Below are 113,367 nucleotides of genomic sequence, written 5' to 3'. Positions count from 1 at the left end.
TGTGCTGCAGCGCCATGCCTTCCGGCACCAGCGCCAAATGCTTGTCGTCGGTGTACTCGCGCACTTCGTCGTACAGCCGCTCACGCAATTCCATCAGATGGCCGCTGGTCGGCCCGACTTTCATCAAGCCGCCGCCGGGGCTGAGCAAGCGTTTGGCCTCTTCCCAGTCCAGCGGGCTGAAAACGCTGGCGAGAAATTGGCAACTGCCTGAGGCCAATGGCACCCGCGCCATGCTGGCGATAAACCAGGTCAGCGCAGGGTTGCGTTTGCAGGCGCGTTTGACCGCTTCCCGGGAAATGTCCAGGGCATAGCCGTCGGCGTTGGGCAACGCTTCGGCGATTTGCGCGGTGTAGTAACCCTCGCCACAACCGATGTCCAGCCAGCGCTGGGGCGCGTATTGCGCCGCCAGTTCCGCCAGTCGCTTGGCCACCGGCGCGTAATGGCCGGCGTTCAAAAAGTCGCGACGGGCTTCGACCATCGCCAGGTTATCCCCAGGGTCGCGGCTGTTTTTATGCTGCACCGGCAGCAGGTTCAGGTAACCCTGCCGCGCACGGTCGAAACGATGCCCGGCGGGGCAGACCACGCCGTTGTCCACCGCATTCAGCGGTTCGCTACAGATCGGGCAGGCGAGCATCAGGCGAGCAACTTGATCAGGGTCTGGTAGTAGATTTCGGTCAGCACATCGAGGTCGGCCGCCAGCACACGCTCGTTGACCTGGTGAATCGTTGCGTTGACCGGGCCCAGTTCAACAACCTGAGTGCCCATGGTCGCGATGAAGCGCCCGTCGGATGTACCGCCGCTGGTGGAGGCTGTGGTTTCGCGACCGGTAATGTCCTTGATGCTTGCCGACACTGCGTCGAGCAAGGCGCCCGGTTCGGTGAGGAACGGCAGGCCGGACAGCGCCCAGTCGATGTGCCAGTCCAGGTCATGCTTGTCGAGGATATCGGCGACGCGCTTTTGCAGGCCTTCGACAGTGGATTCGGTGGAGAAACGGAAGTTGAACACCGCCACCAGATCACCGGGGATCACATTAGTCGCGCCGGTGCCGGAATTGACGTTGGAAATCTGGAAACTGGTCGGCGGGAAGAAATCGTTGCCGTGGTCCCAATGCTCGGCGGCCAGTTCGGCCAGCGCTGGGGCAGCGAGGTGGATCGGGTTCTTCGCCAGGTGCGGATACGCCACATGACCCTGCACGCCGCGCACGGTCAATTTGGCGCCGAGGGAGCCACGACGGCCATTCTTGACCACGTCACCCACCAGAGTGGTGCTCGATGGTTCGCCGACGATGCACCAGTCCAGACGTTCCTTACGGGCGACGAGGCGTTCGATCACAGCCTTGGTGCCGTGATGTGCCGGGCCTTCTTCGTCACTAGTGATCAGAAACGCAACCTTGCCCTTGTGATCCGGGTAATCGACGACAAAGCGCTCAGCCGCCACGGTCATCGAGGCGAGGCTGCCTTTCATGTCCGCCGCGCCACGGCCGCAGAGCATGCCATGTTCGTCGATCACCGCATTGAATGGGTCGATCTGCCAGGCGGTTACCGGACCGGTCGGGACCACGTCGGTGTGACCGGCGAAGCACAGCACCGGGCCTTCGTGTTTACCGTGAGTCGCCCAGAAGTTATCCACATCTTCGATGCGCATCGGTTCCAGCTTGAAACCGGCATCCCCCAGGCGCTGCATCATCTGCTTCTGGCAATCGGCGTCGACCGGCGTCACGGACGGACGGCGGATCAGGTCGATGGCGAGTTGAAGGGTCGGCGAAAGGTCGGCGTGGGCCGTCATGGAAAGCTCCGAAAACATGAAATATGGGCGCGGGCTAAATGTGGGGGCGGCGGTGCGACGATTCGACTTGCTCGCGAAGGGGCCATTACTGACGCCAAAAGCTTCGCGAGCAAGCCCGCTCCCACAGGTATGGCGTTTGGCCGTTGGTACGTGCCCGGCCAAGGCCTGCAAAATGGCGGTTATCTTAAAGCAAAACGGCGGCCATTGGCCGCCGTTTAGTGCATCTGTACTGATTTAGACAGCCGGTGCGGTCTCGGCTTCGACCACCGGTTTTGGCAGCGAAGACAAGAACGCCATGATCAGCGCCGCCAGATACGGCAGCGACTGCACCAGCAACATGGTCACCCAGAAGCGCATGTCGTTGCTCGGCAGGCCGTTCACCAGGAAGATTCCCAGTGCCGCGCCCCACAACAGCAACATGATGAACACCTCTTCGCGCGCTTCCGAAATGGCTACCCAGAAGCCGTGGTTATCGGCGTTTTTCGGGGTGCGGAAGAACGGAATGCTGCTGGTGAAGAAACCGTACAGCACGGCTTTGGCGATGGTGTGCGACAACGCCAGCCCGGCCAATGCCGCGCAGAACGCATCCTTGAGGTTGACCCCCACAGCACGTCGGTACAGGAAGATGATCTTGCCGACCTTGAACACGAACAGCGCCAATGGCGGGATCGCGAAAATCAGCAGCGGCGGATCGACTCGTTGCGGCACGATGATCATCGCCGCCGACCACAACAGGGCGCCGACGGTGAAGAAAATGTTCATGCCGTCTGCGACCCACGGCAACCAGCCCGCGAGGAAGTGGTAACGCTGGCCTCGGGTCAGTTCGGTGTCCTTGCCGCGCAGCAGGCTGGCGGTGTGACGCTTGATGATCTGAATCGCTCCGTAAGCCCAGCGGAAACGCTGTTTCTTGAAGTCGATAAAGGTATCGGGCATCAGGCCCTTGCCATAACTGTCGTGGTAGTACGCCGCCGACAGACCTTTCTCGAACACGCGCAGACCCAACTCGGCATCTTCACAGATGCACCAGTCGGCCCAGCCCAGTTCCTCGAGCACCGAGCGCCGGGTCATGGTCATGGTGCCGTGCTGAATGATCGCATCACGGTCGTTGCGGGTGACCATGCCGATGTGGAAGAAGCCTTTGTATTCCGCGTAGCAGAGCTTCTTGAAGGTGCTTTCGTTCTGGTCGCGGTAATCCTGCGGCGACTGCACCACGGCGATTTTCGGGTCGACGAAGTGCGGCACCATGTGCTTGAGCCAGTTCGGGTCGACGCAGTAGTCCGAGTCGATCACCGCAATCACTTCGGCATCCTTGGCGGTGTGCGGAATCAGGTAATTCAGCGCGCCGCCCTTGAAACCGGCCAACGGTGCCACGTGGAAGAACTTGAAGCGCGGGCCGAGGGTTGCGCAATAATCGCGCACCGGTTCCCAGACCGCCGGGTCTTTGGTGTTGTTGTCGATGATCAGGACTTCGAAGTCCGGATAGTCGAGGTTGGCCAGGGCGTTGAGGGTCTGTTTGACCATCTCCGGCGGCTCGTTGTAGCACGGTACGTGGATCGACACTTTCGGTCGGTAGTGCGAATCGCCCACCACTGGCAGGAATTCACGCCGGCGTTTGTGGGTCCAGACCGCTTCGGCCAGTTCGTGGGCCTCTGTCAGCAGCACGATAAACACCCCGAGTGCACCGAGGGCGAGCAAGAAGCCCACTGTCAGGCTGAACCAGGTGCTGTATTGCTGGCTGTAGTCGTAACCGATCCACACCAGCACCGAACCGCAGAGGAACGCGATAAAGGTCAGGAAGGTGCGGCCACGTTGACGCAGGGCCGAGCCATCGATCATCAGCAGCGTCAAGGACAGCAATGCCAGCACTACCGAGCCGATAGCCAGTACCCGCCATTGCGGGATCGCGACGACCGGGCCTTCGAAGTTGAATTTCTGCTGGCGTGCGGCGTTGAACACGCCCCAGTACGCGCCCACCGAGCCTTCGTCACTGGCCTTCCACGGTTGGTCGAACGCCTCGATCACGAAGTAGTTGAAGCCTTGGCGGTTGAGCTTGTTGACCAACGTGCGCAGGTAAATCGCCTGGTCCGCCGGCGACGCATCGGCGCCACCGCGCATGCGGCCGTTGCTCGGCCAGCCTACTTCGGAAAGCAGCAGCGGTTTTTTCGGGAACATCTTTTTCAGGTCACGGGCGCGGTCGAGAACGAATTGTCCCGACTGCTCCATCGGAATGTGTTCCCAGTACGGCAGGACGTGAGCGGCAATCAAATCGACGTGCTTGGCCAGGCTCGGGTTTTCTTCCCAGATGTGCCACTGCTCGGAGGTGGTCACTGGCACTTTCACGGCGGCACGAACACGATCGAGGATCACGCTCAGGTCCTTGGCGGTAATTTCCTTACGGAAGATCGCCTCGTTACCGACAACCACGCGAACAACGCTGCGGGAAGTGTTAGCCAATTCAACGGCGCGCAGAATCTCGCGCTCGTTGCGTTCCTGATCCGGGCTGATCCAGATCCCCAGGGTCACCCGCAGGCCGAATTCTTCCGCCAGTTTGGGAATATTCTCCAGCGTGCCGTCGACCGAGTAGGTGCGGATGTTGTCCGTCAGTTTGCTCATGATCTCCAGGTCGCGACGCATTTCATCGTCGGTCGGGTACTGAGCTTTTTGCGGGTACTGGCCTTGTTGAAACGGCGAGTATGAAAAGCCTGAGATCTGCTCAGGCCAGTTGGGGGCGGTGACCGGGCGATTGACCAGCGCCCAGAAGCCGGTAAACAAGGCTGCGATGGCGAGCACCACGACCAGGTTGAGTCCAAATTTACGCGATGACATAGCTTTTTCGGGTTCCAAAGGCTGTGGAACGAAGGAACGGTTTGCGGCTGGCTGCCAGTTGGCAGGGGCGCGCATCCTACACTGGAGGTTCTCTGACCGTACAGCGAACAGGGAAACGCCCGACATTGGGCAATCCAGGTCGACTTAAGTTCTTCGACCGGGACGATGTAGCCCAATTCCAATAAATTTGTAGTCAATTGAAGCCGTCAAGACTGCCGTCCATAGCCCAAAGGTGCTCTTGACCGCCGACGGCCCTATAATGCGCGCCGGTTTTTGGGGTAATGGTCATGAGTACAGAAGATCCGCGGTTTGCTGGCATCGCCCGCTTGTATGGCATCGAAGGCCTTGAGCGCTTGCGCGCGGCTCATGTGGCGATCGTCGGCGTCGGTGGCGTCGGTTCCTGGGCGGCGGAAGCGGTTGCCCGGTGTGGCGTGGGCGAGATTTCGCTGTTTGACTTGGACGACGTTTGTGTCAGCAACGTCAACCGTCAACTGCATGCGCTCGACAGCACCGTCGGCAAGCCCAAGGTCGAGGTGATGGCCGAGCGCCTGCGCGGGATCAACCCGGATTGCATGGTGCATACGGTGGCGGACTTCGTCACCCGCGAAACCATGGCCGAGTACATCACGCCGAACATCGACTGCGTGATTGACTGCATCGACAGCGTCAACGCCAAGGCTGCGCTGATTGCCTGGTGCAAACGTCGCAAGATTCAGATCATCACCACCGGCGGCGCGGGCGGGCAAATCGACCCGACGCTGATCCAGGTCTGCGACTTGAACCGCACGTTCAACGATCCGCTGGCGTCGAAAGTGCGCTCCACGCTGCGCCGCGACTACGGCTTCTCCCGCACCGTGACCCGCCATTACAGCGTACCCTGCGTGTTTTCCACCGAGCAACTGCGCTACCCGAAACCGGATGGCAGCATTTGCTTGCAGAAGAGTTTTGTCGGCGATGGCGTGAAGCTCGACTGCGCCGGGGGCTTTGGCGCGGTGATGATGGTGACGGCGACGTTCGGCATGGTCGCGGCGACCAAGGCTGTGGATAAGATTGTGGCCGGGGTTCGACGCCCGGCGGATCGCATCAAACCTGCCTGACCGCGGCCTGGCAAACGATCGTTCCCACGCTCTGCGTGGGAATGCAGCCCGGGACGCTCCGCGTCCCTTTCAGAGCCGAACGCGGAGCGTCCGTGGAGGCATTCCCACGCAGAGCGTGGGGACGATCAGTGCGCTAGCTCACGCATCCGCTGCAACACCGCATTCAACCCATTACTGCGCGACGACGACAACTGCCGCGACAGCCCCAGCTGATTAAACCACTCCGGCAAATCCACCTGTTGCAGTTCGGCAGCGGACAACCCATTGACCCGCGCCAGCAGCAATGCCACCAACCCGCGAATCAAACGTGCATCGCTGCTGGCGCTGAACTGCCAATGACCGTCCTGCAGCGCTCCGACCAGCCAGACTTGGCTTTCACAGCCATGCACGCGGTTGGCCTCGACTTTATCCACATCGCTCAACGCCGGCAGGCGGTCGCCCCATTGCATCAGCAACCGCGCCCGCTGCTCCCAACTCGCAGTCTTCTGAAAAGTATCCAGCGCGGTGACGGCATCGGCGGGCAAGGTCATCGCAACAACTCCAATGCTTGATCCAGCGCTTCAAAAAAGCGCTCAAGATCCTTGGAGTCGTTGTACAACGCCAACGACACCCGAATCGCCCCGGCCAGTTCAAAGCTTTTGAGCAACGGCATGGCGCAATGATGACCGGCGCGAACGGCGACCCCTTGTTCGGTCAGCAAATGCGCCAGATCGGAGTTATGCACACCCTCGACGACAAAACTGGCCAGTGCCAGTTGCGGCTTGCCCAGCAGACGAATGCCGTTGCGCGCCTCAAGGCCTTTGAGCAAATAGTCATGCAGCGCCGCTTCATGGGCGGACACGGCGTCCTGATCGAGCCCGGCCAGATAATCCAGGGTCGCCCCCAGGCCAATCACGCTGGAAATCGGCGGCGTACCTGCTTCGAACCCCAGTGGTGCAGGACGAAAGCGGGCGTCGTGGTAGTTGGCATCCAGTACCATTTCGCCACCGAACTGCCACGGACGCAGTTGTGCGAGCGCTTCATGACGACCAAACAGTACACCGAGGCCATCCGGGCCGTAGAGCTTGTGGCTGGAAAACACATAGAAGTCGCAACCCAGCGCCTGCACGTCATGCCGGCCATGGACCACGCCTTGAGCGCCGTCGACGACGGTCAGCGCGTTGTGCGCTTTGGCCATCGCCAGTAACGCGGGTAACGGTTGCCAGGCGCCGAGCACGTTGGACAGCTGACTGACTGCCAGCAAACGGGTGCGCTGACCGATCAACGACGCGGCGATATCAAGATCGATCAAACCGTCGACATTCAGCGGCAGAATCACCAGTTTCAGGTCGCGACGGTGGGCCAGTTGCTGCCATGGCAACAGGTTGGCGTGGTGCTCCAGGGCGCTGATGACAATTTCATCGCCCGGATTGAATAAGTGCTCCAGGCCATAGGCCAGGAGGTTCAGCGCGGACGTCGCGCCGTGGGTGAAGATGATCTGCCCGCAATCGCCGGTATTGAGCCATTGCGCAACTTTGCTGCGGCTGTCCTCGAATGCCTGAGTCGCGTGGGCGCCGGGCAAATGTTGCGCCCGATGCACGTTGGCCGCGCCGTTGGCGTAGTAATGCGTCAGGGCATCCAGCAGGGCTTGAGGTTTTTGCGTGGTGGCGGCGTTGTCCAGATAAGTCTGGTCTTGCCGTTGCAAAGCGGCGATGGCCGGAAAATCGGCGCGCCAGGGAGAGGGAATCATCATGCTATCGGGCCCTGGTGAACATGGGCGGGTGTACGCCAAACCTGTGTGTGTAGGAGCGGGCTTGCCCGCGAAGCTTTTGGCGACCTCTAGGGCCCCTTCGCGGGCAAGCCCGCTCCTACAACACAGGTGATCGTTTGATGCTCTGCTTAGTTGTGAGCGTGCAGCGCTTCATTCAGTTCGATGGCCGATTTGTGGGTTTTGCACTCCACGGCACCGGTCTCCGAATTGCGACGGAACAGCAGGTCAGGCTGACCGGCCAGCTCACGGGCTTTAACGACTTTGACCAGCTTGTTGTGCTCATCCAGCAACGCAACCTTGGTGCCGGCCGTCACGTACAGGCCCGACTCAACGGTGTTGCGGTCGCCCAACGGGATACCGATACCGGCGTTGGCGCCGATCAGGCAGCCTTCGCCAACCTTGATCACGATGTTGCCGCCACCCGACAGGGTGCCCATGGTCGAGCAACCGCCGCCCAGGTCCGAGCCCTTGCCAACGAAAACACCCGCCGACACACGACCTTCGATCATGCCCGGGCCTTCGGTACCAGCATTGAAGTTGACGAAACCTTCGTGCATCACGGTGGTGCCTTCGCCCACGTAAGCGCCCAGACGAATACGCGCCGCATCAGCGATACGCACGCCGGCCGGTACCACGTAGTCGGTCATTTTCGGGAACTTGTCCACCGAGAATACTTCCAGCAGCTCGCCGCGCAGACGCGCTTCCAATTGATGCTCGGCCAGTTCGGCCAGGTCGATCGCGCCTTGGCTGGTCCAGGCCACGTTCGGCAGCAGCGGGAACACGCCGGCCAGGTTCAGGCCATGCGGCTTGACCAGGCGATGGGACAGCAAATGCAGCTTGAGGTAAGCCTCAGGCGTGGAGCTCAGTTGAGCGTCTTCGGCCAGAATAGTCGCGACCAGCGGCTTGTGACTCTCGGCCAGACGGGTCAGCAGTGCCGCTTGTGCAGCGTCGACACCTTTCAACGCTTCGGCCAGTTGCGACGCCTGAGCAGTGCTGAAGGCGATGGCCTGATTGCCGTCGGTGTAGCCCAGAACCGGCGCAATGGCAGCGACCAGTTCGGCCGAGGGGTTGAGCAGTGGCTGCGCGTAAAACACTTCCAGCCATGCGCCTTGACGGTTTTGAGTGCCGACACCAAAGGCCAGGCTGAACAGGGTAGTGGACATGTTGACACCTCTAACAAAATGGAACGGGCTGCCTTACTTGAGCGCTGCCGCGTAGATATCTGGCTTGAAGCCAATCAGGGTTCGGTCACCGAGATCGAGCACCGGGCGCTTGATCATCGAGGGTTGCGCGAGCATCAGTTCGATGGCTTTCGACTGGTCGAGATCGGCTTTGCGTTCGTCGTCGAGCTTGCGAAAGGTCGTGCCTGCGCGGTTCAACACCACTTGCCAGCCGTGCTCGTCGCACCATTGGCGCAGGTGTTCACGGTCGATACCGACCGTTTTGTAATCGTGAAAGTCATAGCTGACAGCATGTTCATCGAGCCAGGTGCGCGCCTTTTTCATGGTATCGCAGGCTTTGATGCCGAAAAGGTGCAACGTTTTGCTTGAAACGGTCAAGGAATTGCCTCCTTTGCAGGTGCTGGGAACGAAAGGTGACGGATTATGCCATGACCGGGCGGTTTCGCGGCGGCTGTGGTCGGGTTTGTCTTTTTGACTTGGATAGCCGCTGTTCCATGCGATACAGGTGCTGCAGTCGGCCTGCATTCTAGACGGCGAATGTGGCACTTCAATGGTCGGCCCAGGCACAAGCACGCAGTGATTTTTCGGGAACAGCGCTTATGCTTGAAAGCGCTGCGGGCGCAGCGCTTTCATGTGGGCGCGAGGCTGTTATTTACGGCGCTGCACGAAATTGCGAATTCGCTCGGCGGCTTCCACGCACTCCGCCAGCGGCGCGACCAGCGCCAGGCGCACACGCCCGGCGCCCGGGTTGACGCCATCGACTTCGCGGGACAAGTAGGAGCCCGGCACGACAGTCACGTGTTCTTGCTCGAACAGATCGCGACAGAACGCAGCATCATCTCCCGCCACATTCGGCCACAGGTAGAAACCGCCATCCGGACGTTGCACATCCATTACCGGGCTGAGAATTTCCAGTACCGCGTCATACTTTTCGCGATACAGCGCACGATTGGCCCGCACATGCACTTCGTCATTCCAGGCGGCAACGCTGGCCAGTTGGGTCTGAACCGGCATCGCGCAGCCGTGGTAGGTGCGATAGAGCAGGAAGCCTTTGAGAACATCCGCGTCGCCAGCCACGAACCCGGAACGCAGGCCCGGCAGGTTGGAGCGTTTGGACAGGCTATGGAACACCACGCAACGCTTGAAGTCCTTGCGGCCCAGTTCCACGCAGGCGCTGAGCAGGCCCGGCGGCGGGGTTTGTTCGTCGAAGTACAGTTCGCTATAGCACTCGTCGGCAGCGATCACGAAGTCGTATTCGTCGGCCAGGGCGATCAGCTTCTTCAGGGTTTCGACTGGAATCAGCGCACCGGTCGGGTTGCCCGGCGAGCACAGGAACAGGATCTGGCAGCGCTTCCAGATATCCGGCGATACGGCGTCGAAGTCCGGGTTGAAGCCGTTTTCATCCAGGCACGGCAGGTAATGCGGCTTGGCCCCGGCGAGGAACGCCGCGCCTTCGTAGATTTGATAAAACGGGTTCGGGCTGACCACCAGTGCATCGTCACCCCGGTTGACTACGGTCTGGGTGAAAGCGAACAGCGCTTCACGGGTACCGTTGACCGGCAAAACGTTACGTGCCGGGTCGAGCCAGCCGTTCGGGACGTTGAAGCGACGTTCGCACCAGGCGGCAATGGCTTCACGCAGGGCCGGAATGCCGAGGGTGGTCGGGTATACGGCCATCTGATCCAGATTGCTCGCCAGCGCTTCGGCGACGAAGCTTGGCGAGCGGTGTTTCGGCTCGCCGATGGACAACGCAATGGCGCGCTTGTCCGGGTCTGGCGTGACGCTGCCGAGCAGGGCGCGGAGCTTTTCGAACGGGTAGGGCTGCAACTGGTTCAGAGCGTTGTTCATCGATGAGTCTCGTTCGGTGCGGGGGCAGACAAGCTCTGATTCCTGTAGGAGCTGGCTTGCCAGCGATGATCGTTAACGATAACGCGTGTTACCGAGTGAGCGCGGCGCATTTGAATTCATCGCTGGCAAGCCAGCTCCTACAAAGGGCAGGTTCGCGCTCCCATGGCGGTTTGTTAATTCAGAAACTGATTCGTGACAGTTTGATATCGGCTTCCTGGCTGACGCTCAGTTGCTTGACGATTGCATCCTGCAAACGGCTGCACAGCAACGGGTCGGACAGCGGCTGATTGTTCGCGTCGGTGATGAAGAAAACGTCTTCCACGCGCTCGCCCAAGGTAGCGATCTTGGCATTTTGCAGCGACAGGTCGAACTCGAGGAAGATCGTGCCGATCCGTGCCAGCAGGCCGGGGCGATCCGGGGCGCTGAGTTCCAGCACGGTCACCGGACGCTGAGCGTCGTTGTGGATCGTCACCTGTGGCGCAAACGCGAAATGCTTGAGCTGGCGCGGCACTCGACGCTGGATGATGGTCGGGTAGTTATCCGGATTGCGCAAGGCTTCGGTCAGGCCTTCACGGATCTGCTTGACCCGTGCCGGGTTATCGCCGATCGAGTCGCCATCGGTGTCGAGCACAATATAGGTGTCGAGGGTGAACTGGCTGCTGGAGGTGATGACCCGGGCGTCGTGAATGTTCAAATTGAGCTGGTCCATCGCCGCCACGGTCACGGCGAAGAAATCGTGCTGGTCCGGTGCATAAATGAAGATCTGCGTACCGCCCTCGAACTCGCGCTGGGTGGTTTCCTTGATCAGCACCAGCGGGCCACCGTCGGCCGGCTGCTGCAGAATCGCGTCAGTGTGCCAGGCCACGTCGCCGGCGGTGTGGCGCAGGAAATAGTCATCGCCCAATTGCGCCCACAACTGCTCGACATCGTCCGGGTCGTTGCCGCCGCGTACCAGAATGTCCAGTGCCGCGCTCTGGGTCTGGCGGATCTGCTCTTCGCGATCCACCGGGTTTTCCAGGCCACGACGCAAGGCGCGTTTGGTCTCGGTGTAGAGCTGGCGCAACAGGCTCGCGCGCCAGGAGTTCCATAGCGTCGGGTTGGTAGCGTTGATGTCCGCAACGGTCAGCACGTACAGATAATCGAGGCGGGTTTCATCGCCGACGGTCTGTGCGAAATCATGGATCACATGCGGGTCGGACAAGTCCTTGCGCTGGGCCGTGGTCGACATCATCAGATGGTTCTGCACCAGCCAGACGATCAGGCGGCTGTCCCAGATCGGCAACTGGTGGCGCTGGCAAAAAGCTTCGGCATCCACGGCACCGATTTCCGAGTGATCGCCATGTCGGCCCTTGCCGATGTCGTGGTACAGACCGGCGAGGTAAATCAGTTCGGGTTTGGGCAGTTTGGCCATGAGCTTGCTGGCCAGCGGGAATTTTTCCGACACCTGGGTGTACTGCAGCTTACGCAGGTGTTTGATGAGATTCAGGGTGTGCGCATCGACCGTATAGATGTGAAACAGGTCATGTTGCATCTGCCCGACAATGAAACCGAACTCCGGCAAATAGCGCCCAAGGATGCCGTAACGGTTCATGCGCCGCAGGTTGCGGTGGATGCCGATCTTGCACTTGAACAGCTCGATGAACAGGCTGGTGTTGCGGATGTCGTTACGAAAATCGTCATCGATCAAATGACGATTTTCCCGCAGCAGACGGATGGTATCGGCGCGTACGCCTTTGATCTCCGGTTGCTGGGCCATCAGCACGAAAATTTCGAGCATGGCGAATGGCGTCCGGCGGAACACGTTGTCGTTGCGCGCCTCGATGTAGCCGTCGTGCAGCTGGAACCGCGAGTTGATCGGTTGTGGCGGTGCTTCGTCTTCGGGGGCCAGGATCACTTCTTCGAAGTGCTGGATAATCAGGTCGCTGAGCTGGGCAATGCTCATGACTACCCGGTAGTACTGCTGCATGAAGTTTTCGATGGCGTGCTTGGCGTCATTGCCTTCGAAACCCAGCAGCCCGGCAATCGTGCGCTGGTGATCGAACAGCAAGCGGTCTTCGGAGCGGCCGGCGAGCATGTGCAGCGCATAGCGCACCCTCCACAGAAACTCCTGGGACGAGGCCAGCAGCGCATTTTCGCTTTCCACCAGGAAACCTTCACCCGCCAGGGCTCGCAGGTTCAGCGTGCCGTATTGACGACGTGCGACCCACAGAATCGTCTGAATATCGCGCAGTCCGCCGGGCGAACCTTTGACGTTGGGTTCCAGGTTGTACTCGGTGTCGTTGTACTTGTGGTGCCGGGCTTTCTGCTCGGCGCGTTTGGCCAGGAAGAACTCCTTGCTGGGCCACATTTGCTCGGTGCTGGTGACGTCCAGCATGCGCTGACGCAGGCGTTCAGGGCCGCAGATGGTGCGGCTTTCCATCAGGTTGGTGACGACCGTCAGGTCTGCGCGGGCTTCTTCGGAGCATTCATCCACCGAACGAACGCTCTGGCCGACTTCCAGGCCGATGTCCCACAGCAACGTCAGAAAGCGCTCGATGGAATCGCGAAAAATTTCGTGATCGGCGTTGTCCAGTAAAATCAGCAGATCGATGTCGGAATAGGGGTGCAACTCGCCACGACCGTAGCCGCCGACCGCCACGAGGGCGATATCGGCATCTTCGCTCCAGTTAAACTGTTCCCAGGCTTGTTGCAGGATGTTGTCGATAAACCAGGCGCGATCCTCGATCAGCCGGCGAATGTCCCGACCACTGCGAAACCGTTCGTCAAGTACCTCGCGGGCTTGACGGATGGCCTTCTTGAAAGCAGCAATAGGGCTTGCCTTCAGGGCCAGTTCAGCCTGGAACTGGCCGCGGTCGAAGAGTTCGGGATCCACCTGCGGCATCGATTGGCTTTCCTTTCTATAAGGCTGGGAACGGAGCGGGCGGGATCAGGCCGAAACGCGCGGGATGGTATCGTCGCTGCGCAAAGTGAAGATCTCGTAACCGGTATCGGTCACCAGCAGGGTGTGTTCCCACTGTGCCGACAGCTTGCGGTCCTTGGTAATGGCGGTCCAGCCGTCGCCCAACACCTTGGTGTCGGCTTTGCCCTGGTTGATCATCGGCTCGATGGTGAAGGTCATGCCGGCTTTCAGTTCCATGCCAGTGCCGGCACGGCCGTAGTGCAGGATCTGCGGCTCTTCGTGGAACACTTTGCCGATGCCATGGCCGCAGAATTCGCGAACCACCGAGAAGCCGTTCTTTTCCGCGTGCTTCTGGATCACCTCACCGATATCGCCCAGGCGGCAGCCGGGTTTGACCAGTTCGATGGCCTTGTACATGCATTCCTGAGTCACCTGGGACAGACGCTCGGCCCAGACTGGCACGGTACCGACGTGGAACATGCGGCTGGTATCGCCGTGGTAACCGTCCTTGATCACGGTGACGTCGATGTTCAGCGTGTCGCCATCCTTCAACGGTTTCTCGTTCGGGATGCCGTGGCAGACCACATGGTTGATCGAGGTGCAGATCGACTTCGGGAAGCCTTTGTAGTTGAGCGGGGCAGGAATGGCTTTCTGCTCATTGACGATGTAGTCGTGACAGATGCGGTCCAGCTCTTCGGTGGTGACACCCGGCTTGACATAATCGGCAATCATTTCCAGCACATCGGCGGCCAATTTGCCGGCGATCCGCATTTTTGCGATGTCCTCTGGGGTTTTGAGGGTGACGGTCATACAGGCTCTCTTTGCGCTCAATGGCGCCTTCTAAAACGAAATGGGCATTGCGCGAACAAATATCACGGCCCTGAAAAACGCGATTCTACCAGACGATCAGTGCAAATCTGAGCCTCTGTGCATCGCTTCTCTCTATAGGATGGCGCATTCTGTGGGGATTCCAAGGTGGGCCTCGAAAGCATTCGCCAGGTTTTCAGAATCCGGGTTCCGTTTTTGCCTGCCCTGTGGTATAAAATGCGCCGCTTTCCGGGGATACCCTGAAAAGCTTAAATCCACACACGTGTCGACACGATGACCTGGGTGCCTTCAGCTGATGCTGCTGGTTGGTCATTGGGATACGTGGAGGCCAAACCCGACTTATTAAGGAACTATCATGTCCCAAGTCAACATGCGCGATATGCTGAAGGCCGGTGTGCACTTCGGTCACCAGACCCGTTACTGGAACCCGAAAATGGGTAAATACATTTTCGGCGCGCGTAACAAGATCCACATTATCAACCTTGAAAAAACCCTGCCAATGTTCAACGAAGCTCTGACTTTCGTAGAGCGTCTGGCCCAGGGCAAAAACAAGATCCTGTTCGTCGGCACCAAGCGTTCCGCTGGCAAGATCGTTGCTGAAGAAGCAGCACGTTGCGGTTCGCCGTACGTCGATCACCGCTGGTTGGGCGGCATGCTGACCAACTTCAAAACCATCCGTGCTTCCATCAAGCGTCTGCGTGACCTTGAAGTGCAAGCCGAAGACGGTACTTTCGCCAAGCTGACCAAGAAAGAAGCGCTGATGCGCTCCCGTGACCTGGAAAAGCTGGATCGTTCCCTGGGTGGTATCAAGGACATGGGCGGTCTGCCAGACGCTCTGTTCGTTATCGACGTTGATCACGAGCGCATCGCGATCACCGAAGCCAACAAACTGGGCATCCCGGTTATCGGCGTAGTCGATACCAACAGCAGCCCGGAAGGCGTTGACTACATCATCCCAGGCAACGATGACGCAATCCGCGCTATCCAGCTGTACATGGGTTCGATGGCTGACGCTGTTATCCGCGGTCGCAACCACGTTGCTGGCGGTACCGAGCAGTTCGTTGAAGAAGTTCCGGCGGCAGCAGCTGAGTAATTGACGCCCTGGCGTTGACTCAGTAAGCAAAAAGGGGGCTTGGCCCCCTTTTTGCCACCTCGAAAACCGTTTGTCGGCCCCGCACTTGCAGAGCTGTAACGTGCAGCGGCTTACAACGGTGGTTCGGGAAGAATTGATCGCCCGTTCGATCGGGTGGAATGGTTGAAAACCTATCCAAGAGGATTTTGAAATGGCAGAGATTACTGCAGCGTTGGTCAAAGAACTGCGCGAGCGTACTGGCGAAGGCATGATGGATTGCAAAAAAGCCTTGACCAAGGCTGGCGGCGACATCGAAAAAGCCATTGATGATATGCGTGCTTCGGGCGCCATCAAGGCTGCCAAGAAAGCAGGCAACGTAGCTGCTGAAGGCGCAATCGCTCTGAAAGAAGACGGTAAATCCGCCGTTCTGCTGGAAGTGAACTCGCAGACCGACTTCCTGGCCCTGCAGGACGACTTCAAGGAATTTGTTGCTGCAAGCGTTGAAAAAGCGTTCGCCGACAAGCTGACTGACGTTGCTCCGCTGATCGAAGCTCAAGAAGCTGCTCGCCTGGTACTGGTCGGCAAGGTTGGCGAAAACGTCAACATCCGTCGTCTGACACGCGTTGAAGGTGACGTTGTCGGTGGCTACCTGCACGGCAACAAGATCGGTGTTGCAGTTGTCCTGAAAGGCGGCGACGTTGAGCTGGCCAAGGACATCGCTATGCACGTAGCGGCCACCAACCCTGAATTCCTGCTGCCATCGGAAGTTTCCGCTGAAGCGATCGAACGCGAGAAAGGCGTGTTCCTGACGCTGAACGCTGACAAGATCGCCGGCAAGCCGGAAAACATCGTTGAAAACATGGTCAAAGGCCGTATCAGCAAGTTCCTGGCCGAAGCTAGCCTGGTTGAGCAGGCGTTCGTCAAGAACCCTGAAATCAAGGTCGGTGAACTGGCCAAGAAAGCCGGCGCTGAAATCGTTTCCTTCACCTACTTCAAAGTAGGCGAAGGCATCGAGAAGCCGGTCGACAACTTCGCTGAAGAAGTTGCTGCCCAGCTGGCTGCTGCCAAGTCGTAAGACAGTTTTTTAACTGTCGCCCTGAAGAGGCTGCCCGCTCACGCGCGCAGCCTCTTTTCAGATGGGTTACCAACTTTTATTTGGTTTCCATTTGGAACTGGCTTACAAAGTCATGTTCCGATGGCGCTGAAGCAGCGCCAAGCTAGAGTGAACGCCAGCTGTAAACAGCTCGCAAAGAATTTTTAAAATACGCCGCAGGAGAGATTCGCAATGGCTCAGCAGGGCAGTGGTTATCAGGCTCGCTATAAACGCATTCTACTCAAGCTTAGCGGCGAGGCCTTGATGGGCTCGGAAGAGTTCGGGATCGACCCCAAAGTTCTGGATCGCATGGCGCTGGAAGTTGGCCAACTGGTCGGCATCGGTGTTCAGGTCGGTCTGGTGATCGGTGGCGGCAACCTGTTCCGCGGCGCGGCGCTCAGCGCGGCGGGCATGGATCGGGTCACTGGCGACCACATGGGCATGCTGGCCACTGTGATGAACGCCCTGGCGATGCGCGATGCGCTGGAACGTGCCAATATCTCGGCCATCGTGATGTCGGCCATTTCCATGGTTGGCGTGACCGATCACTACGATCGCCGCAAAGCCATGCGCCACCTGAACGCCAAGGAAGTCGTGATTTTTGCGGCCGGCACCGGTAATCCGTTCTTTACCACGGATTCGGCAGCCTGTTTGCGTGCAATCGAAATCGACGCTGACGTTGTGCTCAAGGCAACCAAGGTCGATGGCGTGTACACGGCTGATCCATTCAAAGACCCGCATGCCGAGAAGTTCGATCATCTGACTTATGATGAAGTACTGGATCGCAAGCTGGGTGTAATGGATTTGACGGCTATTTGCTTGTGCCGCGACCACAAGATGCCGTTGCGCGTATTTAACATGAACAAGCCCGGCGCCCTGCTGAACATCGTACATGGCGGCGCTGAAGGGACCCTGATCGAGGAAGGCCAACAATGATCAACGAAATTAAAAAAGACGCTCAAGAGCGCATGAAAAAATCCGTCGAATCGCTGGCGCACAACTTTGGCCGTATTCGTACCGGTCAGGCGCACCCGAGCATTCTTGAAGGCGTGATGGTGCCGTATTACGGTTCGGACACTCCGATCAAGCAAGTGGCGAACATCACCGTTAAAGACGCCCGTACCCTGCAAGTGGTTGCCTTTGAGCGCAACATGCTCGGTGCCGTCGACAAGGCTATCGGTAGTGCTGGTCTGAACCTCAACCCGACCAACCTGGGTGAGTTGCTGCTGATCTCCATGCCGGCCCTGACCGAAGAAACCCGCAAGGGTTTCACCAAGCAGGCTCGCGATGTCGCCGAAGATGCCCGCGTTGCTGTACGAAACATCCGTCGTGATGCGAACAGCCAGCTCAAGGATCTGGTCAAGGAAAAAGAGATCAGTGAAGACGAAGAGCGTCGCGCCACTGGCGAAATTGATGATCTGACCAAAAAGTACGTGGCTGAAATCGACGCGAATTTGGCCCAGAAAGAAAAAGACCTGATGGCCGTATAAGGGTCGCGTTTTAATGGATAAGACAAAGCAGACTGCACCGTCCCCGGTGCCGCGCCATGTCGCGATCATCATGGATGGTAATAATCGTTGGGCGAAAAAACGCTTTATGCCGGGTGTCGCCGGGCATAAAGCGGGTGTGGATGCAGTACGTGCAGTGATCGAGGTGTGTGCCGAGGCCAAGGTTGAAGTACTGACCCTGTTCGCCTTCTCCAGCGAAAACTGGCAGCGCCCGGTCGATGAGGTCAGTGCCTTGATGGATTTATTCTTCAGGGCGTTGCGTCGCGAGGCCAAGCGCCTCAACGACAACAACATCAGTTTGCGCATCATTGGCGATCGTTCGCGTTTTCACCCGGAGCTTCAGGCCGCCATGCGCGAAGCCGAGGCGATGACCGTTGGCGCCAATCGCTTTATCCTGCAGATCGCCGCCAACTACGGCGGTCAGTGGGATATCGCGCAAGCCGCGCAGCGTCTGGCCCGCGAAGTTCAGGCCGGGCATCTGCGTCCGGAGGACATTACTCCTGAGCTGTTGCAAACCTGTCTGGCGACCGGTGATCTGCCGTTGCCGGACTTGTGCATCCGTACCGGTGGCGAGCATCGCATCAGCAACTTCCTGCTGTGGCAACTGGCCTACGCCGAACTGTACTTCTCCGACCTGTTCTGGCCGGACTTCAAACACGACGCCATGCGCAATGCGCTGGCGGATTTCGCTTCTCGCCAGCGTCGCTTCGGTAAAACGAGCGAGCAGGTCGAGGCTGGAGCCCGGGTTTAATGCTTAAACAACGAATCATCACGGCGCTGATCCTGCTGCCGATTGCCCTGTGTGGGTTTTTCCTGCTCGAAGGGTCCGGTTTTGCGCTGTTCATTGGGCTGGTGGTGACGCTCGGCGCGTGGGAGTGGGCGCGCCTGGCGGGTTTTGCTGCTCAGTCGATTCGCGTTGCCTATGCAGCTGTAGTCGCGTTGGTGCTGTTTTTCATGCACGTCCTGCCGGGGCTCGCGCCTTGGGTGTTGGGCGCTGCAGTGCTCTGGTGGGGTGTGGCCACATACCTGGTCTTGACCTATCCACAGTCCAGCGAACACTGGGCCAGTGCCGCCTGCAAACTGGTGATCGGTTTGTTGATTCTGTTACCGGCCTGGCAAGGTCTGATCCTGATCAAGCAGGAACCCTTGGGCAATTGGCTGATCATGGCGGTGATGGTGCTGGTCTGGGGGGCCGATATCGGTGCGTACTTTTCCGGTCGGGCCTTCGGCAAACGCAAACTCGCGCCACAGGTCAGTCCTGGCAAGAGCTGGGAGGGCGTTTACGGCGGCTTGCTGCTGAGTCTGGTGATTACCGCAATCGTCGGTTTTGTGCGGGACTGGAGTTTCGCTCAGATGCTGATGGGGCTGTTCGGTGCCGCAATCATCGTGTTCATTTCAGTGGTGGGTGACCTCACTGAAAGCATGTTCAAGCGCCAGTCGGGGATCAAGGACAGCAGTAATCTGCTGCCCGGCCACGGCGGCGTACTGGACCGCATCGATAGTCTGACGGCGGCGATTCCGGTATTCGCCGTGCTGCTGTGGATGGCCGCGCCGTGAGCCGCCCGCAACAGATTACCGTGCTGGGTGCGACCGGCTCGATTGGTCTGAGTACCCTCGACGTCATTGCCCGTCACCCCGAGCGTTATCAGGTTTTCGCCTTGAGCGGTTTCACTCGCTTGAGCGAGTTGCTGGCGCTGTGTGTGCGTCATGCGCCGCGCTTCGCTGTCGTGCCGGAATCTGGCGCTGCCCGGGGCTTGCAGGACGATTTGCGCGCGGCCGGTCTGTCGACCCGCGTTCTGGTGGGGGAGGAGGGCTTGTGTCAGGTCGCCTCCGATCCGGAAGTCGATGCGGTAATGGCGGCCATTGTCGGTGCGGCGGGCCTGCGTCCAACGCTGGCGGCAGTCGAAGCCGGCAAGAAGATTCTTCTGGCCAATAAAGAAGCGCTCGTGATGTCTGGTGCGCTATTTATGCAGGCCGTGCGTAAAAGTGGTTCGGTGCTGCTACCGATCGACAGCGAACACAACGCGATCTTTCAGTGCATGCCACAGGATTTCGCTCGTGGACTTGGCGCGGTGGGTGTGCGTCGGATTTTACTGACAGCCTCTGGCGGCCCGTTCCGGCAGACACCGATGGCCGAATTGGTGCATGTTTCCCCCGAGCAAGCGTGTGCGCACCCGAATTGGTCCATGGGGCGCAAGATTTCGGTGGATTCGGCCAGCATGATGAACAAAGGGCTCGAGCTGATCGAGGCCTGCTGGCTGTTCGACGCCACGCCCTCCCAGGTCGAAGTGGTGATTCATCCGCAGAGCGTGATTCATTCGCTGGTCGACTACGTCGATGGTTCGGTATTGGCACAGTTGGGCAATCCGGACATGCGCACACCCATCGCCAATGCCCTGGCCTGGCCAGAAAGAATCGACTCGGGTGTTGCGCCGCTGGACCTGTTCGCCATCGCTCGCCTGGATTTTCAGTCGCCCGATGAAGAGCGATTCCCTTGCTTGCGCCTTGCACGTCAAGCCGCCGAGGCTGGCAACAGCGCACCGGCCATGCTCAATGCCGCGAATGAGGTAGCTGTGGCGGCCTTTCTCGACGGACGGGTTCGCTACCTGGAAATCGCGAGTATTATCGAGGAAGTGTTGAGCCTCGAGCCTGTGGTTGCGTTAGACGATCTCGAGGCAGTGTTTACGGCCGATGCGAAAGCACGGGTACTGGCCGGGCAATGGTTGAGCCGTCACGGGCGATAAGTGCTGCGATAGTGGCCCCATGCAGCACGGATAGGATTGCGGAGAAAGTACATGAGCGCGCTCTATATGATTGTCGGCACCCTGGTAGCGCTGGGTGTGCTGGTCACCTTCCACGAATTCGGCCATTTCTGGGTCGCGCGTCGATGTGGGGTCAAAGTGCTGCGTTTCTCCGTGGGCTTTGGCATGCCGCTGCTGCGCTGGTACGACAGCAAAGGCACTGAATTCGTGGTCGCCGCCATCCCGCTGGGTGGCTACGTGAAGATGCTCGACGAGCGCGAAGGCGAGGTTCCGGCCGATCAGGTCAATCAATCCTTCAATCGCAAATCTGTCCGTCAGCGCATCGCCATCGTCGCGGCCGGCCCGATCGCCAACTTTCTATTGGCGATGGTGTTTTTCTGGGCGTTGGCAATGCTCGGCAGCGAGCAGGTGCGGCCGGTTATCGGTGCGGTCGAATCTGGCAGTATTGCCTCCAAGGCAGGTTTGAGCCCGGGTCAGGAAATTATCGCCATCGATGGTGAGCCAACCTCCGGCTGGGCCGCAGTGAATCTGCAACTGATCCGTCGTCTGGGTGAGAGCGGTTCCCTTCAATTGCTGGTCCGTGAACAGGGTTCCACGGTGGATTCGCCCCGTGAACTGGTGCTGGACAAGTGGCTCAAGGGCGCTGAAGAGCCAGATCCGATTCGCTCGCTGGGTATTCGTCCCTGGCGTCCGGCGTTGCCTCCAGTACTGGCCGAATTTGATCCGAAAGGGCCGGCGAAAGCTGCGGGCCTGAAGACCGGGGACCGCTTGTTGGCCCTTGATGGCAAGGCACTGGACGACTGGCAACAAGTAGTCGACATCGTCCGTAAGCATCCAGATACCAAGATCATGCTGCGCGTCGAGCGCGATGGTGCTCAAATCGACGTCCCTGTGACCTTGGCCGCTCGCGGCGAGAGCAAGTCGCCCAATGGTTATCTGGGCGCCGGGGTGAAAGCGGTCGATTGGCCACCAGAGATGATTCGCGAAGTCAGTTATGGTCCGGTGGCTGCGATTGGCGAGGGTGCCCGACGCACCTGGACCATGAGCGTACTGACCCTCGATTCGCTCAAGAAAATGTTGTTCGGCGAGCTCTCGGTAAAAAACTTGAGTGGACCGATAACCATTGCTAAAGTGGCGGGCGCTTCTGCCCAGTCGGGCGTCGCTGATTTCCTGAATTTCCTTGCTTATCTGAGTATTAGCCTGGGGGTTTTGAATTTGCTGCCCATTCCTGTACTGGACGGGGGGCATTTGTTGTTTTATCTGATCGAGTGGGCGCGTGGTCGCCCCTTGTCGGATCGGGTGCAAGGTTGGGGGATACAGATCGGCATCAGTTTGGTGGTCGGGGTGATGTTGCTTGCTCTGGTCAATGATCTAGGTCGACTGTAACGCTTCGCTGAATTGCGAATCTGCCGCATTTTGCGGCAGTTTTTATTGCCAGTTGGAATAAGAAAGGACTTCATGAAACGTCTGCTGCTAACTGCGGTTCTCACCGTATTGATGATCGCCGAAGTTCACGCCGAGTCCTTCACTATCTCTGATATTCGCGTCAATGGCCTCCAGCGGGTCTCCGCGGGGAGTGTCTTTGGTGCCTTGCCGTTGAACGTCGGCGAACAGGCGGACGATCGTCGTCTGGTGGAATCCACTCGTGCATTGTTCAAAACCGGGTTCTTTCAAGATATCCAGCTGGGTCGCGATGGCAACGTCCTGGTCATTACTGTAGTCGAGCGTCCATCGGTCGCCAGTATCGAGATCGAAGGCAACAAGGCGATCTCCACTGAAGACCTGATGAAGGGCCTGAAACAATCCGGCCTGGCCGAAGGCGAGATTTTCCAGCGCGCCACCCTCGAAGGTGTACGTAACGAGCTGCAGCGCCAATACGTCGCTCAGGGTCGCTATTCGGCTACAGTCGACACCGAAGTGGTGCCGCAGCCACGTAACCGTGTCGGGTTGAAGGTCAATATCAACGAAGGCACCGTTGCGGCTATCCAGCACATCAACGTGGTGGGTAACACTGTCTTCCCTGATGAAGACCTGATCGACCTGTTCGAACTCAAGACCAGCAACTGGCTGTCGTTCTTCAAGAACGATGACAAGTACGCCCGCGAAAAACTCTCCGGTGACCTGGAGCGCCTGCGCTCCTACTATCTGGATCGCGGCTATATCAATATGGATATCGCTTCGACCCAGGTGTCTATCACCCCGGACAAGAAACACGTCTACATTACCGTCAACATCAACGAAGGCGAGAAGTACACCGTTCGTGACGTCAAACTCAGCGGTGACCTGAAAGTACCTGAAGACCAGGTCAAGTCCCTGCTGCTGGTTCAGAAGGGCCAGGTATTCTCGCGCAAGCTGATGACCACTACCTCCGAACTGATCACCCGTCGCCTGGGTAACGAGGGTTATACCTTCGCCAACGTCAACGGCGTGCCTCAGCCTCATGATGACGACCACACGGTCGACATCACCTTCGCTGTCGATCCGGGCAAGCGTGCTTACGTGAACCGCATCAACTTCCGGGGCAACACCAAGTCCGAAGACGAAGTGCTGCGCCGTGAAATGCGTCAGATGGAAGGCGGTTGGGCGTCGACTTACCTGATCGATCAATCCAAGACCCGTCTGGAACGCCTGGGCTTCTTCAAGGAAGTCAACGTTGAAACACCGGCTGTGCCGGGTGTCGACGACCAGGTAGACGTGAACTATAGCGTTGAAGAGCAGGCGTCCGGTTCGATTACCGCCAGCGTCGGTTTCGCCCAGAGTGCCGGCCTGATCCTCGGCGGCTCGATCACCCAGAACAACTTCCTCGGTACCGGTAACCGAGTCAGCGTCGGCTTGACCCGCAGCGAATACCAGAGCCGCTATAACTTCGGTTATGTCGATCCCTACTGGACTGCTGACGGTGTAAGCCTGGGTTACAACGCTTTCTACCGCACCACCGACTATGATGAGCTTGATGCCGAGCTCACCAGCTATGCGGTAGATAGCTTGGGTGCAGGCGTGAACGTTGGCTATCCGATCAGTGAGACTTCGCGTCTGACCTTCGGTCTGTCGGCACAGCAGGACGATATCAAGACCGGCCAGTACACCGTTGACGAGATTTTCGATTTCGTTAACCGCGAAGGCGACAGCTACCTGAACTTCAAGGCTTCGGCCGGTTGGTCCGAGTCCACCCTGAACAAGGGCGTACTGGCGACCCGTGGTCATTCCCAGAGCCTGACTCTTGAAGCAACGACGCCTGGTAGTGACCTGTCGTTCTTCAAGCTCGACTACCGTGGTCAGTTGTTCCAACCGTTGACCGAAAACTACACCATGCGCCTGCACACCGAGCTGGGCTATGGCGATGGTTACGGTTCGACCGATGGCTTGCCGTTCTATGAAAACTACTATGCTGGTGGTTTCAACTCGGTGCGTGGCTTCAAGGACAGTACTCTTGGTCCTCGCAGTACCCCTAGTCGCGGCGCAGATGTGACGGGGAACGCTGGTACGGTCCGCGACCCGGACCAGGATCCGCTGCCATTCGGTGGTAACGTGCTGATCCAGGGTGGTGTCGAGGTGCTGTTCCCGTTGCCATTCGTCAAGGATCAACGTTCTCTGCGCACGTCCGTCTTCTGGGACGTGGGTAACGTATTCGATTCCAAGTGCGAAAAAACAACAAACGCCAATGTCGGTTCAACCTCTCAAACAGAGTGCAACGACATCAGCCTGAGCAACATGGCAAGCTCCGTCGGTGTCGGCGTGACCTGGGTCACCGCACTGGGTCCTTTGAGCTTCGCACTGGCCATGCCGATCAAGAAACCGGATGAAGCTGAAACTCAAGTGTTCCAATTCTCCCTCGGCCAGACGTTCTAAGCGTCTGACCCAAGATAACGACAATGGATTTTGTAGGAGTGCATCGTGCGTAAGTTGACTCAATTGGTTCTCCTGGCGACCGTACTGGTCGCAGGTCCGGCTTTTGCCGACATGAAAATCGCCGTTCTGAACTATCAGATGGCACTGCTGGAATCCGACGCGGCGAAAAAATACGCCGTGGATGCCGAGAAGAAGTTCGGCCCGCAACTGACCAAGCTCAAAAGCCTGGAAAGCAGCGCCAAGGGTATCCAGGATCGTCTGATGGCCGGCGGTGACAAAATGCAGCAAGGCGAGCGTGAGCGTCTGGAGCTTGAGTTCAAGCAAAAGGCCCGTGATTTCCAGTTCCAGTCCAAGGAACTGAACGAAGCCAAGGCCGTTGCCGACCGTGAAATGCTGAAACAGCTCAAGCCGAAACTGGACAGCGCTGTGGAAGAAGTCATCAAGAAAGGTGCTTTTGACCTGGTCTTCGAGCGTGGCGCAGTGATTGATGTCAAACCGCAGTACGACATCACTCGCCAGGTTATCGAGCGCATGAATCAGCTGAAGTAACCCATGACAGCGACTATAAAGCTCGGCCAGTTGGCCGAGTTCCTCGGCGCCACGTTACGTGGCGACCCGAAGAAAGAAATTACTGGGCTAGCCACTTTGCAAGAGGCTGGCCCAGCTCAGTTGAGCTTTCTGGCAAATCCTCAATACCGTAAATACCTGGCTGGCAGTCAGGCCGCAGCTGTATTGCTGAAGCCCGCTGACGTTGAAGGTTTTACCGGTGATGCACTGGTAGTCCCGGATCCGTATCTGGCCTACGCGCGCGTTTCCCACCTGTTCGATCCAAAGCCCAAGGCGTCTGCCGGTATTCATCCGACGGCGGTGGTGGCGGCGGATGCAGTGGTCGATCCGGCGGCGAGCATCGGTGCTTTTGCGGTGATCGAAAGTGCAGCGCGTATTGGCGCAGATGTGACCGTTGGGGCTCATTGCTTTATCGGTGCGCGCAGCGAAATCGGCGAGGGCGGCTGGTTGGCCCCGCGCGTCACGCTGTATCACGACGTGCGAATCGGTAAACGGGTGGTGATTCAGTCCGGTGCCGTGCTCGGCGGTGAAGGCTTCGGTTTTGCCAACGAGAAAGGTGTCTGGCAGAAAATCGCCCAGATTGGCGGGGTCTCGATCGGCGATGACGTGGAAATAGGCGTAAATACCGCTATCGATCGCGGCGCACTGGCCGATACCGTTATCGGCAATGGTGTGAAGCTCGACAACCAGATTCAGATTGCCCACAACGTTCAGGTCGGTGACCACACCGCCATGGCCGCGTGTGTGGGGATCTCCGGCAGCACCAAAATCGGCAAGCATTGCATGCTCGCCGGTGGCGTAGGGCTGGTGGGGCATATCGAGATTTGCGACAACGTTTTCCTGACCGGGATGACCATGGTGACTCACTCGATTACCGAGCCGGGCTCCTACTCTTCCGGTACGGCGATGCAACCGGCGGCCGAATGGCGCAAAAGCGCGGCACGTATCCGTCAGCTCGATGACATCGCGCGACGTCTGCGACAGCTGGAAAAGCGTGTAGGGGACGTGACCCCTGACGGTAATGCTTCATCAGATGGCTGATACCATTTCCATATCAAGTGTGCACAGCCGCTAGACTGCCTCCTTGATTTGCTAGAGGAGTGCGCGTCAGTCGCGCGCTCCCAATCTTTACATAGGCTTCCCCCCGAAATGATGGACATCAACGAGATTCGCGAATACCTGCCTCACCGTTACCCGTTCCTGCTGGTGGATCGGGTCGTGGATCTGGATGTGGAAGGCAAGCGCATTCGCGCCTACAAGAATGTCAGCATCAACGAACCGTTCTTCAATGGTCACTTCCCTGCGCATCCAATCATGCCGGGCGTATTGATCATCGAAGCGATGGCTCAGGCTGCCGGGATCCTTGGTTTCAAAATGCTCGACGTGAAGCCTGCCGACGGCACGCTTTATTACTTCGTTGGCTCCGACAAGCTGCGCTTCCGCCAGCCCGTGCTACCAGGCGATCAGCTGATCCTGGAAGCCAAGTTCCTGAGCTGCAAGCGTCAGATCTGGAAGTTCGAGTGCCAGGCTTCGGTCGACGGCAAACCAGTCTGCTCCGCTGAAATCATCTGCGCGGAACGCAAACTATGAGTTTGATTGACCCTCGCGCAATCATCGATCCGACGGCCGTTCTGGCCGACGACGTCGAAGTCGGCCCTTGGTCGATCATCGGCGCAGGTGTGGAAATCGGCGAGGGGACAGTGATCGGGCCGCATGTGATTCTCAAAGGCCCGACCCGAATCGGTAAGCACAATCGCATCTACCAGTTTTCTTCGGTAGGCGAGGACACGCCCGATCTGAAATACAAGGGCGAAGAAACCCGTCTGGTCATCGGTGACCACAACGTCATCCGCGAAGGCGTGACGATTCACCGCGGGACCATTCAGGACCGTTCGGAAACGACCCTGGGCGATCACAACCTGATCATGGCCTATGCCCACATCGGTCACGACAGCGTCATCGGCAATCACTGCATTCTGGTCAACAACACCGCGTTGGCGGGCCATGTGCACGTCGAAGACTGGGCGATCCTGTCCGGTTTTACCCTGGTCCACCAGTATTGCCACATTGGCGCCCACAGCTTTTCCGGCATGGGCACGGCCATTGGCAAGGACGTTCCAGCCTATGTCACGGTATTCGGCAATCCGGCCGAAGCCCGCAGCATGAATTTCGAAGGCATGCGCCGTCGCGGTTTCAGCGAAGATGCGATCCACGCGCTACGTCGTGCCTACAAGGTGGTTTACCGCCAGGGCCTTACGGTCGAACAGGCGCTCGCCGAGCTGGCCGAACCCTCGCTTCAGTTCCCGGAAGTCGCGGTGTTCCGTGACTCCATCCAGTCTTCGACCCGCGGCATCACCCGTTAACCATGGCCAATTTGCGTATTGCGCTGGTGGCGGGAGAGGCTTCCGGTGACATTCTGGGTGCGGGCCTCATGCGCGCGCTCAAGGCTCGGCATCCGGCGGTCGAGTTCATCGGTGTCGGCGGTCCGCTGATGCAGGCCGAAGGCCTGACCTCGTATTTCCCGATGGAACGACTATCTGTGATGGGCCTGGTGGAAGTGCTGGGCCGGTTGCGTGAGTTGCTCAAGCGTCGCAAGAAACTGATCGCGGACCTGATCGCCGAGAAGCCCGACGTGTTCATCGGTATCGATGCCCCGGACTTCAACCTCAATATCGAACTCAAGTTGCGTCAGGCCGGGATCAAGACCGTGCACTACGTCAGCCCATCGGTCTGGGCCTGGCGGCAGAAACGGGTGCTGAAGATTCGCGAAGGTTGCGACCTGATGCTGACGCTGTTCCCGTTCGAAGCTAAATTTTATGAAGAGAAGGGCGTGCCAGTGCGGTTTGTCGGGCATTCCCTGGCCGATGCGATTCCGCTTGAGGCTGATCGCGCCGCGGCGCGGGCCGAACTTGGCTTGCCGGACGGGCCGCTGGTCGCCTTGATGCCGGGCAGCCGGGGTGGTGAGGTCGGGCGCCTGGGTGCGCTGTTCCTCGACACCGCCCAGCGTTTGCGGGCCATGCGCCCGGGCGTACGGTTCGTCATGCCATGCGCGAGCCCGCAGCGTCGGGCCCAGCTTGAAGAGCTGCTGGCCGGTCGCGATCTGCCGCTGACCTTGCTCGACGGCAAATCCCATCTGGCCCTGGCGGCTTGTGACGCCGTATTGATCGCTTCGGGCACCGCTACGCTGGAAGCATTGTTGTACAAGCGGCCGATGGTGGTCGCTTATCGCTTGGCACCGCTGACGTTCTGGATTCTCAAACGGATGGTGAAGAGTCCCTACGTCTCCTTGCCGAATCTACTGGCCCAGCGCCTGCTGGTGCCGGAGTTATTGCAGGACGATGCGACAGTCGAGGCCTTGGCCCAGACCCTGTCGCCACTGATCGAAGGTGGCCAGGAACAGACCCGAGGCTTTGACGAAATCCACCGAACCCTGCGCCTGGATGCCTCCAATCAGGCAGCGGATGCGGTACTGAACCTGATTGGCAGAGCATAATGAGCAAAGCAAGCAAGCAGCTGGGCCTGGATTTTATGCTAGTCGATGAAGTTGTAGATCTGGTGGCAGGTGTCGATGAAGTCGGTCGCGGCCCACTGTGTGGTGCGGTGGTGACGGCGGCGGTGATCCTCGATCCGAGCCGCCCCATCCTGGGCCTCAACGACTCGAAGAAGCTCACCGAAGCTCGCCGTGAAGCGCTTTATGACGAAATCTGCGAAAAAGCCCTGAGCTGGTATGTCGCTCGCGCTGAAGTAGAAGAAATCGACGACCTGAATATTCTTCACGCCACCATGCTGGCCATGCAGCGCGCTGTCGAAGGGCTGCACATTCAGCCGAAACTGGCGATGATCGACGGTAACCGTTGCCCGAAGCTCTCGATGCGTGCGGAAGCGGTGATTCAGGGTGATGGCAAGGTGCCTGCCATTGCTGCGGCATCGATTCTGGCCAAGGTCAGCCGTGATCGAGAAATGGCCGCGTTCGAATTGATTTATCCGGGTTACGGGATCGGCAGCCACAAAGGCTACGCGACGCCCGTTCATCTGGAAGCGCTGGTACGCCTTGGTCCTACGCCGATCCACCGCCGTTCGTTTGCTCCAGTACGGGAGGCTTACGAAGCGCTGGAAAACCTGATCGGTAGTTAGTCGCAGGCTGATGTTTTACTCAAGGCCCGGTACAATCCGGGCCTTGTTGTCTTTACGTTTCTAGTTTCTAGACAGGATCACTATGCCGGCTTCATTCGTTCACCTACGCCTGCACACTGAATATTCCCTGGTCGACGGTCTGGTGCGGATCAAACCGCTGGTCAAGACCCTGGTCGGCATGAACATGCCTGCCGTGGCGGTCACCGACCAGAACAACATGTGTTCCCTGGTCAAATTCTATAAAGCTGCCATGGGTGCGGGGATCAAGCCGATCTGCGGCGCCGACCTGTGGCTGTCGAACAAGGATCCGGACAACGCCTTGAGCCGGATCAGCCTGCTGGCGATGAACGCCGTGGGTTATCGCAACCTCACCGAACTGATCTCCCGTGGTTTCATCGACGGCCAGCGCAATGGCTCGATCATCATCGAGCGTGAGTGGGTGGCCGAAGCCAGCGAAGGCTTGATCATGCTGTCGGCGGCGAAAGAGGGCGAGATCGGTCTGGCGATGCTCAGCGGCAACCCGGACGAAGCCGAAACCCTGGCCCGCGAGTGGATGACGGTATTCCCGGATCGCTTCTATCTGGAAGTCCAGCGCACCAGCCGCCCCAATGACGAAGAGCAACTGCACGGCGCCGTGGCCCTGGCGGCGAAGATCGGCGCGCCGCTGGTGGCGACCAATGACGTGCGCTTCATCAAGCAGGAAGACTTCGAAGCCCACGAAACCCGGGTTTGCATCGGTGAAGGCCGCGCCCTCGACGATCCACGGCGTTCGAAGAATTACAGTGATCAGCAATACCTCAAAAGCGCCGAGGAAATGGCCGAGCTGTTCAGTGACCTGCCCGAGGCGCTGGAAAACACCGTCGAGATCGCCAAGCGCTGCAACATTGAAGTGAAGCTGGGCAAGCACTTCCTGCCCAACTTTCCGATTCCCGATGGCATGACCATCGATGAGTATTTCCGCAAGGTGTCCTTCGACGGTCTGGAAGAGCGCCTCACCGTTCTGCTGCCCAAGGACACCACCGAAGACTACGAAGCCAAGCGCCAGGTCTACGTCGACCGGTTGAATTTCGAGCTGGATATCATCATCCAGATGGGCTTCCCCGGTTACTTCCTGATCGTGATGGACTTTATCCAGTGGGCCAAAAGCAACGGCGTGCCGGTCGGTCCGGGTCGTGGGTCGGGTGCCGGGTCGCTGGTGGCCTATGTGCAGAAGATCACCGACCTCGACCCGCTGGAATATGACCTGCTGTTCGAACGATTCCTCAACCCGGAACGGGTTTCCATGCCCGACTTCGACGTCGACTTCTGCATGGACGGTCGTGACCGGGTGATCGAATACGTGGCCGAGAAATACGGTCGCAACGCGGTCAGCCAGATCATTACCTTCGGTTCCATGGCGGCGAAAGCGGTGGTCCGTGACGTGGCGCGGGTGCAGGGCAAGTCCTACGGCCTGGCGGATCGTCTGTCGAAGATGATTCCGTTCGAAGTCGGCATGACCTTGGAAAAAGCCTACGAGCAGGAAGAAATCCTGCGCGACTTCATCAAGGTCGATGAAGAGGCTGCGGAAATCTGGGAGATGGCGCGCAAGCTCGAAGGTGTTGTGCGTAACGTCGGCAAGCACGCCGGTGGTGTGGTGATCGCGCCGACCAAACTGACCGACTTCTCGCCGATCTATTGCGACGAAGCGGGCGACGGCCTGGTAACCCAGTTCGACAAGGACGATGTCGAGGCTGCCGGTCTGGTGAAGTTCGACTTCCTCGGTCTGCGGACCCTGACGATCATCGACTGGGCGCTGAAAACCATCAACCGCGACCGCGCCAAGGTCAACGAGCCGCCGCTGGATATCGCCTTTATCCCGCTGGACGACAAGCCGACTTACACGCTGCTGCAAAAAGCCGAAACCACCGCGGTGTTCCAGCTCGAGTCGCGCGGCATGAAAGAGCTGATCAAAAAGCTCAAGCCCGACTGCCTGGAAGACTTGATCGCACTGGTGGCCCTGTTCCGTCCGGGCCCGCTGCAATCGGGCATGGTGGACGACTTCATCAACCGTAAGCACGGTCGCGCCGAACTCGCCTACCCGCACTCGGATTACCAGTACGAAGGTCTCAAGCCCGTCCTGGCGCCGACTTACGGCATCATCCTGTATCAGGAACAGGTGATGCAGATTGCCCAGGTCATGGCCGGTTACACCCTTGGTGGTGCCGACATGCTGCGTCGCGCCATGGGTAAGAAAAAACCCGAAGAAATGGCCAAGCAGCGTGGCGGTTTCATTGAAGGTTGCGCCACTAACAATATCGACGCCGACCTGGCCGGTAACATCTTCGACCTGGTAGAAAAGTTCGCCGGTTACGGCTTCAACAAATCCCACTCCGCCGCCTACGGCCTGGTGTCGTACCAGACCGCGTGGCTGAAAGCCCACTACCCGGCGCCGTTCATGGCCGCGGTACTCTCGGCGGACATGCACAACACCGACAAGGTCGTGACCTTGATCGAAGAAGTGCGGACCATGAAGCTGCGCCTCGACGCACCGGACGTGAACACCTCGGAGTTCAAGTTCACGGTGAATGACGAAGGCCGGATCATTTACGGACTGGGCGCGATCAAGGGTGTTGGCGAGGGGCCGGTCGAAGCGATCACCGAGGCGCGCCAGGAAGGCCCGTTCAAGGATCTCTTTGATTTCTGCGCCCGGGTCGATCTCAAACGCATCAACAAACGCACCCTCGACGGGTTGATTCGCAGCGGCGCGCTGGATCGTCTGGGTCCGTACTTCCACGATGAGCCGAAAGCCTATCAAGCCAATATCGACCGTAACCGGGCGGTCTTGCTCAACGCCATGGAAGGCGCGATCAAGGCTGCCGAACAGACCGCCCGCACCCACGACAGTGGGCATGCCGATCTGTTTGGCGGTCTGTTCGTTGAAGAAGACGCCGATGTCTACGTCAATCATCGCAAGGCCAAGGAACTGACCCTCAAGGAACGGCTAAAAGGGGAGAAAGATACCCTGGGCCTGTATCTGACCGGTCACCCGATCGACGAATACGAGGGTGAGATCCGTCGCTTCGCCCGTCAGCGCATCATCGACCTGAAGCCGGCTCGCGATACCCAGACGGTCGCGGGCATGATCATCGCCCTGCGAGTGATGAAGAACAAAAAGGGCGACAAGATGGGTTTCATCACCCTCGACGACCGCTCCGGGCGGATCGAAGCCTCGCTGTTCGCCGACGCCTTCCATTCCGCGCAGTCGCTGTTGCAGACCGACGCGATGGTGGTGGTCGAAGGCGAAGTCAGCAATGACGACTTCTCTGGCGGCCTGCGGCTGCGGGTCAAGCGGGTGATGAGCATGGAAGATGCGCGCACCAACCTGGCCGAAAGCCTGCGCCTGAAGTTGCACACCAAGGATTTGAAAGGCGATCAGCTACGCTGGCTGGGTGAGTTGTTCAAGCGCCACCGCGGCGCCTGCCCGATCACCATGGAGTACACCAGTCCCGATGCGAAGGCCTTGTTGCAGTTCGGCGAGACCTGGCGGATCGACCCGGCGGATGCCTTGATTCAAGCCCTGCGTGACCAGTTCGGGCGAGACAACGTCTTCCTCCAATACCGTTAATGGTCAGGGTGCATTCTTTGCCATTAAGAGCGGTGCCCTGAGCTAGACCAGAATTTTTAATCTCGACCTGAACGCGCCTGTCCCTTAAGGTAGGGCGCGAATAGACAACCGGCCGGCCCAAGCTTTCTTGGACGTCGACCCAAGCGGACGCCTATGAACCCGAACTTTCTTGATTTCGAACAGCCGATCGCCGACCTGCAAGCCAAGATCGAAGAACTGCGCTTGGTCGGTAATGACAATTCGCTGAATATTGGCGATGAGATCTCCCGCCTGCAGGACAAGAGCAGTACGCTGACCGAAGACATCTTCGGCAAGCTGACCAGCTGGCAGATCGCTCGTCTGGCGCGTCACCCGAAACGTCCGTATACCCTGGACTATATCGAACACATCTTCACCGAGTTCGACGAACTGCACGGCGACCGTCACTTCTCCGACGACGCTGCTATCGTGGGTGGTGTTGCCCGTCTGGACGACAAGCCGGTGATGATCATCGGTCACCAGAAAGGCCGCGAAGTGCGCGAGAAGGTTCGCCGCAACTTCGGCATGCCGCGTCCGGAAGGCTACCGCAAGGCGTGCCGCCTGATGGAAATGGCCGAGCGTTTCAAAATGCCGATCCTGACCTTCATCGACACTCCGGGTGCTTACCCGGGCATCGACGCCGAAGAGCGCAACCAGAGCGAAGCGATTGCCTGGAACCTGCGCGTTATGGCGCGCCTGAAAACCCCAATCATCGCCACCGTGATCGGTGAGGGTGGTTCCGGTGGTGCATTGGCGATCGGTGTCTGCGATCAGTTGAACATGCTGCAATACTCGACCTACGCGGTGATTTCGCCGGAAGGTTGCGCCTCGATTCTGTGGAAAACCGCCGAGAAAGCTCCGGATGCTGCAGAAGCCATGGGCATCACTGCCGAGCGTCTGAAGGGCCTGGGCATTGTCGATAAAGTGATCGGCGAGCCGTTGGGCGGCGCTCATCGTGATCCGGCCGCTGCCGCTGCCTCGATCCGCGCCGAGCTGAGCTCGCAACTGGCGATGCTGAAGAAGTTCGACAACGACGCGCTGCTGGCCCGCCGTTACGAGCGTCTGATGAGCTACGGTCTCTGATCTGACCGCGCTTCGGCAAGCGCTGGATACCCAATGTGGGAGCGGGCTTGCTCGCGAAAGCTGTATAACAGTCAACCTATGTGTTGAATGTTGAGCCGCCTTCGCGAGCAAGCCCGCTCCCACATTTTATTTGTGCGAAGTGATCGATATGAGCCAGCCCACGATTGATCTGTCTGCCAGACTTCTCCTGATTCTTGCGCCGTGGCGCAATGCTACAACCTGGCGCATCGCCTTCTCCGGTGGTCTCGATTCCACCGTCCTGCTGCACCTTCTCGCGCACCTTGCGAAAACCCAATCCCTGCCGACGTTGACCGCCATCCATATCCACCACGGCCTTCAGGCTGCGGCTGATGCGTGGCCGGAGCATTGTCAGTCGGTCTGTGATGCGTTGGGCGTGCCGCTAGAGGTTGTGCGCGTTCAGGTTGAATCTGGCGCCAGCCTTGAACGCGCGGCGCGGGATGCGCGTTATGGCGCCTTCATCGCGGCGACTCACGCCGGTGAAGTGCTGCTCACTGGCCAACACCGTGACGATCAGGCAGAAACCCTGTTGTTTCGGCTGATGCGAGGGGCAGGGGTGAGAGGGTTGTCGGGGATGCCAAGCGAGCGTCCTTTGGGCCGAGGGCATCTGTTGCGGCCATTGCTAGATGTCACTCGCGCCGAGCTTGAGGCCTATGCGACTGAATATCAGTTGAGCTGGATCGAGGATCCGTCGAACCAGGATCGCCAGTTCTCGCGCAATTATCTGCGTCATCAGGTGTTGCCTGTGTTGACCGCGCGCTGGCCGCAAGCGGTGGCGACCATGGCACGCAGCGCTGCGCATCTGAGCGAAGCACAGGGACTGCTCGACGAATTGGCGCAAATCGATCTGGCCCACGCGACCACGGTCAGCGATTTCGATTGGCTGGGTTTGCCGTCGCTGGAGCTGGCATCGCTGCAAAGACTGTCTGATGCACGCCAGCGCAACGCGCTAAGTCATTGGCTCAAACCGCTGACGTCTTTGCCGGACAGTGACCATTGGTCGGGTTGGGAAAATTTGCGCGATGCGACCGGCGATGCGCGTCCGGTCTGGCGGCTGGCGGCGGGTGAATTGCATCGCGCGGGTGGGCGTCTCTGGTGGTTGTCTGGTAGTTGGCTGCGCACGCCGTCGTCCCCGGTGTACTGGGTTGATCCCGCAATATCACTGGCGTTGCCGGATAATGGCGTACTCACGCTCACCGGTCGGATCCCCGTTGGCCCGCTGCAGATCCGCTATCGTGAGGGAGGCGAGGTCATGAACCTGCCCGATCGCGGCCACCGTGACTTGAAGCGTTTGCTCAACGAACGCGGTGTGCCGGGCTTCGCCCGTGGCAGATTGCCGCTGGTCTACAGAGGCGAGCAATTGCTGGCGGTGGCGAACCTGCGGGGGCTAAATGGCGGTGAGCAAGGTGGCTGGTCTTTGCATTGGCAGCCGCAGGTCGAAGATCAAGGTTTGAGGTGAAAGGGGCTTTCCGGTAGACTACGCTCCCTTCTTGATACAACTTCTGTGGATTCTCCTGAATCGCAGGAGTTGCCGATTACCAAGCAGTCTTTGCTGGGCGATTCCAAAAAATGTGTAGCGAGCAACCTATCGGTGTTTCATCTACCGGTCTGTCCCAACGCGGCGGTTTTTTTGAAAGATGCACTGTGATTAATGCAGGTGATCGGGGGCTTCGGCCTTCCTTCGCTTTCCCCGGCGGCTCGGACCGCTTTAACGCAGACTTCTAGGGTTTTTCATGACGCGCTACATATTCGTCACGGGCGGTGTTGTTTCTTCATTGGGGAAAGGCATTGCATCGGCTTCATTGGCGGCCATCCTGGAGGCGCGGGGACTTAAGGTCACCATGCTGAAGCTGGACCCGTACATCAACGTTGACCCGGGCACCATGAGCCCGTTCCAGCACGGTGAAGTGTTCGTCACCCACGACGGCGCCGAGACCGACCTGGACCTGGGCCACTACGAGCGGTTCATCCGCACGACCATGACCCAGAACAACAACTTCACCACCGGCCGTGTCTACGAACACGTCCTGCGCAAAGAGCGCCGTGGTGATTACCTGGGCGCAACCATTCAGGTGATCCCGCACATCACCGACGAAATCAAGCGCCGGATCATCAAGGGCGCCGGCGATGCCGACGTGGCCATGGTCGAGATCGGTGGCACCGTGGGTGACATCGAATCGCAACCGTTCCTCGAAGCGATCCGTCAATTGCGTTTCGAAGTCGGCGCCAAGCGCGCGATGCTGATGCACCTGACGCTGGTGCCGTACATCGCCACTGCCGGCGAAACCAAAACCAAGCCGACTCAGCACTCGGTCAAGGAACTGCGTTCCATTGGCCTGCAACCAGACGTGCTGGTATGCCGTTCCGATCACCCGATCGACATCTCTTCGCGTCGCAAGATCGCGCAGTTCACCAACGTTGAAGAACGTGCAGTGATCGCGCTGGAAGACGCCGATACCATCTACAAGATCCCGGGCATTCTGCACTCCCAGGGCCTGGATGATTTCGTCGTCGAGCGTTTCGGTCTGCAATGCGACAGCGCCGATCTGTCCGAGTGGGAAGCGGTGGTTGATGCCAAGCTCAACCCGGAGCACGAAGTCACCATCGCCATGGTCGGCAAGTACATGGAACTGCTGGATGCCTACAAGTCGCTGATCGAAGCGATGAGTCACGCCGGCATCAGCAACCGCACCAAGGTCAACTTGCGCTATATCGATTCCGAAGACATCGAGAACCAGGGCACTGCGCTGCTGGAAGGCGTCGACGCGATTCTGGTACCGGGCGGCTTTGGTCTGCGTGGCGTTGAAGGCAAGATCACTGCCGTTCAATACGCTCGCGAAAACAAGGTTCCCTACCTGGGCATCTGCCTGGGCATGCAAGTGGCGGTGATCGAATTCGCTCGTAACGTCATGGGCTGGAAAGACGCCAACTCCACCGAGTTCGATCGCACCAGCGGTCACCCGGTCGTGGGTCTGATCACCGAGTGGGAAGATGCCACCGGCGCAGTCGAAACCCGTACCGAAACTTCCGATCTGGGCGGCACCATGCGCCTTGGTGCTCAGGATTGCCTGCTTGAGCCAGGTTCCCTGGTGCATGATTGCTACGCCAAGGACGTGATCGTCGAGCGTCACCGTCATCGCTACGAAGTGAACAACAATCTGCTGCCGCAAATCATCGAGGCCGGTCTGAAAATCTCCGGTCGTTCCGGTGATGGCGCGCTGGTGGAAGTGGTCGAAGCGCCGGATCATCCATGGTTCGTCGCTTGCCAGTTCCACCCTGAGTTCACCTCGACGCCACGCGACGGTCACCCGTTGTTCAGCGGTTTCGTCAAAGCCGCTTTGGCTCAACATCAGAAGAAGGCTTGAACCTCATGGCGCAGAAAATCATCCGCGTAGGCAACATCGAGATCGCTAACGACAAGCCGATGGTGCTGTTCGGTGGCATGAACGTGCTGGAAAGCCGTGACATGGCGATGCAGGTCTGCGAAGAGTACGTAAAGGTCACCGAAAAACTCGGTATCCCTTACGTGTTCAAGGCCAGTTTCGACAAAGCCAACCGGTCTTCTGTGACCTCTTACCGTGGCCCCGGCCTGGAAGAGGGCATGCGGATTTTCCAGGACATCAAGCAAGCTTTCGGCGTGCCGGTCATCACCGACGTCCACGAGCCTGATCAGGCCGCGGTCGTCGCTGAAGTCTGCGACATCATCCAGTTGCCGGCCTTCCTGTCGCGTCAGACCGACCTCGTGGTTGCGATGGCCAAGACCGGCGCGGTGATCAACATCAAGAAAGCCCAGTTCCTCGCACCTCAGGAAATGAAACACATCCTGAACAAGTGTGTAGAAGCCGGTAACGATCAATTGATCCTCTGCGAGCGTGGTTCGAGCTTCGGCTACAACAACCTGGTGGTCGACATGCTCGGCTTCGGCATCATGAAGCAGTTCGAATACCCGGTATTCTTCGACGTGACCCACGCGCTGCAAATGCCCGGCGGTCGTTCCGATTCCGCCGGTGGTCGTCGTGCCCAGGTGACTGATCTGGCCAAGGCCGGCATGAGTCAGTCGCTGGCCGGTCTGTTCCTCGAAGCGCATCCGGATCCGGACAATGCCAAATGCGATGGCCCTTGCGCCTTGCGTCTGGACAAACTGGAACCTTTCCTGGCCCAGCTCAAAGCACTGGACGAACTGGTGAAGAGTTTTCCGACGGTAGAAACCGCGTAAACCTCATTTCTCCTGTGTAGGAGCTGGCTTGCCAGCGAAGGGGCCCGCGAGTCTTGAAGAGATTCCGAGGCCGCCTTCGCTGGCAAGCCAGCTCCTACAGAAAAGCAATATGACCCACAAGTTATAAATCGAGCGGTAAGAAGCGTTTTCGTCAACTTTGGAGTGTTTACAACAATGGCAAAGATCGTCGACATCAAAGGTCGTGAAGTTCTCGACTCCCGTGGCAATCCCACTGTGGAAGCAGACGTGCTTCTCGATAACGGCATCATCGGCAGCGCTTGCGCGCCATCCGGTGCTTCCACTGGCTCGCGTGAAGCACTCGAGCTACGTGATGGCGACAAGAGCCGTTACCTGGGCAAAGGCGTTCTGAAAGCCGTCGGCAACATCAACGGTCCGATCCGCGATCTGTTGCTGGGTACAGACCCAAGCGACCAGAAAGCGCTGGATCACGCGATGATCAAGCTCGACGGTACTGAAAACAAAGGCTCCCTGGGCGCCAACGCGATCCTCGCCGTTTCCCTGGCTGCGGCCAAGGCAGCAGCACAGGACCAGGACCTGCCGTTGTACGCACACATCGCCAACCTGAACGGCACCCCGGGTGTTTACTCGATGCCGGTTCCGATGATGAACATCATCAACGGTGGCGAGCACGCCGATAACAACGTCGACATCCAGGAATTCATGGTTCAGCCAGTCGGCGCCAAGTCTTTCTCGGAAGGTCTGCGCATGGGCACCGAGATTTTCCATCACCTCAAAGCCGTTCTGAAGGCTCGTGGCCTGAGCACTGCCGTCGGTGACGAAGGTGGTTTCGCGCCGAACCTGGCCTCCAACGAAGACGCTTTGAAAGTGATCTCCGAAGCTGTGGCCAACGCCGGTTACAAGCTGGGCACCGACGTGACCCTGGCCCTGGACTGCGCGGCCAGCGAATTCTACGAAGACGGCAAGTACAACCTGTCCGGCGAAGGCCAGGTGTTCACCGCTGAAGGTTTCGCCGATTACCTGAAAGGTCTGACCGAGCGTTACCCGATCATCTCCATCGAAGACGGTCTGGACGAGTCCGACTGGGCTGGCTGGAAAATCCTCACCGACAAGATCGGCGAGAAGACTCAGCTGGTGGGCGACGACCTGTTCGTAACCAACACCAAGATCCTGAAAGAAGGCATCGATAAAAAGATCGCCAACTCGATCCTGATCAAGTTCAACCAGATCGGTACCCTGACCGAAACCCTGGAAGCCATCCAGATGGCCAAGGCCGCGGGTTACACCGCCGTGATCTCGCACCGCTCCGGCGAAACCGAAGATTCGACCATTGCCGACCTGGCCGTGGGCACCTCGGCTGGCCAGATCAAGACGGGTTCGCTGTGCCGTTCCGACCGCGTTTCCAAGTACAACCAACTGCTGCGTATCGAAGAGCAGTTGAATGGCAAAGCCAAGTACAACGGTCGCAGCGAATTCCGCGGCTGATCAGTGGATGATAAAAAGACACCGGATTGTGTCGGAAAAATCGCAGCAGCGATGGATTTGCCACTAATCTGATGCCTTAAGAGCACAAGCCTGGTTCTTCCAGGCTTCGTGCTATCAGAAGCTTCAAAGTTTTGGCATGGCTGTCTTTTTTCACTGGATACCTGATATTCGATGCGCAGTCCCAATTGGTTGTTCCTCGTTTTGCTCTTGCTGCTGGCCGGTCTGCAGTACCGCCTGTGGGTGGGTAATGGCAGTCTGGCGCAAGTGGCCGAGCTGAAGCAGCAGATTGCGGATCAACACGCCGAGAACGAGGCGTTGCTGGAGCGTAATCGGGTGATGGACGCCGAAGTCAGCGAATTGAAAAAAGGCATGGAGACCGTTGAAGAACGGGCTCGTCATGAGTTGGGCATGGTCAAGGACGGTGAAACCCTTTACCAGTTGGCCCAATGATTAATTCGTTACCGGCCTTCTGGGCCGTGATTCCTGCCGCGGGCGTCGGTGCCCGTATGGCCGCGGACCGTCCCAAGCAATATTTGCAGCTGGGCGGGCGCACTATTCTTGAACACAGCCTTGGCTGTTTCCTCGATCATCCTGCTCTGAAAGGGTTGGTGGTCAGTCTTGCAATCGACGATCCTTACTGGCCGAACCTGGCGTGTGCTGCCGATCCGCGTATTCAGCGGGTTGAAGGTGGCGCCGAGCGCTCCGGGTCGGTGCTCAATGCCTTGCTGCATCTGCATGCTCAAGGCGCTGACGATGAGGATTGGGTGTTGGTTCACGATGCCGCACGACCGAATCTGGCGCGTGATGATCTCGATAAATTGCTCAGTGAGTTGGCCGACGATCCGGTAGGCGGTCTGTTGGCGGTACCTGCACGCGATACGCTCAAACGGGTCGACCCGCAGGGGCGCGTGCTGGAAACGGTGGATCGCAGTGTGATCTGGCAGGCCTATACGCCGCAAATGTTTCGCCTTGGCGCGTTGCATCGGGCGTTGGCGGACAGTCTGGTAGCGGACGTTGTCGTCACCGATGAAGCCTCGGCCATGGAGTGGTCGGGCCAAGCGCCGCGTCTGATTGAAGGGCGATCCGATAACATCAAAGTCACTCGCCCTGAAGACCTTGAGTGGTTGCGGCAGCGTTGGGCGAACCGCCGCTAAGCCTTTTCGTGTTCAGACGGGGCACCGCGTCGCGCCCTTCGCGAGCAAGCCCGCTCCCACATTTGTTCTGCGTCAGCCCCCAAACATGCACTCGACCGAGATCAAGTGTGGGAGCGGGCTTGCTCGCGAAAGCGGTAGCTATGGCAGTGAATCTGTCATTGAAGTTCACTGATAGATCTAATTACGGTACTCCGGCCGTTCGGCCAATCCTTCCTTCAAGTAATCCACCAACTTGCGCACCTTCGGCGACAGATGCCGTTGCTGTGGGTAAAGCGCCCAAACCGCTGTGTTTGGCGGTTGATGGGCTTCCAGCAGCGAAATCAATTCGCCGTTTTTCAGGTATTCCAGCACGTAGTAATCCGGCAGCTGACACAACCCAACCCCTTGTAGCGCGGCATCCAGCACCGCCTGCCCACTGTTGCAGCGCCAGTTTCCCTGTACGCGCTGGGAAAATTCCCGCCCGTTCTGCTCCAGTTGCCAGATGTCCGAACTGCCGATAAGGCAGTTATGGCGACTCAGTTCCGACAAGCTGTGTGGGCGACCATACCGTTCCAGGTAGGACGGTGAGGCGCACAGGTACATGCGTCGTGGCGCCAGACGTGTGGCGACCAATCTTGAATCCTGCAGACGGCCGAGGCGGATGGCCAGGTCCAACCCTTCATGCACCAGATCGAGCGGGCGATTGCTCAGTTCGATGTCGACGCGCAGTTGCGGATACAGCCCCATGAAGCGGGTCACCAATGGCACGATGAATCGTTCGCCATAGGCCACGGCACAGGTCATGCGCAGCATACCTTTGGGTTCGCTGGTCAGGTCGCCGACAGCGCGCAACGCTTCTTCGCGACCGTCCTGCAAACGCTGGCAATGCTGCAAAAAGGTTTGCCCGGCCTCGGTCAGCGTGACGCGGCGGGTGCTGCGATAAAGCAAACGGGTTTGCAGGCGCTCTTCCAGCCGTACGATTTGGCGACTGATGTGAGAGGAAGACACCCCAAGGCGTTCCGCCGCGGCAGTGAATTGGCTGCATTCGGCGACGGCGACGAACTCATCGATGCCTTCCCAGCGGTTTTCGGACATCAGGATTATCCCTGTATGGCAATAATGTTTTGCTTTTGTCCTGATTATTCATCGTAAGGCGCTGTATTACACTCCTTGTCTCGTTTTTATTCACTGGAGAGTCAGCATGATCAAGTCGCGCGCCGCCGTTGCCTTCGAGGCCAAGAAACCCCTCGAGATCGTTGAAGTCGATGTCGCCATGCCCAAGGCTGGGGAAGTTCTGTTGCGCGTCGTCGCCTCCGGTGTTTGCCATACCGATGCCTACACCCTCTCGGGCGCTGACCCGGAAGGTATCTTCCCGTCGATCCTGGGTCACGAAGGTGGTGCGGTGGTCGAAGCGATCGGCGAGGGCGTGACCTCGGTCGCGGTCGGCGACCATGTGATCCCGCTGTACACCCCGGAATGCGGCAAGTGCAAATTCTGTCTGTCGGGCAAAACCAACCTCTGTCAGGCGATTCGTGCGACGCAGGGTAAAGGCCTGATGCCGGATGGCACATCGCGTTTTTCCTACAAGGGCGAAACGATTTTCCACTATATGGGCACTTCGACGTTTTCCGAGTACACCGTGCTGCCGGAAATCTCCGTTGCCAAAATTCCTAAAGAAGCACCATTGGAAAAAGTCTGCCTGCTGGGTTGTGGCGTCACCACTGGCATCGGCGCGGTAATCAACACCGCCAAGGTCAAACCAGGTGACACCGTCGCCATCTTCGGCTTGGGCGGCATCGGTCTGTCGGCGGTGATTGGCGCGGTCAAAGCCAAGGCAGGGCGGATCATCGCCATCGATATCAACCCGGCCAAGTTCGAGATCGCCAGGCAATTGGGCGCTACCGATTGTGTAAACCCGAAAGACTTCGATCGTCCGATTCAGGAAGTGATCGTCGACATGACCGATAGCGGCGTCGACTTTTCCTTCGAATGCATCGGCAACGTCCAATTGATGCGTGCTGCACTCGAGTGCTGCCACAAGGGTTGGGGTGAGTCGGTGATCATCGGCGTGGCCGGTGCCGGTCAGGAAATCTCCACCCGTCCGTTCCAGTTGGTGACTGGTCGCGTCTGGCGCGGTTCGGCGTTCGGTGGTGTGCGCGGGCGTACCGAGTTGCCGAGCTACGTCGAAATGGCCCAGACCGGCGAGATTCCGCTGGATACCTTCATTACCCACACGATGGGCCTGGAAGATATCAACAAGGCGTTTGACCTGATGCATGAAGGCAAAAGCATCCGTACCGTCATCCATTTCTGAGGTCGGTCATGAGCCTGGAAAATATCTCCTGTCAGAAAAGCTTCGGCGGCTGGCACAAGCGCTATCGCCATCGCTCGGAAGTGCTCGGTTGCGACATGGTGTTTGCCGTGTACCTGCCGCCGCAAGCAGAGCAGGGCGGCAAATTGCCGGTGCTGTACTGGTTGTCCGGCCTGACCTGCACCGACGAGAACTTCATGCAAAAGGCCGGTGCCATGCGCATGGCCGCCGAGCTTGGGCTGATCATCGTCGCGCCGGACACCAGCCCGCGCGGTTCTGATGTGCCGGGTGATCCGGACGGCGCCTGGGACTTCGGTCTCGGTGCCGGGTTTTATCTGAATGCCACGCAGGAACCATGGTCCCGACACTATCGGATGCATGACTATGTCGTGCAGGAATTGCCGGCATTGGTCGAAGCGCATTTCCCGACATCGGACAAGCGTGGCATCAGCGGTCACTCCATGGGTGGCCACGGCGCGCTGGTCTGCGCATTGCGCAATCCGGGACGTTATCTGTCAGTGTCGGCGTTCTCGCCAATCAACAACCCGATGGATTGCCCTTGGGGACAGAAAGCCTTTTCCCGTTACTTGGGAGAAGACCGTTCGAAGTGGCGCGAATGGGATGCCTGTGCATTGATTGCCGAGGCTGACGAGAAGCTGCCGCTGCTGGTCGACCAGGGTGATCGCGATGATTTCCTGGCCACCCAGCTCAAGCCTGAAGCCTTGCAGCAGGCCGCCAAACTGGCAGGTCATCCGCTGACCTTGCGTCTGCAACCGGGCTACGACCACAGCTATTTCTTCATCGCCAGCTTCATTGACGACCACCTGCAACATCATGCGCGCGCTCTAGGCGCCTAATGTCCGACAAAGCAGGTAGAATCACGCCCTGACAAAAATCGGGGCGTTTTTTTATGCGTATTGGCCACGGCTACGATGTGCACCGTTTCGCTGAAGGCGATTTCATCACACTGGGCGGCGTGCGGATTGCACACAGCTTCGGGCTGCTCGCCCATTCCGACGGTGATGTCCTGCTGCACGCCTTGAGCGACGCCTTGCTCGGCGCTGCCGCGCTGGGTGATATCGGCAAGCACTTCCCGGACACCGACCCGCAATACAAGGGTGCCGACAGCCGTGTGCTGTTGCGTCACGTCGTCGCACTGATCCACGCCAAAGGCTGGAAAGTCGGCAACGTCGATAACACCATCGTCGCCCAGGCCCCGAAAATGGCCCCGCATATCGAATCGATGCGCGCGCTGATTGCCGCGGATCTTCAAGTTGAGTTGGATCAAGTGAACGTGAAAGCTACCACCACCGAAAAGCTCGGCTTTGTCGGTCGCGAAGAAGGCATTGCCGTGCACTCCGTTGCCCTGTTGCTGCGCGCATGAACGAACTGCAATTGCTCGGCCCGCGAGCCTATGGTGAGTCTCTCGGTACCGCTGTACTGAAAGCCACGGCGGAAGACTTTCAGGTCGATGAAGTCCTCGATATCCCCCTCAGTGGTGATGGCGAACACCTGTGGATCTGGGTGGAAAAGCGCGGTCTGAATACCGAAGAAGCGGCACGACGCATCGCGAAGGCGGCGGGTGTGCCGTTGCGTACTGTCAGCTACGCGGGCCTCAAGGACCGTCAGGCGCTGACGCGTCAGTGGTTCAGCGTGCAACTGCCGGGTAAGGCAGATCCTGATCTGTCAGCGGCGGAAAACGATACGCTGAAAATCCTCAAAACCAGTCGGCATAAGCGCAAACTGCAACGCGGTGCCCACTCGGCCAACGGCTTCACCTTGCGCTTGACCCAGTTCGCCGGTGACAAGGCGGCGATCGAAGAGCGTCTGCAACTGATCGCCAAACAAGGTATTCCCAATTATTTCGGCGCCCAGCGTTTCGGCTTTGACGGCGGCAACGTGGTCGACGCCCGTGCCTGGGCGGCGCGCAAAGCCCTGCCGGAGCAACGCAATGTGCGTTCGCGGCTGCTCTCCACTGCGCGCAGTTTTCTGTTCAATCAAGTATTGGCGGCGCGTGTTGCCAATGGCACCTGGCAGCGCGCTCAGGTGGGGGATTTGCTGGCGTTCACCGACAGCCGCAGTTTTTTTCCGGCAGGTGTTGCCGAATGTAGCGACCCGCGCTTGGCAATTCTCGACCTGCACCCGACCGGCCCGCAGTGGGGCGAAGGTGACTCGCCGACGTCAGGTGCTGTCCATGAATTGGAGCAGGCAATCGCCGCGCGCGAAGCGGATTTGCGCGATTGGTTGATTAACGCCGGAATGAGCCACGAACGTCGCATCCTGCGGCTGCCCATTGGTGGGTTGACGTGGCATTATCCCGAGCCTGACATTCTGCAACTGGAATTCGTCCTGCCGGCCGGATGCTTCGCCACCGTATTGGTGCGTGAACTTGTCGATCTGGTGCCGGTGGGGCAGACGGACAGCCCATGCGTATTCTGATTTCTAACGACGATGGGGTAGCCGCACCCGGTCTCGCCGCGCTTTATGCTGCGCTGGCGGATTACACCGAATGCGTGGTTATCGCCCCGGACCAGGACAAAAGCGGCGCCAGCAGCTCGCTGACGCTCGACCGTCCGTTGCACCCGCAAACCCTGGCCAACGGCTTTATCAGCCTCAACGGCACACCTACCGACTGCGTGCACCTGGGCCTTAACGGCTTGCTGGAGTTCGAGCCGGACATGGTGGTTTCCGGCATCAATCTGGGGGCCAACCTGGGAGATGACGTGCTGTATTCCGGCACTGTGGCGGCGGCCCTTGAGGGACGTTTCCTTGGGCGTCCTTCGTTTGCCTTTTCGTTCGTCTCACGGCAAGTGGACAACCTTCCCACAGCCGCCTATTTTGCGCGCAAACTGGTAGAGGCTCACGCGGACCTTGATCTGCCACCGCGCACGGTACTGAACGTGAACATTCCCAACTTGCCGCTGGAGCACATCCGCGGTATCCAGCTGACCCGCCTCGGTCATCGCGCACGCGCCGCGGCACCGATGAAAGTGGTCGACCCCCGCGGTAAATCCGGTTACTGGATCGCGGCGGCGGGGGACGCTGAAGATGGCGGCCCGGGCACCGATTTCCATGCGGTGATGCAAGGCTATGTTTCAATCACGCCACTGCAACTGGATCGCACCTTTAATGATGCCTTCAGAAGTCTCGATGGCTGGCTGGAGGGGCTGCGTTAATGGCTCGTGAACAAGACGATATTCTGCATCGCGGTATCGGGATGACCTCTCAGCGGACCCGTGAACGTCTGATTCAGCGCCTCTATGAAGAAGGGGTATCCAACCCCAAGGTGCTGGAAGTCATCCGCCGCACACCGCGTCATCTGTTCGTCGATGAGGCGCTGGCCCACCGGGCTTATGAAGATACGGCGCTGCCGATCGGGCATAACCAGACCATCTCCCAGCCTTATATGGTGGCTCGCATGAGCGAGCTGCTGCTGGAAGCCGGTCCGTTGGACAAGGTGCTGGAAATCGGTACCGGTTCGGGTTACCAGACGGCCGTGCTGTCGCAATTGGTCGAGCGGGTTTTTTCCGTGGAGCGCATCAAGGTTCTGCAAGACCGGGCAAAAGAGCGCCTGGTAGAGTTAAACCTGCGCAACGTGGTATTTCGCTGGGGCGACGGTTGGGAAGGCTGGCCGGCATTGGCGCCATACAACGGCATCATCGTCACCGCCGTGGCTACCGACGTGCCTCAGGCATTGCTCGATCAATTGGCGCCAGGTGGACGACTGGTGATTCCGGTCGGGTCCGGTGAAGTTCAACAATTGATGTTGATCATTCGGGAAGAACAGGGTTTTTCCAGGCGTGTTCTGGGGGCGGTGCGCTTTGTGCCATTGCTCAACGGGCCGTTGGCCTGAGCATTTGTTTTAGCGCGCTGAATTCTCTTCGATTGCCCGGGTCTTACAGCGGCATCGATTGGTTAAACGGAATTCATCGTCAGGCAGCAAACGTGTGCGTGAAGCGAATCCGCTTCATTAAAGGTAAAGCCTGTTCGGCCCGTTATACTTGCGACATTTCGTGCCGGAGCACGGCAATTCATATTTTCAGCCACCACAAAGGGAGCGGCGGGTGAGTCTCACAGTCGTTGCGCAGCGAATGGGTATAACGAGCTTTCAGCGTCTGGTGACTGGCCTTGTCTTGAGTACCTTGCTGGTCGGATGTTCCAGCACCAAATCAGGGAGTGCGAGCGTCGTCGATCGCAACAACGCGGTCGCTCAGCGTCCGGCCGTGACCACCGGACAGTACGTTGTCCGCCCCAAGGACACCTTGTTCTCCATCGCCTTTCGCTATGGTTGGGACTACAAAGCCCTCGCGGCACGGAACAACATTCCTACGCCTTATACGATCCATCCGGGTCAGACAATTCGCTTCGACGGTCGCAGCGGTTCAACACCGACGACGGTAGTGAGTTCATCCAGTTCCTCGTCTTCATCGTCGAGTAAAACCACGGTCATTCGGCGCCAGGCAAATGGCGCGACGACCACTACAATAGTGCCTGCACCGTCCGTCGCCAACAAACCGGCACCCGCTCCACTGCCTCCTGCCGGTCCGGCCCCGACGGGCTGGGGGTGGCCTTCTGGTGGCATTCTGATTGGTAAATTCTCTTCAAACGGTAGTTTGAATAAAGGAATTGATATCGCCGGAGATTTGGGACAGCCTGTTTTAGCTGCGTCTGATGGGACGGTGGTATACGCCGGGAGTGGCTTAAGGGGCTACGGCGAATTAGTCATCATCAAACACAGCGATACCTACGTCAGTGCCTACGGACATAACCGCAGGCTGTTGGTTCGGGAGGGGCAGCAGGTCAAAGTCGGACAGACAATTGCCGAAATGGGGTCAACGGGTACAGACCGGGTGAAACTGCATTTTGAGATTCGCCGACAAGGTAAACCAGTAGATCCGCTGCAATTTCTGCCACGTCGTTGATTTGTTAGCCAGCCTGTTCCGTCACGTAGAGGGAACAGGCTCCAGCGTTGCCAAGGATAGAGGCGTCGCTTGAGCTTGAGGTCGAACTCACCAAAGGACTATAACAATGGCTCTCAGTAAAGAAGTGCCGGAGTTTGACATCGACGATGAGGTTCTCCTGATGGAGACCGGCATCGCCACGGATTCGATGTCGAATGATGAAGGGGATGCACCGCCCTCCGTTCGTGCCAAATCCAAACACTCCGCTTCGCTTAAGCAACACAAGTACATCGACTACACACGGGCACTCGATGCCACGCAGCTGTACCTCAACGAAATCGGCTTTTCCCCATTGCTCTCCCCGGAAGAAGAAGTTCATTTTGCACGCCTTTCGCAAAGTGGCGATCCGGCCGGGCGCAAGCGCATGATTGAAAGCAACCTGCGGCTGGTGGTGAAAATCGCCCGGCGTTACGTCAATCGTGGGCTGTCGCTATTGGACCTGATCGAAGAGGGCAACCTCGGCCTGATCCGGGCAGTGGAAAAGTTCGATCCCGAGCGCGGTTTCCGCTTTTCGACCTACGCCACCTGGTGGATTCGTCAGACCATCGAGCGCGCGATCATGAATCAGACCCGGACCATCCGGCTGCCGATCCATGTGGTCAAAGAGCTCAACGTGTACTTGCGGGCTGCACGGGAGCTGACTCAAAAGCTCGATCACGAACCCTCACCCGAAGAAATCGCCAACCTGCTGGAAAAGCCGGTAGGCGAGGTCAAGCGCATGCTCGGCCTGAACGAGCGGGTTTCTTCGGTCGACGTCTCGCTGGGTCCGGATTCGGATAAAACCCTGCTGGACACCCTGACCGACGACCGTCCGACCGATCCATGCGAACTGTTGCAGGACGACGACCTGTCACAGAGCATCGATCAGTGGCTCTCGGAGCTGACCGACAAGCAACGCGAGGTGGTCGTACGCCGCTTCGGCTTGCGAGGTCACGAGAGCAGCACGCTTGAAGACGTAGGCCTGGAAATCGGCCTGACCCGGGAGCGGGTCAGGCAAATTCAGGTTGAAGGCCTCAAGCGTCTTCGAGAGATTCTCGAGAAAAACGGCCTGTCGAGTGAGTCGCTGTTCCAATAAGCACCTCGTTCACCGGTTACAAAAAGCCCCGACTGACTCGGGGCTTTTTGTTGCCGGGAATATGAGATGTGCTTGTTTTCAGCACCACCTCAAGTTTGTAGTCTCGCGTTGTAAGTCTTTGCTTACTCTTTCGTAAGTGTTCGTTATTTTTACACCCTGGCAGTTGTCTATTTAGCTTGTGGTGTTCTGTTATCTTATTGATTTATATGATTATTTTTTTAGATTAACGACATGTGACAAGCGATTTAAGCGACAAAGGCCGATTGCTCTTAGTGGGGAATTCTCTAGTATCTGAACTGTGTCGACGGATAGACACGCCCTTCAAGGAAGAGGGGAATGGATATCGCAAGGAGCGATTCATCAGGACGATGAAAAGGATCACAAGGAATAGGGAAAAAATGTGGGCGGGTCATACCGCCCCTTTTTTTGCCTGCAGAAAAGCAAAAAGGCCCACAAGGGGCCTTTTCTAGAGCGCGGGGTAATCAGCGTTCGAGGTCTTTAATCTTGCCTTTGACGCCGTCCCACTCTTCGGCATCGGGCAACGATTCTTTCTTCTCGGTGATGTTGGGCCAGATTTCCGCCAGCTCAACGTTCAGCTGAATGAATTCCTGCATATCTTCCGGAACTTCATCTTCAGAGAAGATGGCCACGGCAGGGCATTCTGGTTCGCACAGTGCGCAGTCGATGCACTCATCCGGGTGAATCACCAGGAAGTTCGGGCCTTCGTAAAAGCAGTCCACCGGACAGACTTCTACGCAGTCGGTGTACTTGCACTTGATGCAGTTGTCGGTGACGACGAAGGTCATTTCTAATTCTCTCCTCAGGCGGCGGCAGCGGAGCCCCTTCAGGACGGGGTCGCCAGGTTCGGGAGCGATAGTCTGCAGGCCAGGCTATTAGCCTGCAGCATCCCAAACCGCGCGAGATTCTAACAGCTTGCAGGCAAGTGCGTTAGATCCGTGTCTTTAATGTATAGAGCATTTCGAGTGCACGACGCGGTGTCAGGTCATCCAGGTCGAGCTTGGCTAGCTCATCCAGTACCGGATGCGGCAGGCTGGCGAACAGGTCGCTCTGCTGCGGCATGACCGTTTTGCCTTTGACCGGCTTCGGAACTTCATGAGGCAACGCTGTGGATTCCAGTCGGCTCAAGTGTTCGCGAGCACGCACGATAACTTCGCTCGGCACACCGGCCAGCTGCGCAACCGCCAGGCCATAGCTCTGGCTGGCAGGCCCAGGCAACACGTGGTGCAGGAACACGATGCGTTCATTGTGTTCGGTGGCATTCAGGTGCACGTTGGCTACTAGTGGCTGGGCTTCCGGCAGCACTGTCAGCTCGAAATAGTGGGTAGCGAACAGAGTGTAGGCCCGCAGGTGCGCCAAGCGCTCAGCCGCGGCCCAGGCCAGGGACAGGCCGTCGAAGGTGCTGGTGCCGCGACCGACTTCGTCCATCAGCACCAGGCTGCGCTCGGTGGCGTTGTGCAAGATGTTCGCGGTTTCGCTCATTTCAACCATGAAGGTCGAACGCCCGCCGGCCAAGTCATCGCTGGAACCGATCCGGGTGAAGATCCGGTCCACCAAAGACAATTCGCAACTGGCCGCCGGCACGAAACTGCCGATATGCGCCAGCAACACGATCAACGCGGTCTGACGCATGTAGGTGGATTTACCGCCCATGTTCGGACCGGTGATCACCAGCATGCGGGTGTTGTCGTCAAGGCTCAGGTCGTTGGCCACGAACGGCGTGGTGAGCACTTGCTCGACCACCGGGTGACGACCCTGGTTGATGCGCATGCACGGCTCGGTGACGAAACGCGGGCAGTTCAGGTCCAGATTCAATGCGCGCTCGGCGAGGTTGCTCAGCACGTCCAGCTCGGCCAGTGCGGCGGCGGTGTCCTGCAGCGGCGGCAATTGGCTGATCAAATCTTCGAGCAGCGCTTCGTAGAGCATTTTCTCCCGGGCCAGGGCACGGCTCTTGGCCGACAGCGCCTTGTCTTCGAAGGCTTTCAGTTCCGGGGTGATAAATCGCTCGGCACCTTTGAGCGTCTGCCGGCGAATATAGTCCGCGGGCGCCGATTCAGCCTGCTTGCTCGGCAGCTCGATGAAGTAACCGTGAATCCGGTTGTAGCCGACCTTGAGGTTGGCCAGGCCGGTGCGGGCCTTTTCGCGGGCTTCGAGATCAATCAGGAATTGCCCGGCGTTTTCGCTCAGCGATTGCAACTCATCGAGCTCGCTGTCGTAACCGGTTTTCAACACGCCGCCGTCACGGATGACTGCGGGCGGGTTGTCGATAATGGCTTTTTCCAGCAGTGCCGCCAGTTCCGGATAGGTGCTGGTGGTCGTCGCCAGTTGAATGATGTGTGGAGCGTCAAGTTCGGCCATCGCTACCTGCAACTCTGGCAGTGCACCGAGGGCATCGCGCAGGCGCGCCAAGTCACGAGGACGGGCATTGCGCAAGCCGATCCGCGCGAGAATCCGCTCGATGTCACCGATTTCCTTGAGCTGCGGTTGCAGTTTTTCGAATCGGTAACCGTCGAGCAGGCAAGTGATAGAGCTCTGGCGCGCCAGCAATACGGTCAAATCCCGCAGCGGACGGTTCAACCAGCGAGTCAGCAGACGGCTGCCCATCGCGGTTTGGCAACGATCGACCACCGATTGCAAGGTGTTGTCGCGACCACCGGCCAGGTTGGTATCCAGTTCCAGGTTGCGACGGCTCGCGCCATCTAGCACCACGGTGTCGTCCAGGCGTTCATGACGCAGACTGCGCAAATGCGGCAGGGCGGTGCGCTGGGTTTCCTTGGCATAGCTGAGCAGGCAACCGGCGGCGCCGATGGCCAAGGTCAAGTTCTCGCAGCCGAAACCTTTCAGGTCCTGGGTGGAAAACTGCTGGCAAAGACTTTTCAACGCCGAGTCGCGCTCGAAATCCCACGGCGCGCGGCGACGAACCCCACGACGTTTTTCCGCCGGCAAATCTTTCGGCCAGTCGTCCGGGATCATCAGCTCTACCGGATTGACCCGCTCCAGTTCCGCCAGCAGGTTTTCCCAGCCTTTGATCTCCAGCACCGTGAAGTTGCCGCTGGTGATGTCCAGCACCGCCAGGCCGAACAGACGCTCATCACCCAGCACCGCCGCAATCAGATTATCCCGGCGCTCATCCAGCAACGCTTCATCGCTGACCGTGCCTGGGGTGATGATCCGCACCACCTGACGATCCACCGGGCCTTTACTGGTGGCCGGATCGCCAACCTGCTCACAGATCACCACCGACTCGCCGAGCTTCACCAGTTTCGCCAGGTAACCTTCGGCGGCGTGGTAAGGAATCCCACACATCGGAATCGCCTGACCTGCCGATTGCCCACGGGCGGTGAGAGTGATGTCCAGCAACTTGGCAGCCTTCTTCGCGTCTTCATAGAAGATCTCGTAGAAGTCGCCCATGCGGTAGAACATCAGCTGGTCAGGGTGCTGGTTTTTCAGGCGCCAATACTGCTGCATCATTGGCGTGTGGGAGGACAGATCGGAGAGCGCTTTATTCATCGGATATAGGCAAATTCGTTGAAAGGTGTAGGGCAAAGGAGGGGCATCGGCCCGGCTTTTCCGCGATGGGCGCAAGGTTACCATGGGCGGTCCGGCCTACGCAGGCATGAAAGCCTTGCAGAAGGTTTTCGTGATGCATGCACGATTTATGCGCTATTTATGCAATTTGGCATTTGTTTTCCGAAACAAGATCAAGCACTATCCGCGTTATGCAAAAACGCAATGTTTCTACCGTATTAAGAGCGCTGCTCGATCAGCACGGGATCTCCCCTACGGAGCTTCACCGTCGCACTGGCGTGCCTCAATCCACTCTCTCGCGCATCCTCAGCGGGAAAATTGTCGATCCTTCGGATAAGCATATCTCGAAGATTGCCGAGTACTTCGGCGTGAGTACCGATCAATTGCGGGGGCGCGCAGTCGCGCCGGCCGCCGGCGTCGGGCGCGGTGAACTGCATTCGGAACTCAAGGACATAAGCCTGTGGGACGACGATACACCAGTCGATGACGACGAGGTGTCGGTCCCGTTTCTTCGCGAGGTTGAATTGGCTGCTGGATCAGGAAGATTCGTCATCGAAGAGAGCGAGCGTTCTAGCCTGCGCTTTGGCAAGCGGAGTTTGCGCCACAACGGCGTGCAATTCGACCAGGCAAAATGTGTGACCGTGCGCGGTAATAGCATGTTGCCAGTGCTGCGCGATGGCGCCACTGTTGGCGTGAATGCCGGTAAATGCGGGATTGGCGACATTGTCGACGGCGACCTGTACGCCATCAACCACAATGGCCAGTTGCGGGTGAAGCAGCTTTATCGCTTACCATCCGGTATCCGCCTGCGCAGCTTCAATCGTGACGAGCATCCGGACGAGGACTATACCTTTCAGGAAATCCAGGAAGAGCAGATTGTCATCCTCGGTCATGTTTTCTGGTGGGGAATGTACGCCCGTTAACCACAGCCGCGGTCAAATAAACCCGCTGTCCGGCGGGTTTTTTTTCGCCTGGCGAAACCCGTGTCTACCGGGGTATTCAGTGCGTTTGTGCATCTAATTTGTCTAAAATAAATGCATAAACGCATTGACTGTATATGCATCCATGCATAATCTTTGTCCCAAGCCGTTCAACAAAAGGCTATCGGTCAGGAAAGGCGCAGGACCACATTACTGAAAAGCCTGACCGTTTGAACCCAACACTCTTCACTCACCTTCGGGGGGCGCGACATGGCAAACGAGCAGCAAGCGTTGCTGGACATGCCGATCTGGCTGGGCATCGGCCTCGCCCTGGTGGGCGGGGTATCCGGCGAAATGTGGCGCGCCGACAAGGAGGGCGCTCGGGGCTGGTCGCTGTTGCGGCGCCTGGCACTGCGTTCCGGGGCCTGCATGATCTGCGGGATCTCGGCAATCATGCTGCTATACGCCGCCGGCGTGTCGATCTGGGCCGCAGGTGCCTTCGGCTGCCTGACGGCAATGGCCGGGGCGGACGTGGCCATCGGGCTTTATGAGCGCTGGGCCGCCAAGCGAATTGGCGTTTGCGAAGTGCCACCGCGCGATTCCTCGTCCCGATCAACGGTGAAGCGGCGTCGCTGATCTTCGCGTTGCTATTAGGGAGGCCATTAAATGCCTGCCATCATGGAAAAAAGCCCGATGCTCAGCGAATTATCGCCATCACCGCCGCAGGCGATAGCGGACTGATTGCTCTATAGGCCTGTCAGGCCTATGTCAGAGCCCTCACTCGCTAACATTTTGATCGATCCTGAACCTTGCAAGCGCGATCCGCTCGTGTACGGTAGGCCTCATTCCGCTCGATCAGGAGAGAGCCGTGAAAGATATCACTCAGCTGGCCGCTGAACTTGGCAGACGCTTGCAGGTTCTCAATGCCCACGTCACCACCGCCGAATCCTGCACTGGTGGTGGGATAGCCGAGGCGATCACCCGCATTCCGGGTAGTTCGGCGTGGTTTGAGGCCGGTTATGTCACCTATTCCAACCGCCAGAAAACCCGGCAACTGGATGTTCCGGTCGAATTGTTTGAGACCGTGGGGGCGGTTAGTCGCGAAGTGGTCGAGGCCATGGTCCGTGGCGCGCAGGAAAAAAGCCGGGCGCGTTTTGCCGTGGCGGTCAGCGGTGTGGCTGGGCCGGACGGCGGTTCGCCGGCCAAGCCGGTGGGCACGGTTTGGCTGGCCTGGGGCGTCGGCGAGCAGGTGTTCAGCGAGGTGCAATACTTTGCCGGTAACCGTGACGAGGTCCGCCGACAAACGGTGAAGGCCGCGCTAGAGGGGCTGTTGCGGTATGCCGCTGGAGAAATCTCAAATCAGGGGTAGGCGATCCTGAAACGCTGTGGAATAATACTGGCTACTTATACAGGTGTTGGCCGTCAGGCCTTATTGATTACGTGAGGACTTTAATGGACGACAACAAGAAGAAAGCCTTGGCTGCGGCCCTGGGTCAGATCGAACGTCAATTCGGCAAGGGTGCCGTAATGCGTATGGGCGATCAGGACCGTCAGGCGATCCCGGCCATTTCCACTGGCTCTCTGGGTCTGGACATCGCGCTCGGCATTGGCGGTCTGCCAAAAGGCCGTATCGTGGAGATCTATGGTCCTGAATCCTCCGGTAAAACTACCCTGACACTGTCGGTGATCGCCCAGGCTCAAAAAGCCGGCGCGACCTGCGCATTCGTCGACGCCGAACACGCCCTCGACCCTGAGTACGCCGGCAAATTGGGCGTCAACGTCGACGACCTGCTGGTTTCCCAGCCGGACACCGGCGAGCAAGCCCTGGAAATCACCGACATGCTGGTGCGTTCCAACGCGGTTGACGTGATCATCGTCGACTCCGTGGCAGCTCTGGTGCCGAAGGCAGAAATCGAAGGCGAAATGGGTGACATGCACGTGGGCCTGCAAGCCCGTCTGATGTCCCAGGCGCTGCGTAAAATTACCGGTAACATCAAGAATGCCAACTGCCTGGTGATCTTCATCAACCAGATCCGCATGAAAATCGGCGTGATGTTCGGCAGCCCGGAAACCACCACCGGTGGTAACGCGCTGAAGTTCTACGCATCGGTTCGTCTGGACATCCGCCGTACTGGTGCGGTGAAAGAAGGTGATGAAGTCGTCGGTAGCGAAACCCGCGTCAAAGTCGTGAAGAACAAAGTGGCTTCGCCGTTCCGTCAGGCCGAGTTCCAGATTCTTTACGGTAAGGGCATCTATCTCAACGGTGAGATGATCGACCTGGGTGTTCTGCACGGTTTCGTCGAGAAGTCTGGCGCCTGGTACGCCTACAACGGCACCAAGATCGGTCAGGGCAAGGCCAACTCGGCCAAGTTCCTGGCGGACAATCCGGAAATCGCTGCGACCCTCGAGAAGCAGTTGCGCGACAAGTTGCTGTCTCCAGCGCCAGACGTCAAAGCATCACTGGTCAAAGAGACGGCTGATGACCTGGCTGACGCTGATATCTGATTGCTCCGATGACAACCGCCGTACTCGATACACTCGTCGCGGTGCGGCGAACCGCAATGGACCTGCTCGCGCGACGCGAGCACGGTCGAGTCGAGCTGACGCGTAAACTGCGTCAGCGCGGCGCCCTCCCTGAAATGATCGACGCAGCACTCGACCGCCTGACGGAAGAGGGGCTGTTGTCCGAATCCCGTTACCTCGAAAGCTTCGTTTCCTACCGCGCCCGTTCCGGTTATGGTCCTATGCGTATTCGCGAAGAGTTAAGCCAGCGCGGCCTGCAACGTGCCGACATCGAACTCGCCTTGCGCGAGAGCGGTATCAACTGGCAGGGGCAGCTGGAAGATACCTGGCGGCGCAAATTTGCTGGGCACCTACCGATAGACGCCCGGGAACGTGCAAAACAGGGCAGGTTCCTGAGTTATCGGGGATATTCCATGGAAATGATCAGCCACTTGTTCAGCGGCCGAGGGATGGACGATTAAATAAAACGGCCCGCTATTTCGATAGCGGGCCGTTTTTTTTGCCTTACGTCACCTTGAATGGCTCACGGGCGCGTTGTTTCGCCTGGGGTTTGGACTGAGCCCAGTTTTCCGGCAGGTTGATGTAATCCACCAACTCCCGCAGACGGCCATGATCACGGGCATTGAAAGTGAAGGCCAGTCGCGCCAGATGGCTGAACTGCGGTTCGTCGTGTTCCTCACCGCTGTAGGCGTGCTGATGGAAATGATCGCTCAGGCACAGGTCGGCGAATGTCTCCTGCATGTGTTCGAGCGCCCGGTCGCTGAGTTTGTGGTTCATGCGAATCACGAACTGATGCTTGAGCCAGCGGCTGGAGTGGAAGTTGCTGTAAAACTGATTGATCTGCTCCACTGCCTCTTCGGCACTGTAGACCAGGCTCAACAGCTTCATGTCGGTTGGCAGGATATAGAGATTTTCCTCCAGTTGATGGTGAATGAAGTCCAGCGCGCCTTGCCAGAACCTGCCGCCTGGCGCATCCAGTAGCACCACGGGCACCAATGGGCTTTTGCCGGTCTGAATCAGGGTCAGCACTTCCAGCGCCTCATCCAGCGTACCGAAACCGCCTGGGCACAGAACCAACGCATCGGCTTCCTTGACGAAGAACAGCTTGCGGGTAAAGAAAAAGTGGAATGGCAGCAGGTTGGCGGTGCCATTGACGGTGGGATTGGCATGCTGCTCGAAGGGCAGGGTGATATTGAATCCCAGGCTGTGTTCCAGGCCGGCACCTTCGTGGGCCGCCGCCATGATGCCGCCGCCGGCACCAGTGATGACCATCATGTCCGAGCGCGCCAGGGCAGCGCCAAGCTCTCGGGCCAAACCATACAAAGGGTGTTCTATCGGCGTGCGGGCCGAGCCGAAAACGGTGACTTTGCGTCGCCCCTTGAACTGCTCAAGCACACGGAAGGCATGCTCGAGTTCGCGCAGGGCTTGCAGGGTAATCTTGGCATTCCAGCGGTTGTGATCTTCCTGAGCCATGCGCAGCACAGTCAGGATCATGTCGCGGTAAATCGGGATATTAGGGCTGTTGGGTGAAACCAGGTTGAGTTGTTCTTCGACCTTGCTGGTGAGGTCGTGGCCGCTTTCTTGAAAATGACGGCTCAGGAGGTCATTCGGTTGATAAGGCATTCAACTTCTCCTTCTGCACAGAACCCTTGGCTCGACAAAATAATCGTCGATGCCGCGACACCCCTTGTGTCGCTGTCTGCCCAAGCCCATGCCTGGGCGCTCCACCTGACTCGGTTGCAATCGAGCCATCCATACGGGCTCTATTTATCCCTTGAATGAAAGAAACATTCGCACAATAAGACGCGCAATGGGCAGCCCCTTTTCTGCCCTGAAAAAAACAACGTGAACACTATGAATTTAGACCCTCGCAACGATTTGCGCTGCCTGATCATTGCGCCGCAAAGTCTTTCCTGGCAACCGCTTAATGACGATTTGCAAGGTGCTTTCACCGCTCGTCTGAACGCAAGCCGTATGTCCTGCGCTCTGATTTACTAAGTTACAGGCGTGAGACGACAACTTTGCGAAGCAATTTCAAGGATTTATTGGGATCAAAGGCGATCAATGCGTGCAGGGAGGCGGTAAACCATGCCCAGAGTCACTCTGGAGATCGATGCGCAACTGTATCGATTGCTGAAGTTATCAGCCGAGGCCAATCATTTGAGTCTCGAAGAGGAGTGCTGCCGACGTCTGGAGGGTGGGGAGCGACGTTCGCGTTACTTGCAGGCGCTGTTGGCAGAACTGCGCGCCGAGGATGAACAGCGGCGCGCCAATTCCCGCTGATTACTTTTTCTTTGCAGGCGTGGCTTTCGGGCAATCCGACTCCTGGAAGCTTGCGGAGCCGACCGGGCGATTAGTCTTCACTTCGGTGAAGTCGTAACGCATGATCGCGCCCTTGGCCATCAGCTTGCGGAACCCCTCGTTTCTGCAGACGGAGGCGCCAAGCTGGAAGTACACGGCTTTCGGATCGGCGCGCATCTTGTCGGCGTGGCTGCTTTGAACGCTCAGATGGTTGATCAGCTGATTGCCTTCGACGGTATAACCTTGATCCAGAAGGTCTTCATTGATCGCCCGTGGAGTGCCGACACTGCTTTGTACGGCGACGTTTCGCAGCTCTTTGTTCAGATTCTGCTCACTCAGGGACGCAGCCTGAGCATTGAAGGACGACGCCAGCACAATGGCTGCGGTGGGAACGATAAGGCGCAGCATGAAACTCTCCTGGTTCAGTGACGGGTGGTTCGACCAGTCACATGACTGTGCGTTCAGTGGCGGCGAATTATAGGGGAGGAGGCCTGGACGGTACAGGCTTGCGCCGACCGCTCTGATAAACTGCCGCTACTTTTTGCCCTGCCGAGTGTTTTTTGTGTCGATTTTCCTTAGCCGTCGGCGTTGCCTGCGATGAGTCAAACCCCTGCGTACTTTGCGAAGAACGCCGTAGCCCGCTTGCGTGATGAGCGCGAAGAGGCGGGCATCAAGCCAATTCAGGCCCGTGGCTGGCGCGCAACCCGTTGCCGTGCCTGCCGTGTGATCGAGAGCCACTGCCTATGTGCCTGGCGCCCGCAGGTCGACACCCGTAGCGGTGTGTGCCTGATCATGACCAACAAGGAAGTGTTCAAACCGAGTAATACCGGTTGGCTGATAGCCGATGTGGTGCGCGACAACCATGCATTCATCTGGTCGCGCACGGAAGTCGATGAACACCTGCTGGCGCTGCTGGGCGACCCGCAATGGCAACCGTACCTGGTGTTTCCAGGCGAATACGTCGAGCCCGAGCGAGTCACCCACAGCGTCGAGGTCGATAACACCAAGCGGCCGCTGTTCATTCTGCTGGATGCTACCTGGACCGAAGCCCGGAAGATTTTCCGTAAAAGCCCCTATTTTGATGCGCTCCCGATTCTGAGTCTGCTTCCCGAGAAGCTTTCACGGTACCGGTTACGCAGATCCACTCGCAGCGAGCACCTGTGCACGGCCGAAGTGGCGGCGCTGTGCCTCGATCTTGCTGGCGATACAGACGCAGCCTTGGCGCTGGACGCTTATTTCGATGTGTTCAGCCAGCACTATATGGATGCAAAGCATCAGCTGGATATGAATGTTGCAACACCGGCTCACGCTGAGCTGATGCCCTTTGTGCAGAACGTGGCGTCCGTCGTTTGCTGAGCGTCGTCCATACTGCAAAGAACAGGGCTGGCTGGCAGGGCCATGCAACTTGACCACCCTGGCTTCGCTGGGCATGCTTGGCGCCGATTTGGCGAGGCCTGAATGCATCGGGCATCCCATGAAAAAAACAGGATCATTTGAAGAATGGCCACATACGAAATCCTGATTGCCGATGACCACCCTCTTTTTCGTAGTGCCCTGCATCAAGCATTGACCCTGGGCCTGGGCCCGGATGTCCGTCTGGTGGAAGTGGCGAGCATTGCCGAGCTGGAATCCCGTCTGGACGAAAAAGCCGACTGGGATCTGGTATTGCTGGACCTGAACATGCCAGGGGCTTACGGTTTTTCCGGGTTGGTGCTGTTGCGTGGGCAGTACCCGCAGATTCCAGTGGTGATGGTGTCGGCTCAGGAAGAAGCGTCGATCATGGTGAAGTCCCGCGAATTCGGCGCCAGCGGTTTCATTCCCAAGTCCAGTGATTTGAGCGTTATTCAGAAAGCCGTACGCGCGGTGCTCGACGGCGATGTTTTCTGGCCGCCCCAGGCCTTCGAAGCGGTCAGCGTTTCCGCCGAAGCCAAGGCTGCCAGTGAAGGCCTTGCCAGCTTGACACCCCAGCAGTTCCGGGTGTTGACCATGGTTTGTGAAGGTTTGCTGAACAAGCAGATTGCTTACGAGTTGGGTGTTTCCGAAGCGACGATCAAGGCCCACGTCACGGCCATTTTCCGTAAGCTGAATGTGCGGACCCGGACTCAGGCAGCACTGCTCTTGCAACAACTTGAGTCAATTTCGAGCAACTAAAGAGCTATGTGTTCACGCTTTTTTGACTTTGCTTGATCTAGTTTCCCCACTCCTTTTTGGTCAGTTGCCTACTTTATGTCACCTTTCAAAGGCCAGACCGGCCTCAAACGTATCCTCAACGCCTCCGGCTACTCCCTGGATGGCTTGCGCGCGGCTTTCACTGGTGAAGCGGCCTTCCGGCAACTGGTGTTGCTCAACGTTATCCTGATTCCGCTGTCGTTCTTCCTGAACGTCAGCCGTGTCGAGCAGGCGCTGCTGATTGCGGTCTGCCTGTTGGCCTTGATCGTCGAGTTGCTCAATTCGGCGGTGGAGGCGGCCATCGACCGCATTTCCCTTGAGTTGCATCCGCTGTCCAAGAACGCCAAGGACATGGGCAGCGCCGCTCAATTGGTGGCATTGAGCATGATCGCGCTGGTGTGGGCGGTGATTCTGCTTTAAGCGATGGTGGGCAGGACGATCTCGTCGCTGCGCTGAACCCCGGCGGTGAACGCGCGGCACAGTTCGAGGAATTCGCGCATCGCCGAGGTCTGATATTTCTGCTTGTGCCAGATGAAATAGAACTGCCGCGCCAGGTCCAGATCCGGTGTTTCCACCGGCACCAGGCTGCCGCGGCGAAATGCATCGCGCAGCGCCAGGCGCGAAATGCAACCAATCCCCAAACCTGATTCCACCGCGCGCTTGATCGCTTCGGTGTGTTCCAGCTCCAGGCGAATGTTCAGCGCGCTGCGATGATGTCGCATGGCCTGGTCGAACGTCAGCCGTGTGCCCGAGCCTTGCTCGCGGAGAATCCACGCCTCATGACTCAGCTCCTCCATGGTCGCGATGCCACGTTTGGCCAGCGGATGCTGAGGCGCACAGAACACCACCAGCTCATCTTCGACCCAACTCTGCACTTCGATGTCTGGATGGCTGCAGTCGCCTTCGATTAGACCCAGATCAATTTCATAATGCGCGACCTGTTGCACGATGTTGGCAGTGTTCTGCACGTGCAGCTTCACTTGGCTTTCCGGATGGCGCTGCATGAAGCTGCCGATCAGCAGGGTGGCGAGGTAATTGCCGATGGTCAGGGTCGCGCCGACCGCCAGGGAGCCGAAACCGGACTTGCCGTTGAGCAAGTCTTCGATCTCCTTGGCCTGGTCGAGCAGGGCCACCGCCTGCGGCAACAGCTGCTTGCCGAGGGCGTTGAGGCTCAGCCGTTTGCCAGCGCGATCGAACAGCTGGCAGCTGCACTGACGCTCTAGCTCGGTGATCGAGGTGCTCGCCGCCGATTGTGAGAGGTTGAGCGTCAATGCAGCACGGGATACGCTTTCCTGCTGGGCGACGGCGACGAATACTTGAAGTTGACGGAGAGTAAATCGCATATCGATATAACCGATAACCCTTATCTTAATAATCCAGTTAACAGATATTGTCGCTGCCATTAGAATGCGCTGCAATTGCGCACATCATCGGCGCAGGCAAATCTCCAGGAGTCCCACGTACATGAGCAACATGAACCACGAGCGTGTCCTCAGTGTTCACCACTGGAACGACACTCTGTTCAGCTTCAAGTGCACCCGCGATCCGGGCCTGCGCTTCGAGAACGGTCAGTTCGTGATGATCGGCCTGCAACAGCCCAACGGCCGCCCGCTTATGCGCGCTTACTCGATTGCCAGCCCGAACTGGGAAGAGCATCTCGAGTTCTTCAGCATCAAGGTGCCTGATGGCCCGCTGACTTCCCAGTTGCAGCATCTGAAGGAAGGCGACGAGATCATCATCAGCAAAAAGCCTACCGGCACGTTGGTGCTGGATGACTTGAAGCCTGGCAAACATTTGTACCTGCTCAGCACCGGTACCGGTCTGGCGCCGTTCATGAGCGTCATCCAGGACCCGGAAACCTACGAGCGTTTCGAAAAAGTGATCCTGTGCCACGGCGTGCGTTACGTCAATGAAGTCGCTTACCGCGAGTTCATCACCGAGCACTTGCCGCAGAACGAGTTCTTTGGCGAGGCGCTGCGTGACAAGTTGATCTACTACCCGACCGTGACCCGCGAGCCGTTCGAGAACGAAGGCCGCCTGACCGACCTGATGCGCAGCGGCAAGCTGTTCAGCGACATCGGCCTGCCACCGATCAACCCGCAGGACGACCGCGCCATGCTGTGCGGCAGCCCGAGCATGCTCGACGAGACCAGCGAAGTATTGAACAGCTTCGGCCTGAAAGTTTCGCCGCGGATGCGCGAGCCGGGTGATTACCTGATCGAGCGTGCGTTCGTCGAAAAGTGACCGAAGGTCACTTGTAGGAGCTGGCTTGCCAGCGATGAACTCGAACGCACCGCGTTTATACGGTAAACACGCGTTATCGTTAACGACCATCGCTGGCAAGCCAGCTCCTACGGTACGTACGTAGCACAAAGAAAAAGCCCGCGTTGCCTGAGAAGGCAGCGCGGGCTTTTTCGTTTCTACGGATTACGCCTTTGCGGGAATGACTTCGAGGACGCGGATCAAGTCAGGCGTGGGGTAATGCCAGCGCACATCCACATCCCAGAACTGCGCGCCATATTCCCTTTCCTGTGCAGGAATCTGGTACGCCGGGCGTGGGTCTTGTGCCAGGCATTGCTCGATCAGCTCGACCAAGGGCTCATCAAGCCGCTGAGCATGGTCGTGAGCCTGTTTCAGCGCCGAATCCGTCCACTGCACGGGAATCAGCGTTGGTGGGGCGCTGGCGATGCTGTTGGATGCCGTGTCGATGATGTCGGCGTAAGGCACGTAGGGTTTGATGTCGAGCACCGGCGTGCCGTCCAGCAAGTCGATGCCGGAGAGCCACAGCCGATTGGCTTCGACTTTGTCCAGTTTGACCACCGATTGACCGATGCCATTGGGTCGATGCGTCGCCCGAGTGGCAAACACGCCCATTGATTTGTTGCCGCCCAGGCGTGGAGGGCGGACTTTCAGGCGTGGCTTTTCTTCCAGGGCCTGGTGGAACAGGAACAACAGCCACACATGGCTGACCTGCTCGAGTCCCTGCACCGCATCACCCTGATCGAACGGCGCCACCAGCTCCAGCACGCCTCGAGCGGCGGGGGCCAATTGCGGCTGGCGCGGAATGGCGAACTTCTCCTTGAAACAGGAGCGCACGAAGCCGATGGGGGAAACGTTATAGGTCATGGTTTGGGGTCGAGGCGGGGTGTGGGCGGGCATGATAACCCACTCAAAGATCGTTCCCACGCTCTGCGTGGGAATGCAGCCCGGGACGCTCTGCGTCCCAAAGCGGACGCAAAGCGTCCATTGAGGCATTCCCACGCAGAGCGTGGGAACGATCATTGGGAGGAGATCAGAGGCTGAAACCACCATCCAGCGCAATAATATTCCCAGTCATATACGCTCCAGCCGTACTCGCCAAACTGATCGCCAACGCAGCCATCTCTTCCTCCCGCCCCCAGCGCTTCATCGGAATCAGCGCCGTATCTTCCGCCAACGCCTGCTCATCATTCCCGATATGCTGAGTCATCTTGCTCGGAAAACGCCCCGGTGCAATCACGTTGACGTTGATGTGCTGGCTCACCAGCTCCCGCGCCAGAATCCGCGACAGTTGATGTAGGGCAGCCTTGCTCGGGCCGTAGGCATAGGCCTGTTCGCCAAAGGACGAAATCCCGGCCACCGAACCAATGTTGATGATCCGTGCCGGATTCGCCGCCGAACCGGCCTTGCGCAGCAGCGGCAGAAATTGCTGGATGCAGTTGAACACCGAGGTCACGTTAAGCTGCATGACCTTCTCCCAACCCTTGACCGGGTAACTCTCCAGCGGCGCGCCCCACGTAGTACCGGCGTTGTTCACCAGAATATCCAAGTGGCTGATCTGTTCGCCCAACCGCGTGGCCAATTGCAGCACGCCTTCTTCAGTGGCCAGATTGGCTGCCACTGCGTGGCAACGGCCGACTGCGCTCAGTTCATCAGCCGTTTTCTGGCAGGCTTCGGCATCTCGGGCGCAGACGTAAACAGTGGCGCCAGCCTCGACATAAGCCTTGGCGATCATTTTGCCGATACCGCGGGTGCCGCCGGTCACTAGAGCGGTGCGGCCTGCGAGAGAAAAATAGGGGTGCATGGAGCGAGTCCTGAGAGCTGAGGGTCAATACACCCTAGTCGTCAGCCGCCAGAAGCGGAGCCACTATTTTTGCGCGGAATGAGGGTCTATACAGCCTTGAACTGCCACCGTCCCTGTAGGAGCACAGCTTGCTGGCGAAGGCGTTTTCAAGATCGCCTTCGCCAGCAAGCTGTGCTCCTACAGGGGGGCAACTGCGATTTACTGTGGGCGAACGCGCAGGGTCAGGCCCTTGAGGAAGTTGCGCAGCAACTGGTCGCCGCAGGTGCGGTAGTTGGTGTGGCCGAACTTGCGGAACAGCGCGCTCAGCTCAGGCTTGGACACCGGGAACTCGGCCGCCTTGAGGATCGCGTGCATGTCATCTTCCTTCAGTTCGAAGGCCACACGCAGTTTCTTCAGGATGATGTTGTTGGTCACCGGCACTTCGATCGGCTGCGGCGGACGGCTTTCGTCCTTGCCGCGTTTGAAGATCACCAGGCCATCGAGGAAATGCGCCATGACCTCGTCCGGGCAGCGTACGAAGCCTTCCTCGTCTTCCTCTTTCTTGTCGAGGTAGGTCAGCAGGTCCGCCATGGACACGTCCATGCCGCCAAGCTTGATGATCTCGATGACTTTCTTGTCGCTGATGTCGAGCATGTAGCGCACGCTGCGCAGTACGTCGTTATGAATCATGGTGTGCAGTCCTGATATTCAGCAGTGGGCGCCGCATAAACAGCGGCGCCGAAATGTATGGCGGCGTGAAAAGTCTTAGAACTTCTCTTTGCCGGACAGGTAGCGCCATTGCCCCAACGGCACTTTGCCGATGGACACGCCGCCGATGCGGATGCGGCGGATGGCGACGACCTTCAGGCCCACGGCCTGGCAGAACAGGGCAATCACGCCCGGTTGTGGGTTCTTCATCGCAAAGCGCAGACGGTTTTCGTTCTGCCAGCTGGCTTTGACCGGTGGCAGTTCCTTGCCCTTGTACGTCAGGCCGTGGTTCAGGCGGTTGAGGCCGTGAGCGACCATGTCGCCTTCAACCTCGACCACATATTCCTGCTCGATTTTGCTGGCGTCGGCGGTGAGCTTGCGCAGGACCTTCCAGTCCTGGGTGAACACCAGCAGACCGCTGGCGTTGGCCTGCAGGTCGGCGCTGGCGGTCAGACGCAGGAAGTGACCCTTGAGCGGGCGTTTGCCGTAGCGGTGTTCTTCGCTCAGGGTCTCGGCGCTGAGGGTTGCCATGGCCGTTTCCGCATCCATGCCCGCAGGGACGTTCATCAGGATGGTCACCGGTTCCGGTGCAGTGGCCTTGGCTTCGGGATCGAGCTCGACTTTTTGGGTGTCGACCTTGAACTGCGGCTCGTCGATGACTTCGCCGTCCACGGTGACCCAGCCGCCCTCGATGAACAGCTCAGCCTCCCGACGGGAACAGCCGACGAGTTCGATGAGGCGTTTGGAGAGACGAATCGGGTCAGTCATGACAGGGCCGTAACAAAAAAGGGGTGGGCATTGTACCTGCCTGGCGCCGGTTAATCGCGAATCCATTTGCGTGTGGCATTAAATGTAGGAGCTGGCTTGCCAGCGAAGGCGGCCGATTGATTGCTGCAAGGCTCTCGGGCCCCTTCGCTGGCAAGCCAGCTCCTACATTTGTTCCGCGTGGTGTCAGCCATGGTGCGAATGTTGCTGGTTTTGGCGCAAACGCATGTGCAGCAACGGATAGGGTTGACCCATACCGTCGTGCTCGGAGCGGCCGATCACCTCAAAGCCCTGTTTGAAGTAAAACCCCAAGGCCTGCGGGTTCTGTTCGTTGACGTCCAGTTCATCGGCGTTCAGGTGTTCCAGGGCGTAGCGCAGCAATTGCTTGCCCAGGCCTTTGCCGCGATGCGCCGGGTCGATGAAGAGCATTTCGATCTTGCCCGCCGCGACGCCGGCGAACCCGGTGATGCGTTGGTGCGAGTCTTTGGTGCAGATCAGCATCACCGCATCGAGGTAGCGGGTCAGCACCAGGTTTTTCAGCAGTTCGATGTAGCTGTCGGGCAGAAAGTCATGGGTGGCGCGCACCGAGGCTTCCCACACTTGGGTGAGTTCTTCGTAGTCGCTCTGTTTCGGTGTGTGAATGACCGAGTGTTGGCGCATGCCCGCTTGCCCCTTTTCCGTGGATGACGCGAGTTCTTTCTCTCACAAAACGATAGACGTAAAAAAGCCCCGCATCTCGTCAAGAGAGCGGGGCTTGTTGTATTTTTTGCGCTAGATCTGCTCAGCCCACAGATCGTATTCGTCGGCGTCGGTCACTTTGCACCAGACCTTGTCACCTGGCTTCAAGTTGCTGCCGTTGTCGATGAACACGTTGCCGTCGATTTCCGGGGCATCGAAGAAGCAACGGCCGACCGCGCCTTGCTCGTCGACTTCATCGACCAGCACTTCGATTTCACGGCCGATGCGCATTTGCAGGCGCGCCGAGCTGATCGCTTGCTGATGCGCCATGAAGCGCTCCCAACGGTCTTGCTTGACGTCGTCCGGAACGATGGCCGCGTCCAGCAGGTTGGCCGGTGCGCCTTCGACCGGCGAGTACTGGAAGCAGCCAACGCGGTCGAGTTGCGCTTCGGTCAGCCAGTTCAGCAGGTACTGGAAATCTTCTTCGGTTTCGCCGGGGAAGCCGACGATGAAGGTCGAACGGATGATCAGGTCCGGGCAGATTTCGCGCCAGTTCTTGATCCGCGCCAGGGTCTTGTCTTCGAAGGCCGGGCGTTTCATGGCTTTCAGGACTTTCGGGCTGGCGTGCTGGAACGGGATGTCCAGGTACGGCAGGATTTTTCCGGCGGCCATCAGCGGGATCAGCTCGTCGACGTGCGGGTACGGGTAAACGTAATGCAGACGCACCCAGACGCCGAGGGTGCTCAGGGCTTCGCAGAGTTCGGTCATGCGGGTTTTCACCGGCGCGCCGTTCCAGAAACCGGTGCGGTATTTCACGTCGACGCCGTAGGCGCTGGTGTCCTGGGAAATCACCAACAGCTCTTTGACGCCGGACTTGACCAGGCGCTGGGCCTCGTCGAGCACGTCACCGACCGGGCGGCTGACCAGCTTGCCGCGCATCGACGGGATGATGCAGAAGCTGCAGCTATGGTTGCAGCCTTCGGAAATCTTCAGGTAGGCGTAGTGACGCGGGGTCAGTTTGATCCCTTGTGGCGGCACCAGGTCGATCAGCGGGTTGTGATCCTGACGCGGCGGCACCACGTCGTGCACGGCATTGACCACTTGCTCGTACTGCTGCGGACCAGTCACCGCCAGCACGCTTGGGTGCACGTTGCGGATGTTGCCTTCTTCGACGCCCATGCAGCCGGTCACGATGACCTTGCCGTTTTCCTTGATGGCTTCGCCGATCACTTCCAGGGACTCAGCCTTGGCCGAGTCGATGAAGCCGCAGGTGTTGACCACCACGACGTCGGCGTCCTGATAAGTGGACACAACGTCATAGCCTTCCATGCGCAGCTGGGTAAGGATGCGCTCGGAGTCGACCAGTGCTTTCGGGCAACCCAGGGAAACGAAGCCAACCTTTGGATTGGCCGGCGCAGGAGGGGTGGACATGTCTAACCTCGGTATTTGTGACGCCTCCAGCCGAGAACGGCAAGGCGACAGACGGGCGCTTATGTTTTGGGCGCCTCTGATCAAAAAGTGCGCAATTCTAGCGATGGCAGAGGCACTTGACCAGCTTTATGCGGGGAAATACGACGAGTGCTGCGCTATGCTTCGCGCCGTTACGCTTTATCGATTCTCTCAGTCAATAAAGCATCTGTAACAATAAGTAAAACAGCGCATGCTGCGCGGCAAAACGTAGTGCTTCTTTCGAAGAAGCCCAAGTCTGGTAACAGGAGTGGTGAATGGGGCAGGCAAGTAGTCAGGCCGCGGATGCCGAGCATTCGGCGGCGAAGCCGATTGGCATGCTGGTCGCGGCGGTCGGGGTGGTTTATGGCGATATCGGCACAAGCCCGTTGTACACCCTCAAAGAAGTGTTTTCCGGTGGCTATGGCGTGCCGGTCAACCATGACGGCGTGCTGGGCATTCTGGCGCTGATCTTCTGGTCGCTGATCTGGGTCGTCTCAATCAAATACATGATGTTCGTGCTGCGGGCCGACAACCAGGGCGAGGGCGGGATCATGGCCTTGACCGCGCTGGCTCGACGGGCAGCGGCGGGGCATGCCAGGTTGCGCATGTTGCTGGTGGTCTGCGGGTTGATCGGCGCGGCGCTGTTTTATGGCGACAGCATGATCACCCCGGCGATTTCCGTTCTCTCGGCGATTGAAGGCCTGGGGCTGGCATTCGAGGGCATCGACCATTGGGTGGTGCCGCTGTCGTTGATCGTGCTGGTGGCGTTGTTCCTGATTCAACGCCACGGTACGGCGCGGATCGGCATTCTGTTCGGGCCGATCATGGTCACCTGGTTTCTGGTGCTGGGCGCGCTGGGCGTGTATGGCATCAGTCAGCATCCGGAAGTGTTGCAGGCGATGAATCCGGTGTGGGGCGTACGTTTCTTCATGGTTCACCCAGGCATGGGGGTCACGATTCTTGGCGCCGTGGTGCTGGCATTGACCGGTGCCGAGGCGTTGTATGCCGACATGGGCCACTTCGGTCGCAAGCCGATCGCTCGAGCCTGGTTCATCCTTGTGCTGCCTGCGCTTGTACTGAACTACTTCGGCCAGGGCGCATTGCTGCTCGGTGATCCGGAAGCCGCCCGTAACCCGTTCTATCTGCTGGCACCGAGTTGGGCGTTGATTCCATTGGTGGGATTGTCGACCATGGCCACGGTGATTGCCTCGCAAGCGGTCATCTCCGGTGCGTTCTCCCTGACCCGTCAGGCGATCCAGCTCGGCTACATTCCGCGCATGCACATTCAGCACACGTCCAGTGCCGAGCAAGGCCAGATCTATATCGGTGCGGTGAACTGGTCGTTGATGGTTGGCGTGATCCTGTTGGTGCTGGGCTTCGAGTCCTCCGGCGCGTTGGCTTCGGCCTACGGCGTGGCGGTGACTGGCACGATGCTGATGACCACCATTTTGGTGTCGGCGGTGATGTTGCTGTTGTGGAAATGGCCACCGATTCTCGCGGTTCCGGTGTTGCTGGGATTTCTGTTGGTGGACGGTCTTTACTTCGCCGCCAACGTGCCGAAAATCATTCAGGGCGGTGCGTTCCCGGTGATTGCCGGTATCGCACTGTTCGTGTTGATGACTACCTGGAAACGCGGCAAACAACTGCTGGTGGAACGAATGGACGAAGGCGGGTTGCCGCTGCCGATCTTCATCAGCAGCATCCGCGTGCAACCGCCGCATCGGGTCCAGGGCACGGCTGTGTTCCTTACCGCTCGCCCAGATGCCGTGCCTCACGCGCTGCTGCACAACTTGCTGCATAACCAGGTGCTGCACGAGCAAGTCGTGTTGCTGACAGTGGTGTACGAAGACATCCCGCGCGTCCCGCCACAACGGCGTTTCGAGGTCGATTCCTACGGTGAAGGGTTCTTCCGGGTGATCCTGCACTTCGGCTTCACCGACGAGCCGGACGTGCCTGAGGCCTTGAAACTGTGCCATCTGGATGACCTGAATTTCAGCCCGATGCGCACCACCTACTTCCTCAGCCGCGAGACGGTCATCGCCTCCAAACTCGAAGGCATGGCCCGCTGGCGCGAGGCGTTGTTCGCCTTCATGTTGAAGAATGCCAATGGTAATTTGCGGTTCTTCAATTTGCCGCTGAACCGGGTGATTGAGCTGGGTACGCAAGTCGAGATGTAAGCCATTTGAAAAAGCCCCCGTTGCCATGAAGGTAGCGGGGGCTTTTTTGTGCCGGAGCACATTTTTTGGAGTCAAGGAGATCCCCTGTGGGAGCGGGCTTGCTCGCGAAAGCGGACTGTCAGGCGACATCAATGTTGAATGTGAGTCCGTCTTCGCGAGCAAGCCCGCTCCCACAGGGGATTTGCGGTGTTAGCACCTTTACTGGCTTTCAGGCCGCTCTTCTTCAGATTCAGTCTTTGTCCGAGCAGGTCGCGGTGTCAGCACCTTCACCACATCATCAATCACTGCCTTGGACATAGCCGTCAAATAATGCGCGGCCCAGGCGTGGCGGTCGGTGTCTTTTATGTAGGCTGCATCCTCGGTAAATGATTTGGCGAGGAACAGTAGGTCGGAGGCTTGTGACAATGCATCAACGATGGGGACGCCGGCGCGGACGTTGAACAACGCCTGATCCGAGCAGTAGATGAGCGGGGTGAGGCCGATGGTTTTTAGTTCTGAAATCGCGGACGTATCTGTTTTCGTCATTGTGTTACTCCAAGGTTCGAGGAGCCGACACTTTCGTTTCCAAGCGAATAGGTGACGGCTGTACGCAGGTTGGAAAACCGGGAACCAAGGAACCGGCACGCCCAAAGGCGTCCCACGCACAGCCGCCATAACTCAGGGTTGCAGTCGTAAAAACGTCCGCAGTCATGATAGGGCGCTGGTGCGCTTTGGTTCGACGGGTTTCCAAGCCCGATCGCTGAATGGTCAGCGACGTCCGGAGAGTATCCCGTCGAGGAAAAACGCAACAAGGCGGCAAAGTGCCCAAACGCACCCAATTGGCAAGATTAGGAGTTTGCCTACAAGGTCTGCGGGCGTCATCCGATATTGCGAGATCTTTTAGTAAACGAAACTAAACATGCCTAGTGAGCTTGAAAAACGCAGGTTGGTAAATTCGCGTTTTTGCAGCTTGCTGTATATCGAATTCGACGCAATGCCCTGCGTAGAGCTGTGTGTTCAAATTTGCATGAAGAGAGGTAGGTATGACGGGATCATTAGAGCGTGCTGACCAAGCGATATCGATGCCTGCAATGGTCAGGGGCTTCAGTGCCAGACTCAAGGATATCTCCAGCCGTGCCACCGAGCGTCTGGTCATTTTCAAAGATAATCGGCCAGCAGCGGTCATCATCAATGTCGATGCGTATCAGGAAATGCTCGACGAGCTTAAGGATCTTCGTGTTGAAGCAGCAGCTGGGGGGCGATTGATCTGTTTTGATCAGGCCAGGGCAGTTAGTCACGACGATATGCGGGCACGGTACGCCAGGAAAGCCTAAGAGCTCGCGGGCGGTAGACGCATCCGCACAGGCGATACGCAGATCCTGTGGGAGCGGGCTTGCTCGCGAAGACGGACTCACATTCAACATGGATATCGACTGACAGTCCGCTTTCGCGAGCAAGCCCGCTCCCACAGGGGGGGCTGCGGTGTTTGGTTAAATTGACACTCTAATGTAAAAAGCCCCTGTTGCCTTGCGGCAGCGGGGGCTTCTTTGTAGCCATTTATCTGAGTTCAGCGCGGGGCTTGACCCAATGCCAGTCTGTTAAGAGCAAATCGGACATGTAGGGGCCAGGGCTTGCCTCACCGCTGGCTGACGATCTGGGGTTTCCCAGTGAAACCTGATAAATATCGAAAGGACTTGACGGCTCGATATTTCCAATGCGACAAGTGTCCACGTTTTATGGAATGTGGACACTTGGAGTTTTTAGCTTCATGAAGAGTCAAGACATTTTGCTTTTGTTCAAGATGGCCAGCCTGCACGCCCAGGAAGAAAATCTCTTTGGGAAGATGGAATCTGAGTCGAATTCGAACAGGGTTGAGGAATTGTTGAAGCCCCAGCATTTAAATCGAATGACGGCAGGGGGGCGAGTGGGGCAGCCGCTAGTCACGTACCCGGCTGATGGTGAAGAAACTGTATTCCACCGCCAGGCGTTCGACTCACCCTTGGGCGATGAGGATGGGTGGGAAGGGTGGTCGGAGCCTGTACCTTCTCCGCCGCTGGCGAGCTGGAGTGAGGGTTACTCGTTGCGTGCGTTGTCTGCTTCTCTTGGGATAAGCAAAAGTGAGGTTTCAAACTCTATCGCCAGGTGTCGTGAGTCCGGAATTCTCACCAATGACTACGACACCGGGCTTCCAAAAGTTAATCGGCGAGAGTTGCTGAAAATCACCGAGCACGCTCTGAAATACTTTTTTCCCGTGAAGCCGGGCGCGATGGTTCGCGGCATTCCAACAGGCTTCGCAGCGCCAGCCCTGTCCAAAAGCATCAAGAGCGCTGGCGGGTTGATTCCGGTTTGGCCTGATGCACTCGGAACTGAGCGTGGTCAGGCGATAGAGCCGCTCTACAAGACAGTGCCGGAAGCGGTGAAGAGGGACAGAACCCTTTATCACTATCTTGCGCTTGCTGATGCGATCCGTCTTGGTGGCCCGCGAGAGTGTGGTGTGGCGGTTAACATTCTTAAAGCAGGGATGGGGCTGAAATAACATGTCATCAAACGCTGATCACAACTATGAGCTCATAGAATTTGTTGCAGACGGCTTGGGGGAGGCGTTTCTCGCTGAGGTTGCCTTTGTCGGCGGTTGCACCACGGCCATGCTGGTCACTGATACTGCTGTGCTGGACGACATTCGTTTCACCGATGATGTTGACTTGGTGATCGAGCTGGCAGGCATTAGCGCCTGGCAACACCTCACAGAACGGCTGGCGACCAAGAATTTCAAGATCACCGGTGAGGATGAAGTCAACTGTCGTTTCCGCTTCAACGACGTCGTCGTTGACGTGATGCCTTCTGATCCCGAAGTTCTCGGATATGCCAACCGTTGGTTCGTGGAGGGGCTGGCGAGGGCCGATAAATTTACGTTGCCCAGCGGTACCGTGATCCAGATATTTAAACCGACCTACTTTCTTGCGACGAAACTAGAGGCTTTTAGCGGTCGCGGTGAGGGCGACCCCTTCCACAAAGACGTCGAAGACATAATCATCTTGATTGATGGTCGTACAGAGCTTTTGGAAGAAGTTCGCCAAGCTGAGTCGGAGCTCAAAGAATTCATCACGGCTGGAATTCGAGAACTCATGGTGCTCAGTGGTATCGACTACGTGATTGAAAGCTCGGGCTCGGTGCAGGCTAATCCGGGTAGGGGGCGAATCATTCACAAGCGCATGAAGGACCTGGGCAACGCATGAGATACGGCACCAGATCAGTAATAGGGCGGACCAGGAAAACCAATCATGACTGTGCTGGAGTTCTCTGCGATGGCGACAGAGGGCTATTCGTCATCACGGACGGTACGTCGAAGCCCGGCAGTGGTCAGCTGGCTGAATACTTCGTAAAAGGTGTTTTAGCGGCCTACCCGAAACATATAGATCGGGAGGGCGATATCACTGAGCACGGAGCAGTTGAGCGGGTACTTGGTTCAGTGCTGGCCGAGCTTCATCCCGCTTTGTTTGCGGACCAGACAGGGGCCACGTGTTACCTGATCGGTTTCGCTGCTCATGGGAAGCTCACGCTTGCGTATGAGGGTGACTGTTCGTGCGGTGTAGTAACACGGGAAGGCACGATCGAGTGGATTACGCCGCCCCACTGCAAGGCCAATTGGAGGCGCGACCGTTCCCACCGTGAGCTGGCGCAAGATCCGGCTCGAAACTGGGTAACCCGATGCCTGAAGGTTAATCGTGCCCCGAACCCTGACTTTGTTTTTCACCAACTGGCCGTCGGTGAGCGACTGGTGTTCGTAACCGATGGCTTTTGGGCGGAATTAACGGAGTCGCAGCAAAGCAGCTTGCTTGCAGCACCGGATAGCGACTTTGTCGCGGTTGAAGATGACGTAACGTGGATAGATGTTCAGCTTTAGTCTTGGAAGCGCAGAACATCCACATGAAGTCCGGCTAGCTGGTAGCGCTTCATGTTTGTACATGTAAAAAAGCCCTCGCAGCCTTATGGCAGCGGGGGCTTTCTGTAGACGGTTCAGCTCACTCCTGAGCCGCCGTCTCCTTCGCTTGACGCTTCTCGATGGCATCCACCAACCGCTTGGCCAACGCCGGATAGTTCTCGTCGAAGTGATGGCCGCCAGGCAGTTTCATCGCTTCGCCCACGGCGGTCTTGTCGGTGCAGCCGCTCTCGTCGACTTCTTCTTCACCGTAGATGCACACCACTTTTGCCGGCGGCAGCTTGGCCATTTCCGGGCCGGTGGCGGCTTCTTTGCCGGCGTTGCCGAGCCAGCCTTCGACTTCGATTTCGAAGCTGCCGGTGCGGGCGAAGGCCAGCAGGATGATTGCATCGACTCGCTGCTGCTCCGCTTCCGGCAGGCGGTTGTAGATGGCGGGCAGTACGTCGGCGCCGAACGAGTAACCGGTCAGGATGAAGCGCTTGGTGCCCCATTTCTGCCGGTAGTGCTGCATCAGTTCGGTCAGGTCCAGCGCACTTTGTTCCGGGCTCTTGTGCTGCCAGTAGTAGCGCAGGGTGTCGATGCCGACTACCGGGTAGCCGATCTTCGCCATCTCGCCGGCCACGTCGCGGTCCAGGTCGCGCCAGCCGCCGTCGCCGGAGAGGAACAGGGTGACGGTGTCCTTGGCCTGACCGGCCGGCACTTCGACCACCGGAATCTGCAGGCCGCCGGCGGCTTTATCGCCACCGACGAGAATCTTGCGCAGTTCGTTGTTCAGCACTTGCGGCAGGTTGATGTCGTAGTCGCTGATGCTGGTTTCGGCATTGGGCTGGTCGCGTACGAAGCCGGCGCTGGTGTCGTCCGGGTTGTCGTTCCAGGCCACCAGCCAGTGGCCGTGGGCGGCGCTTTTTGGCAGGAGGTGAGTGCAGCCATCGGGTTTCTCCAGGGCCAGGTCCACCGAAATGGCCTGGGCCTTGTCGTTCTTCTGCTCTGACAACCAGCGCCAGGCCAGTACGGCGCCAGGGCCGATGCCGCTGACCAGGGTTGCCGGGCCTTTCAGTTCGCGCAGACCCGCTTGCAGGGCGCGGCTTTGCAGCAGGCAGTCCTTGGGCAGGATCATCTGGACGATTTGCGCCGAGGCGCTGCGGCTCAGGGTGGTCAATTGCTTGTCATTGAGCTTCTGGTCTTCATTGACCGCCACCAGCACCTGAGCCTTCGGCGTAGTGCCGGGGATGACGCGGGTCATCGCGGCGCCATCGGCCGGCGTCAGCCGTTCGAGGGTCGGTTCCGGTGCCGGGCGTTTCAGGTACCAGTAACCGCCACCGACCATCAGGGCCAGCACTACCAGTGTGGCCAGTACGTACCGCAGGGAGCGTTGAATCATCAGCGTTTCACCAATCCAGTCAAGCCACCCGCAATCAGGGCGGCAGTGTCGGCCAAGGCCACCAGCGGATCGAGTCCGGCGGGCACGGCCATATAACGGGGTTCCCAGTCGGGCTGGAACTTGTCTTTGAAGCGGCGCAAACCTTGGAAGTTGTACAGCTGCTCACCACGGCGGAATACCATCGAGCCCAGGCGCTGGGTCAGTGGTGCGCCGCGCCGGGGTTGCAACCCCGACAACGGCACCATGCCCAGGCTGAAGCGCGCGTATCCATGATTTTTATAATGTTGAATCAGGCCGACCATCATGAACTCCATGGTCAGCTTGGGGGCGTCGGGGTGCGCGCGCATCAGGTCGAGGCTGGCCAGGTCATGACCGTAAGTCTCGAGCAGGTTGGCGAACGCCACCGGGCGCCCTTCGAAGCGAATCACTGCAATACGGAAGTGCTTGAGGTAGTCATCACTGAAACGCCCGAGCGAGAAACCTTTCTCGCGCACGTTCTTGCCGGTCAGCCAGGCATCGGAAATAACCTTGAGCTCATCCATAGGCGCTTGCCCCGGCTCATGGATCTCCAGCGACAGACCGTCACGGGTGCCACGGTTCCAGGTGTAGCGCAGGTCCTTCATCTCTTTGCCCTTGGCTTCGAGATCAAAGCGGTGCAGGTCGACCCGGGCTTCTTCGCCGAGCTTGATCGCGGTCAGGCCGATGTCCATGTAGTACGGCAGGTTCTCGGCGCGCACTTGATAGAACACGGGGCGGGCGTGATGGATATCGCACAGGTCGCGGAACTGCCAGATCATTTCCGCCCGTTGCTGGCTCGGGCCGATCGGGTCATACAAGGCCACCAGGCTGCGCCCACGGCGGGCGTACATCAGGAACGCCTCATCGTTGGGGTGAAACAGCAGCGCCTTGTCACCGGTCAGGGCCAGGCCGCCATCCGGTTGGGACGAGGCCATGAGAATCTTTACCGCGCGGTCCAATTCATCGGGCGTTGGCAAATGGATTACCGGACGCGCGGTACGCAGCAGCCAGGTCAGGGACACCACTACCAGCAGCACCGCGGCGCCGAGCAGCGAGCGCAGGCCGCGTGGGGCATCGGCATCGAGGGTGAACTGCCACCAGAGTTGGTGGCTGTACGGAACGTCCTGATAGGCGAACAGCAGCAACCAGATCGACGCGCCGAGTACGCAAAGGCTGGCCACCAGATACAGCGGCGAAAACGGCAGTTCAGTCAGGCGACTGGGGCGATAGAACGAGCGCCGAAAAACCCCCAGCAAACTCGCCGTCAGGGTCATCAGGCAAGCCTCTTCCCAGTCGAAGCCTTTAAGCAGAGAGAGCAGGGCGCCGACCAACAACAAAATGGTGGTCAGCATCCACGCGGCCGACAGCCGGCGACGCAGTCCCTGAGCCAGCAGCAGGCAGAGCACGCCCACCAGGCTGGCGCCGAAGTGTGAGACGTCGACCAATCGATGCGGAATCAGAAAGCCGATGTGTTCGAGGCGGGTATCGATCTCCGGCGTCACACCGGAAAACAGCAGCACCACGCCGGACAGGAACACCAGCACCGCCAGAACAGGCGCGGCCAAGCCAGATGCTGCACGCAGCGACTGGCGTGTCTGAAACAGACGCTGGCCTTCATTGACCAGCAGCAGTACGCAAGCCACCAGCAGCGGCAACACCACGTAGATCAGACGGTAGAGCAGCAGGGCGGCAGCCAGTGGCGCGGCACCGAGCTTGTCGGCGAAGGCCGCCAGCAAAATCGCTTCGAATACTCCGACACCGCCCGGCACATGGCTGAGCACGCCAGCGGCCAGAGCCAATAGATAGACCAGCAGAAACGCACCAAAGGGCGGCGCTTCCGGCAGCAACAGATAGAGCACGGTCGCGGCGGCAGCCACGTCCAGGGCGGTGATGACCAGTTGCAGGAACGTCAGGCGGCGACCCGGCAGGCGCAAGGTGCGGCGACCGGCCTTGACCAGCAGGTTGTCGGGGTAAGGCTGTTCCGGCAAGCGGCGGCGATAGATGCCGATGGCCAGTACCGTGGAGAGCAGCAGCACAGCCACTGCAATCGCACCCAGCAACGTCTCGGAGAAACCCAGGGCCATTGAGGCGGCGGGCAGATTGCTGAGAGTGGCGAGGGCGGCCAGGGGCGGCAGGGCGCAGCCGAGCGAGAGGCTGGCAAACAAGGTCATGTGCGCGACTTCCGACGCCCCCACACCATGACGTGCATATAAACGGTAGCGAACCGAGCCACCCGATAAGAGCGAAAGGCCGATGGCATTGCCAATGGCGAACGCGGTGAAGCCGCCCAATGCCAATACTCGCGGCGCCAGCGTCACGCCGGCATAGCGGCTGGCCGACCATTCGTAACCCAGCAAAATGATGAAGCCGATCACGGTCGCGCCGAACGCGCCCAGCAAGGCCGGTTTCGGCACGTCCAGAATCGAGTCGTGCAACGCGTACAGATCGAGTTCGCTGAGCAGGTGACGACAGGCAATCAGCGCGATGGCGAACAACAGTAAAGTGACTGCCAGGCCGATGGGTTGACGATATTTGCTGATTCGATCCAGCAAGCGCAGACGCTCGGCTTTGATCGGTTGGGTCGCTGTGACGGTGTCTTGTGAATCAGACGAGTTGGCGCGCATCAATCACCTCTTGGATTGTGCGCGACAGGATGGAGGTATCCAGTCAAGTTACCAATCCCTGCTGAAAAAAATAATTACAAATATTAACGCGTCTCACCGGATGTGGGCGATGGCGCGTCATCAGTCGTAGAAGGTTTCATTTGCGGTTCAGTCTGCTCTGAACTCAAAGTCTGACGATCCCGAACGGCACAGTGACAGGTCATTGTTGCGAAAGGACTTTTTCAACAGATACAAAAAAGGCCACTCTTTCGAGTAGCCTTTTTTGATGTTTGGTTGCGGGAGCCGGATTTGAACCGACGACCTTCGGGTTATGAGCCCGACGAGCTACCAGACTGCTCCATCCCGCGTCTGTGTGGCGGCATTCTACAGGCGAACGCCGGAGTGTCAACCGTTAATCTCAGTATGGCTCAAATAAGTGTAAAACGACGGCGAATGGTCGCAGGGGAGACCTAAGTTTCGGAATCAGAACGATTTCTTGTTTCTGTGCCATAAGGCATAGATCGCTGATTTTCTATAAAACAGGCGCACACAAAAAAGGCCACTCTTTCGAGTAGCCTTTTTTGATGTTTGGTTGCGGGAGCCGGATTTGAACCGACGACCTTCGGGTTATGAGCCCGACGAGCTACCAGACTGCTCCATCCCGCGTCTGTGTGTCGGCATTCTACAGAGGATCGCAGGGCTGTCAACCTTCAATCTCGGTAAAATCTGTTCTTGTTCAAGTGCTTAGGTGAAAAAAGCAATGGCTGAGTGGTCTGAAACGCAGGCAGGGCAAGGCTTGTGGCTCTATCGTGAGGGTCCTTTCGATTGAGAAAATAAATTCATCCGGAGCTTTTCCTACAAAGGAAAAAGAACATTCAGACTACTGGTGCTATATACAGGTGTCAGTGAGATACTGCCGCTACGACTCAGCCACACATCATTTCTTCGCCATGAACACCGCTTTTATATGACGCAGCGAAAAATCATCCACGTCGATTGTGACTGCTTTTACGCCGCCATCGAGATGCGTGACGATCCGCGCCTGGCCGGTAAACCATTGGCGGTGGGCGGCTCGGCGGATCGGCGTGGGGTGATTGCCACCTGTAACTATGAAGCGCGGGCTTATGGCGTACGCTCGGCGATGTCTTCCGGGCATGCCTTGAAACTCTGTCCGGACCTGACCATCGTCAAGCCGCGCATGGATGCCTATCGAGAAGCGTCGAAGGAAATTCATACGATTTTTCGCGATTACACCGACCTGATCGAGCCGCTTTCCCTGGATGAGGCCTACCTCGACGTGTCGGACAGCGCGCATTTTGGCGGCAGCGCCACGCGAATCGCCCAGGACATTCGCCGCCGCGTCTCCAATCAGTTGCACATCACCGTGTCGGCCGGCGTGGCGCCGAACAAGTTTCTCGCCAAGATCGCCAGTGACTGGAAGAAGCCTAACGGCTTATTCGTGATCACGCCGGATCAGGTGGAAGACTTCGTCAGTGGTTTGCCGGTGAGCAAGCTGCACGGGGTTGGCAAAGTGACCGCTGACAAACTCGGCAGGCTCGGCATCGTCGATTGCTCGCATTTACGTGAGTGGGACAAGTTGGCGCTGGTGCGCGAATTCGGCAGCTTCGGCGAGCGACTCTGGAGCCTGGCCCGTGGGATCGATGAGCGATTGGTGCATAACGACAGTCGCCGGCAGTCGATCAGCGTCGAAAACACCTACGATGTGGATCTGCCGGATCTGGTGAGTTGTCTGGATAAATTGCCCGAATTGCTGGAGTCCCTGAATGGCCGCATGGCGCGAATCGACAGCAGTTATCGACCGGGCAAGCCGTTCGTCAAAGTGAAATTTCATGATTTTACCCAGACCACTTTAGAGCAGGCCGGGGCAGGGCGGGATCTGGGGAGTTATCAGTTGCTGCTGACCCAGGCCTTTAACCGTGGTGGGAAACCGGTGCGGTTATTGGGGATTGGGGTGAGGCTGGAGGATTTGCGGGGCGGGTTTGAGCAGATGGAGTTGTTTGAGCGGTAGGGGCAGGGTTTTGATGTGGTGGTGAATGTAATGACGCCTTCGCGAGCAAGCCCGCTCCCACATTGGATTTATGATGTTCACAAAACCAATGTGGGAGCGGGCTTGCTCGCGAAGCTTTTAGGCTTTTAATTCGGTCCCGGGTCCGCCACCAATCGCCCGGCATCCTTGGTCAATGACTTGAGGAATTCGGTCTGCAACTCGGGATCGTTGCGGGTCAGTTCGATCAGGCTCTGTTCCAGTTCGCTGGCTTCTTCTTCCAGGCCGAGTTCCGACAGGCGTTTGACCCGGTGTACCCACTGGCTCACTTCGTCGTCTTCGAGGTCGTCGTAAATCAGCCCATGCGCTTCGAGCAGCTTGCCGCGCAAGTTGCTGCTGATCGCCAGGGATGAGTCGGTATGCACATCGTCCTTGTTGTCCTCGACACTGATCTGCAGCTTGCCCAGATGATTGAGGTCATGTTCGGCGAACGGGCTGTCCAGCAGGTTCAGGCGCAACACGCCGTTACGGTCGGTGCTCAGTTCAAAGGTGTTCTTGCCAGCCTTGACCTGGACCGGGCGCTCGCTCCACGGCAGGCTCGAGTATTCCGTGCGCTTGTCGCGCTGGACTTCGTCGATGCCCGCCAGGTTCTGTTGCGCCCGGCCATGGGACGGCACGTTCATCAATGGGTTGAGCCCGGAGAAACCATAGCTGAGCCAGTCCTTCGTCACGCTGTCCGGCAGATTGCCGAGGGCGAACACGTTGACCACGTTCGCAGCGACACCGGCCACCACCGCCACCGCGCCCAGCGGGATTTCGTAGACCTCCCTCCAGGGTTGGTAAGGCGTGTAGCGATCGTAGCGACGCGTGACTTCGAACTCGGTGACTTCGAAGGTCTTCTGCTCGTGGATTTTCACCCGACGTTGCGGCAGCTCAAGCACCTTGGGCTCGCCGACATCGATCTGCAGGCTGTGATCGAGCAATTTGCGCTCGACCCGTTCCTCGTGCTCACTGCGTTGTGACATCTGATTGGCACAGCCGCTGACCAGCAGGGCGCCGCACAGGGCGGCACCACCGAGGCCTAAGGTGTTTCGCTTGAACATGATGTCTCTATCTGGTGTCAGCGGCGGATACGGGCCTGGAGGAAAGACAGCACGTCAGCGACCGGCAGCGCTTGCGCCTCGGCCTCGGTGCGGCTCTTGTATTCCAGATTGCCGTCGGCGAGGCCGCGGTCACTGACCACGATCCGGTGTGGAATGCCGATCAGCTCCATGTCCGCGAACTTGATGCCCGGGCTGGTTTTCTTGTCGCGGTCGTCCAGCAGCACTTCGAAGCCGGCGGCAGTCAGTTCTGCGTAGAGCTTGTCGGTGGCTTCGCGAACCTGTTCGGTTTCGTAGCGCAGCGGTACCAGAGCAATCTGGAACGGGGCCAGAGCATCGCTCCAGATAATCCCGTTCTCATCGTTGCCCTGCTCGATGGCGGCAGCCACCACGCGGGACACGCCAATGCCATAGCAGCCCATTTCCAGGGTGACTGGCTTGCCGTTCTCGCCCAGCACTTCGCACTTCATCGCTTTGCTGTACTTGTTGCCCAGCTGGAAGATGTGCCCGACTTCGATGCCGCGCTTGATCTCCAGGGTGCCTTTGCCGTCAGGGCTCGGATCACCGGCCACGACATTGCGCAGGTCGGCAACCGTCGGAACCGGCAGATCACGCTCCCAGTTCACGCCGAAGTAGTGCTTGTCGTCGATGTTGGCACCGATGCCGAAGTCGCTCATCAGCTCGACGGAACGGTCGATGATGATCGGCAGTGGCAGGTTCAACGGGCCAAGAGAACCGGCGCCGGCGCCAATGGCGTCGCGCAGTTCGGCTTCGGAAGCCATGACCAGCGGGCTGGCAACGCCAGGCTGGTTGGCGGCCTTGATTTCGTTCAGCTCGTGGTCGCCACGGATGATCAGGGCAATCAGTTTGCCTTGCTCTTCAGCGTGCACCACCAGGGTCTTGATGGTCTTTTCGATCGGCAGGTTGAAGCCTTCGACCAGTTGCGCAATGGTCTTGGCGTTCGGCGTGTCGACCAGGCGCAGCTCTTCAGTCGGCGCGGCACGAGAGGTTTCGCGCGGTACAGCTTCGGCTTTCTCGATGTTCGCCGCGTAGTCGGAACCGTTGCTGAAGACGATATCGTCTTCGCCGGATTCGGCCAGCACGTGGAACTCGTGGGAACCGGCGCCACCGATCGAACCGTTGTCGGCTTCAACCGGACGGAATTTCAGGCCCAGACGGGTGAACACGTTGCAGTACGCCTGGTGCATGCGATCGTAGGTGATCTGCAGCGAAGGCTGATCAGCGTGGAACGAATAGGCGTCCTTCATGATGAATTCGCGACCGCGCATCAAGCCGAAGCGTGGACGGGTTTCGTCACGGAATTTGGTCTGGATCTGATACAGGTTGATCGGCAGCTGTTTGTAGCTGCTCAACTCGTTACGCATCAGGTCGGTGATGACTTCTTCGTGAGTCGGGCCGGCACAGAAGTCGCGACCGTGGCGATCCTTGAAGCGCAGCAATTCAGGGCCGTATTCTTCCCAGCGACCGGATTCCTGCCACAGCTCAGCCGGTTGGGTGCTCGGCATCAACACTTCGAGAGAGCCGGCGGCGTTCATTTCTTCACGCACGATGGCTTCAACCTTGCGCATCACTCGCAAGCCCATGGGCAGCCAGGTGTACAGGCCCGAGGCGAGTTTGCGGATCATGCCGGCGCGCAGCATCAGCTGATGGCTGATGACGACCGCGTCGGAAGGCGTTTCTTTCTGTGTGGCGAGCAAAAATTGACTGGTGCGCATGGTTGGCCGTTGTCGGTTGCTGATGACGAGAAATGACGGAACATTGTACGGGCGAGATCTGCTGGCGTACAGGAGTGCGGCCGGCTGTGTCGCAGAGGCGAGAATCTGCTCGCCTTCTGCGATGTTTCCTGAAAAGAGTCTACGACTCTTCCGCGACCGGGGTCTGAGTCGATTCCGGCGTCGGTGTCGGACCTGCGCGGCGGTTTTCCTGGAACCAGTGCAGGGCGATCAACACCAGGGTTGGAACACCCAGTAGGGCGGTGATCAGGAAGAAGTTGTGATAACCGAATTTCTCCACCATCACCCCTGAATAGCCGCCGATCAGACGGGGTAGCAAGAGCATGATCGAGCTCAGCAGGGCGTATTGGGTGGCGGAAAACTTGAGGTTGGTCAGGCTCGACAGGTAAGCGACGAATGCCGACGTCGCCAGCCCCGAGCTGAAATTATCCAGTGAGATGGTCGCAATCAGCATCTGCAGATTGGCGCCCATGTCCGTGAGCATCAGGAATAATAGATTGGTCGCGGCCGATGAAACACCGCCGATAAACAGAATGGGCAGGATGCCGAAACGCACGATCAGCAAGCCACCCATGCCGGCGCCGACCAGCGTCATGATCAGGCCGAAAATCTTGCTGACGCTGGCAATCTGATCCTTGGTGAATCCCTGGTCGATGTAGAACACGTTGGCCATCACGCCCATGACCGTATCGGACATTCGATAGGTGGCGATCAGTCCGAGCAGCAGCAGGGCTTGCCAGCGGTAACGCAGGATAAAGTCGTTGACCGGCGTCAGCACCGGGGCCAAGCCACGGCGACCCATGGCCGACAAGCACAGGCCAGTGAGCGTGATATAGAGGATCGCCCGCAGGAACGCACGGTCTTCGAGCAACAGGTCGAGCACGCTGACGCCTTCGAACAGTACGCTGGCGAAATCCGTGTTGTAGAGCTGGGTGAACAAGGCCGGTACGGACACCAGCAGCACGATCAGCACGAACACCGACGCCAGTTGGTGCGCAAAGCTGTAGCGTCCGGCCTGCAATTGAGTGCGTAGCGGCACTGGCGGTTCGCGCATGAAAAGGCTGGTCAGCAGCGCCGGGATCATCAAGACGCCGAATAACACGTAGGTGCCGGCCCACGCCGCATGCTTGTAGTTGAAACCGGTGGAGCCGAAGCCTTCGGCGAAGAACAATGCGCCGGCCGTCGCCAACAGGGCCGCGACCCGATAACCGGCCATGTAGCTGGCCGCCAGCGCGGCCTGTCGGGTGTCGTCGGCAATTTCCAGGCGATAGGCGTCGACAGCGATGTCTTGCGTCGCTGAGGCGAAGGCGACGACCACGGCAATGGCGATCAGCCAGGACAAGTGCTTCTGCGGATCGCAGAAGCCCATGCCGATCAGGCCGAGAATCACCAGCGCCTGGGACAGCACCAGCCAGGACCGGCGTCGACCAAGCTTGCCGAGCAGTGGCAGGCGCCATTGGTCGAGCAGCGGGGACCAGACCCATTTAAAGGCATAGGCCAGGCCGATCAGGCTTGCATAGCCGATGGTTTCGCGGGCCACACCGGCTTCACGCAGCCAGACTGAAAGCGTCGAAAACACCAGCATGTAGGGCAGGCCGGCGGCGAAACCAAGCAGCAACAACACGAGCGTCGAGGGGCTGGCATAAGCGGCGAGCGCGGCGCGCCAGGTTTTACGGGGCATGGGCTGGAGTCTGCCTCAAGAATTACGGAAACAAAGCGCGCACTCTAACCGCTGTGCTCTACCGGGCGCCAGCCATGACGCTGAATATCAACACGATTATTCAGGATACTCACGCCTTCCATGCGCAATCGGGCCCGTTGTTCATCCCCTGAAGGGCTGCCCACAGGCAGGCTGATCCGACCGCCGGCACCCAGCACCCGGTGCCAGGGTAATTTGGTATCCCCGGGCAGTTGGCTGAGCGTTCGCCCGACCCAGCGAGCGGCGCGACCCAGTCCCGCCAGCTCGGCAAGCTGGCCGTAACTCACGACTTTGCCTTCGGGCACTTGTGCCAGGGTCAGGTAGAGCGCCGTGCGTCGGATTTGCGCCGCGCTTTCGGTTTCGGCGGTTGAGTCAGTCACGTCCCGGGCTTCCTGAAAAAATGCGCATTGACCGTTCGTAGAGTAAATCCTGGATTGCCCGTTGAGAAATGAACTCAATAGAAATAGTCGGGTCAGTCCTTGTCCGGGCCTTATTCCTATGGATAATGCCGACTTTTTTTCGCAATGTTGAGCCTTCGATTCGCTTATGTTGTCCAGAACCTTGCTGTGCCTCGCTGTCGTCAGTGCTTCCACTCCCTTGCTCGCCGATACCGTCTGGTTGAAGAACGGCGACAAATTGAGCGGCAAGATCATTCTGTTCGATGGTGGCAAGCTGCTGGTGGAAACCGAGTACGCCGGTGCAGTGCCGATCGATTGGAACAAGGTAAAAACCCTGGAGAGTGATCAGCATATGCTGGTCAAGCAGGATGCCTACAGCGGCGAGGTGGCCAAGTCGCTGCACGCGGCGGAAGACGGCAAAGTCACTCTGGCCAACGGTGACTCCCCCAGGACGGTGGAGCTGGCGAGTATCCAGCAGATGCTCAAGCCCAAGCCGGTAGTCGAGGATTTGGTGTTGAAGGGGCATGTCGATCTGGCGCTGGATTACCAGCGTGCAGAAAAAGACACTGACGACTATGACGTCGACTTCAAGACCAGTGCGCGCCATGGTAGATGGCGCCACACGGCAGAAGGCGAGTACAACCGCGAATTCCAGGACGACGTGGTCACTACGGATAATTGGCGGGCTGAGTACGCCCTCGACCGTTTTCTGACCGAGAAATGGTTCTGGCAAGGTCGTTTGAACTATAAGCGCGACAAGGTCGAAGAGCTCTCCCGTCAGCGCACCGTGGGTACGGGTCCCGGTTATCAATTCTGGGATAACGAGCTGGGCGCCTTTTCCCTGGGCTCGCTGCTTAACCGCACGGACTATGAATTCTCCGATGGCGGAAAGAAAAACTTCTATTCGCTGGCGATGAAGTGGGACTACAACCGCTATCTGGTTGGCAAGAAGGTCGAGTTCTTCACCAATGGTGAGGTTGGCAAGCCGCTGTCGGGCGTGGCGGAATACGCCCTCGATGCCGAGGTTGGGCTGCGCTACAAAGTCACCGATTGGGCGTCGCTGAACCTTAAGGCCGAGAAAGATATCATCAGCGGTAGCGATGAGGCTGACCTGCGCAAGACCCGATACACCGCAGGGTTTGGCGTGACCTGGTAAGTCGCCAAAAAATCGTCCGAACGCGGCCCGAGCCTGCGGCAACTCCAAATACCGTGAACGCCGCGATCCCTCCGTAGGAGCCGGCTTGCCGGCGAAGGTGTTTTCATCGGCGCTGTACGACGTGAGGTCCTCTTCGCTGGCAAGCCAGCTCCTACAGATGCCGTGAACGACACCGATCCCGTAGGAGCCCGGCTTGCCGGCGAAGGCGTTTTCATCGGCGCTGTACGACGTGAGGTCCTCTTCGCTGGCAAGCCAGCTCCTACAGATGCCGTGAACGACACCGATCCCGTAGGAGTCCGGCTTGCCGGCGAAGGTGTTTTCATCGGCGCTGTACGACGTGAGGTCCTCTTCGCTGGCAAGCCAGCTCCTACAGATGCCGTGAATGACGCGCCGAGGGCTGCGATCTTTTGTTGTCCATGTAAAACACACAGACACAAAAAAGCCCCGCTTTTAAGGGCGGGGCTTTTTACTAAAGCAGTTACAAGTTAGATAACTTGAACTTCTTCAGCTTGCATGCCTTTCTGACCGCGGGTAGCGATGAAAGAAACCTGTTGGCCTTCTTTCAGGCTTTTGAAGCCGTCGGATTGGATAGCTTTGAAGTGAACGAACAGGTCGTCACCGGATTGTGGAGTGATGAAGCCGAAGCCTTTTTCATCGTTGAACCACTTAACGGTACCGGTTTGGCGATTAGACATGGTGTAACTCCTTGAACAAAGATAACTGCGACACAGGAAGAACCCTGGCCGAGACTGAGTGCAAAGAGCAGGAAAAATTCTTGTAGATGGTTGGATCGAAATTCAACATATCGTGTAGAGATTCTCAGTGACACAAGCAGCACAGTGGCGCCACCTTAACCCTTTTTCCGGAACGTGCCAATGGTTCTTGCGAAGGTTTCTCTGTTTTCATGACTGACGGTGCATCGAATAGCGGTGAAGGCCCGGAATTCACGGGGGATCGTCGAGAATTGTCTCCCGGACTTTGAACCCGGCGCGACTGCCCGGTAAGATGCCGGACAGAATTTTTCCGCCTCGCTATTCAGGACACCCGCCATGAGCATCAAATCGGACAAGTGGATTCGCCGCATGGCGCAGGAACACGGCATGATCGAGCCTTTCGTCGAGCGTCAGGTGCGCGGCAGCGACGATAGCCGTGTGATCTCCTACGGCGTGTCCAGCTACGGCTACGATGTGCGTTGCACCAATCACTTCAAGGTGTTTACCAACATCAATTCGGCGATCGTCGACCCGAAAAACTTCGATGCTGGCAGCTTCGTCGACATCCACAGCGACGTGTGCATCATTCCGCCGAACTCCTTCGCTCTGGCCAGCACCGTCGAATACTTCCGCATCCCCCGTAACGTATTGACCATTTGCCTGGGTAAAAGCACCTATGCGCGTTGCGGCATCATCGTCAACGTCACGCCGCTCGAGCCTGAGTGGGAAGGTCACGTGACCCTGGAGTTCTCCAACACCACCAATCTGCCGGCGAAAATCTACGCGAACGAAGGCGTGGCGCAGATGTTGTTCCTTGAGTCGGACGAAGAGTGCGAAGTCTCCTACAAGGACCGTGGCGGCAAATATCAGGGGCAGCGAGGCGTGACCCTGCCGCGTACCTGAGTCAGCCGTCTGACAAATCGTTGGAATTCCTGAGCGGGCGTACACTCTATGGGGTGTACTGCTCCGATTCGCGCAAGGCGGAACGGGCCATCGCTCAGGAGTGCTTCATGAAGATCGATCCACGAATAACGGCCGAACTGGCAAGGCTTGAGCCCAATCAGGTTGGCATGCTGGCCTGGTCCTTGTTGGCACATCCGCCAGTCAGCATGGCAGGGGGCATCCCCGGTCAGCCTGATCCTGATACCCCCAACGAACAGCCGACAGAACCCGGAGAGCCCACTCTTCCGGATGAACCGCCTCCTGCGCCTGTGGCCTGATTCCGCTGCCGAAACGAATGGCCAGTCAGCTGATATCTGTAAAAGATTTCAGCTGACTGGTCATGTTTCTTTATCGCCTATGACAAAGATCGCCCGCGAAAGCGGTCTTTCAGTCACATCGATACTGAATGTGCCAACGTCTTCGCGGGCAAGCCTCGCTCCTACAGGAGGATGGGTTACTTGAGGTTACCGCTGAGGAACTGCTTCAGCCGTTCACTCTTCGGATTGCCCAGCACATCTTCCGGCGCACCTTCTTCTTCCACCAGACCCTGGTGCAGGAACAGCACCTGGCTCGATACCTTGCGGGCAAAGCTCATTTCGTGGGTGACCATGATCATGGTCCGGCCTTCTTCGGCCAGGCCCTGGATGACCTTGAGTACCTCGCCCACCAGTTCCGGGTCGAGTGCCGAGGTCGGTTCGTCGAACAGCATGACTTCCGGTTCCATGGCCAGCGCGCGGGCAATGGCTACCCGTTGTTGCTGACCGCCCGAAAGGAACGCCGGGTACTGATCCGCCACGCGTGCCGCGAGGCCCACCTTGTCGAGGTAGCGTCGGGCACGGTCTTCGGCCTCTTTCTTGCTGCAACCGAGCACCCGGCGAGGGGCCATGGTGATGTTCTCCAGCACCGTCATGTGGCTCCACAGGTTGAAATGCTGGAACACCATGGCCAGACGAGTGCGGATTCGTTGCAGTTCATTGTCATCGGCGACGCGCATTCCATGACGGTCGTGGATCATGCGGATCGGCTGGCCGTCCATGGTCATGGCGCCGTCGTTGGGTTGCTCGAGAAAATTGATGCAGCGTAAAAAGGTGCTTTTGCCTGAGCCGCTGGCGCCGATCAGGCTGATGACGTCGCCGGTTTTGGCCTTGAGCGAAACGCCTTTGAGCACCTGATGTTCGCCATAGCTTTTATGCAGGCCTTCAATGGTCAGTTTGTACATGGGGCATGCATCCTCAAGGCGAAAGTAGGTAGCCGCTGCGATAGGCTTCGGTGCCCGCGACGTGGGCGATCACCATGCCGGCAGTGGCCATGCGCCGTAGTGAACGGGCGTACATCAGCCCGGCGGCGGTGCAATGAACCGGGGTGATGCGATCATTGATCGGGTCGATGACTTCGGCGATCAGTTGCCCTGCCTCCAGGTATTCCCCCGGTAAGGCAGTGAACACCAGCAGTCCGCCCACGGGTGTCGCCACCGGTTCAACGCCGGCCAGCGGTGTGGCCGGGTAGGGCAGTGCCGGTAATGGCGCCGGCTCGCCGGCAATCGCGCCGAAATGAATCAGATAATCGATCAGTGCCTGACAGTCGAGACTGGCCAGCGGGTGATTGACGTCACCCTGGCCGCGCAATTCGACGGTGACTGAAAAACTGCCCGGCGGAATCTCGAACTGCTCGCCGAAGCGCTCTTTCAGTTGCCACCAGAGCAGGGTGAGGCATTCATCGAACGATTGGCCACCCGAATCGGTAGCCAACAGGCTGGCTTCGGAACCAATGTAGCGCGCCAGCGGCTCGACCTGCGGCCAGGCCTCGGGCGTGGTGTAAAGATGCGCCACGGCTTCGAAATCACAATGCAGGTCCAGCACCATGTCTGCATCGCAGGCCAGCCGTTGCAGGGTCAGGCGTTGGGATTGCAGTTGGGTGCTGGCAGTTTGCTTCGCCAACGCCTTGCGCAGGCTGGCGCGGATCAGTTCGAGGTTACGTTGCGGGTCGTCGCCGAGCAGCCCTTCGATCTCGTTGCCGACTTCTTCACTCAAGTCGACGAACCAGCGATTGAAGTTCTGCCCGCTTTCCAGCTCGTAACGGCCCAGTGGCACGTCCATCAATACCTGTTCCAGGCCGGCCGGGTTGGCCACGGGCACCAGCACGATTTCGCTGCGCAGCCGGCCGGCGGCCTCCAGTTCCGCCAGACGTTGCTTGAGGTGCCAGGCCACCAGCATGCCGGGCAGTTCATCGGCATGCAGGGAGGACTGAATGTAAATCTTGCCTTTGGCCGACGGCGGGCCGAAGTGGAAGCTGTGAATCTGTCGCACGGTCCCCGGCAGCGGGGCCAGCAGGTCATGAATCTGGTGGCGCATGAACGAGTTGTCCTAGTGAGTCGGCCCGAGGAAGGCCAGCCATCGGCGTTCGGCGAGACGGAACAGGCCGACCAGTGCAAAAGTAACGGTCAGGTAGATCAGCGCGGCGATGCCGAATGACTGGAATGTCAGGAAAGTCGCAGAGTTCGCATCGCGAGCGACTTTCAAGACATCCGGGATAGTTGCGGTGAATGCCACGGTGGTCGAGTGCAGCATCAGAATCACTTCGTTGCTGTAATAAGGCAACGAGCGCCGCAGGGCCGACGGCATGATGATGTAGGCATAGAGCTTCCAGCCTGACAGACCGTAGGCCTTGGCCGCTTCGATTTCTCCGTGAGGCAGGCTGCGAATCGCCCCGGCGAAGATCTCCGTGGTGTAGGCGCAGGTGTTCAGGGCGAAGGCCAGAATCGTGCAGTTCATCGCATCGCGAAAAAACGCATCAAGGACTGGCTGGGCGCGCACGGCCGCGAGGCTGTAGATGCCGGTGTAGCAGATCAGCAGCTGGATATACAGCGGCGTACCCCGGAACAGGTAGACGTAAAACTGCACTGGCCAGCGGATGTAGACCTTGGGCGAAACCCTGGCGATGGACAGCGGGATCGACACCAGAAAACCGATGCAGATCGAAGCGCTGAGCAGCCACATGGTCATGGCCAGGCCGGTGATGTTGTAACCGTCGGTATAAAGGAAGGGTTTCCAGTATTCCTGCAAGAGTTCGATCATCGTACGGCCTCCCGGGAACCGGCGGCGTAGCGGCGTTCGAGCCAGCGCAGGACGACGTTGGAGGCGCTGGTGATCACCAGGTAAATCAGGGCTGCCAGCACCAGGAAGTAGAACAGTTGATAGGTGCTTTTACCGGCATCCTGCGCAGCCTTGACCAGGTCGGCGAGGCCGATGATCGAGACCAGCGCGGTGGCCTTGAGCATCACCATCCAGTTATTACCGATGCCCGGCAGGGCGAAGCGCATCATTTGTGGGAACACCACGAAACGAAAACGCTGGCCGCGTTTGAGGCCATAGGCAGTGGCGGCTTCGACCTGGCCCCGTGGCACGGCGAGGATCGCTCCGCGAAACGTTTCGGTGAAGTACGCGCCATAAATGAAGCCCAGGGTGATGACCCCGGCGCTGAACGGGTTGATCTCGATGTATTCCCATTCCATGAAATCGGTAAACGAGGTCAGCCAGGTTTGCAGGCTGTAGAAGATCAGGAGCATCAGTACCAGATCGGGCACCCCGCGAATCAGCGTGGTGTAGAGCTGGGCCAGTATCCGCAGCAGTTTGACTTTTGACAGCTTGGCACTGGCGCCCAGCAGGCCTAGCAACACGGCCAGCAAAAGTGACAACACCGATAATTTGATGGTCATCCAGGTGCCTTCCATCAGCAACGGACCGAAGCCCTGGAGGCTGAAGGCTGAGAGCCCCAGGTTTTGTAATAGGTTTTCGAACATAAATCAGCAACCTGACCGAATGAGAAAAGCGCCCATCGCGAGATGGGCGCCGGGCATTATTTGCCGCTGTACAGATTCAGGTCGCCAAAGTGTTTCTTCTGAATTTCGGCGTAGGTGCCATCGTCGTGTAACGCTTTGATACCTTTATTCAAAAGTTCTTTGAGGTCTTTGTTACCTTTAGAGATACCGATAGCGGTTTTCGACGGCAGCAGTTCGCTTTCGACCGGCTTGCTGACTTCGTAGCCTTCGCCTTTTGGTGACTTCAGGAAGCCCAGTTCGGCTTGCAGCATGTCCTGGATCGCTGCGTCGAGACGGCCGGAAGTCAGGTCGGAATACACCTGATCCTGATTCTGATAGGCCTGGGTTTTCACGCCAGCCTTGTCCAGCACGGCCTTGGCATAGGCCTCCTGGATGGTGCCTTGTTCATAGCCTACGGTCTTGCCCTTCAGCGAAGCGACATCTTCGCTCAGGCCGGAACCTTTCTTGAATACATAGGCGGTTGGGCCGGAGAACAGCTCGTCGGAGAAGTCGATGACTTTTTCGCGAGCCGGGGTGACGGTCATCGAAGAGATCACACCGTCGAATTTATTGGCTTTCAAGCCTGGAATCATGCCGTCGAAATCGCTTTCGACCCATTTGCACTTGACCTTCAACTCGGCGCAGATCGCATTGCCCAGGTCGATGTCGAAGCCTACCAGGCTGCCGTCGGCTGCTTTGGACTCGAATGGCGCATAAGAAGGGTCGACGCCAAAACGCAATTCTTTGTATTCCTTGGCCAGCGCGGAGCCAGCAGCCATGCACAACGCCAGTGCAGAAAGGGTCAGCAATGCTTTTTTCATTATTCAATCCCTAAGAACCAATATGAGCGCTTGTGGCGCAGAAGTACTGTTACTGAAAAGCGTAAGACCTATTCAAAGTAGCAATTTCCGAACCAGAGTCCCGAACAAGCGTTTAAAAGGTAATACAAGAAATGGCAAAGCGCGATCTGTGCACGAAAATGGGCATCGCCAGATTCCTGCGCCAGGGTGGTGCGTGGAGGGACTTGCCTAATGCCCAATCTGCTTTGTAGGAGCATTGCCTAATGCCCAATCTGCTTTGTAGGAGCGAGGCTTGCCCGCGAAGCTTTTGGCGTACTTGAGGACGCCTTCGCGGGCAAGCCTCGCTCCTACAGAGCAGGCTTCGCCAACTGCGATCTACAGAAATCAGTTCAGGTAAGCAAATCCTGCAACGTCGCCAAGCTGTCAGCTTCCTCCACCGACTTGTCCTGCCGCCAACGCAGCATCCTCGGAAACCGCACCGCAATGCCGCTCTTGTGCCGTTTCGACAGGGCAATGCCCTCGAACCCCAGCTCAAACACCAGGGTCGGCTTCACACTACTCACCGGTCCGAATTTTTCCACCGTGGTCTTGCGTACGATGCTATCGACCTGCCGCATTTCTTCGTCAGTCAACCCGGAATAAGCCTTGGCGAAAGGCACCAGCGTTCGCTCGCGGGCAGAGGGTGGGCCGTCCCACACGGCGAAGGTGTAATCAGTGTAGAGACTGGCCCGGCGGCCATGACCCTGCTGGGCATAGATCAACACCGCATCGACACTGAAAGGGTCGACTTTCCATTTCCACCACACGCCCATGTCCTTGGTCCGCCCGACGCCATACAGCGCATCGCGGGCCTTGAGCATCATGCCTTCGACGCCCAGCCTGCGGGAGGCTTCCCGTTGGCGGGCGAGGTCGAACCAGTCTTCGCCGGTCAGCACCGGAGAGCTCAGTAACACCGGGTTTGCACCGGTGAGGATGAGTTGCTCCAACTGACTGCGGCGCGTGGCCTGAGTCTGATTACGCCAATCTTCACCCTGCCATTCCAGCAGGTCATAGGCCAGGATGACCACGGGCACTTCATCGAGGATTTTCTTGCTCAGCGTTCTACGGCCGATCCGCTGTTGCAACAGGGCGAACGGTTGCACGGCGGGTGAAGACGGCGATTGCGGGTCGAAGGCGTCTTTGGTGCCCGGCTGTGCAACTTTCCAGGCGACGATTTCACCATCGATCACCGTGCCGTCGGGTAAGTCGTGAACCAGGCTGTCCAGTTCGGGAAAGCGTTCGCTCATCAGTTCTTCACCTCGCGACCAGATCCACAAGCGCCCGTCGCGCTTGACCACTTGAGCGCGGATGCCGTCCCACTTCCATTCCACTTGCCATTGACTGGCCGGTCCGAGCAGGGCTTCGAACTGCTCGACCGGGTGTGACAACGCATGGGCGAGGAAAAACGGGTACGGCTGGCCACCCCGTTGGGCATGTTCATTGGGTGATTCGGCGGCGATCAGCTTCAGGTAACTGGCGGCGCTCGGGCGATTAGACAGATCGGTGTAACCCACCAGCCGCTGGGCCACGCGTTTGCTGTCGAGCCCGGCCATCGCCGCCAGGGCGCGGGTGACCAGCAATTTGGAAACCCCGACGCGGAAACTGCCGGTGATCAGTTTGATGCACAGCATCAGACTCTGGCGATCCAGTTGCGCCCACAGGGCCGGCAAGCATTCGGCGAGAGTCTGCGGGGGCGCGTTACGCAGCGGCAGCAGTTTGTCTTCAATCCACACCGCCAGCCCGTCGTTGGAGGTGTGGAGCGTTTCGGGCAGCACCAGCGAGATGGTTTCCGCCAGATCACCGACGGCCTGATAACTTTCTTCGAACAACCAGGGCGAAAGCCCGGAAAACGCGGTTGCCATTTCCCGCAGCACGCGTACCGGCACCAATTGCCGAGGTCGTCCACCGGACAGAAAGTACACCGCCCAAGCGGCATCTTCAGGTGCGGCATGAGCGAAATAGCTCTGCATCGCCGCCAGTTTGGCGTTGCTTGAGGTGGTGGCATCGAGTTCGGCATACAAATCGGCGAAGGCTTTCATGCCAGCACCTCGGCGCGCTCGGGTTCGAGGACGGTGGTGTCTTCATCATTGCCATATTCGGTGCTGAAACTCATGGCATCGAGGCCTTGTTCGCGCAGATGGCGCACCAACACCCCGATCGAACCATGGGTAACGATCACGCGTTCGGCTCCGGTTTGTTCGATGGCCCAGAGCAGGCCGGGCCAGTCGGCGTGATCGGACAGCACGAAACCGCGGTCCACGCCGCGCCGCCGCCGTGTACCGCGCAAGCGCATCCAGCCACTGGCGAAGCCATCGCTGTAGTCACCGAAACGCCGTATCCATGGGCTGGCGCCAGCCGAAGGTGGTGCGAGGACCAAGGCCTTGCGCATCATCGGGTCATGTTTTTTTACTTCGCTGGCATAGATCGTCGGCGGTAAATAAATGCCGCTCTCGCGATAAATCCGATTGATAGGTTCAACCGCGCCATGTACCAGAATGGGGCCGAGGCTGGCATCGATGCCGTGGAGAATCCGCTGCGCCTTGCCGAAGGCGTAGCAGAGCAGCACGCTGGTTTTGTCGACTGCGGCGTTGGTCTGCCACCACTGATTGATCTCGGCAAAGATTTGCGCCTGGGGTTGCCAGCGGTAAATCGGCAGGCCGAACGTCGATTCCGTGATGAACGTGTGACAGCGCACCGGCTCGAACGGCGCACAGGTGCCGTCGGGCTCGGTCTTGTAATCCCCCGAGGCGACCCAGACCTCACCGCCGTATTCCAGCCGTATCTGGGCCGAGCCGAGTACATGGCCCGCAGGGTGGAAACTCAGTTTTACGCCGTGGTGCAGCAACTGCTCGCCATAGGGCAAGGTTTGTAGATTGATGTCCTGGCCCAGGCGCGCGCGCAGAATGCCTGCACCCGGTGCCGCCGCCAGATAATGTTGATTGCCACGGCGAGCATGGTCGCTGTGAGCATGGGTGATTACCGAGCGTTCGACTGGCTGCCATGGGTCGATATAGAAATCCCCGGGCGGGCAGTACAAACCTTCAGGACGAGCGATAACAAGGTCCATATTGTTACCCAAATGGAGAGGCCTGTTAGCTAGGAGGTTTGCGCGAGACGAGAAGTTCTATTTATTTTCGAGGAAGGATGGAGGCGTTAATCAGACCGCCTTCGCGAGCAAGCCCGCTCCCACATTCAATCGAGTTCTGCCAGAAAGAATGCGATCAAATGTGGGAGCGGGCTTGCTCGCGAAGACGGCGGCACATTCAAAAACAATGGGACCGACAGGATGCTTTCGCGAACAATCCGGTCCCACTCGAGGTCACTTGCCAGGCGTCAGCGTCAACCGCGTCTTGCCATACACCTTGTCAAAGTTCTGCGGCTGCATCGGCAGGCTCATGTATTGCCCCTTGAGCCATGGATCGACGCTGTCGAGATAGTGCGGGCTGGCCGGGTTGCCGGACTGGCCGGTACCGTTCTGGCCCATCAGCGGTTCGGCCTGGCCGAAATCGACGATAAAGCGCATGGCCGGTGCGAGCGTGGTGTTGAAGTCCTGACCCCAGGTGAACGCAGCGGTGTTGAGTGTGGTGTGGTCGCCGCCGGCCGCCAGAGGACCGCGCACGGTCTGGCCACTGGCGTTTTTCCATTCGTAACGGTGCAGTTTGCCCCACTGCCAGGCTTTGTGATCGCCGCCCAACTGGCTGTCACCCGCGCTGATCGCGGCCGCCAGGCTACGGGCGAGGATCGACGCTTTGTCTTCTTTCTGCGGGGTGCGCAGATCGTCCCAGAACGGACTGTCCTCACGGCTCAGCAGATGATCGGCCTGAGCCGCATAAGACAACTTGCCGTTGGCAATAAAGGCTTTCCACGCCGGGCTGTTTTGCGGGCCGAGTTCGTCGAGGAAAATCTGTTGAGTGCTTTCCTGCAGGAACAACTCGTAGATCGCCGCGTCGGCTGAGGTTTGGCTGAGTTTGCCGTCGAAAGCCATCAAGCGGGTGTAAGCCTCGCGAGCCTTGCCGCGATCAGCCACCGGCAGCGCTTCGATGGCCTGTTTGAGTGGCTGAGCCATGCCCGGCGCTCCAAACATTTTCTTCAGCTTGGCGGCAAAGGTGGTGGACTGGTCGTATTGCATGGCGATCAGGCTGCGTGTGTCGTGTTTGCCCACAGCCGCCAGTTCAGCCATGCGTTCGCCGCGCTCCGGCGCCGACCAGGAATTGGACAGCTGCATGCCGTAGCCATGGGGAATGACCCGTTGGTTGGCGGTGCCGAGCCAGCCTTGAGCCGGGTCCTGGTCATACGGATGGAGCATCGGGTCGGCGTAACCGTCCCAGTCGTAACGACCTTCCCAGCCCGGCGACGGCAGCAAGCCTTCGCCTTCGCGACGGTTCGGGTAGCGACCAGTGACTTGCCAGCCGATGTTGCTGGCATCGGCAAACACCAGATTCAGGGCGATGGCGCGTATTTCACGGCTGGCGTCCGAGGCTTTCTCGACACTCTGCGCTCGGGACAGATCGAAAAAGGCGTCCAGGGTTTTGTCGTCGGTGAAGTTCGGCGTCTGCAAGGCCAGGCCGAAACCATTCGCGAGTGCGGTGCCTTGGGCGCTGTTGAGCAGTGGCCCGTGGCGGGTTTCGTACACCGCTTCGCGAATCGGCCGCTGGCCTTTGACGAAGTAGGTTTCGTTGCGCACGATCGCCGGTTGCCATTTGCCGCCCACTTCGTAGGAAAGGCCATTGCCCTGGCGTTTGATTTTCTCCAGGAACAGGTCCTGGTTGTCGCCCATGACCGTGGTCATGCTCCATGCCACTTTGCCGTTGAAACCACCAAGCACCATGGGTAACCCGGCAATGGTCACGCCGGAGGCCTGGTATTTCGGTGCGCGAATCTGCACGTAACTGAACAACGACGGTACGCCCAGCGGCCCATGGCTGTCGCTGGCCAACAGGCTTTTGCCACTGCGGCTGCGTTGCGGGGCAATCGCCCAGTTGTTCGAAGACGTGGCGCCCAGCAGGTTCAGATCCGACAGTTGACCGGTGGCTTTGCTGATTTCGCCCAGCCCCGGGATTTGCCCGTTGAGTTTGATGCCTTGAAGTTTTTCGGCTTCAGCGACCGGCAGTTTTTCATCAGGGGCGGACGGCGCAAGCCATGCCAGCTTGTCGGTACTGACGGTCTGGGCCAGCATCAATGAGGAAATTTCTTCCGGCAGGTTCGCCGATTGACTGAAATTCAACAGGCAGAAAATCAGCGCCGAATCTTCCGGTTGCCAATATTCCGGTTTGTAGCCAGTGGCCGCGAGCTCCGCAGGCAGTTTGTCGCGGTAGCGGAACAGGTAGGCGTTGACCCCACGGGCATAGACTTCGAAGAAACGCTTGAGGCGCGGCGAAGAGGCCTTGTACAGCTCACCGGCGCTTTTCTTCAGATTGACCGCACGCATGTAGCGGTCCGCGTCGAGCAAGTCCGAACCGGACATCTCCGCCAGACGACCCTGGGCGAGCAAACGCAGAGTGACCATCTGGCTGATGCGGTCGCTGGCATGCACGTAACCGAGGGTGAACAGCGCATCGTGGAAACTGTTGCTTTCGATCAGCGGCATGCCCATGGCATTGCGCCGAATCGAAACGTTCTGCGCCAGTCCCTTGAGCGGCTGCACGCCGGAGGTCGGCGGGAGGGTGTCCTGAGTGTTCCAGGTCTGACAACCGGTCAGGCTCAAAACACCGGCCACTGCTGCGGCAACGCCGAACCGGGGAAGAAAATGTGAAAGGGCTGGCGAGGCCATGGCAAAGCTCCTGCGGGGGGTGGTGGCGCAATAAAGGCGCTACGTTAGTGAGCAGGAGGTGGCCGCGCAAGCGGCGGCGGGGTTATTTCTTTACGATGATCGTTCCCGCGCTCTGCGTGGGAATGCAGCCCGTGACGCTCTGCGTCACATCCAGAGCCGAACGCGGAGCGTCCGTTGAGGCATTCCCATGCGGAGCATGGGAACGATCAGAGTGCAGAGCATCAAGATTTAGGCGGATTGACCTGTTTGCGTTTGATGGCTTGCCACCAGGAAGAGGTGATGCTGAAGTGCGGGAAATTCAATGCCCCAGCGAGAGAGAAGTCGGTATGCAGCTCAAGACAAACGCGGCGCTGATTATCATTGATCAACAAAAAGGCATCCTGCATCCCAAGTTGGGCCGTCGAAACAATCCTCAGGCCGAAGAGCGCATCCTGGAACTGCTGGGGCATTGGCGTCGAACCGGGCGGCCGGTGGTTCATGTGCAGCATCTGTCCCGTTCAGCGGATTCGGTGTTTTGGCCACAGCAATCGGGGGTGGAGTTTCAGGAGCGTTTTCAACCATCGATGGGTGAGTGGCTGATTCAGAAACAGGTGCCGGATGCCTTTTGCTCGACGGGGTTGGAGGCGCGTTTGCGCGAGGCGGGGATCGATCAGTTGATCATCGTTGGCGTGGCGACCCACAACTCAGTGGAGTCCACGGCGCGAACGGCCGGGAATCTGGGTTTTCAAGCGTGGGTTGCGCAGGATGCGTGTTTCACCTTCGACAAGGCGGATTTCTTCGGTAACGCCCATTCAGCCGAGGAAGTGCATGCGATGTCGCTGGGTAATTTGCATGGCGAATATGCGACGGTCGTCGGCACCGCAGAAATATTAATGGCTGGCTGAAAACTTGTGGGAGCGAGCCTGCTCGCGATAGCTTTTTAATGGCCAAATTGATAGTGAATGTGCCGCCGTCTTCGCGAGCAAGCCCGCTCCCACATTGGATCTGCTGTGTTCACACAATGTGTGGCTGGTGCAGTTCAAATGTGGGAGCGGGCTTGCTCGCGAAGACGATTCAACAGGCGAAAAAAATATCCGCCCGCAGCATCAAGCGCCGTGGCACTTCTTGAATTTCTTGCCGTTGCCGCAAGGGCAAGGGTCGTTGCGGCCGACATCTTTCAGGGCATTGCGCACCGGTTCCTGGTGGGCGTGGCCGCAGTTCGGGCCGTGGACATGGCCATGGTCGTGATCATGATGGTCGTGATGGTCATGATCGTGGTTGCAGTCAGGGCCATGGACATGAGGTTGCTGGGTCATCGGGGTCACTCCGGAATTAAATCGGCGGCGATTATCACGCCATTGCGCGCCAGGTGCACGTAGTGCGCGATGAAAATACCGGTTTCCAGTTCACCTTCCAGACGATAGGGAATGGGTTGGTCGGGTTTTTTCAGCAGTTTCACCAAGTCCCGAACCCTGGGCCACAGGTTGGTGCGGACCGGTACCTTGAAATAGGCACTGCGTTTTGGGCCGATCGTGAACCAGTGTTCGTGCTCGCCTTCAGTCAGCAAAAGGTCCCCCAAGTGAATGCGATATTCCAGGGCACGTACCGTCAGGTCTTGGTCGTTGGGATTGTCGACGCGAAAATGCAGCAGGAATTTCTGCTCCAGCAGCTTGGCCCGGACCACCTCGACCTTGACCAGATGCACCTGCGGATCCGGCAGATCGTCGTCAAAGTCGAACCACGATGTACAACCGCCGAGTCCTGAAAACAGGAGCAAGGTGAACATATAGAGCGCAAGTCGCCAGATGGTCATGGTCGTGTTTCTCCCTTGACCCCCAGTCTAGCCTCAAGCGCCGAAATAACTCGCGCAACACTTCTTGAACTTCTGCCCGCTGGCGCACGGGCACGCATCGTTGCGCCCGGCCTTGAGCGGCACGGTGGGATCGATGAAATACCAGTGGCCGGCGTTCTGCACGAATGACGAACGTTCGCGGTGACTGTGTTCGCCGCCGCTATCGTGCCAGCGAGCGGTGAAGGTGACGAAAGCGTGCTCCGGCTGACCGCCGAAAACTTCGGCGCTTTCCACTTCCAGGCCGAGCCAGGTGCTTTGGGCGCTCCAGTCGCTGATCGACTGGCGATCCAGGCCAGGCTGTTGCGCGGGCAGAGTGGTCGCCACCAGATAGTCGATCAGCCCCAGCACATAGGCGCTGTAGCGCGAACGCATCAAGACTTCGGCGCTAGGGGCCGGATGACCGGCATGGTAATGGCCGCAGCAGGCATCGAGCAGCGTGCCGCTGCCGCAAGGGCAAATGGATGTACTCATTGCGTTACCACCAATATTTCCCGAAGTTTTCCGGATTGGCCCAGAAGCGTGAGTTGAGCCAGTCGGGCACCTGCTTGTAGTCAAGCAGATCGTAGGTAAACAGGGTCAGCACTTGATCGTCGCGCTGGAAGCGTTCGCTGGCTTGCAGGGCCAGGGAGAAAAAATCCGTCTCTTGCCAACCGCACGCCGGCAAGTCGGCCAGCACCGCAATGCGACTGGCATTGAGGTTGCGGATTCCGCCCAGCAGATTCAGGCCGTCGCGCTTGGGCAAGTGTTCGAGGCAATCGACCACCAGCGCCAGATCAAACCGTTGCGCCGCCAGTTCGGCGGGCAGTGGCCCTGGCGCAGCAAAGGCGACGATGCTGTCCGGGTGCGCGGTTTTGAACGCTTCGAGTGCGGGGAATTCGCTGGCGCCAATCAGCAACAGATGTGCCGGGGCATAACGATCAAGCAAAGCGGCCAACGCCTGTTGGGGCGTGCGCGAAGAGATACCTGCAATCATCAAAGATCCTCAATCAGAACGCCAAGACTAGCCTGCCCCAACGTCCGGGCCTAGTGTCCTGTTTCGCGGGTTCAGCCAAAAAGGACCGATCTTCCGTGAACATGGGGCAAAACAGCAATGGCCTATTGCTGGCGGAGATTAAAAGTCGGGTCTTTACTCCCTAGAATCGGTTTTAAGCCGATCCCTCAGGAGAAGAACTAGATGAGCATAATTCGGACAGCATTACCCTTGGTTCTGCTAACCAGTGTGTTGACTGGTTGCGCAGGTTTGCAGAAAACCGACTGGCCGACCTGTGCGGCGGTCGGTGGTGTCGTCGGTGCAGGGCTCGGCGCGACCGAGAGTTCGGCATGGGCAGGGTATGGCGCGCTGCTGATCGGCGGCACGGCAGCGGCCTATTGCTGGGTGCACGGCGATGGCGACGAAGACGGCGATGGTGTGCTGGACAGCCGCGACAAGTGCCCGGGTACGCCTAAAGGCGTGCGGGTCGATGCCGACGGCTGCCCTCCACCAGCGCCTGCGCCGGTGGTCGAAGAGACGGCGGTGGTCAAAGAAGAAGTCATTGTTATCCGCGATGTGCACTTCCAGTTCGACTCGGCCAAACTCACCCCTGCCGATAAAGACGTACTCGACACCATAGCCACGCGCCTGAAACAGGAATCCTCCAGCGCCCAACTGACTGTCACCGGTCATACCGACAGCGTCGGCAGCGATGCCTACAACCAGAAACTGTCGGATAGACGTGCCCATTCGGTGGTGGAATACCTGATTTCTCAAGGCATACCACGCAGCAGTTTCGTGTCCGTGACCGGTGCCGGTGAAAGCCAGCCGGTGGCCGATAACAAAACCGCTGACGGCCGCGCGATGAACCGTCGCACGGAAATCAAAATCAACCGCTAAGCCCCTTGTATTCCGCGGCTTGTACAGTCGCGGATGCGGGTCTTTACTCCTGTGTGACCGGTATGAGCCGGTGACACAGGAGCATTCACAATGAGCGTTCTCACAAGGAGCGTCTTACCGGTTCTGCTGCTTGGCAGTCTTCTGACCGGTTGCGCGACTCACAGCGATGGCACTGCCCCCCTCAATCAACGTACCTGGCCGATCTGCAGCGTCATAGGCGGATTGGTCGGCGGTGGCTTGGGCGCGCTCGAAAGCAGTGGCTGGGCGGCGGGTGGAGCAGCGCTCGGGATCTTGACCGGTGGCCTGATCTGTTATGCCCAGGATGGTGATGAAGACGACGATGGTGTTTTCGATCGACGTGATCGCTGTCCCGATACCCCGGCAGACACTCCGGTCGAACATCACGGTTGCCCGCTGCCGCAATACCCGGCCAGCGTGAAACCTGCTGAACCACCGGTCTCCGAAGTCATCACCCTGAACGGTAACGTGCTGTTCGCTTACAACCAATCCGACCTGATGCCCGAAGCGCGTAGTCAGCTGGATTCGCTGATGGCCAAATTGCAGAACGCCGATGTAGTGAGCGTTAAAGTTGTCGGTCATACCGACAGCCAGGGTTCGGACGCCTATAACCAGAACCTGTCGGAACGTCGTGCCAGCAGCGTGGCGGCCTACCTGTTGGGTCAGGGGGTGACGCCGAACAAACTCACCAGCGAAGGCAGGGGCGAAAGCCAGCCGGTGGCCGATAACGACACGGAAGAAGGGCGGGCGCAAAACCGTCGCGTGGAGTTGCACATCAATCGCTGAGGTCTGTGGTTGTAAGCCCTGTAATAGAGCCGTCGGACGACGATCCAGGTCGGTCCGGCGGACAAGCGGCGACCTCCCGGAAGAATTTTTTGTTGGCCTCTGGCTTATCCCGCGTGTAAGCCGTTACTGTGCGCCCAAAGAATAATTCTCAACGGGGGAGCGTATGAAGGTGTTTTGGGGGCTGGGGAAGTTGTTGACCCTGCTGTTTTGGCTGGTGGTGCTGGTCAATCTGCTCATACCGTTTACTCATCCTCTGCACCTGTTGGTCAATCTGGCGGGCAGCGTGTTGGCAGGGCTCCATCTTCTGGAGTTGGTGTTCTGCAACCGCAGCCTCAAAGGTCGAGCCCATCCTTGGCGTGATCGCCTGAAAATCGTCGTTTTCGGCGTTTTCCACCTGCAAACCATTCCGGCCCCAGCGGCTTCGAAGGCCTCCCATGCGTAAACTCTGTCTGCTCGCTGCACTGATCAGCCCATTGGCCTGCGCACAGGTGGTGAGCGTCGAAACCAACTCGCTGATGCGCTTGCCCAATACCGCCAGTACGTTGCAACTGGAGCGGCTGGAAGTCGCCGATTACGGCACCTTGCTGATTCCCTCGAATGTGACCGAAGTGACGGTTGGTGAACTGCACTTGGGGCGTGATGCGCGGATTGCCATTGTGCCAAGTGAACAAGCGCTGGCGTTGAAGGTCAGTCGTGCCGAGTTGGCCGAAGGCAGTCAGATCACTGCGCGAGGCGCGCCGGGAACTTACCTCAAGGCCGCCCGCTCCGGGCGCAATCTGGATGTGCAGATCAAAGCGTTGAACGCGCCGCAGTTGTCGGTAGATGCTCGCGGTGGCGCAGGCGCTCCCGGGTTTGTCGGCCTCGACGGGGCCAATGGTCAAGCACCGGGTTGTACCTGGGGCCAGGCCGGTCGCGGTGCCGATGGCAGTAATGGCAGCGACGGCCAACCGGGTGCGCCAGGGGCGTTGGTTCGGCTGGAAGTGCCGCGTGATTATCCTGCGCAGCAGATCAAGGTCGAGGTTGCGGGTGGGGTTGGTGGCGCGGCAGGACCGGGGGGCAAACCGGGAGCGGGTGGCAAGGCCAAGGGCTGTTTCGTCTATAAAGCCGATGGCGGCAAGAGCGGCCATCCCGGTGCCGATGGCCAGCCAGGGCCTGCGGGGGTGGCGGGTTCGGTGAGCATTCAGCGGTTGTAAGCCCTCAAGCGATCGTTCCCACGCTCTGCGTGGGAACGCAGCCCGTGACGCTCCGCGTCACTGGACGCGGAGCGTCCCTTGAGGAATTCCCACGCAGAGCGTGGGAACGATCACGGCCGAGCCGCAGCAATAGCCACCAGCACCAAGCCGACCATCAGGTTAATCCCCACCAACCGCCGAATCCTGCCCAGCACCGCCGCACCCGTCGGCCAGTCCTGAGCCGCCACCGCTGTGCGCAGTTCCGGCAGCAGCAACGCCTGAATCCGGATAAACAGCGCCGTCATCACCACATACAATCCCATCATCACCTGCACATACCGCGGCGCCGCTTCAAATCCGGCAAACTGCAGATGAATCATGCCCACGCCGCTGATCGGCAAAAGCACCACCGCGATCCAGACCCAGCGAAAAAAACCTTGAAACACTTCCACCCACAGCTTCAACCGGGCAGGACCCTCCAGCGCCTTCATCGCTGCGGGGCGCAGGACCATCCAGGCGAAAAACATGCCGCCGACCCACACCAGGGCGGCCAGGACATGCAGGGTATAAACGATGCCAAAAGGTGTCATTGAGGTACTCCGTTCTGCGCGGGATTAATTAGCGGGGTATGATAGCGGCCGATCCGAACCACTGAAAATTTATCCAGCCTTTTTTGCGCCCGACAATCCATGATCAGTACCGAACTCAAAACCACGATCCAGGGCGCCTACTCGCGTTTTCTCGAAGCCAAGAGCCTCAAGCCGCGCTACGGCCAACGCCTGATGATCGCCGAAATTGCCAAGGTCCTCGGTGCCATCGACACCGACGATGAAGGCCGGCGCAGTGGCGACCCCGCGATTGTCGCGGTGGAAGCCGGCACCGGTACCGGCAAAACCGTGGCCTACAGCCTGGCGGCCATCCCGACCGCGAAAGCCGCCGGCAAGCGTCTGGTGATTGCCACGGCCACCGTGGCCCTGCAAGAGCAGATCGTCTACAAGGATTTGCCTGACCTGATGCGCAACAGCGGGCTGAATTTCAGCTTCGCCCTGGCCAAGGGCCGCGGGCGCTACATGTGCCTGTCCAAGCTCGATATGTTGCTCCAGGAAGGCCACGCGCAAACGGCCACCGCGCAGCTGTTCGAAGAAGAAGGCTTCAAGATCGAGGTCGATGAGGCCAGCCAGAAGCTGTTCACCAGCATGATCGAGAAGCTCGCCGGCAATAAGTGGGACGGCGACCGCGACAGTTGGTCGACGGCGCTGGAAGACGCCGACTGGGCGCGTCTGACCACCGATCATAGCCAGTGCACTAACCGTCATTGCCCGAACTTCGGCCAGTGTGCCTTCTACAAGGCCCGGGAAGGCATGGGCAAAGTCGATGTGATTGTCACCAACCACGACATGGTCCTGGCCGACCTGGCTTTGGGCGGCGGCGCGGTATTGCCGGACCCGCGTGACACCATCTACGTATTTGACGAAGGTCACCACCTGCCGGACAAGGCCATAGGCCACTTCGCCCATTACACACGCCTGCGTTCCACCGCCGACTGGCTGGAAACCACTGCCAAGAACCTCACCAAATTGCTGGCCCAGCACCCGCTACCGGGCGATCTGGGCAAGTTGATCGAACAGGTGCCGGAGCTGGCTCGGGAGATCAAGACCCAGCAGCAGTTCATGTTCAGCGCCTGCGAGCAAGCCGCCGACTTCAAGCCCGGCGAAGACGTCGAAGGTCGTGAGCGGCCACGTCATCGCTTTGTTGGCGGGGTGATTCCCGAGCACATGCGCGAAATGGGCATCGAGTTGAAGAAAGGCTTCGCGCGCCTGACCGACTTGTTCACCCGGCTCACCGAACTGCTCAAGGAAGGCATGGATGGCGAGGTCAACATCGGCATCGCCAGCAACCAGGCCGAAGAGTGGTATCCACTGTTCGGCAGCCTGTTGTCACGATCTTCGGGCAACTGGGAGTTGTGGACCGCCTTCACCGTCGAAGACCCGGAAGACAACCCGCCCATGGCCCGCTGGCTGACCCTGGCCGAAAGCGGTTCGCTGTTCGACATCGAGGTCAATGCCAGCCCGATCCTCGCGGCGGAAATGCTCCGGCGCAACCTGTGGAACGTGGCTTACGGGGCGCTGGTGACATCGGCGACCCTGACCGCCCTCGGTACCTTCGACCGCTTCCGCATGCGTGCCGGCCTGCCTAAAACAGCCGTCACCGCGGTGGTCCCGAGCCCGTTTCATCACGCCGACGCCGGCGTGCTGCGGGTGCCGGACCTGAAAGCCGACCCGCGTGACGCGCCGGCTCACACTGCGGCGATCATCCGCGACTTGCCGCAACTGGTAGAAGGTTCCCGTGGCACCCTGGTGCTGTTCTCGTCTCGTAAACAGATGCAGGACGTGTTCGACGGTCTGGACCGCGACTGGCGCAAGCAAGTGTTCATTCAAGGCAACCTGTCGAAGCAGGAAACCCTGAACAAGCACAAGGCGCGGGTGGATGGCGGGGATTCCAGCGTGCTGTTCGGCCTGGCGAGTTTTGCCGAAGGCGTGGACTTGCCCGGTGCTTACTGCGAGCACGTGGTGATCGCCAAAATTCCGTTCTCGGTGCCCGACGATCCGGTCGAAGCGGCGCTGGCGGAATGGATCGAGGCTCGCGGTGGCAATCCGTTCATGGAAATCTCCGTGCCGGACGCCTCGCTGAAACTGGTCCAGGCCTGCGGTCGCTTGCTGCGGACCGAAGAAGATCGCGGCACCATCACCTTGCTCGACCGTCGTCTGGTCACGCAACGCTACGGCAAAGCTATTCTCAATGCGTTGCCGCCATTCCGTCGTGAAATTTCCTGATGCACCGGTGGGCAAATAGGCCCACCGCGTTGTCTACCTCACGCCACTGCTATTTCACTGGCCCATGATGGTCGTTAGGGAGAACCACGTTCCTATGATTTGCCGTTCGTTACCCGCCGTTTTTGCCTTGATGTTTGCAGCTCCTTTACTGGCGGCCCCTGCCGGCCAGCAGACGCTGTTCAACTTTGTGCGTCCCGCCGACGTGGTCCAGGTGGCGACCCAGGACGCCAGCCTTCCGCAATCCAACGCGGAGCAAACGGCCGAAGGCGAAGTGTTGCGCCGCGTGACCTTCAACCCGGTTGCCCAACCGACCTTGCGCTTGACGCCGCAGACCGGTGCCTGGGACTGGTCGCAGTCAGGCGTCATGAGCCTGCGGATCCAGAGCGCGATGAACTGGGCCGTGACGCTGTATGTGAAAATCCAGAGCAACGACGGCAAGACCCTGGTCAGCCGTGTCGATCTGCCGGCCGGCCCTGCGCAAACCCTGCTGGTGCCACTGCAGCCGAGTTCGCCGCTAAGCCAGGGCATGAAGGCCGGTCCTCCGATGCCGATCAATTTCGAAGGGCAGCGTGTATTGCTGGCCAGCAGCAGCGGTGAGCTGGACCGCAGCCAAGTGGTGTCGGTGACCTTGTCGATGGATCAGCCGAAAGTCGCCCAAAGCATCTTGCTCGAACGCTTCGGCGTGCAGGACGGGGAGGCTGTCACCAAGGCCGCTTATGGCGGTCTGGTAGACGCTTATGGTCAATCGACCCGGGCCAAATGGCTGGAGAAGGTCAGCAGCGACGAGCAACTGAAGTCCGCCGCGGCCAAAGAACAGCAACAACTGAAAACCTGGCTGGCTGAGCGCGAGAAGACCTCGCTGGACAAATTCGGCGGCTGGACCAAAGGCCCGGCGTTCAAGGCCAGCGGGTTTTTCCGTACTGAAAAGCGTGATGGCCGCTGGTACCTGGTGACGCCGGAAGGGCATCCGTTCTATTCCCTTGGCGTCAACAGCGTAACTCCGAGCGTCAATCAGACCTACGTCGCCGGACGCGAATGGATGTTCGAGTCCCTGCCCAAACCCGACGAGCCCCTGGCCGCTTTTTATGGTGAGGGCGACAACCGTGGCGGCAATGGCGCCGATCAGGGCCGAGCCTACAACGCCGGGCGCTGGTACGATTTCTATGGCGCCAACCTGCAGCGTCTGTATGGCAAACCTTGCGTACCGGACAGCGACACCAAGGCCGGTATCGCCGAAGCCGCCAAGGCCGATGCAGTCGAGGCGACGACCGATAAAATCGCCGAGCAATCGGCGCCGCCTGCGGCGACCGAATCCGGGGCCGGGGTGGCCGACGCAGCCAAGACCAGCGCCGTTGAAGCGTCGGGCGAAAAAGCGCCTGAGCGAGTGGTCGTCGAACCCTGCAAAGTGGTTTTCGACGAACAACGCTGGGCCGGTCACACCCTCGATCGCCTGCAAGCCTGGGGCTTCAACACCATTGGCAACTGGAGCGCACCGGTGTTGGGCAATGCTGACCGTGTGCCATACACCTTGCCACTGTCGATCGTCGGCGATTACGCCAGCATCAGCACTGGCACCGATTGGTGGGGCGGCATGCCCGACCCCTTCGATCCGCGTTTCGCCATGGCCACCGAACGCGCCGTGGCCATCGCCGCCCGCGACCATCGCGACGATCCGTGGCTGATCGGTTACTTCGCCGACAATGAGCTGGCCTGGGCCGGCCCCGGCGATGACCCGAAGGCTCGCTATGCGCTGGCCTATGGCACTTTGAAAATGACCACCGACGTGCCGGCCAAACGCGCATTCCTCAAACAACTGCGAGACAAATACCGCAACCAGGCGGGCCTTTCCAAAGCCTGGGGCATTGATCTGCCGGCCTGGGAATTGATGGAAGACCCGGGCTTCGTGCCGCCGCAGCCGAGCGCCGAATACCCGGAAATCGAAGCCGACTTCAAATACTTCCAAAAAGTCTTCGCCGACACCTACTTCAAAACCGTCTCCGACTCGCTCAAATGGCATGCGCCGAACCAGTTATTACTGGGGGGGCGTTTTGCCGTCAGCACCCCTGAAGCGGTCGAGTCCTGCGCACAATACTGCGACGTGTTGAGTTTCAACATGTACACCCTGCAACCCCAGGACGGTTACGACTTCGCCAGACTGCGCAGCCTGGACAAGCCGGTGCTGATCACCGAATTCAACTTCGGTTCGGCGGATCGCGGCCCGTTCTGGGGCGGCGTGACACAACTGGCGAAAGAAGAAGACCGCGGCCCGGCCTACGCCAACTTCCTCAAACAGGCAATGAGCGAACCGTCGATTGTCGGGGTGCATTGGTTCCAGTACCTCGATCAACCGGTGACCGGTCGCCTGCTGGACGGCGAGAACGGGCACTTCGGCCTGGTGGGCATTACTGACCTGCCGTTCCAGGGCTTCGTCGACACTGTGCGCAAAAGCAATGTGCAGACTGTCGATCAACTTGGCAAAGAGGTCGAGAAAGCCGAGAAAGCCAAAGCCGAGGCGGAAAAAGCCGCCGACAACCATGAGGGCGAGGGCGAGGGCGAGGGCGAGGGCGAGGGCGGCAAGCAAGGCGCTGCCGGCAAAGGTGCGGAGCAGGGCGCCGGCCATGCGGGTGGGCATTCGGGTAATGGTCATTAACAGCTGAGACCGCGTTATCGTTCTTCGCGGGCAAGTCGGATCGCCGCACCGCTCGCTCCTACAGGATTTATGTCGCTCACGAACCAATCTGTAGGAGCGAGGCTTGCCCGCGAAGGCGTCGGTACAGGCACTATAAATTTCCGATTCATTTCCATGACAGGGCGACCGCCCGGCCCGACCCTGTTCCCAAAACCCACAAGGGCTGGAACAATGCGGGCCACTTTATAGAGCGTTTATCCGGGAGAGTTGCGGGTGCAGATTCAGGGTCATTACGAGCTTAAGTTCGAAGCGGTGCGCGAAGCGTTTGCGGCACTGTTCGACGATCCTCAGGAGCGTGGCGCGGCGTTGTGCATCCGCATTGGCGGTGAAACCGTTCTCGACCTCTGGGGCGGTACCGCCGACAAGGACGGCACTGAAGCCTGGCACAGCGACACCATTGCCAACCTGTTTTCCTGCACCAAGACCTTCACTGCCGTAGCCGCGCTGCAACTGGTGGCCGAAGGCAAGCTGCAACTGGATGCCCCGGTCGCCCGTTACTGGCCCGAGTTTGCCGCCGCCGGCAAAGAATCCGTGACCCTGCGCCAACTGCTCTGCCATCAGGCCGGCCTGCCGGCCCTGCGCGAGTTGTTGGCTCCTGAAGCGCTTTACGACTGGCAGACCATGGTCGATGCCCTGGCCGCCGAAGCGCCATGGTGGACACCGGGTCAAGGTCACGGTTATGCGGCGATCACCTATGGCTGGCTGGTCGGTGAGTTGCTGCGTCGCGCCGACGGTCGTGGGCCCGGCGAATCCATCGTGGCGCGGGTCGCGAAGCCTTTGGGACTGGATTTCCACGTCGGCCTCGCCGATTCAGAGTTCTATCGTGTGGCGCACATCGCCCGTAGCAAGGGCAACCTCGGCGATGCCGCAGCCCAACGCTTGCTGCAAGTGACCATGCGCGAACCGACGGCCATGACCACCCGAGCCTTCACCAACCCGCCGTCTATAATGACCAGTACCAACAAACCGGAATGGCGGCGTATGCAGCAGCCGGCCGCCAATGGCCATGGCAATGCCCGCAGCCTGGCCGGTTTCTACGCCGGCTTGCTCGACGGCAGCCTGCTGGAAAGCGAAATGCTCGACGAGCTGACCCGCGAACACAGCGTCGGCGAAGACAAGACTTTATTGACCCGGACGCGCTTCGGCCTGGGTTGCATGCTCGATCAACCGGACGTACCCAACGCCACCTATGGCCTCGGCCCACGGGCGTTCGGTCACCCGGGCGCTGGCGGCTCCACGGGTTTTGCTGACCCGGAACACGATGTGGCCTTCGGCTTTGTGACAAATACCCTGGGACCGTACGTCTTGATGGATCCACGAGCGCAAAAGCTTGTGCGAGTACTGGCCACTTGTCTGTAAATCACGCTTAAGGGGGCCAGGGCCGGAACCCGAAAGCCTTTGTGGTTTCAAAGCGCTGTTTATCCGGGCTAACCCGGTCTGATTTTTCATTACTTCATTTTGTGGATATCCAATGTCATCCAATAAAACCCTCGCCCTGGCCCTGTGCTTCGCTATCACCGGTTGCGCACAGACCCCACAAAATGACGCAGACGGCGGCAGCTGGTGGCCGTTCGGTTCTTCCGACAAGGTTGCGACCAAAGAGCCGGCGCCGGCCCCGCTGAAACCTGCTGCAACAGCACCCGTCGCCAAGGCTGACAGTGCATCCCCTTGGTACTGGCCGTTCGGTTCCGATGACGCTGCCGACAAAGTGGCCAAGCTGGACGTGAAGCCGGAAGTTAAAACTGAAGCCAAACCGGTCGCTGTGGCCAAGGCTGAAGCCGATGCCGGTGGCAATTGGTGGTGGCCGTTCGGCGGCAAGGAGCAGAGCACCGCCAAAGCCGTGCCGATGCCCGATCCGAAAGTCACTCAAGCCTGGCTCGATGACTACGAACCGCGCCTGCGCGAGGCGATCAAGGACAGCAACCTGAAACTTGAGCGCCGTGAAAACGTGCTGGTCGTCACGGCACCGGTAGAAGGCTCGTTCAACCCTGACCGTCCGTCCATGCTGCTGCCGGTGACCCTCGGCCCGTTCACCCGTGTCGCGAAAATCCTCGAAGTCGATCCAAAGACTGCCGTACTGGTACTCGGTCACAGTGATACGTCGGGCGCCGCACCGGCCAACGTCAAGCTGAGCCAAGAGCGTGCCCAGGCAGTGGCGGCGATCTTCCGTCTCAGCGGTCTGCAGCGTGATCGCCTGATGCTGCGTGGCATGGGCGGTGAGGCTCCGCGTGCCGCCAACGACAGTTCTGAAGGTCGTGCCTTGAACCGTCGCGTCGAGCTGTTGGTGACGCCAGCAAACACCATGGTCGCATTGCTGAGCAAGTACAACATGCCGGCTCCTGCACCGATGAAAACCATGATCGCTGCGCAAGACATCAAGCCTGTCGCCAAACCTGTGACACCGGCGCCTGCTGCGAAGAAAGCGGCTGTTCCTGCGACGAAAAAGGCTCCGGCCAAAAAAGCGGCCGCCAAGGCACCAGCCAAAAAAGCAGTGGTGAAAAAGACTGCGCCGGCCAAAGCTGCTGCCGACACCAAGAAAGTCGCCACCGCCGACGCCACAAAGCAGTGATTCGTTAACCAAAAGGAATGCGCCATGACCCGGCCCTTGGCAGATATGCGTCGCGACTACACCCGAGATGGCCTGACCGAGGCGCAAGCCCCGGCCGAGCCGTTCGCGCTGTTCCATCAATGGTTTGCCGACGCGGTGAAAACCGAGCAGGTGCCGGTGGAGGCGAATGCCATGACGTTGGCCACCGTCGATCAAGACGGTCGGCCGCATTGCCGCATCCTGCTGCTCAAGGGCCTGGACGAGCAGGGCTTCACCTTCTTCACCAACTACGAAAGCGACAAAGGTCAGCAACTGGCAGCCAATCCATTTGCGGCCATGACGTTCTTCTGGCCAGCCCTGGAGCGCCAGGTGCGTATCGAAGGGCGGGTGGTGAAGGTCACGCCTGGAGAGTCCGACGCCTACTATCAGGTTCGCCCTCTGGGCAGCCGTCTCGGTGCCTGGGCCTCGCCCCAGAGCCGGGTGATCGCTGATCGCGCCGAACTGGAAGCGCTGCTCAAGAACACCGAGCAACGTTTCAGCGACTCCCAGCCTCACTGCCCCGAACACTGGGGCGGTTATCGTTTGCTACCCGAGCGCATCGAATTCTGGCAGGGCCGACCGAGCCGTCTGCACGATCGCCTCAACTACCGCTTGCAGGGCGCCGACTGGGTTCGTGAACGGCTGGCGCCGTAAATAGCCTAGTGAGTGAACCGCTTTTTGTAGGAGCCCGGCTTGCCGGCGAAGGCGCCCTTAAGTGCGCCTTCGCCGACAAGCCGGGCTCCTACGTGTTGGGATAACCTGCCGCAGCAGCCTCCAGCCATTGCTGCAGATCCCGTCGCTTGATCTTCTGCGCTTGAGCGTTCGCCAGTTGCTGGAGCATGAAGGCTCTTTTCCGTTCGTCTTTACCCGCCAGTGACAACGCCAGATCGCGGTCCATCCAGCGTTTGATCCGCACGTACAGCCACCAATGGAAGTACAAGCCGGCGACGGTCGTGACGACAATGATGAAGTAATCCATGAAAATCCTTGGGTCAGCGGCGCAGATTTTGTAATTTGACGCTACTGTGTGCTGAGTTCGAGAAAGTGCCTGTATCGGGCCTGAATGAAACCAATTTTATCCGGGTGATGTCGTGACAGGCGTCAAG

At 58.8% G+C, this 113,367-nt stretch carries 106 protein-coding genes and 2 tRNA genes (1 of these 108 only partly in view); 62 read left to right on the top strand and 46 right to left on the bottom strand.

The genetic code is table 11. The annotated features are described in order from the left end of the window. The 3 genes from MEB48_RS09725 to MEB48_RS09715 form a co-directional block, all read right to left on the bottom strand. Positions 1-634, bottom strand: partial view of a putative RNA methyltransferase gene (locus tag MEB48_RS09725; RefSeq protein ID WP_237884020.1) — the 5' portion only. It extends 176 nt beyond the left edge of the window; only the first 634 of its 810 coding nucleotides appear in the window; its start codon is at positions 632-634; its stop codon lies beyond the left edge, outside the window. Then, entirely contained in the window at positions 634-1,785 is a 1,152-nt protein-coding gene (gene dapE, locus MEB48_RS09720) for a succinyl-diaminopimelate desuccinylase (protein WP_237884018.1), read from the bottom strand. The genes MEB48_RS09725 and dapE overlap by 1 nt, the downstream gene beginning before the upstream one ends. Positions 1,786-2,019: 234 nt before the next feature. Further along, positions 2,020-4,611 carry a glycosyltransferase gene (locus MEB48_RS09715; protein ID WP_237884016.1) on the bottom strand — a complete coding sequence of 864 codons (2,592 nt, stop codon included), beginning with the start codon at positions 4,609-4,611 and terminating at the stop codon, positions 2,020-2,022. A gap of 287 nt (positions 4,612-4,898) precedes the next feature. On the opposite strand from MEB48_RS09715, the gene tcdA reads away from it, so the two are divergent. After that, positions 4,899-5,708, top strand: coding sequence for a tRNA cyclic N6-threonylcarbamoyladenosine(37) synthase TcdA (tcdA, locus tag MEB48_RS09710; protein WP_442969078.1), 810 nt, complete (start codon positions 4,899-4,901; stop codon positions 5,706-5,708). A gap of 125 nt (positions 5,709-5,833) precedes the next feature. Here tcdA and MEB48_RS09705 read toward each other — a convergent pair whose 3' ends face one another. From MEB48_RS09705 to map, 7 genes are all read right to left on the bottom strand, one after another. Further along, positions 5,834-6,238 (bottom strand): SufE family protein, encoded by a 405-nt coding sequence (locus MEB48_RS09705; RefSeq protein ID WP_237884012.1) that lies wholly within the window; start codon positions 6,236-6,238, stop codon positions 5,834-5,836. Further along, complete coding sequence (locus MEB48_RS09700; protein WP_237884010.1) at positions 6,235-7,440, bottom strand: aminotransferase class V-fold PLP-dependent enzyme; 1,206 nt, start codon at positions 7,438-7,440, stop codon at positions 6,235-6,237. The genes MEB48_RS09705 and MEB48_RS09700 overlap by 4 nt, the downstream gene beginning before the upstream one ends. Before the next feature lie 146 nt (positions 7,441-7,586). Next, entirely contained in the window at positions 7,587-8,621 is a 1,035-nt protein-coding gene (dapD, locus tag MEB48_RS09695) for a 2,3,4,5-tetrahydropyridine-2,6-dicarboxylate N-succinyltransferase (RefSeq protein ID WP_237884008.1), read from the bottom strand. A 33-nt stretch (positions 8,622-8,654) separates the two neighbouring features. Next, positions 8,655-9,017, bottom strand: a complete 363-nt coding sequence (locus MEB48_RS09690; RefSeq protein WP_269137440.1) for an ArsC family reductase — start codon at positions 9,015-9,017, stop codon at positions 8,655-8,657. A gap of 270 nt (positions 9,018-9,287) precedes the next feature. Further along, the gene (gene dapC / locus MEB48_RS09685; protein ID WP_237884006.1) at positions 9,288-10,487 is read right to left on the bottom strand and encodes a succinyldiaminopimelate transaminase; all 1,200 of its coding nucleotides are present in this window, start codon (positions 10,485-10,487) and stop codon (positions 9,288-9,290) included. A gap of 178 nt (positions 10,488-10,665) precedes the next feature. Next, positions 10,666-13,368, bottom strand: a complete 2,703-nt coding sequence (locus tag MEB48_RS09680) for a [protein-PII] uridylyltransferase (protein ID WP_237884004.1) — start codon at positions 13,366-13,368, stop codon at positions 10,666-10,668. A 45-nt stretch (positions 13,369-13,413) separates the two neighbouring features. Then, entirely contained in the window at positions 13,414-14,196 is a 783-nt protein-coding gene (map, locus tag MEB48_RS09675; protein ID WP_018927020.1) for a type I methionyl aminopeptidase, read from the bottom strand. A 373-nt stretch (positions 14,197-14,569) separates the two neighbouring features. Between map and rpsB the strand changes: the two genes are divergently transcribed. From rpsB to ispD, 23 genes are all read left to right on the top strand, one after another. Beyond that, positions 14,570-15,307 carry a 30S ribosomal protein S2 gene (gene rpsB, locus MEB48_RS09670; RefSeq protein ID WP_237884002.1) on the top strand — a complete coding sequence of 246 codons (738 nt, stop codon included), beginning with the start codon at positions 14,570-14,572 and terminating at the stop codon, positions 15,305-15,307. 190 nt (positions 15,308-15,497) lie between these two features. Continuing rightward, on the top strand, positions 15,498-16,361 hold the full coding sequence (gene tsf / locus MEB48_RS09665) for a translation elongation factor Ts (protein WP_095054163.1): 864 nt from the start codon (positions 15,498-15,500) through the stop codon (positions 16,359-16,361). A gap of 210 nt (positions 16,362-16,571) precedes the next feature. Beyond that, the gene (gene pyrH, locus MEB48_RS09660; protein ID WP_003172271.1) at positions 16,572-17,315 is read left to right on the top strand and encodes a UMP kinase; all 744 of its coding nucleotides are present in this window, start codon (positions 16,572-16,574) and stop codon (positions 17,313-17,315) included. Beyond that, a complete protein-coding gene (gene frr, locus MEB48_RS09655; protein ID WP_007907979.1) occupies positions 17,312-17,869 on the top strand; it encodes a ribosome recycling factor in 558 nt (185 codons plus the stop codon). Before pyrH ends, frr begins: the two co-directional genes overlap by 4 nt. Before the next feature lie 13 nt (positions 17,870-17,882). Then, positions 17,883-18,638 carry a polyprenyl diphosphate synthase gene (gene uppS, locus MEB48_RS09650; RefSeq protein WP_237884000.1) on the top strand — a complete coding sequence of 252 codons (756 nt, stop codon included), beginning with the start codon at positions 17,883-17,885 and terminating at the stop codon, positions 18,636-18,638. Next, positions 18,638-19,444, top strand: coding sequence for a phosphatidate cytidylyltransferase (locus MEB48_RS09645; RefSeq protein WP_237883998.1), 807 nt, complete (start codon positions 18,638-18,640; stop codon positions 19,442-19,444). The genes uppS and MEB48_RS09645 overlap by 1 nt, the downstream gene beginning before the upstream one ends. After that, positions 19,441-20,631 (top strand): 1-deoxy-D-xylulose-5-phosphate reductoisomerase, encoded by a 1,191-nt coding sequence (gene ispC, locus MEB48_RS09640; protein WP_237883996.1) that lies wholly within the window; start codon positions 19,441-19,443, stop codon positions 20,629-20,631. The genes MEB48_RS09645 and ispC overlap by 4 nt, the downstream gene beginning before the upstream one ends. Positions 20,632-20,682: 51 nt before the next feature. Continuing rightward, positions 20,683-22,035: a sigma E protease regulator RseP gene (gene rseP, locus MEB48_RS09635; protein WP_237883994.1), complete on the top strand. Its 1,353-nt coding sequence runs from the start codon at positions 20,683-20,685 to the stop codon at positions 22,033-22,035. A gap of 72 nt (positions 22,036-22,107) precedes the next feature. Then, positions 22,108-24,498 (top strand): outer membrane protein assembly factor BamA, encoded by a 2,391-nt coding sequence (bamA, locus tag MEB48_RS09630; protein ID WP_237883992.1) that lies wholly within the window; start codon positions 22,108-22,110, stop codon positions 24,496-24,498. Positions 24,499-24,543: 45 nt separating this feature from the next. Then, on the top strand, positions 24,544-25,047 hold the full coding sequence (locus MEB48_RS09625; protein ID WP_007907155.1) for an OmpH family outer membrane protein: 504 nt from the start codon (positions 24,544-24,546) through the stop codon (positions 25,045-25,047). Between the two features lie 3 nt (positions 25,048-25,050). Beyond that, positions 25,051-26,106, top strand: coding sequence for a UDP-3-O-(3-hydroxymyristoyl)glucosamine N-acyltransferase (gene lpxD / locus MEB48_RS09620; RefSeq protein ID WP_237883990.1), 1,056 nt, complete (start codon positions 25,051-25,053; stop codon positions 26,104-26,106). A gap of 108 nt (positions 26,107-26,214) precedes the next feature. Further along, positions 26,215-26,655 (top strand): 3-hydroxyacyl-ACP dehydratase FabZ, encoded by a 441-nt coding sequence (gene fabZ / locus MEB48_RS09615; RefSeq protein ID WP_007907157.1) that lies wholly within the window; start codon positions 26,215-26,217, stop codon positions 26,653-26,655. Then, positions 26,652-27,428, top strand: coding sequence for an acyl-ACP--UDP-N-acetylglucosamine O-acyltransferase (gene lpxA / locus MEB48_RS09610; RefSeq protein WP_205887353.1), 777 nt, complete (start codon positions 26,652-26,654; stop codon positions 27,426-27,428). Before fabZ ends, lpxA begins: the two co-directional genes overlap by 4 nt. 2 nt (positions 27,429-27,430) lie before the next feature. Continuing rightward, positions 27,431-28,558, top strand: coding sequence for a lipid-A-disaccharide synthase (gene lpxB, locus MEB48_RS09605; protein ID WP_237883988.1), 1,128 nt, complete (start codon positions 27,431-27,433; stop codon positions 28,556-28,558). Further along, positions 28,558-29,199 (top strand): ribonuclease HII, encoded by a 642-nt coding sequence (gene rnhB / locus MEB48_RS09600; protein ID WP_237883987.1) that lies wholly within the window; start codon positions 28,558-28,560, stop codon positions 29,197-29,199. The genes lpxB and rnhB overlap by 1 nt, the downstream gene beginning before the upstream one ends. 82 nt (positions 29,200-29,281) lie before the next feature. Next, positions 29,282-32,803 (top strand): DNA polymerase III subunit alpha, encoded by a 3,522-nt coding sequence (gene dnaE, locus MEB48_RS09595; RefSeq protein WP_237883985.1) that lies wholly within the window; start codon positions 29,282-29,284, stop codon positions 32,801-32,803. A 153-nt stretch (positions 32,804-32,956) separates the two neighbouring features. Then, positions 32,957-33,904, top strand: coding sequence for an acetyl-CoA carboxylase carboxyltransferase subunit alpha (locus tag MEB48_RS09590; RefSeq protein ID WP_095054151.1), 948 nt, complete (start codon positions 32,957-32,959; stop codon positions 33,902-33,904). A gap of 148 nt (positions 33,905-34,052) precedes the next feature. Beyond that, entirely contained in the window at positions 34,053-35,381 is a 1,329-nt protein-coding gene (gene tilS, locus MEB48_RS09585; RefSeq protein ID WP_237883983.1) for a tRNA lysidine(34) synthetase TilS, read from the top strand. A gap of 274 nt (positions 35,382-35,655) precedes the next feature. Continuing rightward, the gene (locus MEB48_RS09580; RefSeq protein ID WP_030127979.1) at positions 35,656-37,287 is read left to right on the top strand and encodes a CTP synthase; all 1,632 of its coding nucleotides are present in this window, start codon (positions 35,656-35,658) and stop codon (positions 37,285-37,287) included. A gap of 5 nt (positions 37,288-37,292) precedes the next feature. Beyond that, positions 37,293-38,138 carry a 3-deoxy-8-phosphooctulonate synthase gene (gene kdsA, locus MEB48_RS09575; protein ID WP_008072675.1) on the top strand — a complete coding sequence of 282 codons (846 nt, stop codon included), beginning with the start codon at positions 37,293-37,295 and terminating at the stop codon, positions 38,136-38,138. A gap of 174 nt (positions 38,139-38,312) precedes the next feature. Continuing rightward, complete coding sequence (gene eno / locus MEB48_RS09570; protein WP_237883981.1) at positions 38,313-39,602, top strand: phosphopyruvate hydratase; 1,290 nt, start codon at positions 38,313-38,315, stop codon at positions 39,600-39,602. Between the two features lie 171 nt (positions 39,603-39,773). Continuing rightward, positions 39,774-40,052: a cell division protein FtsB gene (ftsB, locus tag MEB48_RS09565; protein ID WP_007907178.1), complete on the top strand. Its 279-nt coding sequence runs from the start codon at positions 39,774-39,776 to the stop codon at positions 40,050-40,052. Beyond that, positions 40,049-40,756: a 2-C-methyl-D-erythritol 4-phosphate cytidylyltransferase gene (ispD, locus tag MEB48_RS09560; RefSeq protein WP_237883979.1), complete on the top strand. Its 708-nt coding sequence runs from the start codon at positions 40,049-40,051 to the stop codon at positions 40,754-40,756. The genes ftsB and ispD overlap by 4 nt, the downstream gene beginning before the upstream one ends. Positions 40,757-40,933: 177 nt before the next feature. On the opposite strand, the gene MEB48_RS09555 is transcribed toward ispD, so the two are convergent. Beyond that, on the bottom strand, positions 40,934-41,830 hold the full coding sequence (locus MEB48_RS09555) for a LysR substrate-binding domain-containing protein (RefSeq protein WP_217856733.1): 897 nt from the start codon (positions 41,828-41,830) through the stop codon (positions 40,934-40,936). Between the two features lie 106 nt (positions 41,831-41,936). Here MEB48_RS09555 and MEB48_RS09550 point away from each other — a divergent pair, with 106 nt between their 5' ends. The 8 genes from MEB48_RS09550 to rpoS all read left to right on the top strand — a co-directional run bounded on the left by MEB48_RS09550 (position 41,937) and on the right by rpoS (position 49,082). Then, entirely contained in the window at positions 41,937-43,049 is a 1,113-nt protein-coding gene (locus tag MEB48_RS09550) for an S-(hydroxymethyl)glutathione dehydrogenase/class III alcohol dehydrogenase (protein ID WP_237883977.1), read from the top strand. Between the two features lie 8 nt (positions 43,050-43,057). Further along, positions 43,058-43,903, top strand: coding sequence for an S-formylglutathione hydrolase (gene fghA, locus MEB48_RS09545; RefSeq protein ID WP_237883975.1), 846 nt, complete (start codon positions 43,058-43,060; stop codon positions 43,901-43,903). 53 nt (positions 43,904-43,956) lie between these two features. Next, entirely contained in the window at positions 43,957-44,430 is a 474-nt protein-coding gene (gene ispF, locus MEB48_RS09540; protein ID WP_237883973.1) for a 2-C-methyl-D-erythritol 2,4-cyclodiphosphate synthase, read from the top strand. Beyond that, positions 44,427-45,485, top strand: a complete 1,059-nt coding sequence (gene truD, locus MEB48_RS09535; RefSeq protein ID WP_237883971.1) for a tRNA pseudouridine(13) synthase TruD — start codon at positions 44,427-44,429, stop codon at positions 45,483-45,485. The genes ispF and truD overlap by 4 nt, the downstream gene beginning before the upstream one ends. After that, on the top strand, positions 45,473-46,222 hold the full coding sequence (gene surE, locus MEB48_RS09530) for a 5'/3'-nucleotidase SurE (RefSeq protein WP_237883969.1): 750 nt from the start codon (positions 45,473-45,475) through the stop codon (positions 46,220-46,222). The genes truD and surE overlap by 13 nt, the downstream gene beginning before the upstream one ends. Before the next feature lie 41 nt (positions 46,223-46,263). Continuing rightward, positions 46,264-46,899 carry a protein-L-isoaspartate(D-aspartate) O-methyltransferase gene (locus MEB48_RS09525; RefSeq protein WP_237884040.1) on the top strand — a complete coding sequence of 212 codons (636 nt, stop codon included), beginning with the start codon at positions 46,264-46,266 and terminating at the stop codon, positions 46,897-46,899. A 211-nt stretch (positions 46,900-47,110) separates the two neighbouring features. Continuing rightward, complete coding sequence (locus tag MEB48_RS09520; protein ID WP_237883967.1) at positions 47,111-47,968, top strand: peptidoglycan DD-metalloendopeptidase family protein; 858 nt, start codon at positions 47,111-47,113, stop codon at positions 47,966-47,968. A 106-nt stretch (positions 47,969-48,074) separates the two neighbouring features. After that, entirely contained in the window at positions 48,075-49,082 is a 1,008-nt protein-coding gene (gene rpoS, locus MEB48_RS09515; RefSeq protein WP_007907200.1) for an RNA polymerase sigma factor RpoS, read from the top strand. 482 nt (positions 49,083-49,564) lie between these two features. Here rpoS and fdxA read toward each other — a convergent pair whose 3' ends face one another. Together fdxA and mutS are read right to left on the bottom strand one after the other, a co-directional pair. Beyond that, entirely contained in the window at positions 49,565-49,888 is a 324-nt protein-coding gene (gene fdxA, locus MEB48_RS09510) for a ferredoxin FdxA (RefSeq protein ID WP_003222178.1), read from the bottom strand. Positions 49,889-50,030: 142 nt separating this feature from the next. Continuing rightward, positions 50,031-52,610 (bottom strand): DNA mismatch repair protein MutS, encoded by a 2,580-nt coding sequence (gene mutS / locus MEB48_RS09505; RefSeq protein WP_237883965.1) that lies wholly within the window; start codon positions 52,608-52,610, stop codon positions 50,031-50,033. A 209-nt stretch (positions 52,611-52,819) separates the two neighbouring features. Here mutS and MEB48_RS09500 point away from each other — a divergent pair, with 209 nt between their 5' ends. From MEB48_RS09500 to recX, 5 genes are all read left to right on the top strand, one after another. Next, positions 52,820-53,551 (top strand): LexA family transcriptional regulator, encoded by a 732-nt coding sequence (locus tag MEB48_RS09500; RefSeq protein ID WP_237883963.1) that lies wholly within the window; start codon positions 52,820-52,822, stop codon positions 53,549-53,551. A gap of 267 nt (positions 53,552-53,818) precedes the next feature. Then, the gene (locus tag MEB48_RS09495; RefSeq protein ID WP_095054138.1) at positions 53,819-54,184 is read left to right on the top strand and encodes a phage holin family protein; all 366 of its coding nucleotides are present in this window, start codon (positions 53,819-53,821) and stop codon (positions 54,182-54,184) included. 232 nt (positions 54,185-54,416) lie between these two features. Further along, positions 54,417-54,917: a CinA family protein gene (locus MEB48_RS09490; RefSeq protein ID WP_237883960.1), complete on the top strand. Its 501-nt coding sequence runs from the start codon at positions 54,417-54,419 to the stop codon at positions 54,915-54,917. 83 nt (positions 54,918-55,000) lie between these two features. Continuing rightward, the gene (gene recA, locus MEB48_RS09485; RefSeq protein WP_237883958.1) at positions 55,001-56,053 is read left to right on the top strand and encodes a recombinase RecA; all 1,053 of its coding nucleotides are present in this window, start codon (positions 55,001-55,003) and stop codon (positions 56,051-56,053) included. An 8-nt stretch (positions 56,054-56,061) separates the two neighbouring features. Further along, positions 56,062-56,532 carry a recombination regulator RecX gene (recX, locus tag MEB48_RS09480; RefSeq protein WP_237883956.1) on the top strand — a complete coding sequence of 157 codons (471 nt, stop codon included), beginning with the start codon at positions 56,062-56,064 and terminating at the stop codon, positions 56,530-56,532. A 43-nt stretch (positions 56,533-56,575) separates the two neighbouring features. On the opposite strand, the gene MEB48_RS09475 is transcribed toward recX, so the two are convergent. Beyond that, the gene (locus tag MEB48_RS09475) at positions 56,576-57,694 is read right to left on the bottom strand and encodes an LOG family protein (protein WP_237883954.1); all 1,119 of its coding nucleotides are present in this window, start codon (positions 57,692-57,694) and stop codon (positions 56,576-56,578) included. Positions 57,695-57,925: 231 nt separating this feature from the next. Here MEB48_RS09475 and MEB48_RS09470 point away from each other — a divergent pair, with 231 nt between their 5' ends. After that, positions 57,926-58,069, top strand: coding sequence for a hypothetical protein (locus MEB48_RS09470; protein WP_237883952.1), 144 nt, complete (start codon positions 57,926-57,928; stop codon positions 58,067-58,069). Positions 58,070-58,159: 90 nt separating this feature from the next. After that, positions 58,160-58,354, top strand: a complete 195-nt coding sequence (locus tag MEB48_RS09465; RefSeq protein WP_237883950.1) for a hypothetical protein — start codon at positions 58,160-58,162, stop codon at positions 58,352-58,354. Here MEB48_RS09465 and MEB48_RS09460 read toward each other — a convergent pair whose 3' ends face one another. After that, positions 58,355-58,780: a PA3611 family quorum-sensing-regulated virulence factor gene (locus MEB48_RS09460; RefSeq protein WP_237883948.1), complete on the bottom strand. Its 426-nt coding sequence runs from the start codon at positions 58,778-58,780 to the stop codon at positions 58,355-58,357. 189 nt (positions 58,781-58,969) lie between these two features. Here MEB48_RS09460 and MEB48_RS09455 point away from each other — a divergent pair, with 189 nt between their 5' ends. The 3 genes from MEB48_RS09455 (at position 58,970) to MEB48_RS09445 (ending at position 60,961) form a co-directional block, all read left to right on the top strand. Further along, positions 58,970-59,728: a tRNA-uridine aminocarboxypropyltransferase gene (locus tag MEB48_RS09455; protein ID WP_237883946.1), complete on the top strand. Its 759-nt coding sequence runs from the start codon at positions 58,970-58,972 to the stop codon at positions 59,726-59,728. 144 nt (positions 59,729-59,872) lie between these two features. Next, positions 59,873-60,523 carry a response regulator transcription factor ErdR gene (gene erdR / locus MEB48_RS09450; RefSeq protein ID WP_237883944.1) on the top strand — a complete coding sequence of 217 codons (651 nt, stop codon included), beginning with the start codon at positions 59,873-59,875 and terminating at the stop codon, positions 60,521-60,523. Between the two features lie 75 nt (positions 60,524-60,598). After that, positions 60,599-60,961 (top strand): diacylglycerol kinase, encoded by a 363-nt coding sequence (locus tag MEB48_RS09445; RefSeq protein WP_008153979.1) that lies wholly within the window; start codon positions 60,599-60,601, stop codon positions 60,959-60,961. Here the strand turns inward: MEB48_RS09445 and MEB48_RS09440 are convergent. Next, the gene (locus tag MEB48_RS09440) at positions 60,958-61,884 is read right to left on the bottom strand and encodes a LysR family transcriptional regulator (RefSeq protein WP_007907288.1); all 927 of its coding nucleotides are present in this window, start codon (positions 61,882-61,884) and stop codon (positions 60,958-60,960) included. The two genes, MEB48_RS09445 and MEB48_RS09440, sit on opposite strands and share 4 nt — an antisense overlap. Before the next feature lie 121 nt (positions 61,885-62,005). Between MEB48_RS09440 and fpr the strand changes: the two genes are divergently transcribed. Next, the gene (fpr, locus tag MEB48_RS09435; RefSeq protein ID WP_003443014.1) at positions 62,006-62,785 is read left to right on the top strand and encodes a ferredoxin-NADP reductase; all 780 of its coding nucleotides are present in this window, start codon (positions 62,006-62,008) and stop codon (positions 62,783-62,785) included. Positions 62,786-62,968: 183 nt separating this feature from the next. Here fpr and tsaA read toward each other — a convergent pair whose 3' ends face one another. The 6 genes from tsaA to rimO all read right to left on the bottom strand — a co-directional run bounded on the left by tsaA (position 62,969) and on the right by rimO (position 68,165). Then, the gene (gene tsaA / locus MEB48_RS09430) at positions 62,969-63,667 is read right to left on the bottom strand and encodes a tRNA (N6-threonylcarbamoyladenosine(37)-N6)-methyltransferase TrmO (protein ID WP_237883942.1); all 699 of its coding nucleotides are present in this window, start codon (positions 63,665-63,667) and stop codon (positions 62,969-62,971) included. Positions 63,668-63,833: 166 nt separating this feature from the next. After that, complete coding sequence (locus MEB48_RS09425; RefSeq protein ID WP_237883940.1) at positions 63,834-64,604, bottom strand: SDR family oxidoreductase; 771 nt, start codon at positions 64,602-64,604, stop codon at positions 63,834-63,836. A gap of 198 nt (positions 64,605-64,802) precedes the next feature. Further along, positions 64,803-65,273, bottom strand: a complete 471-nt coding sequence (locus MEB48_RS09420; protein WP_237883938.1) for a DUF1456 family protein — start codon at positions 65,271-65,273, stop codon at positions 64,803-64,805. 75 nt (positions 65,274-65,348) lie between these two features. Then, positions 65,349-66,059 (bottom strand): rRNA pseudouridine synthase, encoded by a 711-nt coding sequence (locus tag MEB48_RS09415; protein WP_237883936.1) that lies wholly within the window; start codon positions 66,057-66,059, stop codon positions 65,349-65,351. Between the two features lie 183 nt (positions 66,060-66,242). Next, positions 66,243-66,716: a GNAT family N-acetyltransferase gene (locus MEB48_RS09410; RefSeq protein ID WP_237883934.1), complete on the bottom strand. Its 474-nt coding sequence runs from the start codon at positions 66,714-66,716 to the stop codon at positions 66,243-66,245. A 111-nt stretch (positions 66,717-66,827) separates the two neighbouring features. Further along, positions 66,828-68,165 carry a 30S ribosomal protein S12 methylthiotransferase RimO gene (rimO, locus tag MEB48_RS09405; RefSeq protein WP_237883932.1) on the bottom strand — a complete coding sequence of 446 codons (1,338 nt, stop codon included), beginning with the start codon at positions 68,163-68,165 and terminating at the stop codon, positions 66,828-66,830. Positions 68,166-68,458: 293 nt separating this feature from the next. Here rimO and MEB48_RS09400 point away from each other — a divergent pair, with 293 nt between their 5' ends. Continuing rightward, the gene (locus tag MEB48_RS09400; RefSeq protein ID WP_237883930.1) at positions 68,459-70,360 is read left to right on the top strand and encodes a potassium transporter Kup; all 1,902 of its coding nucleotides are present in this window, start codon (positions 68,459-68,461) and stop codon (positions 70,358-70,360) included. A 198-nt stretch (positions 70,361-70,558) separates the two neighbouring features. Here MEB48_RS09400 and MEB48_RS09390 read toward each other — a convergent pair whose 3' ends face one another. Beyond that, positions 70,559-70,885: a DUF3077 domain-containing protein gene (locus MEB48_RS09390; RefSeq protein WP_237883928.1), complete on the bottom strand. Its 327-nt coding sequence runs from the start codon at positions 70,883-70,885 to the stop codon at positions 70,559-70,561. 497 nt (positions 70,886-71,382) lie between these two features. Here MEB48_RS09390 and MEB48_RS09385 point away from each other — a divergent pair, with 497 nt between their 5' ends. The 4 genes from MEB48_RS09385 (at position 71,383) to MEB48_RS09370 (ending at position 74,243) form a co-directional block, all read left to right on the top strand. Beyond that, complete coding sequence (locus tag MEB48_RS09385; protein ID WP_237883926.1) at positions 71,383-71,673, top strand: type II toxin-antitoxin system Phd/YefM family antitoxin; 291 nt, start codon at positions 71,383-71,385, stop codon at positions 71,671-71,673. 434 nt (positions 71,674-72,107) lie between these two features. Then, a complete protein-coding gene (locus MEB48_RS09380) occupies positions 72,108-72,875 on the top strand; it encodes a MarR family transcriptional regulator (protein WP_237883924.1) in 768 nt (255 codons plus the stop codon). A gap of 1 nt (position 72,876) precedes the next feature. After that, the gene (locus MEB48_RS09375; protein WP_237883922.1) at positions 72,877-73,575 is read left to right on the top strand and encodes a hypothetical protein; all 699 of its coding nucleotides are present in this window, start codon (positions 72,877-72,879) and stop codon (positions 73,573-73,575) included. Next, the gene (locus MEB48_RS09370; RefSeq protein WP_237883921.1) at positions 73,572-74,243 is read left to right on the top strand and encodes a PP2C family protein-serine/threonine phosphatase; all 672 of its coding nucleotides are present in this window, start codon (positions 73,572-73,574) and stop codon (positions 74,241-74,243) included. Before MEB48_RS09375 ends, MEB48_RS09370 begins: the two co-directional genes overlap by 4 nt. A 118-nt stretch (positions 74,244-74,361) precedes the next feature. Here the strand turns inward: MEB48_RS09370 and MEB48_RS09365 are convergent, their stop codons facing one another. The 4 genes from MEB48_RS09365 to MEB48_RS09350 form a co-directional block, all read right to left on the bottom strand. Next, a complete protein-coding gene (locus tag MEB48_RS09365) occupies positions 74,362-75,660 on the bottom strand; it encodes a virulence factor family protein (RefSeq protein WP_237883919.1) in 1,299 nt (432 codons plus the stop codon). Then, the gene (gene mprF / locus MEB48_RS09360) at positions 75,660-78,302 is read right to left on the bottom strand and encodes a bifunctional lysylphosphatidylglycerol flippase/synthetase MprF (RefSeq protein ID WP_237883917.1); all 2,643 of its coding nucleotides are present in this window, start codon (positions 78,300-78,302) and stop codon (positions 75,660-75,662) included. Before mprF ends, MEB48_RS09365 begins: the two co-directional genes overlap by 1 nt. Before the next feature lie 270 nt (positions 78,303-78,572). Continuing rightward, positions 78,573-78,649: transfer RNA gene (locus tag MEB48_RS09355), tRNA-Met, on the bottom strand. Between the two features lie 221 nt (positions 78,650-78,870). Then, positions 78,871-78,947: transfer RNA gene (locus tag MEB48_RS09350), tRNA-Met, on the bottom strand. A gap of 301 nt (positions 78,948-79,248) precedes the next feature. Here MEB48_RS09350 and dinB point away from each other — a divergent pair. Continuing rightward, the gene (gene dinB / locus MEB48_RS09345) at positions 79,249-80,310 is read left to right on the top strand and encodes a DNA polymerase IV (protein WP_201059867.1); all 1,062 of its coding nucleotides are present in this window, start codon (positions 79,249-79,251) and stop codon (positions 80,308-80,310) included. Positions 80,311-80,435: 125 nt separating this feature from the next. Here the strand turns inward: dinB and MEB48_RS09340 are convergent, their stop codons facing one another. The 4 genes from MEB48_RS09340 to MEB48_RS09325 all read right to left on the bottom strand — a co-directional run bounded on the left by MEB48_RS09340 (position 80,436) and on the right by MEB48_RS09325 (position 85,219). After that, positions 80,436-81,389 carry a hypothetical protein gene (locus tag MEB48_RS09340; protein WP_237883915.1) on the bottom strand — a complete coding sequence of 318 codons (954 nt, stop codon included), beginning with the start codon at positions 81,387-81,389 and terminating at the stop codon, positions 80,436-80,438. Between the two features lie 17 nt (positions 81,390-81,406). Continuing rightward, entirely contained in the window at positions 81,407-83,122 is a 1,716-nt protein-coding gene (locus tag MEB48_RS09335) for a proline--tRNA ligase (RefSeq protein WP_237883914.1), read from the bottom strand. A 139-nt stretch (positions 83,123-83,261) separates the two neighbouring features. Next, positions 83,262-84,821 (bottom strand): AmpG family muropeptide MFS transporter, encoded by a 1,560-nt coding sequence (locus MEB48_RS09330; RefSeq protein WP_237883912.1) that lies wholly within the window; start codon positions 84,819-84,821, stop codon positions 83,262-83,264. Between the two features lie 44 nt (positions 84,822-84,865). Further along, positions 84,866-85,219, bottom strand: a complete 354-nt coding sequence (locus MEB48_RS09325; RefSeq protein ID WP_095054114.1) for an MGMT family protein — start codon at positions 85,217-85,219, stop codon at positions 84,866-84,868. Positions 85,220-85,385: 166 nt separating this feature from the next. Between MEB48_RS09325 and MEB48_RS09320 the strand changes: the two genes are divergently transcribed. Further along, on the top strand, positions 85,386-86,393 hold the full coding sequence (locus MEB48_RS09320; RefSeq protein ID WP_237883910.1) for a DUF481 domain-containing protein: 1,008 nt from the start codon (positions 85,386-85,388) through the stop codon (positions 86,391-86,393). A gap of 485 nt (positions 86,394-86,878) precedes the next feature. Here MEB48_RS09320 and MEB48_RS09315 read toward each other — a convergent pair whose 3' ends face one another. After that, positions 86,879-87,088 carry a cold-shock protein gene (locus MEB48_RS09315; protein ID WP_002554837.1) on the bottom strand — a complete coding sequence of 70 codons (210 nt, stop codon included), beginning with the start codon at positions 87,086-87,088 and terminating at the stop codon, positions 86,879-86,881. Positions 87,089-87,442: 354 nt separating this feature from the next. Here MEB48_RS09315 and dcd point away from each other — a divergent pair, with 354 nt between their 5' ends. Then, positions 87,443-88,009, top strand: a complete 567-nt coding sequence (gene dcd, locus MEB48_RS09310; protein ID WP_007904652.1) for a dCTP deaminase — start codon at positions 87,443-87,445, stop codon at positions 88,007-88,009. 107 nt (positions 88,010-88,116) lie between these two features. Then, positions 88,117-88,326, top strand: a complete 210-nt coding sequence (locus tag MEB48_RS09305) for a hypothetical protein (RefSeq protein ID WP_095054112.1) — start codon at positions 88,117-88,119, stop codon at positions 88,324-88,326. 176 nt (positions 88,327-88,502) lie between these two features. Here the strand turns inward: MEB48_RS09305 and MEB48_RS09300 are convergent, their stop codons facing one another. The 8 genes from MEB48_RS09300 to MEB48_RS09265 form a co-directional block, all read right to left on the bottom strand. Next, positions 88,503-89,267 (bottom strand): ABC transporter ATP-binding protein, encoded by a 765-nt coding sequence (locus tag MEB48_RS09300; RefSeq protein WP_237883908.1) that lies wholly within the window; start codon positions 89,265-89,267, stop codon positions 88,503-88,505. 13 nt (positions 89,268-89,280) lie between these two features. Continuing rightward, positions 89,281-90,399 (bottom strand): succinylglutamate desuccinylase/aspartoacylase family protein, encoded by a 1,119-nt coding sequence (locus MEB48_RS09295; RefSeq protein WP_237883906.1) that lies wholly within the window; start codon positions 90,397-90,399, stop codon positions 89,281-89,283. A gap of 12 nt (positions 90,400-90,411) precedes the next feature. Then, the gene (locus MEB48_RS09290; protein ID WP_237883904.1) at positions 90,412-91,122 is read right to left on the bottom strand and encodes an ABC transporter permease; all 711 of its coding nucleotides are present in this window, start codon (positions 91,120-91,122) and stop codon (positions 90,412-90,414) included. Beyond that, complete coding sequence (locus MEB48_RS09285) at positions 91,119-91,847, bottom strand: ABC transporter permease (RefSeq protein WP_237883902.1); 729 nt, start codon at positions 91,845-91,847, stop codon at positions 91,119-91,121. The genes MEB48_RS09290 and MEB48_RS09285 overlap by 4 nt, the downstream gene beginning before the upstream one ends. Before the next feature lie 56 nt (positions 91,848-91,903). Then, positions 91,904-92,686, bottom strand: coding sequence for a transporter substrate-binding domain-containing protein (locus MEB48_RS09280; RefSeq protein WP_237883900.1), 783 nt, complete (start codon positions 92,684-92,686; stop codon positions 91,904-91,906). Between the two features lie 368 nt (positions 92,687-93,054). Continuing rightward, entirely contained in the window at positions 93,055-94,743 is a 1,689-nt protein-coding gene (locus MEB48_RS09275) for an ATP-dependent DNA ligase (protein ID WP_237883898.1), read from the bottom strand. Beyond that, positions 94,740-95,771, bottom strand: coding sequence for a ligase-associated DNA damage response exonuclease (locus MEB48_RS09270; RefSeq protein ID WP_237883896.1), 1,032 nt, complete (start codon positions 95,769-95,771; stop codon positions 94,740-94,742). The genes MEB48_RS09275 and MEB48_RS09270 overlap by 4 nt, the downstream gene beginning before the upstream one ends. A 252-nt stretch (positions 95,772-96,023) precedes the next feature. Beyond that, on the bottom strand, positions 96,024-98,474 hold the full coding sequence (locus MEB48_RS09265; protein ID WP_237883895.1) for a penicillin acylase family protein: 2,451 nt from the start codon (positions 98,472-98,474) through the stop codon (positions 96,024-96,026). Between the two features lie 326 nt (positions 98,475-98,800). Between MEB48_RS09265 and MEB48_RS09260 the strand changes: the two genes are divergently transcribed. Beyond that, complete coding sequence (locus MEB48_RS09260) at positions 98,801-99,358, top strand: cysteine hydrolase family protein (protein ID WP_237883893.1); 558 nt, start codon at positions 98,801-98,803, stop codon at positions 99,356-99,358. Positions 99,359-99,559: 201 nt separating this feature from the next. On the opposite strand, the gene MEB48_RS09255 is transcribed toward MEB48_RS09260, so the two are convergent. From MEB48_RS09255 to MEB48_RS09240, 4 genes are read right to left on the bottom strand one after another with little or no spacing between them, the layout of a single operon-like run. Continuing rightward, a complete protein-coding gene (locus MEB48_RS09255) occupies positions 99,560-99,769 on the bottom strand; it encodes an SEC-C metal-binding domain-containing protein (protein WP_007906737.1) in 210 nt (69 codons plus the stop codon). 5 nt (positions 99,770-99,774) lie between these two features. Continuing rightward, the gene (locus tag MEB48_RS09250) at positions 99,775-100,266 is read right to left on the bottom strand and encodes an LEA type 2 family protein (protein WP_237883891.1); all 492 of its coding nucleotides are present in this window, start codon (positions 100,264-100,266) and stop codon (positions 99,775-99,777) included. Positions 100,267-100,299: 33 nt separating this feature from the next. Next, entirely contained in the window at positions 100,300-100,776 is a 477-nt protein-coding gene (locus MEB48_RS09245) for a YchJ family protein (protein ID WP_237883889.1), read from the bottom strand. A 4-nt stretch (positions 100,777-100,780) separates the two neighbouring features. Further along, positions 100,781-101,278 carry a DUF6231 family protein gene (locus MEB48_RS09240; RefSeq protein WP_237883887.1) on the bottom strand — a complete coding sequence of 166 codons (498 nt, stop codon included), beginning with the start codon at positions 101,276-101,278 and terminating at the stop codon, positions 100,781-100,783. Between the two features lie 201 nt (positions 101,279-101,479). On the opposite strand from MEB48_RS09240, the gene MEB48_RS09235 reads away from it, so the two are divergent. The 4 genes from MEB48_RS09235 (at position 101,480) to MEB48_RS09220 (ending at position 104,172) form a co-directional block, all read left to right on the top strand. Further along, positions 101,480-102,175: an OmpA family protein gene (locus MEB48_RS09235; protein ID WP_095054100.1), complete on the top strand. Its 696-nt coding sequence runs from the start codon at positions 101,480-101,482 to the stop codon at positions 102,173-102,175. Positions 102,176-102,265: 90 nt separating this feature from the next. Further along, positions 102,266-102,979, top strand: a complete 714-nt coding sequence (locus MEB48_RS09230; protein ID WP_237883885.1) for an OmpA family protein — start codon at positions 102,266-102,268, stop codon at positions 102,977-102,979. Positions 102,980-103,142: 163 nt separating this feature from the next. Continuing rightward, positions 103,143-103,421 (top strand): DUF1145 domain-containing protein, encoded by a 279-nt coding sequence (locus MEB48_RS09225; RefSeq protein WP_237883883.1) that lies wholly within the window; start codon positions 103,143-103,145, stop codon positions 103,419-103,421. Continuing rightward, complete coding sequence (locus MEB48_RS09220) at positions 103,414-104,172, top strand: collagen-like protein (RefSeq protein WP_237883881.1); 759 nt, start codon at positions 103,414-103,416, stop codon at positions 104,170-104,172. Before MEB48_RS09225 ends, MEB48_RS09220 begins: the two co-directional genes overlap by 8 nt. A 110-nt stretch (positions 104,173-104,282) precedes the next feature. On the opposite strand, the gene MEB48_RS09215 is transcribed toward MEB48_RS09220, so the two are convergent. Next, entirely contained in the window at positions 104,283-104,741 is a 459-nt protein-coding gene (locus MEB48_RS09215) for a CopD family protein (protein ID WP_237883879.1), read from the bottom strand. A 99-nt stretch (positions 104,742-104,840) separates the two neighbouring features. On the opposite strand from MEB48_RS09215, the gene dinG reads away from it, so the two are divergent. From dinG to pdxH, 5 genes are all read left to right on the top strand, one after another. After that, positions 104,841-106,985, top strand: a complete 2,145-nt coding sequence (gene dinG, locus MEB48_RS09210; protein ID WP_237883877.1) for an ATP-dependent DNA helicase DinG — start codon at positions 104,841-104,843, stop codon at positions 106,983-106,985. A gap of 94 nt (positions 106,986-107,079) precedes the next feature. Continuing rightward, a complete protein-coding gene (locus MEB48_RS09205) occupies positions 107,080-109,635 on the top strand; it encodes a beta-galactosidase (protein WP_237883875.1) in 2,556 nt (851 codons plus the stop codon). A 252-nt stretch (positions 109,636-109,887) separates the two neighbouring features. Continuing rightward, positions 109,888-111,033 carry a serine hydrolase domain-containing protein gene (locus MEB48_RS09200; protein WP_237883873.1) on the top strand — a complete coding sequence of 382 codons (1,146 nt, stop codon included), beginning with the start codon at positions 109,888-109,890 and terminating at the stop codon, positions 111,031-111,033. Between the two features lie 112 nt (positions 111,034-111,145). Continuing rightward, the gene (locus MEB48_RS09195) at positions 111,146-112,243 is read left to right on the top strand and encodes an OmpA family protein (protein WP_237883871.1); all 1,098 of its coding nucleotides are present in this window, start codon (positions 111,146-111,148) and stop codon (positions 112,241-112,243) included. A gap of 24 nt (positions 112,244-112,267) precedes the next feature. Then, on the top strand, positions 112,268-112,915 hold the full coding sequence (gene pdxH / locus MEB48_RS09190; protein ID WP_237883869.1) for a pyridoxamine 5'-phosphate oxidase: 648 nt from the start codon (positions 112,268-112,270) through the stop codon (positions 112,913-112,915). Positions 112,916-113,003: 88 nt separating this feature from the next. Here the strand turns inward: pdxH and MEB48_RS09185 are convergent, their stop codons facing one another. After that, a complete protein-coding gene (locus MEB48_RS09185; RefSeq protein WP_237883867.1) occupies positions 113,004-113,240 on the bottom strand; it encodes a hypothetical protein in 237 nt (78 codons plus the stop codon). Positions 113,241-113,367 lie beyond the last annotated feature (127 nt).

This window comes from Pseudomonas sp. PGPR40, from assembly GCF_022014505.1.
In the GTDB taxonomy this organism is placed as follows: domain Bacteria; phylum Pseudomonadota; class Gammaproteobacteria; order Pseudomonadales; family Pseudomonadaceae; genus Aquipseudomonas.
The sequence above is the reverse complement of the archived record's forward strand: the minus strand, read 5'-3'. Positions and strand labels throughout refer to the sequence as shown.

Coding starts and splice junctions, on each gene's coding strand:
- dapE (WP_237884018.1), bottom strand. CDS start 1,785: ATGACGGCCCACGCCGACCTTTCGCCGACCCTTCAACTCGCCATCGAC.
- MEB48_RS09715 (WP_237884016.1), bottom strand. CDS start 4,611: ATGTCATCGCGTAAATTTGGACTCAACCTGGTCGTGGTGCTCGCCATC.
- tcdA (WP_442969078.1), top strand. CDS start 4,899: ATGAGTACAGAAGATCCGCGGTTTGCTGGCATCGCCCGCTTGTATGGC.
- MEB48_RS09705 (WP_237884012.1), bottom strand. CDS start 6,238: ATGACCTTGCCCGCCGATGCCGTCACCGCGCTGGATACTTTTCAGAAG.
- MEB48_RS09700 (WP_237884010.1), bottom strand. CDS start 7,440: ATGATGATTCCCTCTCCCTGGCGCGCCGATTTTCCGGCCATCGCCGCT.
- dapD (WP_237884008.1), bottom strand. CDS start 8,621: ATGTCCACTACCCTGTTCAGCCTGGCCTTTGGTGTCGGCACTCAAAAC.
- dapC (WP_237884006.1), bottom strand. CDS start 10,487: ATGAACAACGCTCTGAACCAGTTGCAGCCCTACCCGTTCGAAAAGCTC.
- MEB48_RS09680 (WP_237884004.1), bottom strand. CDS start 13,368: ATGCCGCAGGTGGATCCCGAACTCTTCGACCGCGGCCAGTTCCAGGCT.
- map (WP_018927020.1), bottom strand. CDS start 14,196: ATGACCGTCACCCTCAAAACCCCAGAGGACATCGCAAAAATGCGGATC.
- rpsB (WP_237884002.1), top strand. CDS start 14,570: ATGTCCCAAGTCAACATGCGCGATATGCTGAAGGCCGGTGTGCACTTC.
- tsf (WP_095054163.1), top strand. CDS start 15,498: ATGGCAGAGATTACTGCAGCGTTGGTCAAAGAACTGCGCGAGCGTACT.
- pyrH (WP_003172271.1), top strand. CDS start 16,572: ATGGCTCAGCAGGGCAGTGGTTATCAGGCTCGCTATAAACGCATTCTA.
- frr (WP_007907979.1), top strand. CDS start 17,312: ATGATCAACGAAATTAAAAAAGACGCTCAAGAGCGCATGAAAAAATCC.
- uppS (WP_237884000.1), top strand. CDS start 17,883: ATGGATAAGACAAAGCAGACTGCACCGTCCCCGGTGCCGCGCCATGTC.
- MEB48_RS09645 (WP_237883998.1), top strand. CDS start 18,638: ATGCTTAAACAACGAATCATCACGGCGCTGATCCTGCTGCCGATTGCC.
- rseP (WP_237883994.1), top strand. CDS start 20,683: ATGAGCGCGCTCTATATGATTGTCGGCACCCTGGTAGCGCTGGGTGTG.
- bamA (WP_237883992.1), top strand. CDS start 22,108: ATGAAACGTCTGCTGCTAACTGCGGTTCTCACCGTATTGATGATCGCC.
- lpxD (WP_237883990.1), top strand. CDS start 25,051: ATGACAGCGACTATAAAGCTCGGCCAGTTGGCCGAGTTCCTCGGCGCC.
- fabZ (WP_007907157.1), top strand. CDS start 26,215: ATGATGGACATCAACGAGATTCGCGAATACCTGCCTCACCGTTACCCG.
- lpxA (WP_205887353.1), top strand. CDS start 26,652: ATGAGTTTGATTGACCCTCGCGCAATCATCGATCCGACGGCCGTTCTG.
- lpxB (WP_237883988.1), top strand. CDS start 27,431: ATGGCCAATTTGCGTATTGCGCTGGTGGCGGGAGAGGCTTCCGGTGAC.
- rnhB (WP_237883987.1), top strand. CDS start 28,558: ATGAGCAAAGCAAGCAAGCAGCTGGGCCTGGATTTTATGCTAGTCGAT.
- dnaE (WP_237883985.1), top strand. CDS start 29,282: ATGCCGGCTTCATTCGTTCACCTACGCCTGCACACTGAATATTCCCTG.
- MEB48_RS09590 (WP_095054151.1), top strand. CDS start 32,957: ATGAACCCGAACTTTCTTGATTTCGAACAGCCGATCGCCGACCTGCAA.
- tilS (WP_237883983.1), top strand. CDS start 34,053: ATGAGCCAGCCCACGATTGATCTGTCTGCCAGACTTCTCCTGATTCTT.
- MEB48_RS09580 (WP_030127979.1), top strand. CDS start 35,656: ATGACGCGCTACATATTCGTCACGGGCGGTGTTGTTTCTTCATTGGGG.
- kdsA (WP_008072675.1), top strand. CDS start 37,293: ATGGCGCAGAAAATCATCCGCGTAGGCAACATCGAGATCGCTAACGAC.
- eno (WP_237883981.1), top strand. CDS start 38,313: ATGGCAAAGATCGTCGACATCAAAGGTCGTGAAGTTCTCGACTCCCGT.
- ftsB (WP_007907178.1), top strand. CDS start 39,774: ATGCGCAGTCCCAATTGGTTGTTCCTCGTTTTGCTCTTGCTGCTGGCC.
- ispD (WP_237883979.1), top strand. CDS start 40,049: ATGATTAATTCGTTACCGGCCTTCTGGGCCGTGATTCCTGCCGCGGGC.
- MEB48_RS09555 (WP_217856733.1), bottom strand. CDS start 41,830: ATGTCCGAAAACCGCTGGGAAGGCATCGATGAGTTCGTCGCCGTCGCC.
- MEB48_RS09550 (WP_237883977.1), top strand. CDS start 41,937: ATGATCAAGTCGCGCGCCGCCGTTGCCTTCGAGGCCAAGAAACCCCTC.
- fghA (WP_237883975.1), top strand. CDS start 43,058: ATGAGCCTGGAAAATATCTCCTGTCAGAAAAGCTTCGGCGGCTGGCAC.
- ispF (WP_237883973.1), top strand. CDS start 43,957: ATGCGTATTGGCCACGGCTACGATGTGCACCGTTTCGCTGAAGGCGAT.
- truD (WP_237883971.1), top strand. CDS start 44,427: ATGAACGAACTGCAATTGCTCGGCCCGCGAGCCTATGGTGAGTCTCTC.
- surE (WP_237883969.1), top strand. CDS start 45,473: ATGCGTATTCTGATTTCTAACGACGATGGGGTAGCCGCACCCGGTCTC.
- MEB48_RS09525 (WP_237884040.1), top strand. CDS start 46,264: ATGACCTCTCAGCGGACCCGTGAACGTCTGATTCAGCGCCTCTATGAA.
- rpoS (WP_007907200.1), top strand. CDS start 48,075: ATGGCTCTCAGTAAAGAAGTGCCGGAGTTTGACATCGACGATGAGGTT.
- fdxA (WP_003222178.1), bottom strand. CDS start 49,888: ATGACCTTCGTCGTCACCGACAACTGCATCAAGTGCAAGTACACCGAC.
- mutS (WP_237883965.1), bottom strand. CDS start 52,610: ATGAATAAAGCGCTCTCCGATCTGTCCTCCCACACGCCAATGATGCAG.
- MEB48_RS09500 (WP_237883963.1), top strand. CDS start 52,820: ATGCAAAAACGCAATGTTTCTACCGTATTAAGAGCGCTGCTCGATCAG.
- MEB48_RS09495 (WP_095054138.1), top strand. CDS start 53,819: ATGGCAAACGAGCAGCAAGCGTTGCTGGACATGCCGATCTGGCTGGGC.
- recA (WP_237883958.1), top strand. CDS start 55,001: ATGGACGACAACAAGAAGAAAGCCTTGGCTGCGGCCCTGGGTCAGATC.
- recX (WP_237883956.1), top strand. CDS start 56,062: ATGACAACCGCCGTACTCGATACACTCGTCGCGGTGCGGCGAACCGCA.
- MEB48_RS09475 (WP_237883954.1), bottom strand. CDS start 57,694: ATGCCTTATCAACCGAATGACCTCCTGAGCCGTCATTTTCAAGAAAGC.
- MEB48_RS09470 (WP_237883952.1), top strand. CDS start 57,926: ATGAATTTAGACCCTCGCAACGATTTGCGCTGCCTGATCATTGCGCCG.
- MEB48_RS09465 (WP_237883950.1), top strand. CDS start 58,160: ATGCCCAGAGTCACTCTGGAGATCGATGCGCAACTGTATCGATTGCTG.
- MEB48_RS09460 (WP_237883948.1), bottom strand. CDS start 58,780: ATGCTGCGCCTTATCGTTCCCACCGCAGCCATTGTGCTGGCGTCGTCC.
- MEB48_RS09455 (WP_237883946.1), top strand. CDS start 58,970: ATGAGTCAAACCCCTGCGTACTTTGCGAAGAACGCCGTAGCCCGCTTG.
- erdR (WP_237883944.1), top strand. CDS start 59,873: ATGGCCACATACGAAATCCTGATTGCCGATGACCACCCTCTTTTTCGT.
- MEB48_RS09445 (WP_008153979.1), top strand. CDS start 60,599: ATGTCACCTTTCAAAGGCCAGACCGGCCTCAAACGTATCCTCAACGCC.
- MEB48_RS09440 (WP_007907288.1), bottom strand. CDS start 61,884: ATGCGATTTACTCTCCGTCAACTTCAAGTATTCGTCGCCGTCGCCCAG.
- fpr (WP_003443014.1), top strand. CDS start 62,006: ATGAGCAACATGAACCACGAGCGTGTCCTCAGTGTTCACCACTGGAAC.
- tsaA (WP_237883942.1), bottom strand. CDS start 63,667: ATGACCTATAACGTTTCCCCCATCGGCTTCGTGCGCTCCTGTTTCAAG.
- MEB48_RS09425 (WP_237883940.1), bottom strand. CDS start 64,604: ATGCACCCCTATTTTTCTCTCGCAGGCCGCACCGCTCTAGTGACCGGC.
- MEB48_RS09420 (WP_237883938.1), bottom strand. CDS start 65,273: ATGATTCATAACGACGTACTGCGCAGCGTGCGCTACATGCTCGACATC.
- MEB48_RS09415 (WP_237883936.1), bottom strand. CDS start 66,059: ATGACTGACCCGATTCGTCTCTCCAAACGCCTCATCGAACTCGTCGGC.
- MEB48_RS09410 (WP_237883934.1), bottom strand. CDS start 66,716: ATGCGCCAACACTCGGTCATTCACACACCGAAACAGAGCGACTACGAA.
- rimO (WP_237883932.1), bottom strand. CDS start 68,165: ATGTCCACCCCTCCTGCGCCGGCCAATCCAAAGGTTGGCTTCGTTTCC.
- MEB48_RS09400 (WP_237883930.1), top strand. CDS start 68,459: ATGGGGCAGGCAAGTAGTCAGGCCGCGGATGCCGAGCATTCGGCGGCG.
- MEB48_RS09390 (WP_237883928.1), bottom strand. CDS start 70,885: ATGACGAAAACAGATACGTCCGCGATTTCAGAACTAAAAACCATCGGC.
- MEB48_RS09385 (WP_237883926.1), top strand. CDS start 71,383: ATGACGGGATCATTAGAGCGTGCTGACCAAGCGATATCGATGCCTGCA.
- MEB48_RS09380 (WP_237883924.1), top strand. CDS start 72,108: ATGAAGAGTCAAGACATTTTGCTTTTGTTCAAGATGGCCAGCCTGCAC.
- MEB48_RS09375 (WP_237883922.1), top strand. CDS start 72,877: ATGTCATCAAACGCTGATCACAACTATGAGCTCATAGAATTTGTTGCA.
- MEB48_RS09370 (WP_237883921.1), top strand. CDS start 73,572: ATGAGATACGGCACCAGATCAGTAATAGGGCGGACCAGGAAAACCAAT.
- MEB48_RS09365 (WP_237883919.1), bottom strand. CDS start 75,660: ATGATTCAACGCTCCCTGCGGTACGTACTGGCCACACTGGTAGTGCTG.
- mprF (WP_237883917.1), bottom strand. CDS start 78,302: ATGCGCGCCAACTCGTCTGATTCACAAGACACCGTCACAGCGACCCAA.
- dinB (WP_201059867.1), top strand. CDS start 79,249: ATGACGCAGCGAAAAATCATCCACGTCGATTGTGACTGCTTTTACGCC.
- MEB48_RS09340 (WP_237883915.1), bottom strand. CDS start 81,389: ATGTTCAAGCGAAACACCTTAGGCCTCGGTGGTGCCGCCCTGTGCGGC.
- MEB48_RS09335 (WP_237883914.1), bottom strand. CDS start 83,122: ATGCGCACCAGTCAATTTTTGCTCGCCACACAGAAAGAAACGCCTTCC.
- MEB48_RS09330 (WP_237883912.1), bottom strand. CDS start 84,821: ATGCCCCGTAAAACCTGGCGCGCCGCGCTCGCCGCTTATGCCAGCCCC.
- MEB48_RS09320 (WP_237883910.1), top strand. CDS start 85,386: ATGTTGTCCAGAACCTTGCTGTGCCTCGCTGTCGTCAGTGCTTCCACT.
- MEB48_RS09315 (WP_002554837.1), bottom strand. CDS start 87,088: ATGTCTAATCGCCAAACCGGTACCGTTAAGTGGTTCAACGATGAAAAA.
- dcd (WP_007904652.1), top strand. CDS start 87,443: ATGAGCATCAAATCGGACAAGTGGATTCGCCGCATGGCGCAGGAACAC.
- MEB48_RS09305 (WP_095054112.1), top strand. CDS start 88,117: ATGAAGATCGATCCACGAATAACGGCCGAACTGGCAAGGCTTGAGCCC.
- MEB48_RS09300 (WP_237883908.1), bottom strand. CDS start 89,267: ATGTACAAACTGACCATTGAAGGCCTGCATAAAAGCTATGGCGAACAT.
- MEB48_RS09295 (WP_237883906.1), bottom strand. CDS start 90,399: ATGCGCCACCAGATTCATGACCTGCTGGCCCCGCTGCCGGGGACCGTG.
- MEB48_RS09290 (WP_237883904.1), bottom strand. CDS start 91,122: ATGATCGAACTCTTGCAGGAATACTGGAAACCCTTCCTTTATACCGAC.
- MEB48_RS09285 (WP_237883902.1), bottom strand. CDS start 91,847: ATGTTCGAAAACCTATTACAAAACCTGGGGCTCTCAGCCTTCAGCCTC.
- MEB48_RS09280 (WP_237883900.1), bottom strand. CDS start 92,686: ATGAAAAAAGCATTGCTGACCCTTTCTGCACTGGCGTTGTGCATGGCT.
- MEB48_RS09275 (WP_237883898.1), bottom strand. CDS start 94,743: ATGAAAGCCTTCGCCGATTTGTATGCCGAACTCGATGCCACCACCTCA.
- MEB48_RS09270 (WP_237883896.1), bottom strand. CDS start 95,771: ATGGACCTTGTTATCGCTCGTCCTGAAGGTTTGTACTGCCCGCCCGGG.
- MEB48_RS09265 (WP_237883895.1), bottom strand. CDS start 98,474: ATGGCCTCGCCAGCCCTTTCACATTTTCTTCCCCGGTTCGGCGTTGCC.
- MEB48_RS09260 (WP_237883893.1), top strand. CDS start 98,801: ATGCAGCTCAAGACAAACGCGGCGCTGATTATCATTGATCAACAAAAA.
- MEB48_RS09255 (WP_007906737.1), bottom strand. CDS start 99,769: ATGACCCAGCAACCTCATGTCCATGGCCCTGACTGCAACCACGATCAT.
- MEB48_RS09250 (WP_237883891.1), bottom strand. CDS start 100,266: ATGACCATCTGGCGACTTGCGCTCTATATGTTCACCTTGCTCCTGTTT.
- MEB48_RS09245 (WP_237883889.1), bottom strand. CDS start 100,776: ATGAGTACATCCATTTGCCCTTGCGGCAGCGGCACGCTGCTCGATGCC.
- MEB48_RS09240 (WP_237883887.1), bottom strand. CDS start 101,278: ATGATTGCAGGTATCTCTTCGCGCACGCCCCAACAGGCGTTGGCCGCT.
- MEB48_RS09235 (WP_095054100.1), top strand. CDS start 101,480: ATGAGCATAATTCGGACAGCATTACCCTTGGTTCTGCTAACCAGTGTG.
- MEB48_RS09230 (WP_237883885.1), top strand. CDS start 102,266: ATGAGCGTTCTCACAAGGAGCGTCTTACCGGTTCTGCTGCTTGGCAGT.
- MEB48_RS09225 (WP_237883883.1), top strand. CDS start 103,143: ATGAAGGTGTTTTGGGGGCTGGGGAAGTTGTTGACCCTGCTGTTTTGG.
- MEB48_RS09220 (WP_237883881.1), top strand. CDS start 103,414: ATGCGTAAACTCTGTCTGCTCGCTGCACTGATCAGCCCATTGGCCTGC.
- MEB48_RS09215 (WP_237883879.1), bottom strand. CDS start 104,741: ATGACACCTTTTGGCATCGTTTATACCCTGCATGTCCTGGCCGCCCTG.
- dinG (WP_237883877.1), top strand. CDS start 104,841: ATGATCAGTACCGAACTCAAAACCACGATCCAGGGCGCCTACTCGCGT.
- MEB48_RS09205 (WP_237883875.1), top strand. CDS start 107,080: ATGATTTGCCGTTCGTTACCCGCCGTTTTTGCCTTGATGTTTGCAGCT.
- MEB48_RS09195 (WP_237883871.1), top strand. CDS start 111,146: ATGTCATCCAATAAAACCCTCGCCCTGGCCCTGTGCTTCGCTATCACC.
- pdxH (WP_237883869.1), top strand. CDS start 112,268: ATGACCCGGCCCTTGGCAGATATGCGTCGCGACTACACCCGAGATGGC.
- MEB48_RS09185 (WP_237883867.1), bottom strand. CDS start 113,240: ATGGATTACTTCATCATTGTCGTCACGACCGTCGCCGGCTTGTACTTC.